Source organism: Cryobacterium sp. TMT2-4, assembly GCF_004402575.1.
Classification (GTDB): Bacteria; Actinomycetota; Actinomycetes; order Actinomycetales; family Microbacteriaceae; genus Cryobacterium; species Cryobacterium sandaracinum.
In genome coordinates this window covers 1-91,433 of record NZ_SOGE01000037.1, presented here as the reverse complement: position 1 = coordinate 91,433, position 91,433 = coordinate 1, and the positions used below count along the sequence as shown (strand labels likewise).

Below are 91,433 nucleotides of genomic sequence, written 5' to 3'. Positions count from 1 at the left end.
CGCACATCCAGCAGCGGTCGTTGGCCAACTCAGGAGATCCAGCCGGGCCGTGCCGGGCATCCGCACCAATGCCGCACTAACCCGCGGCGGCCGTCTACTGCGGGCAACAGATGTCCTGAGTTAGCCACACACACACGGGCCCGGGTGCGAGGGCGCCCCGCGGGCGGCAGCGCCACATTCTTCGTCGGATACGTCGCGGGAACGGCCGGGGAGAGGTCCGTTGCCCTACCGCTGGGGGAAACCGTGCGGGAGGCTATGCAGAATGGGCTGCAGACGGTCGAGACGCTCCCGCTCGAGCTTCAGCGCCGTGGACTCCCGGCTTCGGCGCACCGCGGCGACCCCGGCCAGGAAGACCTCCGCCGGGACCTCTGGCTTCGGCGACACGAACGGGGCGGCCTCGGTGGACAGGCTGTCTGCGAGGCGCAGCCGCGTAGCCGGAGTCAGCTTGTCGGCCTGGTGGAGAAACTGCGCGATGCGGCGGGACAGGCGATCGGGGAGACGCACAATGTCGACCGTCTGGGCCCAGGCCTCGAGCACGGGCGGCAGCGGGACGGTTCGATCAGTGAGGCGGGGCACCCGCTCGTGCTGGCTGTACGTGCCGGCCAGCAGGTCGCCCAGGCGTTTGGACTTGCTGTTCAGAAGCGCAGTGGTGGCGGCGATGCCGCCGAACGTCAAGTAGATCTCGATGATGCCCAGCAGGGCGCGGATGAACGCGTGGCGCAGCTGGATCGCGCCGCCGTCGTCGCGAACGATGCGGGCGCCGATGGCGAGCTTGCCCAGGGACCGTCCGCCGCTGGCCGTTTCGACGGCCATCGGCACGATGAGCAGGCAGACCACCAGGCCTGCGATCCCGAGCGCCCGTCCGAGTGCGTCGTCGATTGCCACGCCCGTGAGGCCGGCCACAAGAAAGGCCACCCCCAGGAAGAGGAGGATGTAGGCAACATAATCGATGATCGTTCCGGCGGCGCGCAGGATGATGCTGGCCGCCCTTACATCGAGGGCAACGGCCTCGCCGGTGACCAATTCCTGCTCGCTCCACGAATACTGGCCGTGATCGGCCACCTTGCCGGGCTGCTCCATGTCTACTATTAGAGCAGATGGACCTTGACGCATATTCAGCGGCGCACCGCGCCGAGTGGGACCGCCTGGCTGAGCTCGGTACGCAGCGGCGGCTCTCCGGCGCGCAGGCAGACGAGCTGATCGAGCGGTACCAGTCCGGCGCGACCCAGCTGTCGGCGATCAAGTCGACCGCCGGTTCGACGCTGGAGGGTGACCGGCTCTCGGTGGCGCTGTCCCGGGCGAGGCTGCGGTTCACGGGGGCGAGCGCGAACGTTGTTTCCCAGATCCCGAGCTTTTTCGTGCTGCAGTTGCCAGCCGCCCTCTACCGCCTACGGTGGCTGACCCTTGCCGTGGCGGTAGTGACGATTGTGGTCGCGGGCCTCTACGGTTTCTGGATCTCCGGCAACCCTGAGGCCCTGGCCGCCGTCGGCTCCGACGCCGAGCTGCAGAAACTCGTCAACGAGGATTTCGTCAACTACTATTCGGAGAATCCCGCGGCATCCTTCACCGGCTTGGTCTGGACCAATAACGCGTGGATCGCCGCCCAGGCCATCGCCTTTGGGATCCTTGGCGTCTACGTGCCCTACATCGTGCTGCAGAACGCGCAGAACGTCGGCATCACGGCCGCAGTCATGTTCGCCTACGGCAAGGGCGACGTGTTCTTCCTGTACATTGCACCGCACGGCATGCTCGAACTGACCGCTATTTTCGTGGCCGCGGCAGGTGGACTGCGCATCTTCTGGGCCTGGATCGCCCCGGGGGCCCGCACTCGCGCGCAGGCTTTGGCCGAGGATGCCCGCGCCCTCTCGACGGTGGCCATCGGTCTGGTCTTCGTGCTCTTCGTCTCCGGGGTGATCGAGGGTTTCGTCACCCCGGCCCCGTGGCCGTGGCCGGTGAAGATCGGGATCGGCGCGGCCGCCCTCCTCGCCTTCCTCGCCTACATGCTCGTGCTCGGCCGGCGTGCCGTGCGGGCGGGTGAGACCGGCGACCTGGCCGAATTCGAGGCCGGCAGCACTCGGATCTACGCGGCCTAGCGCCTAGAGCCGGCCGGCGGCCTTGAGCGCGATATAGCGGTCGGCCAGTGCGGGTGGCAGGTCGGCGGGGGAGCCGGTGACGACCTCGGCGCCCTGGCGTCGGATGGCGGCCGAGACCCTGGCCACGTCGAGCAGTGCCCGTTCGGCGGCCGCCGCCCGGTAGATCTCCTCCCGGTTGCCGCGCGGGCGCGTGGCCTCCAGGGTGGTTGGGTCGGTGACGGATGCGACGATCACGGTGTTTCTGCGGGTCAACTGGGGGAGCACCGACAGCAGGGCGCTCGAGGCTCCGGCCGCGTCGATCGACGTGATCAGTACGACCAAGGCCCGGCGGCTCGTCACCGCGCGCACCTCCCCGGGAACGGCCGACCAGTCAGTCTCGATCAGCTCCGGTTCGATCAGGGCCATGGTGTCGACCATGCGCGAAAGGAGCTCCGCTCCCTGCGCACCCTGCACGCGGCCGCGCACCCGACGGTCGTAGGCGATGAAGTCCACGTGGTCGCCGGCCCCGGCCGCCAGGGCGGCGAGCAGCAGCGACGCCTCGAAAGCCGTGTCGAGGCGCGGCTCGTCGTCGATGCGCGCGGCCGAGGTGCGGCCGCTGTCGATCAGGATGACCACCCGGCGGTCCCGTTCGGGGCGCCAGGTGCGCACCATGACGTCGTTGTGCCGGGCCGTGGCCCGCCAGTCGATCGAGCGTACGTCGTCTCCGCGCACGTATTCGCGAATGGAGTCGAACTCGGTGCCCTGGCCGCGCACGAGCAGGCTGGTGCGCCCGTCGAGCTCCTTGAGTCGGGTCATGCGCGACGGCAGGTGCTTGCGCGAGTTGAAGGGCGGGAGCACCCGAATCTGGCCCGGTGCCCGGAGGGTGGCCTGACGGGCCCACAGCCCGAGCGGCCCGAACGAGCGCACCGTGACCTGGTCCACCCGGCGTTCACCGCGCCGGGTGGGCGTCATTCGCAGCGACACCAGCCGTCGCTCGCCAGGAGGCAGCACCAGCGGCGTGCGGTTGTTGCCCGTCCCGGCTGACGGCTGCCAGGCATCCCGCACCACCATGGTCAGTCGTCGACCCCCGGTGTTGGTCAGGTACAGGTCGCTCGTCACGCTTTCGCCCAGGCGCACCCGGGAGGGCATGCTGCGGGAGAGCACGATCTTCCGCGGCGATCCGGCCTGGGCCAGGTCCAGGATGCCGAGACCCACCAGGGCGAGCACCCATAGTCCCAGCACGGCCGTCGCCATCCCCGGGGTACTCCCGAGTATCACGATCGGCACGACGCCGAGCGCGAGGAGGGCAACGAACCGACCGGTGAGCGTCACTTAGATCGGCACCTGCACCTGGGCGAGCACGGCACGCAGGATCGCGTCCACGGACACGCCCTCGAGTTCCGCCTCCGGCCGCAGCTGCACGCGGTGCCGCCAGACCGGCAGCACCATCGCCTGCACATGGTCGGGGGTGATCGAGTCATAGCCGCTCAGCCAGGCCCACGCCTTGGCCGCGGCGAGGAGCGCGGTCGTGCCGCGCGGGCTGACGCCGAGCTTGACCGACGGGCTGCTTCTCGTTGCGCGGGCCAGGTCGACGATGTAGGCGAGAACGTCCGGACTGGCGCCCACGGATGCCACGGCGGCCTGGGCCGTCTTCAGCTCCTCCGCGCCGAGAACCGCGGTGACGCCCGCACCGGCCAGATCGCGGGGGTTGAAGCCCTCAGCGTGGCGCCGCAGCACCTCGAATTCCGCGTCGCGCTCCGGCACGTCGAGCACGAGCTTGAGCAGGAACCGGTCGAGCTGGGCCTCGGGCAGCGTGTAGGTGCCCTCATATTCGATCGGGTTCATGGTCGCCGCGACGATGAACGGGTCCGGTAGCGGGAGGGAGCGCCCGTCGACGCTGACCTGGCGTTCCTCCATCGCCTCAAGGAGGGCCGACTGGGTTTTCGGCGGGGTGCGGTTGATCTCGTCGGCCAGCAGGATGTTGGTGAAGACGGGGCCCTTGCGGAACTCGAAGTTGCCCACCCGGGCGTCGTAGACGAGTGAGCCGGTCACGTCGCCCGGCATCAGGTCCGGCGTGAACTGCACCCGTTTCGTCTCCAGGCTGAGCGAGTGGCTCAGGGACCGCACCAGGAGGGTCTTGGCGACGCCCGGCACACCCTCGAGCAGCACGTGGCCGCGGGCGAGCAGCGCGATGATCAGCCCGGTTACCGCGCCGTCCTGTCCGACGACGGCCTTGCCGACCTCGGTACGGACTTGGGCGAGGGAGCCTCGCAGGGTATCGACAGGGGTATGAGTGCTCATGAGTCCATTCTTCCGGGTGGCAGGGGCGTGGTCGCGCGGGCCGTGGCCCGCTCAATTTCCTGGATGCGGTCGGAGAGGGCGACGAGATCGGAGTCGGATGCCGGAACGGCGTCCACCAGCACGGTCCGAACGTCGGCCGGCGGCCGGTCGACCACGGTGGCCACCATGGCGATCACATCGTCGAGGCTCGCCAGCCGCGACAACCCGACCTGGCCGGCAAGGCGCTGCACGGCGCCCACCCGCAGTGCGTCGAGGGCGCGCAGACGGGCGTTGCTGCGCGCGTAGAGCCGGGCCCGTCCTTCCATCGTCTCGCTGGCCCGCACGGTGACCGGCAGGTTCTCGGCGACGAGAGGCCCGAAGCGCCGCCCACGCCAGACGGCCGCGGCCACGGTGACCAGCACCAGCAGGATCAGGGTCGGGGTAACCCAACCGGGCGTCAGTTCGCCGAGCGACGGCGTTCCGGTTCCCGGCACATCGGCGATCGTGGGCAGGTACCAGACGAGGTCGTCCCCCGCGCCCAGCAGGTTGAGTGCGAGAGCGGCATTGCCGGCCTGGCCGATCTTCTCGTTGCTGAACAGGGTGCCGTCGGCGAGCAGGGTGAGGGTCCGGTCGGCGGTTGCCTGTTCGACCAGGGCGAAGGCGTTCTCTCCCGAGGTGAAGCATCCGCTCAGCTCGGCGTCGTCGGCCGGGATCGTGAGTGTGGAGCCGCCGGGGGAGAGCTTGTCGGCCTTGACCGCGGCCGCGACCGTGCAGGCGGCACGGGACACCGCGGTCTGGGACACGCCGCCGAAGCCCACCGAGGGGATCAGCGTCTGCAGCGCCAGGAAATCGGGGGAGGCCACCACCGTGCGCGGGGCCAGGGCGGACATCGCGCTCAGCTGGTCGTCGGTGAGGTAGCCGCTCTCGTCGAAGAAGAACACGGTGGAGTTGGCGGCGGCGCCGGCCAGGCTCCGCGCCTCCGCGAGGGTGTCGGCGGCGGTGACGTTGACACCCTGTCGGCGGAGTACCTCGACGAGCGCCCGCGCGCCGGCTGGGGCCGCGCTGTCGGCCCCGAGGGGCTTACCGCCCACGCCGCCGCCCGCAGCGAGGACGGTGCTGACGACGGCGACGATCAGTGCGCTGACGCCGGCGAGCAGCCAGTACCGCGCCCGGCGTCCGGCTTCGCGCAGGGTTGGTGTGGAGGAGACGGCGTTTTCGGCCGACTGTGAGGCCGTTTCGATGAGAAGACTCATGGCTTCTTCGTCGGGGCTGGGTCCTCGAGGTGCGGCGGCCGGGCGGCCCGCAGGTCGCTCTCGAGCGCCGCCAGGGCCAGGAAGCGCTGCTCGGTGCCGTCGACCCCCAGGTAGCGCACCCCGTCGAAGAGCTCGGCCGCCTCGCTCAGTCGCACCCGTTCGCCGGGAAAGGCCTCGGCGGCCCGCGCCGCGAAGGAGTGCGCGGTGGTGCCCGGCGTCACGATCAGGATGGTGCGCTCGGACAGTCCGCGCGCCAGCGCCCGGAACATCTCGGCACTCGCCAGGTTCCAGTCCCGGTGGGAGGCGGCGGCCAGCGCGGCACGACGCAGGTCGACGGCGCCGCGACGGTCGTCGACGCCGAAGAGGTCGGACGCGAGCCGGCTGCGCCGGTTGAGCCGGGGCAGGCCGAAAATGAGGAGGGCGGCGACGACCAGGACCACCACGGCCACGGTCAGGAGCAGGGGCACCCAGGCGGCGAAACCGTCGGCCGAGGGCGCGGTGAGGGAGGCGAACCAGTCCAGAATCGATGTCGACAACCGGTCGAACCAGGTGGGCTTGGCGGCCTCGTACGGAGCCTTGGCCAGCTCTTCCCGCAGCCACTTCCGCGCTTCGGGCGCGCCGGGATCGACCGGTATCGCCGCCCGGATCACCGTGTGGATGTGCGACCCTGCGATCATGCTCAGGCAGTCTCCGAGGCGTGTGCCGGCTTCGACCGGTAGGGGTCTAGACCGGCGCCGGCGGCCGATTCGACGAATCGGGCCAGCTCGAGGTCGAGGCCTTCCTTGCGCATCCGCAGATCGATGTAGATCAGGGCGGTCGCGGCCGACTGCACCACGGCTGCTACGGCGCCGAGCACCAGGCCGATGAGGATGGTCAGAACGTACAGGATCACTGACGGGAGGTACGCATCGAAGGCGGCGTTCGGGTCGACCACGGAGATGGCGGCACCGAACAGGAGCGACAGCGGCGTCGTCACAATCTGGGAGACGACGTTCACGACCGTCGCGACCAAGAACTGCACGCCGAACGTGCGCCAGAAGTAGCCGCGGGTCAGCGACCAGGACCGCCCCACCGCCGCCCGGATGCCGAGCCGTTCCAACACGATCATGCTCGGCACGAGCGAGGTCTTCGTGAACAGCCAGATGCCGAGCGCGAGAAGGGCGACCGTACCGAGGATGCCGGTGACCACCGCCAGACCCACGCCCGCTCCGCCGAGGGAGGCGAAGAACACCACCAGTCCGGCCACGAGGGCGATGGCCGCAATCAGGGCCGAACTCAGCATCAGGGTCCAGAGCACCAGCGGCCAGAGGCGTGGCAGCACGGCGCGCCACAGGGCGCCCAGCCGCAGCTTCTCTCCGAGCGTGGCCCGGGCCACCTCGATCACGATGACGCCCTGCAACAGAGCGGATGCGACCACCGCCAGAGCCAGCGGCACGATGGCCGAGAGCACAATGCTGAGGGTCGCGCCGGCCTCGAGCGCGTCGCGGTCCTCCAGTGGAGAGTTCTCCACCCGTGCGAGCGCGAAGTAGGAGACCAGACCCACGATGACGACGGCGATCAGGGCGACGCCCGCCTGAACGAGCAGCGCGCTGCCGAAGGTCGCCTTCGGGTTGCGACGCAGAACCTGGAACGGCGCCCACAGCAGGGTTCCGAAACCCAGCGGGCGCAGAGGGATCAGTCCCGGTCTGGGTGGCGGCGTCCAGGTCGGTGGGGGACCCCAGACCGGCGGCGTATTCGCGCCGGGAGCAGCGGTCGGTTTTGCCGGGGGCACAAAACCGGCGGGCGCGAGGGGCGGTTTTTGCTCGTCGCCGACCGGGATGCTGCGCCCGTCATCGGTCGGGGAGTGCCAGTTCTGCGGGTCGGTCACGAAACCTATGCTGGCATACCTCGGTGTGGAATGAGCGCGTTGAGCTTTCCTGCGGCGCCGTCGACTACTCTTGAGCCAGTGATTGCATGACTCACCGGGGTATTTTGGGTGACTGAGTGGAAAACGGTTTGATGAACGCACGCATTTTAGTCGTAGACGACGACACCGCGCTGGCCGAGATGATCGGCATAGTGCTGCACGCGGAGAGCTTCGAGCCGGTCTTCTGCGCCGACGGCTCCCTGGCCCTGGAGGTCTTTCGCGCCGTCAAGCCCGATCTGGTCCTGCTGGACCTGATGCTGCCCGGCCTCGACGGCATCGAGGTCTGCAGCCTGATCCGCGCCGAATCCGGCACGCCCATCATCATGCTGACCGCGCGAACCGACACGACGGATGTCGTGAAGGGCCTCGAGTCCGGCGCTGACGATTACATGGTCAAGCCGTTCAACCCGAAGGAACTGGTCGCCCGGATCCGCACGCGCCTGCGCCCGATTTCATCGGAGACCCCCGCCAACCTGCAGATCGGGGACCTGGTCGTCGATGCCGCCGGGCACGAGGTGCGGCGCGGTTCGCGGCAGATCAACCTCACCCCGCTCGAATTCGACCTGCTGCTGGCACTTGCGTCCAAGCCCCAGCAGGTCTTTACCCGGGAAATGCTCCTGGAGCAGGTCTGGGGCTACCACTACAAGGCGGACACCCGCCTCGTCAACGTGCACGTGCAGCGTTTGCGCGCCAAGGTCGAAGACGACCCGGACAACCCGCGCATCGTCATGACGGTGCGCGGGGTCGGCTATCGGGCCGGCGCGGCCGGCTAGGTTCCTCGTGTTCGGTGGCACCGGTAACGACCGCAGCGTGTGGCGGGACTGGCGGGACTGGCGGGACTGGCCGGCCAGGATCGGCGGACTGTGGCGTTCCTCGCTGCAGTTCCGCACGGTGACCATCACGGTGGCGCTGTCCGGGATGGCCATCATGGTGGTCGGGGTCTACATCTCCGCGAGTGTGGGCAACGACCTGTTTCAATCAAGACTGAACCAGGTGCTCGTCGACTCGAACCGGGCCACGACCGCCGCCCAGGGCATCTTCGACGCCTCCGACGCCGCGGACCGGGTGGAGGTGCAGACCCTGGTGGGCTCCGCCCGCACCCTGATTACCGCGGCATCCTCGTCCCAGATGATCGCCATCTTCCGGTCTCCCGGGCAGGACGCCTCCACTGTGGCGCCGCAGGACTCCTCGTCATTCGGTGATTCGACCGGCGTGATCACGCCCGCTCTCCGCCTCCAGGTGCAGGAGAAAGCCGGGGAGCAGTTTTGGCAGTCGGTGACGCTTGCGACGGATGACGGCGCGCTGGTTCCCGGCATCGTCGTCGGTTCCCAGCTCACCGTGCCGGTCGCCGGCCGGTACGAGCTGTACATCGGGTACAGCCTGGCCGACGCCGAGGCAACCCTGGCTTTCGTGCAGCGAACCCTCGGCATCGCCGGCCTGGTGCTGATCCTGCTGATCGGTGGCGTGACCTGGATTGTAGTGCGCTTCGTGGTCACCCCGATCCGCGTGGCCGCGGCCACCAGCGCGCGGCTGGCCTCCGGTGACCTCGGCGTGCGCATCCCGGAAAAAGGTGAAGACGTCATCGCGACGCTGGCCCGTTCCTTCAACGGCATGGCGGACAGCCTGCAGAGCCAGATCAAGGAACTCGCCGATCTGTCCGAGGTGCAGCAGCGCTTCGTGTCGGACGTCTCGCACGAGCTGCGCACCCCGCTGACGACGATCCGGTTGGCCGGCGACGTTCTCTATGACCACCGTGCCACGTTCCCGCCGGCGGTCGAACGCACGGCCGAGCTCCTGCACACGCAGGTCGAGCGCTTCGAGCTGCTGCTGAGCGACCTGCTCGAGATCAGCAAATACGACGCCGGGTCGGTGCAGCTGGAGACTGAGCCCACGAACCTGGTGCACCTGGCCGAGGACGCCATCGAAGGGTTGCGCTCGCTCGGCGACTCCAAGGGCACGGTGCTGACCTTGGTGGCACCGGGCGGGCACCTCGACGCGGACGTCGATCCCCGCCGCATCCGCCGCATCATGCACAACCTGATCGGCAATGCCATCGAGCACGGAGAGGGCAAGCCGATCATCGTGTCCGTCGACAGCAACGAGAGCGCGGTGGCCCTGTCGGTGCGCGACTACGGCATGGGTATGAGCCAGGCCGAGATGGCCCACGTTTTCGACCGGTTCTGGCGGGCCGACCCGTCGCGCAAGCGCACCATCGGCGGCACCGGCCTCGGCTTGTCGATCTCCCTCGAAGACGCCGTCGTGCACGGCGGCTGGCTGCAGGTCTGGTCGCACCCGGGGGAGGGGTCGTGCTTCCGGCTGACCCTGCCGCGCAGCGCGAACGGAACGCTGTCGAGCTCGCCGAGCCCGCTGCCCCCGGCCGATGCAGGCGGCGGCACGGCCGCCGGAGAAACGGGAGGGCACTATGCGTAGTCGAACCCGGATGTTCGCTGGCCTGGTCGCGCTCGCGGTGGCCCTGACCGGATGCGCGGGAATCCCGCGCGACGGAGGCGTGCGCGCGGGGCAGACCGTGCAGCCCGGCGCCACCCCGGCACCCGTGTTCCTGCCCTCGCGACCGCAGAAGGACGCCACCCCCGAGGCGATCCTGCGCGGCTTCATCGACGCGGCGACGAGCCCCGACAACGACTACGCGATAGCGCGGGAGTTCCTGGCTCCGAACTACAGCAGCTCCTGGGAGCCCGACTCCGGGGTGACCATCGACGACGCCACCGGGCGCAGCATCGTCTCCGTCGGCGAGGGTCAGATGCAGTTCTCGGTGAATCCGGTCGCCGAGGTGGATGAGCGCGGCGAGTACCGCGAGGTCGAGTCGCCCACCGCGGTGGCGTTGCGCTACCAGTTCGTGCAGGTCGGCGGCCAGTGGCGCATCGGCGCGGCCCCGAACGGCACGGTCGTCGATCGGAATATCTTTCAAGATGTCTTCACCGCCCAGGCGCTCTACTTCTTCGACCCGGGCTTTAGCTACCTGGTGCCCGATCTGCGCTGGTACCCGCGCAGTGGGGCTACTCTGACGAAGATCGTCAACGGACTGCTCGACGGCCCGAGCCCCTGGTTCACCGGAGCCGTCGTGACGGCGTTCCCCGACGGCACCAAGCTCACCGCCGATGCCGTGCAGGTCATCGCCAGGGACGCCAAGGTCGACCTCAACAGCGAAGCGCTGAACGCCGACCGGGTCACCCTGCAGCGAATGAAGGCCCAACTGTCCAACAGCCTTCCGCCCGGGCTGTCCGCCACCATCACCGTCAACCGCAACCTGCAGGACATCGCCGAGTTGAGTGCGAACGCCCCGACCGCGAATTCCCGCGTCGACGCCCGGGCGCTGATCCTGCGCGAGGGCGAATTCGGATTCCTGGCGGCAAGCGGTTCCTCGATCAGCCCGATCGCCGGATTGTCCGGCTCGATCGTCGCCCTGGACCCGACCTCCGTCACCCTCTCGCCCGGTCAGACCGCGGCCGCGGTGCTGACGGGAGCGGGAGTGTACGGCGTCAGGGTCGGTGACGACCCGGTGCAGCTCGATCCCCGCCAGGGGCTGATCGCGCCTGCCATCGACAATTACGGCTTCGTCTGGTCGGTGCCCGCCGCCCGCCCCGGTGAACTGTTCGTGTACGGCCCGAACGGCGAAGCGACCGCCGTCCCTACACCGTGGCCGGAAGTCTCGGCGATCCAGTCGTTGCGCGTGTCGCGGGACGGCACTCGGCTGATCGCCCTGCTTCAGTCGGGCAAGGACAGCCGATTTGTCGTCAGCGCCATCACCCGGGACAAGAGCACCCCGGTCGCGCTGGGCGACGCGGTGCTTCTGGCCGCGCCGGGAGGCACGGCCGTGGACGCGGCCTGGATCGACGAACTCACCGTGGCCTGCCTGACCCGCCTCCCCAGCGGTGAGGGACGGATCGTGGCCTTGCAGCTGGGTGGACTCACCACGCGCCTCGAGTCCGCGCCGGACAGCGTCACCATGGTCGGCAGCAACAACCTGCGCGACCTGCGTGCGCTCTCGTCCACGGGCGGTCTCCTGGTGCAGCGCGGTGCCGGCTGGCAGGAACGACTCGGCGGTGTCACCCTCCTGGCCACCCAGCAGGGTATCGGCGGGTAGCCCCTCCACCGATCGTGCGGAAGCCGGTTCTGCACCGGTTCGAGCCCCGCGCCCGGGCCGGCCGGGCCTGGCCCCACGATGGCGGGATGCGCCCTCCAGCCGGCCTCTCCCGGGCTGCCCTCGACGCGTGGGCAGTTCTGATGCCCACCGAGTGCAGCGGCTGCGGCATGCCCGACCGGGCCCTGTGCGGGGTCTGCCGGGCAGCCCTGGCACCGCGGGCGCACAGCTCCGAACGATCGGGTGTCCTGGTGTGGTCCGCTTTGGACTACTCCGGCGTGGCCAGGCGGGTCCTGGGAGCGTTCAAGGACGGTGGCCGAACGGATGCCGCCGGCGCGCTGGCCGGTCCGCTCCGGGTCGCCGTGGCTGCGGCGCTGGCCACCATACCGGAGGGTGCCGGGGTGCACCTCGTGACCGTCCCCTCGTCACAGCAGGCGTGGCGCATCCGTGGCTATCACCCGGTGGAGCTGCTGCTCCGTCACTCGGGGCTCCGGCCGACTCGGTTGCTCCGTACCGTGGGCGAGACGCAGGACCAGGTCGGACTGGGCAGCGCAGAGCGAGGCCGGAATCGAACGGGTTCGCTGGTCGCGAACCGGTCGCTGTCCGGCCTCCGTATCCTGGTCGTCGACGACATCCTGACCACTGGGGCAACCGTGCTCGAGGTGCGACGTGCCCTGCTCGCTGCGGGCGGCGAGGTCGTCGGCGTGGCCACTCTGGCGGAAACACGGCGTCGTTTCCCCGTTGCCGAAAGTACATCGAAAACAGATTGACAAAAGGCTGTGACTTATCCGGCGCGCACGGCTACGGTGGGTCGTGAAGGCGCGTAATAATCGCCCAGATACGGGCGGTTCGCCAGATCTGGAGGTCGTCATGGAAATTAACATCGTTGGACGAAACCTAGGGATCACTGATCGTTTCCGCGAGTATGCCACCGAGAAGGCCGAGAAGGTCGCCGGTCTTGCCGATAAGGCGCTGGCTCTCGAGATCAAGCTGAGTCGCCACCGGGAGAAGAACGGTGCCACGGGCAACGACCGGGTCGAACTGACCCTGATCGGCAAGGGGCCGATCGTTCGAGCCGAAGCCGACGGCTCCGACAAGTACGCGGCGTTCGACGTCGCCCTGGGGCGGTTGCTCGAACGGGTGCGCCGCGCCAAGGACCGCCAGAAGCTGCACCGCGGCGGGGCCCACCGTCCCATCTCGTTGCACGACGCGGCATCCGTCGATTTCAGCGTGGTCGACATCAAGCCGGCCGACGCCGAGGTGCTCGAGCGGGTGCGCACCGGAGCAATCCCCGTCGTGAACGCGGAGACGCCGGCAACCGAAGAACCGGACGACGTCTACAACCCCGTCGTCATCCGCCGCAAGGTTTTCGCGGCCGCACCGATGACCGTCGACGACGCCCTCTACTTCATGGAACTCGTCGGCCACGACTTCTACCTGTTCCAGGATGCCGTAACCAAGCGTCCGAGCGTCGTCTACCGTCGCAAGGGCTGGGACTACGGCGTGATTGAACTGGACGAGAACGCCGATGAGGCCGGGGAGGTCGTGCCGCCCTCTCGGGAGCGCAGCAACTGACCATCCAGCCTTGTTATAGTTGCCGCATGCCGGACGTTGTGAGCGTGCGGCAACGACGACAGGCGTGTGCACACGCCGTGACGACTAGTGGAGTGCATTCGTGGCCTCAATTCTGGAAAAAGTACTTCGTGTTGGTGAAGGGCGTCTGCTGCGCCGTCTCGAGCAGTATGCGAAGGCCACCAATGCGTTGGAAGATGACTTCAGCCACCTCACCGATGAGGAGTTGAAGAACGAGACCGTGGTGCTGCGTGAGCGCTACTCGGGCGGTGAGTCGCTGGACGACTTACTGCCCGAGGCGTTCGCCGCCGTGCGTGAAGCCTCGACCCGCACCCTGGGACTGCGCCACTTTGATGTGCAGCTGATGGGCGGGGCGGCCCTGCACCTCGGCAACATCTCCGAAATGAAGACCGGTGAGGGCAAGACCCTCGTGGCCACGACGGCGGCCTACCTGAACGCCATCACCAGCCGCGGCGTGCACATCATCACGGTCAACGATTACCTCGCCAGTTACCAGAGCGAGCTGATGGGTCGCGTGTTCCGTGCCCTCGGCATGACCACCGGCTGCATCCTGTCCGGCCAGACGCCGGCCCAGCGCCACGAGCAGTACCTGGCCGACATCACCTACGGCACGAACAACGAGTTCGGGTTCGACTACCTGCGCGACAACATGGCCTGGCAGTCCTCCGACATGGTGCAGCGCGGGCACTACTTCGCCATCGTCGATGAGGTCGACTCGATCCTGATCGACGAGGCGCGCACGCCCCTGATCATCTCCGGTCCTGCCTCCGGCGAGGCCAACCGTTGGTTCACCGAGTTCGCGAGCCTGTCGACCAAGCTCATCCCCGACGTCGACTTCGAGGTCGACGAGAAGAAGCGCACCGTGGGCGTGCTGGAACCCGGCATCGAAAAGGTCGAGGACTACCTCGGCATCGACAACCTCTACGAGTCCGCGAACACCCCGCTGATCTCCTTCCTGAACAATGCGATCAAGGCCAACGCCCTGTTCAAGAAAGACAAGGACTACGTCGTGATGAACGGCGAGGTGCTGATCGTCGATGAGCACACCGGGCGCATCCTGATGGGCCGTCGCTACAACGAGGGTATCCACCAGGCGATCGAGGCCAAGGAGGGCGTCGCGGTCAAGGCGGAGAACCAGACCCTGGCGACGGTCACCCTGCAGAACTACTTCCGGCTCTACTCGAAGCTGTCCGGCATGACTGGTACCGCGGAGACCGAGGCGGCCGAGTTCATGAGCACGTACAAGCTCGGCGTGGTGTCCATCCCCACGAACAAGCCGATGAAGCGTATCGACCAGTCCGACCTGATCTACAAGAACGAAGAGGCAAAGTTCGGCCAGGTCGTCGAGGATATCGTCGCCCGGCACGAAAAGGGGCAGCCGGTCCTGGTCGGAACGACGAGCGTCGAGAAGAGCGAATACCTGTCGCGCTTGCTCGCCAAGAAGGGCGTGCGGCACGAGGTGCTCAACGCCAAGAACCACGCCCGGGAGGCCGCGATCGTCGCGCAGGCCGGACGCCTGGGCTCGGTGACCGTCGCCACCAACATGGCCGGTCGAGGCACAGACGTCATGCTCGGCGGCAACGCCGAGTTCCTCGCCGTCGCCCAGATGAACGCGAAAGGCCTGAGCCCGGTCGAAACCCCCGAGGACTACGAGACCGCTTGGGACGACGTGTTCGACGCCGTCAAGGCCGAGGTCGCCGTGGAAGCTGCGAAGGTCGTCGACGCCGGCGGCCTGTACGTGCTCGGCACCGAACGGCACGAGTCGCGCCGCATCGACAACCAGCTGCGCGGTCGCAGCGGACGCCAGGGTGACCCGGGCGAGAGCCGCTTCTACCTGTCGCTGACCGACGACCTGATGCGCCTCTTCAACGCCGGCGCCGCCGAGAGCCTGATGGGCCGCCAGGGGATTCCCGACGACATGGCGATCGAATCCAAGGTCGTCAGCCGAGCCATCCGTAGCGCGCAGGCGCAGGTCGAGGGCCGCAACGCCGAGATCCGCAAGAACGTGCTCAAGTATGACGACGTTCTGAACCGTCAGCGCGAGGCGATCTACGGCGACCGCCGGCACATCCTGGAGGGCGACGACCTCCACGAGCGCACGCAGCGCTTCCTGGAAGACGTCGTCGACGAGGTCCTCGAGGTGCACACAGGCGAAGGCAACGGCGACGACTGGGACTTCGATGCCCTGTGGACCGAGCTCAAGACGCTGTACCCGGTGGGACTGACCATTGACGAGGTCGTCGCCGAGGCCGGCAACCGCGGCAAGATCAACCGCGACTTCATGCGCCGTGAGATTCTCTCGGATGCCAAGGTCGCTTACCTGCACCGAGAAGAGTCGCTGGGTTCACCGGCGATGCGTGAACTCGAGCGCCGCGTCGTCTTGTCGGTCATCGACCGCCGCTGGCGCGAGCACCTTTACGAGATGGACTATCTGAAGGACGGCATCGGCCTGCGCGCCATGGCCCAGCGCGACCCCCTGGTGGAGTACCAGCGCGAGGGCTTCGTCATGTTCCAGCAGATGATGGGCCAGATCCGCGAGGAGACCGTCGGTTTCCTGTTCAACCTCGAGGTCGAGGTCAGCCAGGCCCCCGGCGCCGTCGCCGGTCCCATCGTCGCCGCCAAGGGACTCGCCCCGGCCGCGGCCGCGGGTGAGAAGCTCAGCTACACCGCCCCGAGCGATTCGGGCGGAGTCGAAGTACGCAACCAGCGCGGACAGATCCAGCAGGCCGCTACCGACCGTGCCCGCCGGGCGAGCGCCGCGGCTCCCGCCGATGAAGCGGAGACGGACGTGGTGGCCGGACCGCCCCAGCGCGGCGCGTTCGGCCAGCGCGGCGACGACCCGAAGCCCGCTCCGGTCAATCGCTCCGAACGGCGCGCTCAGGGCAAGAAGTAGCCCGGTCAGGTCCGTGCGCCTTCATCGAACGATGGAGGCGCTCCCGGAGACCAGAGCCGACCGCACCGCGTGGACGCCGTTCATCACGGCGGGGCTCCGCGTCCGGTAAGCGAATTCGACGGAGATTCTCGGATGAAACTGCCTTTTCGGAGTTTTTAGGGTCGACTCCGGCGAAATCTCCGTCGAATTCGTTCGGGCTGCGCGGTGGAGTTCGACGGGGATCCGAACCGCTCGAGCGCTGCCGCGCATCCGGCGGGTCTTGTGGCCAGCATGGGAGAATCGACCCGCCGGGCCGGACCTCCGCGCTGGTCCCGCGCTGGTCCCGCGCTGGTCCGCAGCGGTCACACACGTTCGAGTCGCGTCGCGGTTCACTGCGCGCCTACCTCGGCAGTGGGAACAATCCCCTTGGAGCGCGCCCCCGGGGCGAGGGCTCATTTCTCCCGCGGAGCCGGTTATCACAACACGTTGATAGCGCTGGCCCGCCAGCGTTGGTCCATTCCTTCCAGGCGCAGGGCCACGGCGCGAACGCGAACCTTACTGTGCACCATCACGACGGCCTCGATCACGCCGTCTCGCGGCTCGGAAATCGTGACCCGCCCGATCGTGAACGCGGGCCGCTGGGCCTTCTGCCCCTTGACGGCGCGCGCCCGTGCCGAGAGCACCACCCGTTTCAGCAGGTGCCGGTAAACGTCGTCGCTGACCCACCGGGCGAGCTGGTCGAGCTCTCGGGCGCCGGCAAGCACCTCGATCACGCAGCGGGTGAGGTTGATCAGCAGTGGCTCCGGGTCTGGCAGCTGGTCCCTGCTGCTCGGTTGGTGGCCGAAGAAGTCGTCCTGGACGAACTTGTTGTCCCTTGATCGGGGTTGGCGTGCCGGGGTGTTGGCTGGATCGCTCATGACTCCTCCGAGGTGCGTGAGTCCGCTGCCGGCGGCACACCTGCCGTGGCAATCGGGTGGTTCAAGGGGTTCGGGTGGATCCGGCGTGCGATGGAGCAGACATTCGGTGGAGCAGGTGTTGGCGAGGGTCAGGCACCCCCACGCGGGGGGTACGGGCCGTGCTCGACACTCAATCAGCCGGGGACGGTGGTGTCGAGTGCTTTTAAGACCTGTGGATAACCCGGGCAGGATGTTGGTCGTGCGGGCTAACTTCGGGACTGTGCGCTGGGACAACCTTTTCGACGACCTCGAGGGGCAGCTCGAACACGAGTTGCACGCCGAGGAGATCGACCTGCGCGCCGAAGAAGAACGGTTGCGGCTGGGTCGGCTGTCTCTGCGTAACCGATTGACCAACCTCGCGCGCACTCCCGACGTCGCCGCAGATCCCCGGAAAGGATCAGAGCCCTGGACCGGGTCGGTCCCCGGTGCGGGTGTGCTGAGGATCGTGCTCGCGACGGGGGAGACGATCGCCGTGCGGCCGACCACATTCGGGCGGGATTGGCTGGCGGGTGACCTGCTGGACTCCGTCTCCGCCGGTTCCCAGTGCGTGCTCCCGCTGGCCGCCGTGGCCGGGGTCGTCCTGCGCCGGGGGGAGATCCCCGGATCGCTCGGCACCGAGCCCGAATCCGCAGCCCGGATCGTGGACCGCATCGGCCTGGCGTTCGTGTTGCGAGACCTCTGCCGACGGCGCTCCAACTTGGAGGTGCACACCCGTGCCGGTGTGCTCCCCGGCACCATCGACCGGGTGGGCCGGGACCACATCGACCTGGCCCTGCACGCGCCGGGTACCCTGCGCCGCGAAGCGGAGGTGCACCAGTACCGCATCGTGCCGGTAGGCGAGATCCAGCTCGTACGGCTGGCCTAACCCTCTGGCCTAACCCTCTGGCCTAACCCTCTGGCCTAACCCTCTGCGCCAACGCTCTGCGCCAACGCTCTGCGCCAACGCTCTGCGCCAACGCTCTGCGCCAACGCTCTGCGCCAACGCTCTGCGCCAACGCTCTGCGCCAACCGTCTGCACCAACCGTTCGCGCTGAGCCGCCGTGCCTTTCGCGTTCACAGCCCGCAGCAACTCGTCCGAACGAATTCGACGGAGATTTAAGTCTGAACAGCCCGTTTGGGCTCGAGAACGGTTGTTTGACCAAGAATCTCCGTCGAATTGGTTCAACGCCGGGGACAGCGGTCCGCCTGGATGAGCAGCGTGCCCCCGTGCGGTCAGCCCTGACCCTCCGGGAGCGGCACAACCACACGACGAGGATGCATCAATCTAGCCGGGTCAGTCGTCGGGACGGATGATCGTGCCGCCGGACAGCTCGGGGATGTTCCCGAAGTCCGACTGCTGCCACAGCGACATGCGCCGGGCCTCTTCGTACTTGGCCTCGATGAAAGACTCGAGCACGATCCGTTCGACCCGCCACACGCCCGCGCTGCCGGCCCCGATCGTGCCTGCGCCGCCCGCCGGGGTGCTCTGGGTGCCGAGCCGGATGGCCGGCAGCTCACCGGTGCGCACCAGCTCCAGCACCTCGGCCACCGTCAACGAGAGGATCTCCGCGGTGTCGGCCAGGGTGAGGAACCGGCCCACACTGGAAGCAGCCCCGGAATCGTTCATGGATCGATTATCCGTCGGCGGGCGGGCCCTAATCGGGGAGGAGTGAGGCTGTGGATAACTTTCCCGCGTGGGGGCGAAGACGACCACGATGGACGTCGAGGCGGATTCCCGGGTCAAACGGAGTTTCGAGTCGAAACTATTGAGTCGGCACCATCGATCCGGCTCCATCGAGTCAGCACCAATTGAGTCAGTATTGGGGAGGCAGGCGCCCGTGAGCAAGACCGCCAGGAACGCACGACCGAAATTCTGGTTCGATCCGCGATTCGCGATCGGGCTGGCGCTCGTGGTCGCCGCCGTCGGAGGCGTCTATCTGATCGTCTCCGCCGCCGACCGGTCCACGGCGGTGTTCACCGCGCGCTCGGCGCTCGCCGTCGGGGACCGAGTGGAGGCATCCGACCTCGTGGCCACGCAGGTGCGGCTTGGTGTAACGGGAGACCTGTACGTGACCCCCGACGGGCTGCCGGATGACGGGCTGGTCGTCACCCGCACGATCGCCGCCGGGGAACTTGTGCCTGCGTCCGCGGTCGGGCGCACCGCCGGCACCGAGGTCACGAGCGTGGTCGTTGAGCTGACCAGCGCCCTGGCCTCGAACATCGGTCCCGGCTCCGTGGTCGACGTCTGGTCCGCCCGCAAAACGGACCCGAACACGTTCGGGCCGCCGACGGTGCTCGTCGACCAGGCCGCGGTCGTGCGTCTGGTCGAGCCCACGGGGCTCGTGGCGGGAGGCGGCATCCGAACACTTGAGATCCTGGTGCCGAAGGGAGCCGTCGCGGCGGTGCTGGAGTCCATCGCGAACCGCGACGCCATCGCGGTTGTGCCCGTCAACGCACCGCTGGAGAAGTAAACGTGGCCACCATCGCACTGGCACTCGACCGGAACACCGAAGACCGTCTGCTGATCGACATCATCGAGCAGGGCCATGTGATCGTGGCGCGTCCGACGACTGCGGGCGAAGTGATCCTCGCCCTGCGGCAGCGCGCGCCCGAGGTGGTGATCGTCGGAGCCGGCCGCAGCACGCTCACGGCCGAGCTGATCACCGCCTGCGACGCCCACGGCACCCGGGTGATCGCGCTCGCCGCCAACGACCAGGACCGACGCAATGCGGCCGGGCTCGGCCTCTTCGACGTGGTCGACGCCGCCGCCGACTGGGCCGAGACTGAGGCGCTGATCGGCGCCGGGGTCGCCATTCCGCTGCGGGTCGGCGATCCGGCGGGCTTGCCCGGCACAAAACGGCAGGGCACGGTTATCGCCGTCTGGGGGCCGGCCGGCGCCCCGGGGCGCACCACTCTGGCGATCAACATCGCGGCGGAGATCGCCGCTGCCGGGCATACCGTCGCCCTGGCGGACATCGACACCTACAGCGGTTCGGTGGCGCCGAGCCTGGGGATGCTCGATGAGGCGCCGGGCTTCGCCGCTGCGTGCCGCCTGGCCGGCTCGGACAGCTTCACCCGGTCCGAATTTGAGCGCATCGCGCAGCGCTACAACTCACCGCAGGGAGCCTTCTGGGTGCTCACCGGCATCGGGCGGCCGTCGCGCTGGCCCGAGCTCTCCACCGAGCGGGTGACGCGCACCATCAACGCGCTCCGTATCTGGGTCGACTACGTCGTGCTCGACACCGGGTTCAGCCTTGAGAGCGACGAGGAGATCTCCAGTGACCTGTTCGCCCCGCGCCGCAACGCGGCCACCCTGACGGGTCTCGGACTGGCTGACCACGTCGTCGCCTGCGGCCTCGCCGACCCGGTCGGGATGGCCCGGTTCCTGCGCGCCTGGGTGGACCTGGCCGAGGTGGTCACGACCGATCAGGTCAGCGTGGTCATGAACCGGGTGCGCCGGGGCGCGGTCGGGCTGGATGCGAACGGGCAGGTCGTATCGGCGCTCCGCCGGTTCGGCGGCATCGAGTCGCCGATCCTGGTGCCGCAGGACCAGGTGTCCACGGATGCGGCCATCGTCGCCGGGCGCACGCTGCGGGATGCCGCGCCGAAGTCCCCGGCGCGCACCAGCATCCGTCGCTTCGTGCGCACGGAGCTGCTGCCGGTGCCCGCGCCCGCCACGGGGCGACGGCGCCGGGAATCGAGATGGCGCCGGCCAGCGGTGGCCACCTGAGCCCACCGTCGGCGTCGAATCCCGCGTCGAACCCCGCGTCGACTTGCGCTGTCGACCCTTGTGCTGACCCCGGTGCGGAAGGCCGCACCGGCGCTCATTCCTGAAGCGGGATCACCTCAACCCGGTCGCCGGGGCCCGTGACGACCAGCACCCGCTTTCCGGTTACGCCGGTGAGGGCCTGGGCGAGATGCTCCACCGTTGCCGAGCTACCGGCGCCGTCGGCGCGCTTCAGCACGAAGACGGCCGCGCCTCCGGTCGCTGCGACGATTGCGAGGCTGAGGGGTTCCGGGTCGGCGTCCGTTACCAGGAGCACGCGGCCGATGGTGCGCGCCGGCTGCGGGGCCTCTGCACTCACCGAGCGGTCTCGTCGCCAGACAGCGAAATGATACCCAGCGGCGAGGCCGGTGGCTACCAGCAGCCCCAGCGAGGCCCGCACCCGGTCGATCACGCTGTCCCCGGTGAAGTCGCCGAGGGCGAACTCGAAGAGCCGGTAGCCGATCACCAGAAGCGTCACGATGGCAACGACCGCGCTCACGCCGAACACCAGGATCAGGTACACCCTTCGTCCCGTGGAGCGGACCTCCGCGGGGGAGAGCGGCGTCGTAGGCTGCCAGGCCAGCCACCACACCGGGCCGCCGACGACGAGGGCGCTGATGCCGCCCAGCAGGAGGGTTCGGGTTCCTGAACCGGCGAGCGGGGTGGTCGTGGCGGCGAGGATCGCGTTCACGACCACGCCCAGCCCGGAGGCCGCGGCCACGAGACCCACGCCGGAGGTCACAAGCTTCGTCGCCACCCTCGTCGTGTCCGACCGGGCCAGGGTCAGGCCCCGGTGGTAGCTCCAGACGAGTGCGCCGATGAAGGAGACCGAGACGCCGAAACCCAGTAGGTCGAGGATGTCGGTGACCGGGTCGGTGCGGTCGAAAGCCAGTCTGAGCAGCAGGAACAGCACGGTTCCGACCCCGCTCAGCGTCAGGATGGCCGCCCCGGCCACGCCGACGGCCACGACCATTAGATCGGCGAGGCCGCCGCGCAGGTCGCGGGCCTGGCTGCGGATCCAGTGCCACCACCAGATGACCAGCCCGCCGGCAAACCAGATGAGCGCCTGGAGGGTCAACTCCCACCAGGGTTCGCCCGGGGTGAGGCTCGGTGCGGCGTCGACGGCGGCGTCGACGGCGGCGTCGAGAAGAGAGCTGAGGGCCGTGACGGCGCCGCCCACCGCGATCACGAGACCGAAGACGGAACCGAGGATCGGGGCCACGGTGACCAGCTGGGTGGGGCTCTTCTCCTCGTGCCGGGACATCCACAGGTGCCAGACCCACACGCCGGCCCAGACCACTCCGGTGGCGAAGAGACGCGGTTGCCAGTCCCCGCGCACGAGCACGGCCGCCGTGGTCTGCAGGGCGGTGCTGAACGTGACAAGGGAGACCGTATACAGGCCGGCCAGGTAGAGCCCCCAGGCGACGGATGATCGTTCCGCGCCGTCCATTCGGCGCCACAGCACCCACCAGAGTACGGCCGCGAACGGGCCGGCGATGAGGGTGAACGCGAGCGAGCGGGCGAGCCCGGTGATGTCGCTGGAGGCAAGTGCGTTGCCGGTGTCGAGGAGGCGCCCGAGCAGTCCGCTCACTCCGATGGCGGCAATCACGACCAGGGCGAAGAGCAGAATGTATACGATCACCCGGCGTACCGTGGGCTGGGCCGCGCTCTCCCCGGATGGCGTCGATTTGCGCACCGCAATCACGATGCCGGCGATACCGCCGCCGATCACCAGGACGGCAACCAGCAGCACCACGCTGACCATCAGGAACCGGCCTTCGGATTCGGGCAAATGTTGAGTTCGTAGGGGGCGTCATCGATCAACCACGTGCCGTCGACGGCCACCAGGTCGAAGACACCCTGGGTCTCGTACTCGTCGACTCCGAAGGGGCCGCTGCCGTAGGAGGTGACGATGGACACCTTCACGTCGGCCGACTCGGCCCGCTCGGTGGTCGACACGAGAGTGACCCGCATGTTGTCGGTGGGGCCCCGGTCGAAGTCCTCGCAGCCATTGAAAGCGTCCTCGGTGAGGTACGCGCCAGCGGCCTGCTCGTCGCCGTCGATGACGGCCGCGGAATAGTCCTGGACGAGGCCTTCCGGGGTGTCGGCGTCAAGCTGTTCGGGTTCGCCGCCGGTGAAGACGACGACGAGGGCGATGACCACCAGCGCTCCGATCACGGACAGTAGGACAACCAGGGTCCGATCGGGCTTTCCATTTGCTGTGCTCATCTGTTCAGCATGGCCCAAACTACGAGACGGCACCACGACGGCGGTGGCACGTGTCCGGGGGACCTAGGCTATTGCTGTGTCGACGCTCAGTAATCTCGTACTTGCCCAGGGCCGCAGCAGTGCGGAGGATGTGGACTGGCTCCATATGCTTGTCGCGGATGGCCAGCTCCTGGCCGATCTCGCCTTCGCGGACATCGTCGTGTGGGTGCCCAGCAGCACCGGGAGCTTCGTGGCCGTCGCCCACGCCAGGCCGTCGAGCGCCGCCACCCTCTTCTATCGTGACTTCGTCGGGCAGAGCATCAAGGTCGAGTGGCGACAGCAGGTCACCGAGGCTTTCGAAACGGCGAAGATCGTCGACACCACGGCCCCCGACTGGTACGAGGAGACCCCTACCCGGGTGCGCGCGATCCCGGTGCGGCGGCGGCTCAGTTCCACGGGTTCCCAGATCTCGGACACGCCGGTGGCGGTGCTCACCCGGCACACCAACCTGAGTGAGGCGCGCACGCCGAGCCGGCAGGAGCTGACCTTCAACGACTGCGCCAATGACCTCTTCGCCATGATCGCGTCCGGCGATTTTCCCGATCTGGGCGCCCCCACCGGCCCGAGGCGCGGCGCCCCGCGCGCCTCGGACGGACTCATCCGTCTCGACGTCGACGGCGTGACCACGTTCGCGAGCCCGAATGCCCTCTCCGCCTTCAACCGAATGGGGTTCGCCGACGAGCTGGAGGGCGAGTCCCTCGCCGAGGTGACCACGAGCCTGCTCACTGGAACGGCGGTTGTCGACGAGACCCTGCCGCTCGTGGTCACCGGCCGGGCGCCATGGCGCACCGACGTGGAGGCCCGCGGCGTGACGGTCTCGCTGCGTGCCATCCCGATCCGCAACCGGGGCGAACGGATCGGAGCCATCGTGCTCTGCCGGGACGTCACCGAGCTGCGGCACCAGGAACGTGAGCTGATCACGAAGGATGCCACCATCCGGGAGATTCACCACCGGGTCAAGAACAACCTGCAGACGGTGGCCTCGCTCCTGCGGATCCAGGCGCGCCGCACGCATTCCGACACGGCCAGGGAAGCGCTCAACCAGGCGATGCGCCGCGTGGCCGCCATCGCCGTCGTGCACGACACACTGTCCGAGGGCCTCAGCCAGAAGGTCGACTTCGACGTGGTGTTCGACCGGGTGTTGCTGCTGATCATGGAGGTGGCGTCCGCGCACAACACGACGGCGCATCCGAAGTCTTCCGGCAGTTTCGGCATTCTTCCCAGCGCCTACGCGACGCCGCTCGCCCTCGCGCTGACAGAGCTCGTGACGAACGCCGTCGAGCATGGGCTGGCCGGACGCGAGGGGGAGGTGTCGATCGAGGCCGAGCGTAACGAGGAGACCCTCACCGTGCGGGTGCGGGACAACGGCACGGGCCTGCCGGAGGGCAAGGTCGGGTCGGGACTCGGAACCCAGATCGTGCGCACCCTGATCCAGGGAGAGCTTAGCGGCAGTATCGACTGGCACACCATGATGGGCAGCGGCACCGAAGTGACCATCGAGATCCCGCTGCGGTACATGCGCGAAGCGTAGCGCCGGGCGCGGGGTGACGCCGTGGGGTGTCGCCTCGGGTTCCAAGCGCGTCGCGCGCAACGAAGAAAGGCCCGGCTGTTCAGCTAGGCCTTTCTCTGTGATCCCGTGGTGCGGGGGGGGGCGTGCTAGGACGCGCGCCGGGCCCGGGCCGCGCGTCGCTTGAGCGCGCGACGCTCGTCTTCGCTCAGTCCACCCCAGACGCCGGAGTCTTGTCCGGTTTCGAGGGCGTACTGCAGACACACCTCGGTGACGTTGCAACGGGCGCAGACCGACTTGGCCTTCTCGATCTGGTCCACAGCGGGGCCAGTATTACCGACCGGAAAGAAGAGTTCCGGGTCGGCGGTGAGGCAGGCAGCTTTGTCGCGCCAGTCCATAGGGGTGCTCCTTTATTGCAGGGATGCCTGGCCGATTGGCCGAAGATGAAAGGCTGCCGATTGCAGGAAGGGTAGTAGATCTACTCGTTCAGATCGACTCACGTCCCTGTGAGCGTCAACCGGGCCTCAAAAATGATCGCATAATGGTGGAGTCAAATCAATAGTTTTGAATGGGATATCTCTGTGAATGCACGGTCAGACCACAGCGGCGACGACGAGAACCAGGCCGGCCGGGTGCGTCGGCCGGGGGCCGTGCTGCTCCTCGCCGCGATCCTCTGCGCGGAGGCCACCCTCCTCTGGGTCGCGGTCGCGTGGCTCATTCTCGAGTTGCTGATCGCGACGCCGACCTCCCTGGCCACGGCCCTCGCCATCCTGGTGCTGGTGCTGATCGCCGCGTCCTGGGTAACCGCCATCGCGGTCAACTCCCTGCGGCGCCGGTCCTGGATCCGGGGCGCTGCCGTCACCTGGCAGATGGTGCAGATCGCCGTCGCCATCGGCTCCTTCCAGGGGTTCTACGCCCGGCCCGACCTCGGCTGGGCGCTTCTTCTGCCGTCGGTCGTGGTCCTCGTGCTGCTGTTCCAGCGGCGCGTAATCGCAGAAACGACGTCAGCGCGCTCCGAGGACGGCTTGCCGCAGTAGCGGCGCAGTAGCGGCGCAGCAGGGCCGCAGCTGGGCCGCTCCGGCTTCGGCAGCGGCGGGGTGGGTAAGACGTGCGTTCGAGCGCTCCGGGGGCCGGTAGGGGCCACCTGCGGCCGGTGGGGGCAGCGCAGGGACCGTGCCGGGACTGTGCCGGCCGCGTGGCAGCATCCGTTTGGTCAGGCCGGCAGGCCGAGCTTCTTGCGCAGGCTCGCGACATGGCCGGTGGCCTTCACGTTGTAGAGGGCTAGCTCGACCATGCCGGTCTCGTCGATCACGACGGTGGAACGCAGCACGCCCGTGACGGTCTTGCCGTAGAGGTTTTTCTCGCCCCAGGCGCCGTAGCCCGTGTGCACCGCGAGGTCGGTGTCGCTGAGGAGCGCGAACGTGAGCTGCTCGGTCTCCTGGAACTTCTTCAGCTTGACCGGGGCATCCTTCGACACGCCGAGCACCTGGTAGCCGGCCGATGCCAGTGAGCTGAGGTTGTCGCGGAAGTCGCAGGCCTGCTTCGTGCAGCCGGGCGTCATCGCCGCTGGGTAGAAGTACACGACGACCTTCGAGCCGGCGAAATCGGCCAGCGACACGGCGTTCCCGTCCTGGTCGGACAGGGTGAACGGAGGGGCTTGGTCGCCGGTCGCGAGCCGCGTGGAATCGGTCATCCCCCCACGCTACTGGTCCCGCCTGTACCCATTTTCCGCCCATCCCTGACGAATTCGACGGTGATTTGGGGTCAGGCACCCGTTTTTTGGCCCTGCACGGCTTTCTAGAGCAAAATCTCCGTCGAATTCGTTCAATGCAGGGGCTGCTGGCTCGGGGTGGTGGGTGACAGGGGCTAGTGGGTGGGGGCGGCGGCGAAGGTGGCGAGCAAACGCTGCAGCGAGTCCAGGCGCACCTTGCCGGTCTCGCCGAGCTTGCCGGCGCTAACGGCCTCATTGATCGCGCAGTCGGGCGAGTTCGGCAGGTGGGTGCAGCCGCGCGGACACTTTTGGGAGATCAGGGCCAGGTCGGTGAAGGCCTTGAGGATGTTGTCGGTGTTGATGTGGCCGAGACCGAAGGAGCGCACGCCGGGGGTGTCGATGACCCAGCCCCGGCCGGCATCCGTTTGCAGTCGCAACGAGATGGTCGACGAAGACGTGTGCCGGCCGCGGCCGGTCACCGTGTTGACGACTCCGACGGCGCGGTGGGCGCCCGGCACCAGGGCGTTGACGAGAGTGGACTTGCCGACGCCGGAGTGACCGACGAAGACCGTGTCGTGGCCGACCAGGGCGGCGGAGATCTCCGCCAGCGGCATGGCGTCGTCGCGGCTCTCGAAGACGGGCAGGTCGAGGCCGGCGAAGTTGCGGAGGAAGGCGGTGGGGTCGGCCAGGTCGGTCTTGGTGATGCAGAGAATGGGATTCACGCCCGCGTCGTAGGCGGCGACGAGGTAGCGATCGACGAGACGGATGCGCGGCTCCGGGTTGGCGGCGGCCACCACGATCAGCATCTGGTCGGCGTTGGCGACGATCACTCGCTCCACGGCGTCGGTGTCGTCTGCGCTGCGGCGCAGCAGCGTCGTGCGCGGCACGATCCGCACGATCCGGGACAGGCTGCCCGGTGCTCCGGTCGTGTCGCCGACGATGTCGACGCGGTCGCCGGTGACGACGGCCTGCTTGCGCAGTTCGCTCGCCCGGGCGGCGGTCACTCGGCGCTCGGCAGGCAAGTTCTCGTCGAGCATGACGGTGTACCGGCCCCGGTCGACCGAGAGGATGCGCCCGGTCAGCGCGTTCTCGTGGTCGGGGCGGGTCTTGGTGCGCGGTTTGCTGCCCTTGCGGTTGGGGCGCACACGCACGCTCGACTCGTCGAACTCGGGCTCATCGTCGTCGGCACTCGCCCACCACGTCACGACGGGGCTCCGGAAACGAGCGTCGACCAGAGGTCGGTGAACTGGGGAAGGGTCTTGGCGGTCGTGTCGATGTTCTCGATCAGCACGCCGGGAACGAGGAGACCGATCAGCGCGCCCGCGGTCGCCATCCGGTGGTCGTCGTAGGTGTTCCACGGCCCACCGTGCAGCGGGCGCGGGTCGATCCGCAACCCGTCGGGCAGCTCGGTGACGGAACCGCCGAGCCCGTTGATCTCCGCGGCGAGGGCCGCCAACCGGTCGGTTTCGTGGTGCCGGATGTGCCCGATCCCGGTGATCGTGCTCGGGGACTCGGCCAGGGCGGCCAGGGCCACGAGCGTGGGCGCGAGTTCTCCGCCGGTTGACAGGTCGAGCTCCACGCCCCGGATGCGGCCGGTCCCGGAGACCGTGAGCCGGTCGCCCTCCCGAGACACCTCGGCGCCGAAGCGCGGCAGCAGGTCGGCCAGGTCGGCGCCGACCTGGGTGGTGGTCTCGGGCCAGCCGGAGATGGTGACGCTGCCCCCGGCCACGAGGGCCGCGGCGAGGAACGGCGCCGCGTTCGAGAGATCGGGTTCGATGTCGACCTCGGCGCCCTGGATCGGGCCGGGAGCCACGATCCACTCGCCGACGGCCGGGCTGTGCACCGTGACGCCGCGCCGGGCCAGCGTGGCGATGGTCATCTCGATGTGCGGCAGGCTGGGCAGGCGCTCGCCGGAATGGCGCAGGTGCAGGCCCTGCCCGAAGCGCGGCGCGGCGAGCAGCAGGCCGGAGACGAACTGGCTCGACGTGGACGCGTCGATGGTGATCTCCCCGCCGACTAGCGTGCCGGTGCCGTGCACGGTGAAGGGCAGGGCGCCGCGACCGTCGTCGTTGATGTCGGCGCCGAGGGCCCGCAGGGACGAGATGGTGGTGCCCATCGGGCGGCGGCGTGCGCCGGCGTCCCCGTCGAAGGTGGTCGGCCCGAGGCCGAGCGTCGCGACCGGCGGCAGGAAACGCATCACGGTGCCGGCGAGACCGCAGTCGACGGTCGTCGACCCGAGCAGCTCCCCGGGGGTGATCCTCAGGTCGGAACCGAACTCCCCGGCGCCGGGGACCTCCTCGATGACGGTGCCCAGTTGACGCAGCGCCGCGACCATCAAGTCGCTGTCCCGCGAGTGCAGCGGGGCACGCAACAGCGACGGATGCGCGGCGAGGGCGCTGAGCACCAGCTCCCGGTTGGTCAGCGACTTCGACCCCGGCAGGGATACGGACGCTGAAAGCGGGCCGGCGGCCGTCGGAGCGGGCCAGCGGGCATCCGTCACCTCGGGCGACGTGTCGCCGTAGGGATCGAACTCAGGCTTGGAATATCTCGAGATCAACATCGGTTATCAGAATAGTCGGTGATGAAAAAAAGAGGGAGGCCAGGGTGACGCTGTCCATGGTGCTGGAGCGACCTGCGGTCGTTTCACGCGACGGCTTAGGATTGTCCGTGATGACAACCGATGCGATCGAAATGCGAGACCTGTTCGAAGAGCAGGCGCTGCCCTTTATCGACCAGCTGTACGCCGCGGCCATGCGCATGACGCGCAACCCCTCCGACGCCCAGGATCTGGTTCAGGAAACGTTCGTGAAAGCGTTCGCTGCGTTCAAACAGTTCGAGCAGGGCACCAATCTCAAGGCCTGGCTGTACCGCATCCTGACCAACACCTTCATCAACACGTACCGCAAGAAGCAGCGTGAGCCGTTCCAGGGCACCATCGACGATCTCGCGGACTGGCAGCTCGGCGGCGCGGAGTCCCGCACGGCGATGGCGAATCGTTCGGCGGAGGCCGAGGCCATCGACCACCTGCCGGACAGCGCCGTCAAGGACGCTTTGCAGTCCATCCCGGAGGACTTCCGGCTGGCTGTCTACTTCGCCGACGTGGAGGGGTTCTCTTACCAGGAGATCGCCGAAATCATGAAAACACCCATTGGCACCGTGATGAGTCGCCTGCATCGTGGCCGGCGCCTCCTGCGCGACCTGTTGGCCGGTTACGCCCTTGAGCGCGGCCTGGGAACAGCGGCGGGCCAGACTCGAACCGGGAGCACACCAGCATGACCGATTATGGCTGCGAGAAGGCCAAGGCCGAACTCGAGGAATACCTGCACAACGAACTGTGCGGCGAAGACGCGTCTGACATTCAGGAGCACCTCGCCCACTGCAGCGACTGCAGCGACGAGCACCTGGTCGGGCGCACACTGACCGAGGCCGTGCAGCGCGCATGCCGTGAAATGGCCCCCGAAGACCTGCGCGACCAGGTGTTGCTGAAGCTGCGCACCATCCAGTCCGCCCACTAGCCGATCGGCAGGTCGGCGTCCTCCTCACCGGCGTCGTCGATGTTCTTCTCCTCGGGGAGCGGCTCGTCGACCGAGCCGAGCACGAACAGGGCCCCGGTCGGGTCGGTGACCAGCGCGAAGGTGCCGAACTCCGCCGTCCACGGCTCACGGACGACCGTGCCGCCGAGCTCTGTCACGGTCGTGACGGCCGCGTGCACGTCAGGCACCCCGAGATAGAGCTGCCAGTGCGAGGGCACGCTGTCGGGCAGGTGTTCCGCGGCGTCGAAGACGCCCGTCACCATCTCACCCTCCGCCCCGATCGTGCTGTAGCGGAAGTCCTCCGTGTCGCTCAGGACGACCGGTTTCCAGCCGAACACCTCGGTGTAGAAATCGAGAGCGGCGGAATAGGAGCGGGTGTTCAGCTCGTGCCAGACCGGTGAGCCCGCCTCGCCGAAGACGTCGAAGCCGGTGAACTCGTCGGCCTGCCACACCCCGAAGGGCGCACCCGTCGGGTCCATCAGGATGGCCATGCGGCCCATGGTTCCCACCGTCATCGGCTCGGCCAGCACGTCTGCGCCGGCCGCGCGGGCGGCGGCGACGGCGGCGTCGGCATCCGTCACCGACAGGTAGGTGGTCCACGCGTCGGGCAGTCGGGAACCCGGCTCCTGTGAGCTCATGCCGGCGACGTCCGCGTCGCCCTTCCGGAAGGTGACGTAGTTGCCGTACTCCGAACCGGAATCGCTGGCCGTCCAGCCGAACAGCCGTGTGTAGAACTCCCGGGCGCGCGGCAGGTCGGAGGTCATCAGGTCGGCCCAGCAGGGCTGACCGGTTCGGTTCGCGTGCGGTGCGGGCATGGCGGATCTCCTTGTCGGTGGCCGATGCGTCGGCGGGCGGTGCGGCCAGCCTAGATGAGTGAGTCCTGATAGCCGAGGGGCGATAGGGGTTCGCGGTTCCGAAACGGTTGTTCCCGGTGCTGACGCCGGGCGATCAGGGGACCGTGACGCTGGATGAAGTGTGGCCCGCCGTGTCTTTCGAGTCCGAAGCCGTGCAGTAGCGCTGTCCCGAACGAATTCGACGGAGATTCCGCCCCAATCAACCCAAAACGTCCGGAAATGCTGTTTTGGAAGAAAATCTCCGTCGAATTGGTTCGACGCCGGGTCATGACCAGCGCTACGCGGTCGTCGCCTCTGATCTTGCGGGGGTGACACAGCCCGTCGATCAGGCCTCACCCGTCGAGGACTGGGCCGTAGCGTCCGGTGCGGCCCATTCTGTCGAACGGTTCTGCCGGTCGGCGCAGGTCACAGGGTAAGCGCCTGGCGTAGTAGTTCGGCCTGCTCGACCGCGTGACGCTTCGCCGAGCCCGCCGCCGGCGACGCCGACGCCGCCCGGGAGAACAGGGTCACCGGGCGCGGGCCCAGCTTGTTCGTCTCGAGGTAGAAGAACGGCCAGGCACCCTGGTTCTCCGGCTCGTCCTGCACCCAGGCGAGTTCAGCGTCGGGGTACTGGTCTGCGACCTGCTTGAGTTCGAAGGCGGGCAGCGGGTAGAACTGCTCCAGGCGAACCAGCGCGATCTCCGGGTTCGGGTTCTTGTCGAGTTCGGCGAGCAGGTCGTAGTAGAGCTTGCCGGCCAGGAACAGCACCCGCTTGACGCGCGGCTTGTCGGTGATCCGGGCGTCGTCGATGACCGGTTCGAACCGGCCGGTGGTGAAGTCGGCCACCTCGCTGGTCGCGCCGCGCAGGCGCAGCATCGACTTCGGAGTGAAGACGATCAGCGGGCGCCGCGGGCGCATGTAGGCCTGACGGCGCAGCAGGTGGAAGTACGACGCGGGCGTCGACGGGCGAGCGACGGTCATATTGTCTTCCGCGCACAGCTGCAGGTAGCGCTCGATCCGGGCGGACGAGTGGTCCGGCCCCTGGCCCTCGTAGCCGTGCGGCAGCAGCAGCACAACGGATGACCGCTGGCCCCACTTCTGCTCGGCGGAGGAGACGAACTCGTCGATGACCGTCTGGGCACCGTTGGCGAAGTCGCCGAACTGCGCCTCCCAGAGCACCAGGGCGTCGGCGCGTTCCACCGAGTAGCCGTACTCGAAGCCCATGGCCGCGTATTCGCTGAGCAGCGAGTCGTAGATCCAGAACCGGGCCTGGTCTTCGCTGAGGTTCGCCAAGGGCAGCCATTCCTGGCCGTTGATGCGGTCGTGCAGCACCGCGTGACGCTGCACGAACGTGCCGCGGCGGGCATCCTGGCCGGCGAAGCGCACCGGGGTGCGCTCGAGCAGCAGGGAGCCGAGGGCGAGGAGTTCGCCGAAGCTCCAGTCGATTTTGCCGTTGCGACTCATGTCGTTGCGCTTCTGCATCAGCTGCTGCAGCTTATTGTGCACGGTGAAGCCGGCGGGCTTGTTCAGGAAGGCATCGCCGATCAGGTGCACGACCGCTTCGGGCACCCCGGTCGTGGCCGGTTCCCCGACCGCGTCGTCGTGCTTGTCGGTACCGTGCTTCTCGGCACCGATGCCCTGCGGCGCGGCACCGGCCGCGCTGACGATCGGGATCGACGAGGACTGCGCCGCGTGCGTCTCCATGAACGCGCGCTCGAGGCGGTCCTGGAAATCCGCGTGCGAGGCCTCGTATTCCTCCTGCGTGATGTCGCCGCGACCGACGAGAGCCTCGGTGAAAAGCTTCCGGACGGAGCGCTTGGCCTCGATCAGGTTGTACATCAACGGCTGGGTCATCGAGGGGTCGTCGCCCTCGTTGTGCCCGCGGCGGCGGTAGCAGACGAGGTCGATGACGACGTCCCGCTTGAATTCCTGACGGTAGGCGAAGGCGAGCTCCGCGACCCGCACCACGGCCTCGGGGTCGTCCCCGTTGACGTGGAAGATGGGCGCCTGGATGGTCTTGGCGACATCCGTCGAGTACACCGAGGTGCGTCCGTCACCGGGCAGTGTGGTGAAGCCGACCTGGTTGTTGACGACCAAATGGATGGTGCCGCCGGTGCGGAACCCGCGCAGTTGGGACATCTGGAGCGTCTCCAGGACGATGCCCTGGCCGGCCATGGCCGCGTCGCCGTGCACGAGGACGGGGAGGGTGGAGAAGGTGCCGATCGGCTTGCGGTCCTGCTTGGCGCGCACGATGCCCTCGAGGACGCCGTCGACGGCCTCGAGGTGGGACGGGTTCGCGGCCAGGTAGACCGGCATCTCCGTGCCGTTGGTGGCACGGAAGGTGCCCTCGGTGCCCAGGTGGTACTTGACGTCGCCGGAGCCCTGCACGGTGCGGGGATCCTGCGTGCCCTCGAACTCGCGGAAGATCTGACCGTAGGTCTTGCCTGCGATGTTGGTGAGCACGTTCAGGCGCCCGCGGTGGGCCATGCCGATGCAGACCTCGTCGAGGCCGGCATCCGCGGCACCCTGCAGGATCGAGTCGAGCAGCGCGATGGTGGACTCGCCGCCCTCGAGGCTGAACCGCTTCTGGCCGACGTACTTGGTCTGTAGGAAGGTCTCGAAGGCCTCCGCCTCGTTGAGCTTGCCGAGGATGCGCATCTGCTCGTCATGCGTGGGCTTGACGTAGCTCTTCTCCATCTTTTCCTGCATCCACTTGCGCTGGGCAGGGTCCTGGATGTGCATGTACTCGATGCCGGTCGTGCGGCAGTAGGAGTCGCGCAGCACGCCGAGGATGTCGCGCAGGAGCATCAGGCGTTTGCTGCCGAACCCGCCGGTGACGAACTCGCGGTCCAGGTCCCAGAAGGTCAGCCCGTGGTTCGAGATTTCCAGGTCGGGGTGGGAGCGCTGCGTGTATTCAAGCGGGTCGATGTCGGCCATCAGGTGGCCGCGCACGCGGAACGCGTTGATGAGCTCCTGCACGCGGGCGGTCTTGTCGACGGCGCTGGCCAGGTCGACGCTGATGTCGGGCGCCCAGTGGATCGGGTCGTACGGGATGCGCAGGGCCGAGAAGATGTCCTCGTAGAAGTTGTGCTGCCCGATCAGGAGCTCGTGCACGATCTTGAGGAATTCGCCCGAGCCGGCACCCTGGATGACCCGGTGGTCGTAGGTGCTGGTCAGCGTGATGGTCTTGGAGATGGCGAGGCCGGTCAGGGTCTTGCCGCTGGAACCCTGGAACTCGGCCGGGTAGTCGAGGGCGCCGGCGCCGATGATGCAGCCCTGGCCCTTCATCAGGCGCGGCACGGAGTGCACCGTGCCGATGCCACCGGGGTTGGTGAGGGAGACCGTGGCGCCGGAGAAGTCATCCGCCGTCAGCTTGCCCTTGCGGGCCCGAGTGACGAGGTCTTCGTAGGAGGAGAGGTACTCGCCGAAGGTCATCGTGTCCGCGCGCTTGATGGCCGGGACCATCAGGGAGCGGGTGCCATCGGGCTTGGGCAGGTCTATCGCGATGCCGAGGCCGACGTGCGCGGGAGCGATGACCGAGGGCTTGCCCTCAATCTCGTTGTAGTAGACGTTCTGGCTGGGGAACATCTTCAGCGCCTGGATCAGCGCCCAACCGATCAGGTGCGTGAACGACACCTTGCCGCCGCGCGAGCGCTTCATGTGGTTGTTCATCACGATGCGGTTGTCGATGAGGAGCTTCGCCGGGATGGTGCGCACGCTGGTGGCCGTGGGCACGGTCAGGCTGGCCGCCATGTTCGCCGCGAGGCTCTTGGACATGCCGCGGAGCGGGGTGACGACGTCGACCTCGGTGGCCTCGGCGGCGGTCGGCTGCGAGTTCGTGATCGGAATGTCGGCCGGCACGGGGACCCGCTTGGGCGCGCTGGACGTCGTGCGCGCGGTGCGCTGCCCGCCGACGACGGGGATGGGCGCCGTGATCGGGGCCGGCTCCGCCGCTGAGGCGGCCGGGGTTGCGGGGGCGCTTGCCGCGGGCGTGGTCACGTCGGGAGCGATCACGGCGGGCGCGTCGCCTGCGGGTGCGCTGCTCGCGGGAGCCTCTGAACCGTCGCTGCGGCCGTTCGCGGTCCGGTGGTAGCTCTCGAGGACGGGCCACCAGGACTCGTCCACCAGCTTCTTGTCGACGAGGTACCGTTCGTACAGTTCGTCGACGAGCCACTCGTTCGCTCCGAATTCACCCGACGTCGTCTCGTCGGATCCACTACCGGTCAACTGGCTTGACACAGCCGGTTCCCACTCTCTACGTTGATTTTGAATGTCCCGAGCGGTCGTGCACGCCCGGCGCGGTCTGCCCGTCCAGCCTAATCCCCTCGGGCCTGGCTGCGGGCATCCCCGCGGGGCGCTAGCGTTATTTCCATGCAGTTCTATGGAGCGGTACCCAGCCACGACCTCACGTATTCCGACGTCTTCCTTGTGCCGAGTCAATCGGATGTGAGCAGCCGCCTCGATGTCTCCCTCGCCCCGGGCGACGGCAGCGGCGCCACCATCCCCATCGTCTCGGCGAACATGAACTCGGTCACCGGGCCGCGCCTGGCGGCCGCGCTCGCTCGCCGCGGCGGGCTCGGCGTGCTGCCGCAGGACATGCACCTGCAGGATCTCGACGCCGCGATCCGCTGGGTCAAGGCCCAATCCACCCGCTTCGACACCCCCTTCAACTTCGCCCCGGGGGACACCGTGGCGCTCGCCCTGCGGCAGGTGCCGGCTGTGGCCGGCCAGGGATTGGTCATCAACGATCAGAACGGCGATTACCTGGGTGCCATCGACGCGTCCCGGCTGGCGACGGCGCTGCCCGACGCGCTCCTCGGAGACCTCCTGCACGGCACGATGACCTCCCTCGACGCCGACGATATCGAAGGCCCGCGCCGCGCTTTCGACGTGATGACCGCGGCCGAGCTCGACTTCGCCACCGTGCAGCACCACGGCCGGGTGATCGGCACCCTCAGCCGCAAGAGCGCGCTTCGCTCCACCCTGTATCAGCCCGCGCTGGACGCGCAGGGCCGACTGCGCGTGGCCGCGGCGGTCGGCATCAACGGCGACATCGCGGCCAAGGCCCGGGCGCTCGTCGCCGCGGGGGTCGACGTTCTCGTGATCGACACCGCGCACGGCCACCAGGGCGGCATGACGCGGGCGATCGAGATCGTCGCCGACCTGGGCCTCGGCATCCCCATCGTGGCCGGCAACGTCGTGACCGCGGATGCCGTGGGTGACCTCGTCGGCGCCGGCGCCACCATCGTAAAGGTCGGCGTCGGCCCCGGCGCCATGTGCACCACGCGCATGATGACGGCGGTCGGCCGCCCCCAGTTCTCGGCCGTGCTCGAGACCGCGGCCGCCGCCCGGGAACTCGGAGCGCACGTATGGGCCGACGGCGGGGTGCGCTACCCGCGCGACGTGGCGCTCGCGCTCGCCGCCGGCGCGGCATCCGTCATGATCGGATCCTGGTTCGCCGGCACGATCGAGGCACCCGGCCTGCTCGATCGGGACGCCGCCGGCGGCATTTACAAGGAGAGCTGGGGGATGGCCTCCACCAGGGCTGTGCGCCAGCGGTTCGACCGCCTCGACGCCTACGGGCTGGCCCGCAAGACGCTCTTTGCCGAGGGGATCTCCAGCTCGAAGATCTACCTGGACCCGCTGCGGCCGTCCGTCGAGGACCTGCTGGACATGATCACCTCCGGCGTGCGCAGCTCGTTCACTTATGCGGGCGCGACCTCGGTCGCGGAGTTCCACACCCGTTCGCTGGTCGGGATCCAGTCGGCGGCCGGCTACGAGGAGGGCAAGGCCCTGCCCGTCTCCTGGTAGAGGTGGGGGGCCTGACACCCGGGAACGACTCGTGGCCTCGGTGCCGGGCGGTAGACTGAGCGGAATAATGGACGACCCCCCTCCTGCGCATGCGCCCGGTTTCTCGCCCGGAAATTCTTCCCGTCACCCGAACGGCGTCTCGGTCATGAACTTCGGCGCCGCCGTCGTCGAGGTCCGCCATGTATGAGTGGATCATGCTCGCCGCGGGGCTCCTCCTCACCGTCGGCACCGGCCTGTTCGTCGCCAGCGAGTTCGCCCTGGTCAACCTGGACCGGTCGGAGCTCGAGGCCCGCCGCGATCGAGGAGAGACCCGACTCGGCCTGACCATCGCCGCACTCAGGATCACCTCGACGCACCTCTCCAGCGCCCAACTGGGCATCACTCTCACCACCCTGCTCACCGGTTACACCATGGAGCCGGCTCTGACCATGCTGCTGTCGCCGTCGCTGATCGGCCTGGGACTGTCCACGGCGGTGGTGCCGGTCGTCGCGGTCACGACCGCGGTCATCGTCGCCACACTCGCCTCGATGATCATCGGCGAGCTGGTGCCGAAGAATTTCGCCCTCGCCCTGCCCGTGCAGACCGCGAAGCTGGTCATCCCGTTCCAGACACTGTTCACGACCGTGTTCAAACCAGCCGTCGTCGTGCTCAACGGCAGCGCCAACGGTGTGCTGCGGTCGATCGGGATCGAGCCGAAGGAAGAGCTGTCCGGGGCGCGCACCGCGGAGGAGCTGTCCTCCCTCGTGCGGCGCTCGGCCAGTGCCGGGCTGCTGGAGAAAGACACCGCCACACTCCTGCACCGCACGCTGCTCTTCTCCGGGCATACCGCCTCGGACGTGATGACGCCCCGCCCGCGGGTGGCCAGCATCGAGCGCACCGCCTCCGCCCAGGCCGTCATCGACCTCACCCGCCAAACCGGGTATTCGCGCTTCCCCGTCGTCGACGAGGGCGTCGACGACGTCGTCGGGATCGTGCACGTGAAGCAGGCCGTGGCCGTTCCCCGACGTCGCCGGGCGGATGTCCCGGTATCGGCCCTGCAGTCCGAGGCCATCCGGGTGCCCGAGACCATGAAACTCGACGGACTGCTGGTCGAGCTGCGCGGCCGCGGTTACCAGATGGCCATCGTCGTCGACGAATACGGCGGCACGGCCGGAGTGGCCACGCTCGAGGACCTGGTCGAGGAACTCGTCGGAGAGGTTGCCGACGAGCACGACCGCACTCGCGCCGGTGTGGTGTTGTCTACCGACTCTCTGACATTCCCTGGCATGCTCCGCCCGGACGAGCTGCTCGACCGCACGGGCATCGTGATCTCGGAGGACGGCCCCTACGAAACCGTGGGTGGGTTCGTGATGAGCGAATTAGGTCGCCTGCCCGTGGTCGGCGACGTCGTGCAGCTGGCCGGCGGCGTGCTGTCCGTGGAACGCCTCGACGGCCGACGGATCGACCGGCTCCGCTTCACACCCTGCGGCGAGCCCGTCGAGCCCGAGGAGGGCGGCGAGCCTGCCCAGGGCGACCGCGGTACCAGGACCGACAAGAAATCCGAAAAAAAGTTGGACAAAAAGGGTGACCGCAAGAAGAACGGCACGGAGCGCACGGTGAGTGACCATGAGTGACTGGGCGGGGCTGGTCTGGCTGGTCGTGCTGCTCGCGGCCAACGCCTTTTTCGTCGCCGCGGAATTCGCGGTTATCTCCGCGCGCCGGTCCCAGATCGAACCTCTCGCCGAGGCCGGCGAGAAGCGCGCAATCACAGCGCTGTGGGCGATGGAACACGCCACCCTCATGTTGGCGACCACCCAGCTGGGCATCACGGTCTGCTCGCTGCTCATCCTGAACGTCTCGGAGCCGGCGATCCACCACCTGCTCGAGATCCCGCTGGGCCTGACCCCGCTACCGGAGGAGGCCATCGGCGTGATCGCCTTCGTGATCACGCTGCTGCTGGTCTCCTACCTGCACGTCGTGTTCGGTGAGATGGTGCCGAAGAACCTGTCGTTCTCCATCCCCGACCGGGCCGTGCTCGTGCTCGCCCCGCCGCTCGTCTTCTTCGGCCGCCTGGTCAAGCCCGTGATCGTGACGCTCAACGCCACCGCCAACCTGGTGGTGCGAATGTTCGGGGTCCAGCCCAAGGAGGAGGCCACCAGCACCTACACGTTGGACGAGGTGGCGACCATCGTCTCCCAGTCGACCCGGGAGGGCGTGCTGCGGGACGGCACCGGGGCACTCAGCGCCACGTTCGAGTTCACCACCCGCAAGGTGCGGGACGTCGCGGTGAACCTCGACGGCCTGATCAGCCTGCCCGAGGCGGCCACCCCCGCAGACGTGGAGAAGGCCGTCACCAGACACGGTTTCTCCCGCTATGTTCTGGTGAACGAGTCCGGTGAACCAACCGGGTACGTTCACCTGAAGGACGTCATCGACCTCGACGGCGACACGGCCACCTCGGTCGGGCAGGGCAGCTACGCGGAGCCGATCCCGGGCAAGCGCATCCGTTTGCTGGCGTCGATCTTCGAGGACACCGACCTCGAAGATGCCCTGGCCACCATGCGGCGTTCCGGCGCGCACCTGGCGCGCTCGTTCACCGCGACCGGTGAGACCGTGGGGGTGCTGTTCCTCGAGGACATCATCGAAGAGCTGGTCGGCGAAGTGCAGGACGCGACCCGCCGCCTGTAGCCGTTCTCAGGCGGCCGGCCACCGGGCGCGCAGGTACTGCGGCGGCCAGTAGTCCACGCCGGCGCCGAGCTCGTGGGCGGCCCGCAGCGGGAAGTGCGGGTCGCGCAGGAGTTCGCGGCCCAGAAGGACCGCGTCGGCCCGGCCGGATGCCACGATCTGCTCGGCCTGGTGCGCGGTGGTGATCAGCCCCACGGCGCTGACCCGCACGTCCGCCGCCGTTTTCACGTGCTCGGCGAGCGGCACCTGGTAGCCGGGACCCAGCGGGATGCGCACCCCGGTCACGTTGCCGCCGGAGGAGATGTCGAAGAAGTCGGCGCCGGCGGCCGCGGCCCAGCCGGCGACCTCGGCCGTCTCGTCTTCGGTCCAGCCGCCCGGGGTGTAATCGGTGGCGGAGAACCGCACGAACAGGGCGCGCTCCTCGCCGATGGCCGCGCGCACGGCGGCCACGACCTGAAGCAGCAGGCGGGCCCGGTTCGGCAGCCCGCCGCCGAACCCGTCGGTGCGCCGGTTGCTCAGCGGGGACAGGAACTGGTGCAGCAGGTAGCCGTGCGCCGCGTGCAGCTCCACGACGTCGAACCCGGCCTCCACCGCCCGGAGCGCGGCGGACGCGAACCCGTCAACGATTCCCTGGATGCCCGCGGCATCCAGGGCCACGGGCGGTGCGTAGCCGGGGAACGGCACGGCCGAGGCCGACACGGTCGGCCAGCCGCCGTCATCCGTCGCCATAGTGCCGTGCCGGTCTCCGCCCCAGGCCGGCCAGACGGAAGCCTTGCGCCCCGCGTGGGAAAGCTGGATGCCGGCCTTCGCGCCCTGCGCATGAAGGAAGGCCACGATCGGTGCCCAGGCGGCGGTCTGTTCCGCGTTCCAGAGGCCGGTGTCGGCGTGGGAGATGCGGCCCTCCGGGCTGATCGCGGTTGCCTCGACCAGGATCAGGCCGGCGCCGCCCGCGGCCAGCGCGCCCAGGTGAACGAGGTGCCAGTCCCGCGGGACGCCGTCTTTCTCCCGCACCGCGTATTGGCACATCGGCGCCGCCCAGATGCGGTTGCGCAGGGTGACGTCGCGCACGGTGAACGGTTCGAACAGGGCGGCAACAGCCACGGATTTCCCCCAAGGGTCGAGTGGGCGGGCGAAGCGGCCGGCCCGACGCACTCAAAACAACCTATCGTGAGTGCATGAGCGAACCACGGGGATGGCTGGAATGGGACGACGCACGGGCGCGTGAGCGGATCGCGGTTCCCCGGGCGGACGACGACAAGTACCGCCGCGGCGTGCTGGGCGTGCGCACGGGCTCCGACGAGTACCCCGGGGCCGCGGTGCTCGGAGTCGAGGCGGCCCTCCGCACCGGGGTCGGGATGGTGCGCTACCTCGGCCCGAGACGGGCGTGCGACCTGGTGCTGCAGCGACGCCCGGAGGCCGTCACCGCCCCCGGGCAGGTGCAGGCCTGGCTGCTCGGCTCGGGCCAGGACGCCGCCGCGCGCGACCGGGTGACCGAGGCCGCGCTGCTCGGCGCCCTGGCCGAGGGGCTGCCCACGGTGTGCGATGCTGGGGCCCTTGACCTGGTCGGCCGGGCGACCGGGCCCGTCGTGATCACCCCGCACTACCGCGAACTCGCCCGGCTGCTTACCCGCCTGCTCTCCCCGCAGGGCGAGTCGGTGGCCGGCTCCGAGGTGGCCGCTGCGCCGGGAGAGTGGGCCGTGCGCGCCGCGTCCGGCCTCGGCGTCACGGTGCTGCTCAAGGGAAGCGTCACCTGGATCGCGGCGCCCGACGGCACCCGGCTGACGGTGTCGAAGGCGCCCTCCTGGCTGGCGACGGCCGGATCCGGGGACGTGCTCGGCGGCATCCTCGGCGCCCTCCTGGCCACGCATTCACGGGCGATCCAGACGGATGCCGCCGCGCCGGCCCATCTCGCGGCGACGGCCGCCCTGGTGCACGCCCGGGCAGCGGCCCGGGCGTCCAACGGAGGTCCGATCACCGCGCTCGACATCGCCGGCGCGGTGCCGGCCACGATCGCGGACCTGCTCGGCTCGCGTTGACCGCCGCGCTGGGCCCCGCGCTGGCTGTCCCGGTGCGGCGGCGGAGCCGTGGGGGTGTGCGAAGGTGGAGCGTGCCCCAATCCGTCGCAGAACACCTGGCCGCCGGAGCCGGCGTGCCGACATCGCGAACGCTGCTCTGGGCCGGCTTCGCACTGGTGCACGGCGTGCTCTGGTGGCTCTGTTTCGCGTCCCCCGGCTGGCCGCTGGGCGATGTGGAGGTCGTCTACCTCGGCTGGGCGACCGACGTGGCATCCGGTGCCGACGTCGTGGGCATCACCACCGGCTTCGTCTACCCGCTGCTGGCCCTCCTGCCCATCCTGGCGCCGCTCGCGTTCGGCCCCGACCTCTACGCCGCCGGCTGGCTCGGGCTCGTGACCCTGCTGAACGCCGGGACCTTCGCGCTGCTGCTCGGGCGGGGCCGCAACCGGCGTGCCCTGGCCGCGGCGGCCTGGTGGCTGGGTTTCCTGCTGCTGCTCGGGCCCGTCGCCCTCGCCCGGATCGATGCGGTCACCGTGCCGTTGGCGATCGCCGCGCTGCTGTTCGTCGGCGCCCGGCCGGTCTGGGGCACCGTGCTGCTGACTCTGGTCACCTGGGTGAAGATCTGGCCGGTGGCCCTGGTGATCGCGCTATTCGTCGTCTCGAAGGAACGCTGGCGGGTGCTCGTCGCCGCGGCCGGCACGAGCCTGGGCATCGTGCTGGTGGCGCTCGGGCTCGGCAGCGGGCCGAACGTGCTCAGCTTCGTCGGCGAGCAGACGAACCGCGGCATCCAGATCGAGTCCCCGGTCGCCGGCCTCTGGATGTGGCCGGCCGCGCTGGGTCTGCCGGGCAGTTACCTCTACTACGACCGGCAGATCCTCACCTTCCAGATCATCGGCACCGGCACGAACGTCGCCATCGTGGCGATGACCCCCCTGCTCGCCCTCTGCGGGCTGGCCGTGGTGCTCCTGGCCTGCCAGCGGATGCGTGCAGGCGCCGAACCGGCCGGCCTGTTCCCGCCGCTGGCGCTGGCCCTGGTGCTGACCCTGATCGTCGTCAACAAGGTCGGCTCGCCGCAGTTCACGACCTGGCTGGCCGCGCCCATCATTTTCGGGCTGCTGGTGCGGGGGCGTGCCTGGCGGCTCCCGGCCGTGCTCGGGCTTGTCATCGCGGCCCTGACCCAACTCGTCTACCCGCACTTCTACGACCTCTTGCTCGTGGCAGACCCGGCTCTGGTGCTGGTGCTGACCGTGCGCAACGTGCTGGAGGTCGTGCTGCTCGGCTGGGCCGTGTGGCAGATCCTGTTCCCACCCACCCCCTATCAGAAGGAGTAACCCCATGCTGGTTGCATTTTCCGTCGCCCCGTCCGGCTCCCACGATGACGAAGGGTCGGTGCACGACGCGGTCGCCGCGGCCGTGCGCATCGTGCGCGCATCCGGGCTGCCCAACCACACCGATTCGATGTTCACCACCATCGAGGGCGACTGGGACGAGGTCTTCGCGGTGGTCAAGGCCGCCACTGAAGCCGTCGGAGCCTGGGGGCCGCGGGTGTCCCTGGTGCTCAAGGCCGACATCCGGGGCCGCCGCACCGGGGAGCTGACCGGGAAGGTCGAGCGCCTCGAGGCGGCGCTGGCCGAGGCCGCAGCATCGACGGCCGCCACACCGGCCGCGTAGCCAGGTGAATCCCATCTGGTTGCGTCGCTCTCCGGGAGTCAGAGCCGACCATACCGCGGGGCGCTGTTTGACCCCGGCGGAACGCCGTACCGGGCGTCTAATCAATTCAATGGAGATTCTGGGTCAAACCCTCGCTTTTGAGCCCAAACGCACTGTTTAGAGCAATATCTCCGTCGAATTCGTTCGGGCCACCGGCCCCGTACTCTGGAGGCAGACCTGCTCACGGCCTCGCCATCGCGGGCAACTTCGGCTACGTCGCCCCGGTCTGGATCGGTCTGGGCCAAAGCTTCTTCGCCCTGTTGCTCACCGTGGGGACGTTCCTCCTGGACCGCACCCGGCGCGGGAACGGTGTGGAGCTCCCGGACGGCACCCAGGCGATCCGCGTGGCCGGCGTGGTCGGCGCGAGGCAGCCGGGCCGTTCGGCAGCCGGGCCGTTCGGCAGCGCCGAAGTCAGTCGCCCTGGAGCAGGATGCCGTCGTGGATGGCGCGCTTGCGCAGGGCGACCTTGGTTCCCACGTCGAAGCCCGCGAGGCGGTACTTCTCCCGGATGCGCTTGAGGTAACTCTTGGCGGTCTCCTCGGAGATGCCGAGCTGGTGCGCGACGGCCTTGACCGGCTCGCCCGCGCCGTAGAGGGCCATCACCCGGCGCTCCTGCGCGCTGAGGCGGGGAGAACCGCCGTTCGCGCCGTTGTTGAGGGCCTCGTCCAGTTCGGCCGAGATGAAGGAGTCGCCGTCATAGGCGGAGCGGATCGCCTCGACGATCATCGTTGCCTCTTCGCTCTTCACCAGGTAGCCGAGCGCACCGGCAGCCAGCGCCTCGCGCACGAGCCCGGCCTCGGAATAGGTGCTCATCAACACCGTCTTCACGCCGGCCGTCTTGAGCGTCGAGATCTTCAGTGAGACCGGGATGTTGTCTTTGAGGTCGAGGTCGAGGAGCACGACGTCGACGGGAAATTCGGGGTGGGTGAGCAGCTCGGGCCAGGTGGTGACGGCGGCGACCATGTTGATGTCGTCCGCGGCCCCCCGGATCCACTCGGTGAGGGCCCCCAACAGCATGCGGTGGTCGTCGACGAGGGCCAACCGGATGGGGTTGTCCTTGCTCGGCGCCTCAGTGCTCAACGTGGTCGTGTTCGTCACTTCTGTCTCCTTGTGCTTCTGGCCCCGAATGAGAAGCTCAACAGCGTAGTTCCACGGACCCTAAGCATCCGCGGGATTGTCGATACTGCATTCGATTTCCAGATGCAGACTTCCGTCCCGGCTGGAATCGACGTGAGGGCCGACTATTCGGATAGCTTGCCACGTCTCGGGGTCCACTCGACGTCGTGGCACACCCGTCGTGGTCAATTCGATCGGAAATCGTAACTTCTGGCGAGCGGAGACGCCGTGCGTGGGTCGGATCGGACCGAGAGAGAGCGAAACGGATGCCTCGTCGCGGGTTGTGTCGCTGATCAGCAGCCAGATCGTGCGCAGAAGGGCATCGCGCTGGTCGGGGTTGAGCATGCCGGCCAGCCCCGCCGGGTCGTGCAGGCCGACGGACGGTCCCAGGAACTCGGACTCGGTGATCGCGTGGTGCAGCCAGGTCTCCCGGCGGCCCCGGATCAGGTGCAGCCGCAGTTGCGTGGCGAGGTCTGCCGCCGTCGTCGACTTCTCGGAACTCAGCGGCAGCGCCGTGCGACCCTTCGCGACGTCGTCGAGCAGAGTCTCCGCGTCGAGGTCGATACGGGCGAGTTCCTCGGAGGCGAACATCCCCACCGCGAACTGCGGCTGGGAGATGGTGCTCTGCACCAGCACCAGGTCGAGCTCACGCTGGGCCATCCGGCGGAATCCCCGCACCGTGGCGACGCCGAGCAGCGGAGGCAGGATGGCGAGGCTGATCACAAGGAGGTCGGGGGCGAAGGTGAGCGGATCGGCGCGCTCCTCGGTGAGCGCCCCGAGGAAGAGAAGCAGGCCGAGCGCCATCGCGGCCGAGACGAGGTCGTGCCCGCGGCGCACGGTGGCCAGGGAGATGAGCAGGGTGCCGACGGCGGCGGCGGCGGTCGGGTAGACGCCGGAGTCGGTTTCGCCCCACGACCCGATCAGGTCGAGCGCCACCACGGCGGCGCCGGCGGCGATGGCCGCGGCGAACAGCCAGTCCGGCATCCGAGCCGAAAGGCGCTGCACCGTGATCAGTGCCAGGACCGTGGTCGCCATCAGGAGACCCCACGCGATGAGGCTGGGCGTCGGGTCGGGATATTCGGACCACTGCACGGCGAACTGCCCGAACAGGAACAGGGTGATGAAGCCGCCGCTGAACGTCAGGCCGATGCCGAGGTGGCGGCCACCCAGGCCGCTCTGGTTGGCGCGCGTGGTCTGCTCGGTGCGTTCGGGGCGTCGGAAACTGCGCCGGTAAGCCCGGCGTTCCTGGCGGTCCTGATTGCTCGGCTGGTCGGACCCGCCCGCCGCCACAGCGCGGCGCGCGTCACGGCGGCGGGCGTCGACGATGCCGGGGACGGTCACTTGGGCACCTCGAGCACGACCGTGGTGCCGGAGCCGGGGGAGGAGAAGAGGCGGGCGTTGCCGCCCACGTCGCGCAGGCGGGCCACGACCGATTCGGCGAAACCGAGGCGTTCGGCGCTAACGCCGCTGAGGTCGAAGCCGACCCCTGCATCGGTGACCATGGCGCGCACGGTTGTGTCGTCATCAGTGATCGTCACGTCGGCGCGGGCGACGCCGGCGTGACGTCGCACGTTCTCGAGGCACTCGCCGAGGGCGAGGAGGAAGGAGTCGAGCACGTCGCTGGGCAGAAGAACCTGTCCGCTGCCGTGCCAGTCCACATCGAGTCCCATCCGCCCGAACCGCTGCTTGACCGATTCGAGGGTGCTGCCGAGCATTGACTCGGTGGCCGGCTCGAGCGTGTAGACCCCGGAGCGGCGCGGGGTGGGGAGGCCGCCGAGCCGTAGCTGCCGCAGCAACCGGGCGTCGTCGCCGGCCTGTTGGCGCAGTGCGGCCGGGCTGACGCCGACGCCGGAGTGCGCGAGGAGGGTGAGGGTGGCTAGCACGGTGTCGTGCAGCAGCCGGGCATCCTGCCGGCGTTGGGCTTCGAGCTCGCTGGCATGGCGCTCGGCGAGGTGGGCGCGGCCGATGAAGGCGATGCGCGCCATGACGCGCGGCACGCTCTGGGCCAGCCACCAGGCCACCAGGGCGATGGCAAGCCAGACGCTGAAGGTGAGCAGGAGAGGCACGGTGGCGTCGGACGAGGCGCGGGTGGCGGCGAGCACGCTGGCAACGGTCGCACCGAATGCCAGGGACAGCACCAGCAGGCGGGCGGCGCTGACAACGAGCACGAGGGCGACGCAGCTCAGGGCTCCGGCGGCGATGCCGCCGATGATGGCCTGCTCGACGAGGTTCAGGCCGGTGGCACGCTGGCCCGACCAGCCCACGAGCAGGATCACGGCGATGCCGGAGACCAGGATCAAGGCGACCCAGCGCATCCGGCCGGACCGGCCGAGCAGGTACTGGCCGGCCACCAGCAGCAGCAGCAGTGGCAGGCTCCGGGCGAGGGTGCTCACGGTCAAGCCGCCCGGGACAAGCATCGCGAGGAGCGCGGCGGCCGAGCCGGCCAATCCGCACAGGCGAGCCGCTCTGCGGAGCAGACGGTCACGTTCCTTGTAGATTCGTTGCATAGCGGCGCTCTCACCCCATTTGCCCTCTATACAGAACCCTACCGGCCCGGTGTCCGTTCCCCCGCGCGCTCCGTGGCATCCGTCGGCGTCCGCGCGACCGACGGCGTTACCGACGGGCGTGACCGGCGACTCAGGGCGTGCTCGACGCCGCTCCGCCGGCAGGTGCGGCGGGTGTGATCGGTGCTCGTGTGACCGCGGCCTCCGGGGTGTCGGCGCCGCCCTGGTCGAGGCGGAACGGCGGGTACTCGTCGCGGAACAGGGCGGTGTAGACGGCTACCCGGAAGATCCAGCGGTCGATGCCGAGGATCAGATCGAACAGGCTGCGCCGGTACCGGCCGGTGAAGAGGAGGATGACCGCGGCGATTAGCACCAGGACCCCGATCAGGGACGGGACGGTGTTCGAGACCGAGTCGCCCTCGTCGTTCCGCCAGATCGTCGCACTTCCGGTCAAGGCCGCCACGATCAGCAGGTGCGGAATCGCCAATAGCCACCATTTGACCAGAACGAGCCCGTGCGAGAGGCGCTCCGGGTAATCGACCTGCAGATCGGCGGGATAGTCGGCCGACGACGCCAGGCTGAAGGGGGGGTACCGGTCGGTGCCGAGCGCCGAGTAGGCGTAGAAGGACACCCGCCAGCTCCAGCGCAGCACCCCGACGTTGAACTGGAAGAGGGCCGTCGGGTATCGACCGGTGAACAGGATGGCGAACCCGGCGACGATGGTGGTGACGACAAACCCGAACCAGAGGAACAGCAGCACCACCACGTGCGGGAAGATCAGGATCCACTTCACCAACCACAACCAGCGGGACAGCCCCTCATCGAGGGTTCCGGTCAACCGGGCGGGAAACGTCCGCCCGCCGGGATGGGCAGGGACCGCGGTCGCCCCGGGTGGGCCTGCTCCGACGAAAGTTGCTGCTCCGAGCGGTGTGTCGGGCGTGGCGCCGGGCCTGGATGCGGGCAGTGTGCCGCGGCCCAGGCCGATTGCCCCGAACACGGTCAGCACCAGGCCGATGAGAAGGATGAACAGGCCGACCAGAAGCAGCCCCACCGCCAGCGGGGCGAGGAACCCGAGGCGAATGCCGGCCTGCAGGGCGACTGAGACGCCGGAACTGGCATCCTCGTTCATGACGACGACCGCCCAGCTGCCGCTCGTCAGATCCCAGTCGATCTCCTGAGTGCCGGGACCCTCGGCGGAGGACACCCAGAAGTCCTGGGCGCCGGGGGCTTCGGGAGCGCGGCTGCCCGGAATGTCGCGGTACACTGCACGGAAGGGATTGATGTTCAGGTCACGCAGCTCGGTGCTATTCACTCCGGCCAGGTAGCGGTCGACGTCGGCCTGAGACGCGACGCCGATGAAGACGTCCGCTGTGGAGGTGGAGAGCGCGCGGAGTCGGAGAGTGCCGATGTCCGCCGGGACGTCCTTGAGCTCGATCGAGCCGATCCGGGGCGAGGTGAGCGCGAACGACTGTACCGAGAATGAGCGGGCGGGGCTGGTGATGTAGCCGTCCTCGCCCTGCGCGTTGACCACGGCGGTCATCGCCCCGGCCAGGGCCAGCGAGAAGCCGAGCAGGGAGAGGATCGCGCCAAAGATCAACATGATGACGGAACCGGGTTTCATGGCGCGTGTCCTCTCATCGGGTACGTCTCGAGTCAGGGTACGTCTCATTCACGGGCACGACTCGGTTCACGAGGGTGTCGCGTTCCGTGGCCTGCCGGTCGACGTCGTCTTGATCCGGGACCGCGTCAAGCTCGATGCGAGGGAGCGGGACGGCTCAGAACACGCAGAAGTTGCGCGCCGATGGCCTCGTTCTCGATCAAAAAACCGTCGTGGCCGAAGCCGGAGTGGAGCGTGACGGCATCCGTGTCGTCGATGTTGCCCTGCAGATGGGCGGCGATGACCTGTTGGCCCTCGAGGGGGAAGAGGCGGTCACTGTCGATGCCGACGACGACGCTGAGCGCATCGATGCGGGAGAGGGCGGATGCGACACCGCCGCGGCCGCGGCCGATGTCGTGCGAGTTCATGGCCTCGACCAGCACGATGTAGCTGTTCGCGTCGAACCGCCGGGTGAACTTGTTGCCGTGGAAATCGAGGTAGGACTCGACGGCGAACCGGCCGCCCGCGCCGAGCGGACTGATCTCGCTTTGCCAGCCGCGCTCGAAGCGCAGGTTGAGCTCCTCGGAGCTGCGGTAGTTCAGCAGCGCCATCCGCCGGGCCAGGGCGAGGCCGCGGGTCGGGCCGTCGCCGTCCGCGGCGTCGTAGTAGTCGCCGAAGCGGAAGAGCGGGTCGCTGCGGATGGCTTCGATCTGCACCGAATTCAGCGCGATCTGGTCGGCGGTCGTCACCGGCGGTGCCGCGAGGATTGCCAGGCGGGCGACCCGGGACGGATGCTCGATGGCCCACTCGAGCGCGTGCATCCCGCCCATCGAGCCGCCGACGACGGCGGCCCAACGGTCGATGCCGAGATGGTCTGAGAAGGCGACCTGCGCGGCGACCTGATCGCGAATGGTGAGGTAGGGAAAGCGGGTGCCCCATTCGGAGCCGTCCGGGGCGAGGGAGGCCGGACCGGTGCTGCCCTGGCAGCCACCGATCATGTTCGGGGCAACCACGAACCAGCGGTCGGTGTCGATGGCCAGGCCGGGGCCGACGATCCTGCTCCACCAGCCCGCGGTCGGGTGGCCGTGGCCGGCCGGGCCGACCAGGTGGCTGTCGCCGGTGAGGGCGTGCAGTATGAGCACGGCGTTGTCGCCGCTCGGGGACAGTTCGCCCCACGTCTCGTAGGCGATCCGCACGGCGCCGAGGCTGCTGCCCCCCTCAAAGTGCAGCGCACCGACGTCGAGGAAACGACGGTTCCCCACGGGGTCGCCGTCGCGCCACGCACCCGTCGCCGGGGGTTTGCCGAGCAGCGACCGCGCCTGGGCTTCGGTCACGAAGCTCGACGGGACGGTGTCTGCCGAATATTGCCAGTCCATGGGCTCCCTATTCTGCCGGGTGAACAGCCCTTCCGGCTTATTGTCACCGCACCGTCTGGTGAGCGCACCGCGCGCCCGGCCGTCGCCGCGGAGTACCCGGCCGGCACTCGGGCCGCACCCGGTTTTCACTCGGGTTGCACTGGGTTTCCACTCGGTTTCTACTCTGTTCGCACTCCGTTCGCACTCCGTTCGCACTCGGCGGAGCCGAATCAGCTCGCCACCCGAACGAATTCGACGGAGATTTTGCCGATTTTGGCCTGAAACGGGCCGAAACCGGGTGTATAAGGCAAAATCTCCGTCGAATTGGTTACCCACCCGCCTGGGGGGGGGATACCCATCCGGATTGGCAGCGGCTGGGGGCGTGTCAGGCGTTGGCGCGGGATGCCTGCACAACCGCGCGGGCGGCCGCCAGGCCGGTCTCAAGGTCGGCCTTCAGATCGGCGATGTTCTCGATGCCGACGGAGAGGCGCACCAGGCCCGGCGTCACACCGGCCGTGAGCTGCTGCTCAGGGGTGAGCTGCGCGTGCGTGGTCGAGGCCGGGTGGATGACGAGCGACCGCACATCGCCGATGTTGGCCAGGTGGCTGAACAGGGAAAGGTTGTCGACGAGGGCGCGACCGGCATCCACTCCGCCCTTCAACTCGAAGGACAGCACGGCGCCGACACCGCGGGGCGCGTAGGTGTTGGCGGCGGCGTACCAGGGGCTCGACGGCAGGCCGGCGTAGTTGACCGAGGCGATGTCGGGGTGGTTCTCGAGCCATTCCGCGATGTCCTGGGCGTTCTGCACGTGGCGTTCGATGCGCAGGCTGAGAGTCTCGATGCCCTGGATGAGCTGCCAGGCGCTCGCCGGGGCGATCGCGGATCCGAGGTCGCGCAGCAGCTGCACGCGCGCCTTGATGATGTAGGCGATGCCGTCGCCGACCGCGCCCGTGTAACTGACGCCGTGGTAGGACGGGTCCGGCTCGGTGAGGCCGGGGAACTTCTCCACGTTCTTGGACCATTCGAACGTGCCGCCGTCGACGATGACGCCGCCGATGACGGCACCGTGGCCGCCGAGGAACTTGGTCGCCGAGTGGACGACGATGTCCGCGCCGTGCTCGAACGGGCGGATCAGGTAGGGGGTGGCGATGGTGCTGTCGACGATGAGCGGCACCCCGCCGGCGTGCGCCACATCGGCCACGAGACGGATGTCGAGCACATTGATCTTGGGGTTGCCGATGGTCTCGGCGAAGAAGAGCTTGGTGTTGGGGCGCAGCGCCCGGCGCCACTCCTCGGGGTCGTCCTGGTTCTCGACGAAGGTCGTCTCGATGCCCAGCTTGGCCAGGGTGTACTTGAACAGGTTGTAGGTTCCGCCGTAGATTGAACTCGACGAGACGATGTGGTCGCCGGCCTGGGCGATGTTCAGCACCGCGAACGTGGAGGCGGCCTGGCCCGAGGCCAGGAGCAGGGCTGCGGTGCCCCCTTCGAGGGCGGCGACGCGCTCTTCGACGACGGCCTGGGTCGGGTTCATGATACGGGTGTAGATGTTGCCGAATTCGGCCAGTGCGAACAGGTTCTGCGCGTGCTGGGCGCTGTCGAACACGTAGGACGTGGTCTGGTAGATCGGGGTGGCCCTGGCATTGGTGGTCGGGTCGGGCTGGGCACCGGAGTGCACCTGCTTGGTTTCAAACTTCCAGTCTGCAGCGTTGTCGCTCATGAGGTGATCTCCCGGGTGATCCTCGACGAGCGTGGACCTTCCAGCGCTCTGCCAGCGATTCTAGGCAGGGGGTTGTCGAGCTGGCAACGGACACCGCAACACAGCGTCACGAAGCGGTCAGCGCGGCGTGTCGCGCGGTGTGCCGACGGCAGGGTCTGCGGGCGGTGCGTCTGCGGGAGGCTCTGCGGGAGGCTCGGCGGCGAGCGTGCCGGCAGGCGCGTCGAGGTGCGGAAGCACGATAGTGCCGGTGTCGGTGCGCGCCTTCTTGCGGAACAGCCAGCGGGCGCGCGGCTCGATCAGCGGGTGGAACACCCTGCGCACGATCCGCTGCGAGAGGGCGATGGAGATCAGCACGCTGAACCCGATCATCGCGGGCAGCACCCAGCCCGGCTGGGGTCCGCCGAGCACCCCGCTCTCGCGCAGGAGGAACAGCACGAAACTGTGCAGCAGGTAGATGTACATCGTGGCCGCGCCGTAGGGCGTGAACCAGAGCCGTCGCCGGGGCATGAGCACCAGGAATGCCACGATGAGGGCGAACGCGAGCAGCAGCAGACCCAGACGGATGACGCCAGCCCAGAGCTGGTCGTAGCCGAACGCCGGGTAGGCCTCGTCGTAGAGCAGGAACTGGCGCACCTGCGCCTCACGAAGGGCGTCGATGTTCGCCACGATCACGCCCAGCAGTGCCGTGAACAGGGTGAACGCGCCGATCCGCCAGCGCCATACCGCGGTGGCGTGCAGCCCCAGCCAGCGGTCGGTGAGCTTCCACTGGCGTAGCTGCCAGCCGAAGACGAAGAACGGCAGCAGCCCGAGCGTGCGCGACAGCGCGAAGGTGCTGTCGATCGACGCGAAGTACCCGGCGCCGACGGAGATGATCACACTGATCAGCAGCGGATGGCGCAGCAGCACGAGGAAGGGCAGGGCGAGGCGCCAGGCCAGGAGGGCGATCAGGAACCACAGGGTCCAGGAGGGGGACGAGTAGTCCAGGCGGAATTCGCCGCCGAGTAGCCAGTGCACGACTGTCCAGATCGTCTCGAAGATCACGTAGGGGAGCACGATGTCGGTGACCAGACGATGCAGCTGGCGGGTGCCGAGCGGGCCCGACCGGGCGAAGTACCCGCTGACGGCGACGAACAGCGGAACGTGGAAGGCGTAGACGAACAGATAGAACTCGTAGGCGACATCCGACTCGGCGATGAGTTTCAGGATGGCGTGCCCGAGCACAACCAGGGCGATCGCGATCCAGCGCGCATTGTCCCAGAGCGGCACGCGTCGTTTCTGCACGTGCGGTATTCCGGCGGCGCGTGGGCTCATCATGCTGCTTCTCCGACCAGAATGGAACCATGGGTACAAAAAGAGTCGTTGTGACCGGTGCGAGTTCGGGGATCGGTGCCGCCACCGTGCGCCTGTTCCGCCAGCGGGGCTGGGATGTGGTGGGGGTGGCTCGCCGCGCCGACCGCCTCGCGACGCTGCAGGCGGAGACCGGGGCGCAGGTCTTCACGGCCGACCTCACCCGGCAGGCCGACGTGGACGCGCTGCGCGACTATCTCGCGGCGTCCGGGCCGGTGCACGCGCTGGTCAACAACGCGGGCGGCGCAGTGGGGCTGGACACCGTCGAGGAATCGAAGATCGAGGACTGGGCCTGGATGTTCGAGATCAACGTGCTCGCGGTCAAGCGGGTCACGAGCGCCGTGCTGCCCTTGCTGCGGGCCGGGATCCGGGCGGAGGGCGGCGCCGCCGACATTGTCACGGTCACGTCCATTGCGGGTCATGTCGCCTACCTCGGAGGTGGAGGGTATAACGCGGCGAAGTTCGCCGCGCACGCCCTGATGGAAGTCTTGCGCCTGGAATTGAATGGCGAGCCGATCCGGGTGATCGAGGTTGCCCCCGGGATGGTGCAGACCGAGGAATTCGGGCTGGTGCGCTTCAACGGTGATGCGGAGAAGGCTGCCGCGGCCTACGCCGGGGTGCCGAATCCGCTCACCGCCGAAGATATTGCCGAGACGATCGTGTCGAGCGTCGAACGCCCGGCCCACGTCAATCTGGACCTGATCGTGATCAAGCCGGTTGCGCAGGCGGCCCCCACGCGAGTCGCGCGGGGGCCGCTGGCACCCAAAGACTGACGCACTCAAGCGTTCTGCCTAGGGGTGGACCAGGATTTTCACAGCAGTGTCGTTGTGGTTGATCAGGGTGTCGAAGCCCTCGCTGGTGAGGTCGAACTCGTGGCCCATGGTGACCGGGAGGGATTCATGCGAAAGCGGATGCGGGTGGCCGGGCGCCGAGATGAAGATCGGGCCGTCGAGATACTCGTGAAGGTCGGTGCCGCTGATGGCGCACCAGGCGACTGCGATCTTCACTGTGCCGCTGCGGGTCTCCGGCTCTTCGATGCTTTCAATGTGGACGTTTTTCTGGCCGTGGAAACGTGCAGCTTTCATTGAGAATCTTCTCCAGTCATGCGTCAAAGGCTCGGCGCAGGCGGATGGTCTGGCCCTCCGGCCCGCGGAACGACACTACTCCCCCCGGCTGGGGTGCAGCCGAGGGGAGTAGTGGTCATGCGGGTCGTACGGTTTCGATCAGTGCTCGGAGGCCTTCTCGGCGCCGAAGCCGGTCATGGACCGCACGGACATTTCCGCGGCCAGCAGCGGGTCTTCCTTGCGAGTGCTGGTGATCGAGCCGAGCCAGCCCAGGAAGAACCCGATTGGGATGGAGATGATGCCGGGGTTGCTCAGAGGGAACCAGGCGAAGTCGACGTCTGCACCGAACATCGACGTCTCCGTGCCGGAGAAGACCGGCGAGAAGATGATCAGACCGACGGTGACCGCAAGGCCGCCGTACATGCTCCACACGGCGCCGCGGGTGGTGAAGCCGCGCCAGAAGAGCGAGTACAGGATGGTCGGCAGGTTGGCGCTCGCCGCGACGGCGAAGGCCAGGGCCACCAGGAAGGCGATGTTCTGCCCCTGCACGCCGATGCCGCCGGCGATCGAGAGGATGCCGATGATGACGACGGTACGACGTGCGACCTTGACCTCGGCGTCGGGGTCACCCTTGCCCTTCTTGATCACGCTCATGTAGATGTCGTGAGCGAAGGAGGTCGCGGCGGTGATCGTGATCCCGGCCACCACGGCCAGGATCGTGGCGAACGCAATGGCCGAGATGAAGCCGAGCAGCAGCGGTCCGCCGAGCGCGAGGGAGAGCAGCGGCGCGGCCGAGTTCACTCCGCCGGGAGCGGCGAGGATGACATCTGCTCCGACGAGCGCGGCGGCACCGAAGCCGAGCACCAGCGTGAACAGATAGAACGCACCGATCAGCCAGATCGCCCAGACGACCGAGCGACGGGCTTCCTTGGCGCTGGGCACCGTGTAGAAGCGCATCAACACGTGCGGCAGGCCCGCGGTGCCGAGCACCAGGGCGATGGCGAGCGAGACGAAGTCGAGCGGGTTCTCGCCGTATTTCAGGCCGGGCACCAGGATGGCGTCGGCCGGCACACTCGTCGAGGCGGCGATGGCCGAGTCGAGAAGCGCCGAGAAGTTGAAGCCGTTGATGGCCAGCACCCAGACGGTCATCGCGAATGCGCCGATGATGAGCAGGAACGCCTTGATGATCTGCACCCAGGTGGTGCCCTTCATACCACCGATGAGCACGTACATGATCATCAGGCCGCCGACCACGGTGACCACGACGGACTGTCCGACCTTGTCGTTGATGCCGAGGAGCAGCGACACAAGGCCGCCGGCTCCGGCCATCTGGGCGAGGAGGTAGAAGAAGCAGACGGCAAGGGTGGTCGTCGCCGCGGCCACGCGCACGGGACCCTGACGCAGGCGGAAGGAGAGCACATCCGCCATGGTGTACTTGCCGGTGTTGCGCATGAGCTCGGCCACCAGCAGCAGGGCGACGAGCCAGGCCACGAGGAAGCCGATCGAGTACAGGAAGCCGTCGTAACCGCTGACCGCGATCGCCCCGACGATGCCGAGGAACGACGCCGCGGAGAGGTAGTCGCCGGCGATGGCGAACCCGTTCTGCGGGCCGGTGAAGGACCGGCCGCCGGTGTAGTAGTCGGCCGCGGTCTTGTTGTTGCGCCCGGCGCGAATGACGACGATCAGGGTGACCGCCACGAAAGCGAGGAAGATCGAGATGTTCAGCACGGGGTTGTTTTCCGCGGGTTCGACGGCTTGGGCCAGGCGGCCCGGCAGGGACTGCAGAATGCTGGTTGCGATCATTTCTTGTCCATCTCCTCAAGCTCGGCACGCAGCTCGGCCCCGAGGGGGTCGAGACGGCGGTTCGAGTACGACACGTACCACATGGTGATGGCGAAGGTGGTGACGAACTGGCCGAGGCCGAGCACCAGTCCGAGGTTGAACTTGCCGAAGACCGGGATTGCCATCACGTCGGGCAGGTAGGCCGCGACGAGCACGAAGGCGAAGTACCAGATGAAGAAGAAGGCGGCCAGCGGCAGCACGAACCCGCGGCGCTGCTTCTTCAGCTGGATGAACTTCGGCGTCTTCTCATACGCGATGTAGTCGATGGTGGACGGTTTTACTCCGTCCGGGAGTTTGTCTTTCAGTGATTCCGCCATGCGGGCTCCTTTGCTCCGGTGAAGGGATGTGACTGTGTGGGATGGTGCTGGGGTGATCTGTGGGGGTCGACTGGTGCTTCAGGCGTTCGGGCCGACTCCATGCACGGCCTGCTTGAGGGCGTCGAGAACCGTGGGATCCTCGATCGTCGGCGGTACGGTGTAGGCCTCGCCATCGACGATCTGCCGGATGGTCTTGCGGAGGATCTTCCCCGACCGGGTCTTCGGCAGCCTGTCCAGGATGGTCACGTCTCGGAACGCGGCCACCGGCCCGACATGCTCCCGCACCAGCGCGATGAGCTCTGCGCCGAGAGTGTCGTGGTCGATCGTGGTCCCGGACTTGAGCGTGACGAAGCCGGCCGCGCGCTGCCCCTTGAGAGGGTCGCGCACGCCGAGCACCGCGCACTCGGCGACCGCAGGGTGCAGGGTGAGCACCTCCTCGAGCGAGCCGGTGGACAGTCGGTGCCCGGCAACGTTGATCACGTCGTCGGTGCGGCCCATCACATAGAGGTAGCCGTCCTCGTCGAAGTGGCCGGAATCTCCGGTGGCGTAGAAGCCGGGGAAAGCCGACAGGTAGGAGCTTTCGAAGCGGTCTTCGCTGCCCCAGATCCCGAGCAGGGCGCCGGGCGGCAGCGGGAGGCGGATGGCGATGTTGCCGTCCTTGCCGGCCTTCGTGACCGGCTTGCCCTGGGAATCGAGGATGGCGATGTCGTAGCCGGGCACCGGGAACGTGGCCGAGCCCGGTTTCGTCGGGATGTCGGCGATGCCCCGCGGGTTCGCGCAGATCGCCCAGCCGGTCTCGGTCTGCCACCAGTGATCGACCACCGGGCAGTGCAGCCCGTCATTGGCCCAGTGGTATGTCTCCGGGTCGAGGCGTTCGCCGGCCAGGAACAGCCCGTGCAGGCTCTGGATGTCGTGCCCCGCCAGTTCGACCAGGTCAGGGTCGACGCGGCGGATGGCACGGATGGCCGTGGGCGCCGTGAACAGGACTGACACCTGGTAGTCCTCCACCACGCGCCAGAACGCCCCGGCATCCGGGGTGCCGACCGGTTTGCCCTCATAGATGACCGTGGTGGCGCCGACCAGCAGCGGGGCATAGACGATGTAGGAGTGGCCGACCACCCAGCCGACGTCAGAGGCCGCCCAGAAGACGTCGCCGGGCTTGACGTTGTAGATGTTGGCCATCGACCAGGCCAGCGCCACGGCGTGGCCGCCGTTGTCGCGGACGATCCCCTTCGGATTGCCGGTCGTTCCGGAGGTGTACAGGATGTAGAGCGGGTCGTCGGAGCGAAGGCTGATCGGCGCGGCCGGGGAGGCCTCGTTCTCCTCGTGGGCCCAGTCCAGCCAGGCCACGTCGCTGGTGCCGGCGTAGTCGGCGGCGCAGCCGGGGACCATCTCCCGGTCGCGCACGATGACGGTGTGCACCGAGCCCTTGCTGCGAGCGAGGGCGCGTTCGACCAGAGGCAGGTATTCGACCGCCCGGCCCGGTTCGAGGCCGCCGGAGGCGGTCACGATCACGGTCGGTCGCGCATCGTCGATCCGCACGGCGAGCTCGCTGGCTGCGAAGCCGCCGAAGACGACGGAGTGGATGGCGCCGATGCGGGCACACGCCAGCATGGCGACGATGGCTTCCGGGATCATCGGCAGGTAGACGATCACCCGGTCGCCCTGGCCGACGCCGCTGGCGCGGAGCACCCCGGCGAAGCGCTCGACGCGTCCCAGAAGTTCGCGGTAGCTCAGGCGCACCCGGGTGCCGGACATCGCCGAGTCGTAGATGACGGCCGTCTGTTCGCCGCGGCCGGCAAGCACGTGGCGGTCGAGCGCGTTGTAGCTGGTGTTGAGTTCGCCGTCCGGGAACCAGCGCCAGGCGCCGGGGAAGCGTTCCTCCAGCGCCACCGTCGGCGGAACGGTCCAGTCGATTGCCCGGGCTGCCTGCAGCCAGAACGCCGAACGCGTGCCGTCATCGATGCTTCTCTGCCACAGGTCGTGATACCCCGCCGAAGCTTTCCCTGACATTCGAACCTCTCCGTTGAAGTTCCTATGTATACATAGAATTCGTGAAGTCTGGCACATAACCCGCAATAAGGGAATAACATGTGATTTGTGTATACAGAAACCCCAACGACGGGGACCACGGCTCCGGTTCGCGCAAGCGAACGCGCCTACCGGCAGCTGCGCGGCGAGATTCTCGACGGCCTCCTGGCGCCCGGCACGGGGCTGCTCGAGGTGGAGCAAGCCGCCCGGATCGGGGTGTCGCGCACCCCTCTGCGCGCGGCGATCGCCCGGCTGATCGCCGACGGTCTGGTGGCCGGCCGCACCGGCCGTGGGTTCATGGTCACCGAGATGAGCGTGGACAGAATCGGGGAACTCTACGAGGTGCGACGGGCGTTGGAGGAACACGCAGCCCGGATCGCCGCCGAGCGCCGCGACCCGGCGGTCTTCGAGGCTCTCCGCACGCAGTTCCTTGCGGCCCCGGAGCTGCTCCGGCACGGCAAGGCGGGACTACGCCGCTACTACGAGCTGATCGACGAGTTCGACCTGGCCCTCGACGTGGCCGTGGCGAACCCCTTCCTCGTGGGTGCGCTCGCCGGGGTGCGCACGCACCTCGCCCGCATCCGTCGCCTGGCCCGGGACAACCCGGACCGGCTCCGAAGCGCCGCCGCCGAGCACCTGCTCATCGTGAACGCCGTTCTGGCGGGCGACTCGTCGCTGGCCGCCCACGCCACGCACGTGCACCTCCACCAGAGCCTCACCAGCGTTCTCGCGACCCTCCGGGGATCGTCGGCCGTTCCGGCCGACCCATCGCCTCCACCGCGCTGACCGCACTATTCGAACCAATCGAACCAATCGAACCAATCGAAGGGATCCACCGTGCAGCTCCACCACGTTCGTGTTCACCGCAGCGACGAGAACCTTGCCCGCACCGACCAGCTGGCCTGGAAGATCGCCGAGGTCGCTTCCGACCCGGTCGGGGTGAGCGACGAGGTGACCGAGATGATCGTCAACCGGGTGATCGACAACGCCGCCGTCGCCGCGGCGTCGCTGACCCGGCGCCCGGTGGTGTCGGCCCGCTCGCAGGCGCTGGCGCACCCGCGTTCGTTCAACGGCGTCGGGGCGACCGTGTTCGGCGAGCAGCGCTCCCGCCGGGTGTCACCTGAGTGGGCGGCCTGGGCCAACGGGGTCGCCGTGCGTGAGCTCGACTACCACGACACGTTCCTCGCCGCCGAGTACTCACACCCCGGCGACAACATCCCGCCGGTCGTCGCGGTCGCCCAGCACCTCGCCACCGCCCGCGGATTGACCGGTCGCGACCTCGTGCGCGGCATCGCCACGGGCTACGAGATCCAGATCGACCTGGTCAAGGGCATCAGCCTGCACGCGCACAAGATCGACCACGTGGCCCACCTCGGCCCGTCGGCGGCCGCCGGCATCGGCACCCTGCTCGGGCTCGACCCCGAGACCATCTTCCAGGCGGTGGGGCAGGCGCTGCACACCACGACGGCCACCCGGCAGTCCAGGAAGGGCGAGATCTCCAGCTGGAAGGCACACGCCCCGGCCTTCGCCGGCAAGATGGCGGTGGAGGCGGTCGACCGCGCGATGCGCGGCGAAACCAGCCCCACCCCGATCTACGAGGGTGAAGACGGCGTGATCGCCTGGCTGCTCGACGGGCCGGATGCCGCCTACGAGGTGTCGCTGCCGTCGAATGGTGAAGCCAAGCGCGCCATCCTGGACAGCTACACGAAGGAACACTCGGCGGAGTATCAGGCGCAGGCGTGGATCGACCTGGCCCGGAAGCTGCACCGGGAGCACCCGGCCCTGTCCGATCCGGCCAACGTCGTATCCGTCGTCATCCACACCAGCCACCACACCCACTACGTGATCGGCTCGGGCGCGAACGACCCGCAGAAGTACGACCCCACGGCCAGCCGGGAGACCCTCGACCACTCCATCCCATACATCTTCACGGTCGCCCTGCAAGACGGCAGCTGGCACCACGTGGATTCCTACCGGCCCGAACGCGCCGGCCGGGCCGACACGATCGCCCTCTGGAACAAGGTGACCACCACGGAAGACAGCGAGTGGACCCGCCGGTACCACTCGCTCGACCCGGCCGAGAAGGCCTTCGGCGGTAGAGTCGAGATCGAGCTCACCGACGGCAGCCGGGTCGTCGACGAGATCGCCGTCGCCGACGCCCATCCGCTCGGCGCGAAGCCGTTCGGGCGGGCCGAATACGTGCACAAGTTCCGCACCCTCGCGGCCGACGTGGTCGAGGAGGGCGAGATCGTGCGCTTCCTCGCCGCGGCCGAACGCCTGCCGCGGCTTGGCGCCGGGGAGCTCGGCCAGCTCACCATCGTGGCCCGTAACGGGTTGCTCGCCTCACTTCCCACCCCGAACGGAATCTTCTGATGTTGTACTCGAAAGTCAGCCCGGCCGCCAAGCGGGCCGCGTTCCGCAAGGACCTGGCGAGCGGCCGGCTGCTGCGCTTCCCCGGTGCGTTCAACCCGCTCTCGGCTCGACTGATCGCGGCCAAGGGCTTCGAAGGGGTGTACATCTCCGGCGCGGTGCTCTCGGCCGACCTGGGTCTGCCCGACATCGGCCTGACCACTCTCACCGAGGTGGCCGGACGGAGCCAGCAGATCGCCCGGATGAGCGACCTGCCCACGATCGTGGACGCCGACACCGGCTTCGGCGAGCCGATGAACGTGGCACGCACGATCCAGACGCTCGAGGATGCCGGTCTGGCTGGCATGCACATCGAGGACCAGGTCAATCCGAAACGCTGCGGTCACCTCGACGGCAAGCAGGTCGTCGACGACGACACGGCGGCCAAGCGCATCCGGGCGGCCGTCGACGCCCGGCGCGACCCGAACTTCCTGATCATGGCGCGCACGGACATCCGTGCCGTCGACGGCCTGGCTGCCGCGGTCGACCGGGCGAAGAAGCTCGTCGACGCCGGGGCCGACGCGATCTTTCCGGAGGCGATGGCATCCCTGGCCGAGTTTGCGGCCATCCGCGCCGCCGTGGACGTGCCGGTGCTGGCGAACATGACCGAGTTCGGCAAGGGCGAGCTCTACACGACCCAGCAGCTGGCGGATGTCGGCATGAACATCGTCATCTTCCCAGTGTCCCTGCTGCGCCTCGCGATGGGGGCGGCCGAACGCGGCCTCGACACCATCGAGGCGCAGGGCTCACTGACCGGCTTGCTGCCGGAGATGCAGCACCGGGCGAGGCTCTACGAGCTGCTCGACTACGAGTCGTACAGCCACTTCGATTCCGGCGTCTTCAACTTCACCCTCAACCCGGATGTTGCCTCGTAGCAGCCCGGCCCCGCACGCAGATCCAGTCTCAACGCAAGGGAGCGACATGAGTCAGAACGAACCGACCATTTACAAGGGCCTCGCCGGCGTCGTGGTCGACCGTACGCAGGTGTCCAAGGTCAACCCCGAATCGAACTCGCTGCTGTACCGGGGCTACCCGGTGCAGGAACTCGCGGCACAGAAGAGCTTCGAGGAGGTGGCCTACCTGCTCTGGCACGGCGAGTTGCCGACCGACGTCGAGCTGGGCGAATTCGAGGAGCAGGAACGCTCCCTCCGGCACCTGACTCCTGCCGTGAAGCGCGTCATCGACGAGCTGCCGATGACGGCGCACCCGATGGACGTCGTGCGCACGGCGGTCAGCCTGATCGGCGCGAACGACCCCGATGCGGCCGACGCGTCGCCGGCGGCCAACCGTGCCAAGGGCCTGCGGCTCTGGGCCCAGATGCCGGCGATCGTGGCCTACGACCAGCGCCGCCGCCACGGCCTCGAGCTGATCGAACCGCGCAGCGACCTCGGCTACTCGGCCAACTTCCTGTTCATGACGTTCGGCGAGGTGCCCGAACTCGTGGTCGTGAACGCGTTCGATGTGTCCATGATCATGTATGCGGAGCACTCCTTCAACGCGTCGACGTTCACCGCCCGCGTGATCACCTCGACCCTGTCCGACCTGCACTCCGCGGTCACCGGAGCGATCGGGGCTCTCAAGGGCGCGCTGCACGGCGGGGCGAACGAGGCCGTGATGCACATTTTCGATGAAATCGGGCTCGGCCTGGGCGCCGGGAAGCGCGCCGAGGCGTGGCTGAATGAGACCCTCGCCGCAAAGCGGAAGGTGATGGGCTTCGGCCACCGGGTGTACAAGCACGGGGACTCGCGGGTGCCGACCATGCGCACCGCGCTGGTCACCCTGGTCGAGCATTATGACCGGCCGGACCTGCTGGAGCTCTACGAATCCCTCGAGGCGGGGATGACGACGCGCACCGGCATCCTGCCCAACCTGGACTACCCGTCGGGACCGGCGTACAACCTGATGGGATTCGACACCCTCACTTTCACGCCGATCTTCGTCGCGGCGCGACTGACCGGGTGGACCGCGCACATCATCGAGCAGACCGCATCGAATGCCCTGATCCGGCCGCTCTCGCTCTATAACGGCCACGAGGAGCGGCACCTGGCCTGAGCTCATCGTGACCGCGCCGTGACCTACCATTGGGAAATGGGATTCGACGCGGACGACGCTGCACGTGATGTGACCGGAATTGAGCGGGAAGTGCTGGGCTGGGACGTGTTCGCGGACGCGTCCCGCCAGCTGTCGAAGGCGGTGCTGTCGAGCGGCTTCCAGCCGGATGTCGTGATCGCCATCGCCCGCGGCGGGCTGCTGCTCGCCGGCGCCATGTCGTATGCGCTGGGCACCAAGAACTGCGGCAGCATCAACGTGCAGTTCTACACCGGCGTCGACGAGCGCCTCCCCGTGCCGGTCCTGTCGGGACCGATGCTCGACGCGCCGTCGCTAACCGGCCTGCGGGTGCTGCTCGTCGACGACGTCTCCGACTCCGGGCACACCCTCGCGATGGTCGTCGCGCTGCTGCGGGAAACCGCCTGCGAGGTGCGCACCGCCACCCTGTACACGAAGCCTCGCACCGTGCTGGTGCCCGATTTCACCTGGTGTGAAACGGACCGCTGGATCGTGTTCCCCTGGTCCTCGCTGCCTCCCGTAGCGGAGAGCCTCACCGGTGCGAGCCTGCCGGGCGGCGCACAGCTCGATGACGACCTGCCTGTCGCGAGCCTGCTCGCCGCCAGCCTGCCCCTCGTGGCCCGGGGCGCCCTGCTGTGAGCGTGCACCTGGTCGGCGGCGGTTGGAACCCCCGGACAGACGCGGCCGTCTTCGGACCCTTCCTGGCCGAGGCCACGGCGCGCGGAGTCGTGGCAGGCCGCGCGGAGCCTGGCATCGCGATCCTCGTCGTGCGTGCCGAAGACGCCGCCGACCACGCCGCGAACCTGGTCGCCGCCGTTTCCGCGGCCGGCGAGTTCGAGCCGAAGGTCACCGTCGTCGCCCCGGGCGACGTCTTCGCCCTGACCGCTGTGTCCGAGGCCGACGGAATCCTGGTCGGCGGCGGAGTCACCCCCGCCTACCTGGTCGCCGTGGCCCCGATATTCGGTGAGATCCGTCGTCAGGTGGCCGCCGGCATCCCCTATCTCGGATTCTCTGCCGGCGCGATGATCGCGGCCGAGCGTGCCCTGATCGGCGGCTGGCGCATGGGCGGCGTCGAGGTCAGCGGCGAACACGCCGCCGAGGGGCTCGACGAGATCACCGTTGAACCCGGCATCGGGCTGCTCGACGTCACCGTGGAGGTGCACGCCGCCCAGTGGGGCACGCTGTCCCGGTTGGTCGCGGCCACCGAGGCCGGCCTGATCGACGGCGGCCTGGCCGTCGACGAGAACACCGCGCTGGTCGTCGGCGAGGGCGCGCTCAGCGTCGTCGGAGCCGGCAGTGTCTGGCGGGTCAGCGAGGCCGACGGCGGGGTGCTCGTGAGCACCTTTGGGGCCTGAGCCGAGCATCATGCCCGTCACCCTCGCGGCGCTGACCGAGAGCCGGGCCATCGATCTTGGCTGGGCCCAGGCGCTGGCGCCGGTGGGGCCGGAGATCGACCGGATGGCGGAGCTCCTGCGCGCCGAGACTCTGGCCGGCCGTATCTGGCTACCGGCCCCGGAGAACGTCTTCCGCGCCTTCGCCGAGCCGTTCGATGCCGTGCGGGTGCTCATCGTCGGCCAGGACCCGTACCCGACCCGGGGACATCCGATCGGGCTCGCCTTCGCGACCGAGGCACACGTGCGGCCGCTGCCGCGCAGCCTGGCGAACATCTGCCGGGAGCTGCACGACGACGTGGGCGTCACCGCCGCCACTGGAGACCTCTCGCCGTGGTCGCGGCGGGGGGTGCTGCTGCTCAACCGCGTACTCACCGTGCAGGCCGGCCTGGCCGGGTCGCACCGGCGCCGCGGCTGGGAGTGCGTGACCGAGCAGGCCATTCGCGCCCTTGTCGCCCGGGACCGGCCGCTCGTGGCGATCCTGTGGGGGAAGGATGCCGGCACGCTGCGGCCGCTCCTCGGGGACACGCCGGTGATCGAGTCCGCGCACCCGAGCCCGCTGTCGGCCAGGCGCGGATTCTTCGGTTCAAAGCCGTTCAGCCGGGCCAACGAGTACCTCGGCCGCACCGGGGCGGCCCCGGTGGACTGGTCCCTCGGGTAATCTGGAGCTCTCTGGAGGAGTTAGCTGTGCTTGAAGAGGAATACCAGCCGCGTCGGCAATTGCCCCGGCACCTTCGACCGACGCCCGCGGAAGAGGCGCCGTTCGGATTCACCATGCGTGAGGCCCAAATCACTGATCTGCCGTATATCCGGGAGGTCTACAACTACTACGTCGCCAACAGCACGGTCACCTTCGACGTCGACCCGATGACCCTCGCCGAGTGGCGCAGCAAGTTCTACTATCTGGGCAAGCTCGGGATGCCGTTCATCGTGGCCGTCTCCCCGGCCGGCCAGCTGCTCGGCTACGCCCTGGTCAGCCCGTGGAAGCAGAAACGCGCCTACCGGTTCACGGTCGAGAACTCGATCTACCTCGGAGCGGCCTCCACCGGCAAGGGACTGGGCCGGATGCTGCTCGGCGAACTCATTGAGCGCTCCCAGGCGGCCGGGCTCAAGGAGATCATCTCGGTCGTCGCCGACCAAGGCGCCGACGCGTCGATCAAGCTGCACCTCGACTTCGGATTCGCGGAGATCGGCCGGATGGGCAAGGTCGGCTTCAAGTTCGACCGCTGGCTCGGCACCGTGCTCCTGCAGAAGAGCCTCAAATAGGCGCAGCGGCGAGCCTGCGGCCGGCGGACGCCTAAAATCGAGGGATGACCGATGCCCTGCCCACCCTGCCCGAGCGCCACATCGTGTTGCGCTCGTTCGCAGGACACCTCGAGGCCGGCCCCGACGCCGTGTTCAACCGGCTCGTGACGGCGATGGCCTCGGGGGCGGCCGGCGGGGGCAACGTGCACACCGACCGGGACCGACGCCGACTCGTGCTGCGGCGCGGCTGGTGGTACCGCGGCGAGTACCAGGTGCTGCCCGAGGAGGAGGCCGGGTCGCTCGTGCAGTACGAGATCATCAACGTCGCGCAGCTGCTGCCGTGGGCCGGGTCGTGGGCGGCGGCATCCGTTCTCCGCGCCGCGCCGCGGGCGTTCCAGGCGTTGCTGACCGGGCTGTCCCACTCTTGAGCGTCGCGCCGCTGAGCGTCTCGCCGCTCCGTCGCGCCGATGCCCGGCATCCCGGCTGGCTAGGCTCGGGGGATGGCCGCTCCGCATGAACTGACCGCTCTCGAACAATGGCAGGCGCTGCAGCGCGGTGAGATCAGCCCCACCGAGCTGACCGAGCACTACCTGGGCCGGATCGAGGCTCAGGACTCTGGCCTCGGCGCGTTCGTGAGCGTGACAGCGGATGCCGCGCGGAAGCGGGCCCGCTTCGTCGAGCAGCTGATGCCGCGCAGCATGCCGCTCTGGGGTCTGCCCTTCGCCGACAAGGACCTGCAGAGCCGCGCCGGCGTGCCGGCCCGGTTCGGATCGCGGCTGATGCAGGATTACGTGCCGGCCGAGTCCGACGATCTCGTGCTCGCCCTGGACGCGGCCGGCGGCGTGAGCCTCGGCAAGACCAGCACGCCCGAGTTCGGGCTGCCGTCGTACACCGAGACGCTGGCCGGGCCGCCAGCGCGCAACCCGTGGGACCGCTCCCGGGGCGCGGGCGGCTCCAGCGGCGGGGCGGCGGTGGCCGTCGCCGCCCGGCTGCTTCCCTTCGCTCCGGGCTCCGACGGCGGCGGCTCGGTGCGGATCCCCGCGGCAGCCTGCGGTCTCGTCGGCCTGAAACCGTCGCGTGGCCGGGTGCCCTCGTCGTCCGGGATCAACACGCTCGGCGGTCTCAGCGTGGCCGGACCGCTGGCACGGACGGTGGCGGATGCCGCCCTGCTGCTGGACGCCATGATCGCGCCGCGAGGCGGGCATCCGCAGCACCTGTACTCGCTCCGGCCCCCCGGCGACGATGCACCTCTGCTGGCCGCCGCCGTGCGCGGCGAGGGCCGGTTCCAGCTCGGCGTGATGACAACCTCCGCCTGGGATGACGCCTACCCGATCGAGATCGCTCCCGAGGCGCTGGCCGCCCTGATGGTGGCCGTCGACGGGTTCGCGAGTATGGGCCATGGCCTGGAGGAGACGGCGCTCGAGCCCGACGACAGCTATGTGCCGGCGTTCCGCGCGATCTGGCAGGCCGGCGCTGCGAGCATCCCCGCCGACACCCCGGAGCAGGAGAAGCTGCTCGAGCCGCTCACCCGCTGGCTGATAAACCGCGGCCGGGAGCTGTCCGCTCGGGATCTGGCTCAGGCGCTCACGGCCCTGTCGGCTTACGAGCGGTCGTTCATCCGCCAGTTGTCCCGGTTCGACGCGGTGCTGACCCCGGCGCTCGCGCTCACGCCGCGCCCGCTGGGCTGGTACGACGCGGTCGACGGGGAGCGCAACTTCGCCCAGCAGGTGCAGTACACCCCGTTCACGTCCATGGTCAACGTGAGCGGACTGCCCGCGATCGTGCTGCCCGTTGCCGAAACCGGGGCTGGACTGCCGATGGGAGTGCAGCTGATCGGCCGGCCGGGCGGGGAGGCCACGCTACTGGCGCTCGGTGCGCAGCTCGAACGGAGGCTGCAGTGGCAGCACCGCACGCCGCCCGAGGCCGGCGGCCTAGGACTCCCGTGCGCCCGCTGAGCGATTCCGAGCGCGCGGTCAAACCAATTCGACGGAGATTTTGGGTCAAACACCGGTTTTTGAGCCTGAACACGCGGTCTAGAGCAAAATCTCCGTCGAATTCGTTCGGGGTTCGACACGGATCCTCGCCCGCGGTGCGCTAGACCAGCGGGGCCTTTGCGGCCGGACGGGACGGCCACCAGAACCTGTCGCCGGTGAGGAACACCAGCGCCGGCACCACGAGGGTGCGCACCACGAGCGTGTCGAGCAGTACGCCGATGCAGACGATGACGCCGATCTGGGTGAGAGCCACGACTGGCAGCACGCCCAGCACGGCGAAGACCGCCGCGATCAGGATGCCGGCGCTCGTGATGACCGCGCCCGTCGACGACAGGGCGCGCACCATGCCCTCCTTCGTGCCGAACCGGATGCTCTCTTCCCGGGCTCGGGTGGTGAGGAAGATGTTGTAGTCCACCCCGAGGGCCACCAGGAAGAGGAACGCGAACAGCACCACGTTGGTGTTGAAGGCGGGGAAGCCCATCAGGTTCTGGAAGATCCAGTTGGAGGCACCGAGGCTGGCGAAGTACGTCGCCAGTACGCTGAGGATCAGCAGAACGGGTGCCACCAGGGAGCGCAGGAGCAGGGCGAGGATGGCGAACACGATCGCCAGGATCATCGGGATGATCAGGGCCTGGTCGGCCTGGGCGCTCGTCTTGTTGTCGAACGCCGTGGCGTCACTGCCGCCGACCAGCGCCTCGGACACGTCGCCCGAGGTGTCGGCATAGGTGCCGCGCAGTGTGTCGATGACGGAGAAGGTTTCGTCGCTGCCCGGCTCGCTGGACAGGGAGAGGTTCAGCCGGGTCAGGCCGTTCGCGCTCTCGCCGGGCAGCACGGACTCGACGCCGGGCGTGTCGGTGGCAAGCGTCGTGGCCTCGGCGGCCGCGGCATCCGGTACCAGCACGATGGTCTGGCTGGTCAAGCCGGCCGAGAAGGATTCCTTCACGATGGCCTGCGCCTGCACCGATTCGGGCTTGCCGAGGAGCTGGTCGGCCTGCGACAGCCCTACGGAGGCGCCGATCAGGCCCAGGCTGAGGGCGCCGATCGCGGCGACGGATGCCGCGGTGACCACGATCGGACGGCGCTGCACGCCCCGACCGAGGCGGGTCCAGAAGCCGGGACGCAGCTCGGCACCGGCGCCCGGCACGAAGCGGGGGATGAACGGCCAGAACAGGCCGCGGCCGCAGACCACAAGGGCAGCCGGCAGCACGACCAGCGCGAAGATGATGGCGATGACGACACCGATAGCGCAGGCGAAACCGAGCGCGCGGTTGCCGGACAGCTCGGCGAACAGCAGGGTGAGCAGGCTGAGCGCGACCGTGCCGCCACTGGCGGCGATGGCCGGACCGGCACCGCGCACCGCGGCCAGCATGGCGCCGTTGCGGTTCTCGGTGCGGAGTAACTCCTCGCGATAGCGGGCCACGAGCAGCAGGGCGTAATTGGTGCCAGCGCCGAAGACCAGCACGGACTGGATGCCGGCGACGGAGGGGTCGAGGGTGATGCCGAACGGCTCGGCCAGGGCGCCGACGACGACCCCGGACAGGCCGTCCGCGATGCCGACGACGACGAGCGGAACGATCCAGAGCACGGGACTGCGGTAGGTGACGATCAGAAGCACGGCGACGACGATCACGGTGACGAGCAGCAGCCGGAAGTCGGCACCGGCGAAGGCGTTGGTGATGTCGGACTGAAAGCCGACGGCGCCGGTGACAAAGGCGTTCAGACCGCTCGGCAGTGCGTCGGACGCGGCGTCACGGATGCCGGTGGCCGCCCCGCCGATGTCGGCATCGGCCTCGTCCGCGTCCAGCGGAACGATGCTGATCGCGGCCTGCCCGTCATCGCTGAACCGCGGCATGGTGGCCTGCGGCACGATCGACTGCTCGGCGAGGGCGGTGCCGCGTTCGGCGATGGCTGCGATGTCGGCCCGGGTCAGGTCGGCACCCTCCCGGGTCCAGACCACGATCGCGGAGGTCTGCTCGGCGGAGGGGAACTCGGCGAGGAGAGCGTCGACCTGTGCGGCCTGGCTGGATGTGGGCAGCCCGGAGGTGGGAAACTCCTCGGAATCGTCGGAGGGGAGGAGGGAGAAGAGCAGACCGACGGCGACAATCGTCGCGATCAGTACGATCCAGGCCGTGCGTCGACCGGTGATGATCCGCTGAATCGCGAGCAAAATTCCTCCAAGAAGCCTGATTGCTAGGCGTCCTAGCAATCTTCGTAATAGTATGGCTCCTATGGAAGAGCGTCGCAAGTTCGCTCCCGGCTCCGCGGCCGGGGTCGTCGGCGCGCCGGGGAGCGGCGAAAGTCGGGATTCCAGTCTGCCGGTTTCGGACCGGATCGGGTTCCAGCTGCACGACATCGTGCACCTGTCCCGCGCCTTCGAGCGCCAGGTCGGGCAGGCGCTCGAGGTGAACGCCACCGACCTGTCCGCGATGGAGCACCTGATCCGGGAGGGGTCGCTGACCCCGGGCGAGCTGTCCCGCTGCCTGGACATCTCCACGGCGGCAACCACTCTCGTGGTCGACCGGCTCGTGGCCCTCGGTCACGCCCAGCGCCATCCGCACTCGTCGGATCGGCGCAAGGTGGTCGTGGTGCCGGCTCAGGAGTCGGTTTCGCGGGCGTTCCAGCAACTGCTTCCGGTGATCGGGGGAGTGGCGGCGCTCACCCAGGATCTCTCTGATGAGGAACGAGAGGTCATCGAGGCCTTCCTGGCCCGGGTCGTCGACGTTTACCAATCGGCACTCGGCTCGCCGTCCTGAGCCGGTGATCCGCGCCCAGCAGCCCGCGTGCGCCACGCCCGGTGGTCGCCATTGTTTTGAGTAATTCAAAACAACTGTTAGCGTGGGGCGCATGACGGAAACAGGGCGGGTGCGGGCGGTTGAGGCTTCCGGTCTGCTCGCCGACAGCATCCGTGCGTCTGGGCTCAAGGTCACCGGGCCCCGCTTGGCGGTGCTGCGTGTTCTCGACCAGGCCCCGCACTCGACCGCGGAGCGGCTCTACGCCACGGTTCGAGCCGAGCTGCCGGGCACCTCACTGCAGGCGGTATATGGTGTGCTCGCGGCCTTCACCGGCGCGGGGATCGCCCGCAAGATCGAGCCGGCCGGCTCCCCGGCTCTCTTCGAACGCCGGGTCGGCGACAACCACCACCACATCGTCTGCACCCGGTGCAGCGCGGTGCACGACGTCGACTGCGCCGTGGGTGAGTCCCCCTGCCTGACGCCCTCGAACACCTCCGGATTTACCGTGCAAACCGCCGAGGTCACCTACTGGGGCCTCTGCCCCGACTGCCAGACCGCCACACTTACCGCGCTTTCCACACCTGCACCGCTGTCGAACGAAGGAGCACAATGACAATCAAGTCCACCACCACGCAGACGGGAACGCCCGTCGTCAGCGACGAGCACTCCCTGACCGTTGGAACCCAGGGAGTCACTGCCCTGCACGACGTCTACCTGGTCGAGAAGCTCGCCCAGTTCAACCGCGAGCGCATTCCGGAGCGCATCGTGCACGCCAAGGGCGGCGGAGCGCACGGCGTCTTCGAGGTGACCGGAGACGTCTCCGCGTACACCCGCGCCGCCGTCTTCGCGCCCGGAACGACCACCGAGACGCTGCAGCGCTTCTCCAGCGTTGCCGGTGAGCAGGGCAGCCCCGACACCTGGCGCGACGTGCGCGGCTTCTCGGTGAAGTTCTACACCTCCGAGGGCAACTACGACATCGTCGGCAACAACACACCGGTGTTCTTCATCCGCGACGGCATCAAGTTCCCCGACTTCATCCACTCGCAGAAGCGCCTGCCAGGCTCCGGCCTGCGCGACGCGACCATGCAGTGGGACTTCTGGACCCTCTCCCCGGAGTCCGCGCACCAGGTGACCTACCTGATGGGCGACCGCGGCCTGCCGCGCTCCTGGCGCGAGATGCCCGGCTTCGGCTCGCACACCTACCAGTGGATCAACGCCGCCGGTGAGCGCTTCTGGGTCAAGTACCACTTCACCTCCAACCAGGGCAACATCGAGATGGAGGGCTCGGAGGCTGAGCTCATCGCGGGGGCCGACGCCGACTACTACCGTCGCGACCTCTTCGACGCCATCGATGCCGGAAACTTCCCGTCTTGGGACGTCTCGGTGCAGATCATGCCGTACGACGACGCCAAGGCCTACCGGTTCAACCCGTTCGACATCACCAAGGTGTGGCCGCACGCAGACTACCCGCTGGTCAAGGTCGGCACGCACACCCTGAACCGCAACCCGGAGAACTTCTTCGCTGAGATCGAGCAGGCCGCGTTCTCCCCGGCGAACTTCGTGCCCGGCATCGCGGCGAGTCCTGACAAGATGCTGATGGCGCGCATCTTCTCCTACCCGGACGCCCAGCGATACCGTGTCGGCACGAACTTCAACCAGCTGCCGGTGAACGCCGCGAAGGCTCCCGTGAACAACTACTCGCAGGATGGCGCCGCTCGCTATCACTTCAACGCGACGGATGTCCCGAACTACGCTCCGAACTCGCTGGGCGGCCCGGTGGCCGACCCGCAGGCGGCAACCGACGGAAGCTGGGAGAACGACGGCGAACTCGTGCGCGCCGCCGCGCAGCTGCGCAGCGAGGACAGCGACTTCGGCCAGGCCGGGACGCTGTACCGCGAGGTCTACGACGATGACGCCAAGGCGCGCTTCCTCGACACCATCACCGGTGCCATCAGCGGGGTGGAACGTCCCGAAGTGACCGAGCGAGCTATCGCGTACTGGACCAGCGTCGACGCCGACCTCGGCGTGAAGCTGCGCGCGAACCTCGCGACCTGGGCCGAGGCCGACCTGCTGGCCGAGGCCGCAGCCGGGTACGCCGCCCCGTAGCAGCAGCGCTGCACCCGCAGAATCCGTTCACGACAACGCCCGGCCTTTTCGAGGTCGGGCGTTGTCGTGTCGATGCGCTCGCGAGCTGAGTCAGCGGCAAGCGGAGCGCGGAGCGCGGCGCCCGGTGGACCTGCGCATCCAGCGCTGCGCGTTGGCTACTGCGTTGCGCCGGCGAGCACGGCCGCGAGGGCTGCGCGCAGCCGGGCATCCGCTTCGATGGAGACCTGCTCGATCTCCGGTTTCGTGCTGAGCTGCGCCATGATGGCCGGGTCGAGGGCTTCCACGGTGGTTTCACCGGCCCCCGCGTGGCGGCGCACGACCACGTTGCAGGGGAGCAGGGCGCCGATGCCCGGGTCGGCGGTTACGGCCCGCTGGGCCAGGGCGGGATTGCAGGCACCGAGAATCAGGTAGTCGCCGACGGCGTCGGCGGCCTCCTGGCCGAGCTTGGCGGCGAAGGTGGACTGTATGTCGATTTCGGTCAGTATGCCGAATCCCTGGTCGGCCAGTGCTTCCCGGGCCATCCGGACCGCTTCGTCGAACGAGACATTGACCGTGACGGTGTGTGCGTAGCTCATGCTGTTCCTCCACTTGGGTGACATTCACTCGGTTCATTCACTCGGTGACATTCACTGGGGACCGCGACGCCCCCAGACCATCATGCGCGCCACCGGCCCGATCTGCCACCGTGAACGGGTGGATTCTCGTTAGGTCAGGCATTTCATACGTGGGACATGCTCACCTCGACGGATGCGCCCGGCGCCAGCCGCCCCCGCGCGAGCTGCCGGCCATTCGCGGTCAAGGTTGCGCACGTGCTCCGGCTGTCGTCCCCATTCACCCGGTCCACTTTCACCGGCCCCGAGCTGCACCGGTTCGGCCATAAGGGAGCTCAGGGTGGGCGCCCGAATCTACAGGTGCCGCGGCATGTCCGGCTCGTCGTGTGGCCAACTCAGGAGATCCGTCCGGGCCCTCCGGACATCCGTGCTGATCCTGCACTGCTTCGCACCGGTTGGTAACTGAGGGTGACGGATGTCCTGAGTTGGCCACACGCGCGCGCTGGGCCGCCCTGACCCGCGGAGGCAGGACGCAGGGCGGCAAGGCCCATCGACCGGAGCCGTGGCGAGCTCGGTGCGCAGCCGGAGTTTCTCCCGTTTGGAGTTCCGCACCGCGACCCGAACCCCGAACGAAATCGACGGAGAATTTTGGCCGAATCGGCCCAAAACAGCGCGAGAAAGCCGTTTCGAAGCAAAATCTCCGTCGAATTCGTTCGACACCGGAAGCCTCGTCCAGGAGGCTCCGGCTAGGAGGATCCGGCTAGGAGGCCAGAGGCGCCGAGTGCGCGGCGACCAGCGCGGAACTCTGCTCCCAGAGGGCGGCGGCCAGCTGAGAGTCGTAGGCCTGCTTGTTCGCCTTCTGGATGCGGCGTTTCTCGTAGTACTCGCCCGATGCCCAGTCGGTGCCCGGCGTCGCGGTGGCCAGCCAGACCAGGGTGTCGGCTCCCTGTTCAGCGCCGAGCAGCAGGCGTTTGAGCGGAGTCTGGTAAATGAGGCGCATGAGGGTCGTCGACCCGGTGGAGAAGCTCGTTGCCACCACGCCGGGGTGGAAGGCTGCAGTGGTGAGTCCCTCGTCGCTGTAGCGGCGGTGGAGTTCCCTGGTGAAGAGGATGTTCGCGAGCTTGCCGTCGCCGTACGCCTTGTTCGCGGAATACTTCGTCTCGCCCTGCAGATCGTCGAGGTCGATCTTGCCGAAGAGCTGGTTGGCGGCGCTGGACGTGTTGATCACCCGGGCCCGACTGGCGACGAGCCGGTCCATCAACAGCGTGGTGAGCAGAAAGGGAGCCAGGTGGTTGACCTGGAAGGTCTTCTCATAGCCGTCAACGGTGGTTACGCGGTCGCCCATGATGCCGCCGGCGTTGTTGGCGAGCACGTCGATGCGCGGATAGTGCTCCTGCAGCTCGGCGGCAAGGGTGCGCACCTCGTCGAGGCAGGCGAAATCGGCCACGAGGAAGTCGGCACCCAGTGCCTCGGCGACAGCGGCGGTCTTGGCTGGCGAGCGGCCCACGATCACGACTCGGTCGCCGGACTGGCTGAGGGCGCGGGCGGCGGCGGCGCCGATCCCGTCGCTGGCGCCGGTGATCACGATGGTGCGTGCGGTCATTCTGGGTCCTCCGGGTTATTTGACATAGCCGCCCTTTTTGAGGCCGGCCTCGATCTCGAAGCGGTTCTGCAGCGGATTGCGGCCGGCCGCCAGGTAGAGCAGCGGGAAAACCATCCCGAAGCGCTGCCACTGATGTTTGTGCACGGCCTCGTGTTCGAGGATGGCCATCGACACGTTCTGGTTGGTCAGGTAGCAGCCGCCGACACAGGCTCCGCCGCGTCCGAATGCCCAGGAGGGCATGCCGCGAAAAACGATGAGGCCGCCTCGGCGCTCGACCTTGCCCGTGCTCCAGATGGAACCCCAGATCACGCCGACCGTGGTGGCGTAGAGGTAGCCGGCCCGGCTGATGGGGGAGTCGAAGAAGATGCGGCGCACTCTTCCAGCGTAGGTGGCCCCCACGATAGAAGCCTGGGTTTCCCATGATCGATTCACTGCGGAGGTGGCGCGGGGCAGGTGGTGGAAGGTGGCGCGGGTTGCAAAGTGCGCCAGCCTCCACCGGGTGCGCCGCGAGGGCGAAAGCGCGGCTACGGGCGACCGTACTCCTCGAGCAGCCGCAGCCAGACCTCGCTCAGGGTGGGGTAGCTCGGCACCGCGTGCCACAGCCTGCGGATCGGCACCTCGCCGACCACGGCGATGGTCGCCGCGTGCAGCAGCTCCGCGACATCCGGCCCCACGAAGGTGACCCCGATCAGAACCTCACGGTCGAGGTCCACGATCGCGCGCGCCGACCCGGTGTAGCCGTCGGCGTGCACGGATGCCCCGGCCACCTGGCCCAAGTTGTAGTCCAGTACCCGGGTGCGGAACCCGGCCTTCTCGGCAGCAGCCTGGGTCAGTCCCACAGATGCCACTTCGGGGTCGGTGAAGGTGACCTGCGGCACGGCGGCATGGTCGGCTGTGGCGACGTGCGATCCCCACGGGGCGTCGTCGACGGGCGTGCCGGCGGCCCGGGCCGCGATCACGTCACCGGCCGCGCGGGCCTGGTACTTGCCCTGGTGGGTGAGGAGGGCCCGGTGGTTGATGTCGCCGACGGCATACAGCCAGTCCCCGGTCAGGTCCGGCGCGGTGCCCCGCACCAGCAGGGTGTCGTCGACCTCGAGCCAGTCGCCCGGTGTGAGGCCCACGGTCTCGAGCCCGACATCCGCGCTGCGGGGAACCCGGCCGGTGGCCACGAGTACCTCGGTCGCGGTGACCCCGCTGCCGTTGGAGAGGGTGAGTGTCACATCGCCGTCGGCGGTGCGGGCCGCCCCGGTGGTCGACACCCCGGTCAGCACGGTGACGCCCGCCCCGCGGAGGGCCGCGAGCACGAGTTCACCGGCGAAGGGCTCCTGACCGCCGAGCAAATCGCTCCGAACGATCATCGTGACCTCGGCGCCGAGCCCGGCGTAGGCGGTGGCCATCTCGGCGGCGACCACGCCGCCGCCGATGATCGCCAGACTGTCCGGGATTCCGGGGGCACTGGTGGCCTCGCGGCTGGTCCACGGCGACACGGCTGCCAAACCGGGAATATCGGGCAGCAGCGCCGCCGACCCGGTGCTGACGACCACGGCGTGCGCCGCGACCAGTACGGTCGTGGTGCCGTCGTCAGCGGTCACGGTCACTTCCCGCACGCCGGTGAGGCGGGCGTGGCCGCGCACCAGGGTGATCCCGGTCTTCTCCAGCCAGCGCACCTGGCCCTCGTCGGACCAATTGCTCGTGAAGGAGTCGCGGCGGCGCAGAACGGCCGCGATGTCCAGGTCGCCGGTCACGGCCTCGGCCGCACCGCCGACGCGCCGGGCTGCGTCGAGGGCCGCTCCGCTGCGCAGGAGCGCCTTCGACGGCATGCAGGCCCAGTAGGAGCACTCGCCGCCGACCAGCTCGGCCTCGACGATCACGGTGCGGAGGCCTGCCTGCGTCGTGCGGTCGGCGACGTTCTCACCCGCCGCGCCGGCGCCGATCACGATGACGTCGTAGCTCGTGGCGGAAGGGTCAGGTGGGGTGGTGCTGGCGGCGGCAGACATCCGTCTCTCCTTTGGTCAGTGGTGCAGATGTGTGGTGCTGTAGTTCCGATGAGGTGGTGATGCCAGCCTAACGACCCACGAAAGTAGCCGGCCGGCGGCTGACGAATGCCTCCATGCCGATGCGGGAATCTTCGGTCGCGGCCAGGCGGGCCAGGGCCGGCTGCAGCCCCGCCTCGGCGGCCGCGGCACCCTCCCGCGCGGCCGTGCGGGCGTTGGCCAGCGTGGCCTGCACGGCCAGCGGGGCCTGGGCGGCGATCCGCTCGGCCAATTCCAGCGCGCGCTCGAACTGGGTGCCGTCCGGCACGACCTCCTGCACGAGCCCGATGCGGTGGGCCTCGCGGGCGTCGAACATGTCGCCGGTGAGCATCCAGCGCATGGCGTTGCCCCAGCCGGCCGCGCGCGGGAAGCGGATGGTCGCGCCGCCGAACGGCAGGATGCCGCGCGCCACCTCGATCTGGCCGAAGCGGGTGGACTCTGACGCCACGGAGATGTCGCTCGCGAGCATCAGCTCGATGCCGAGGGTGAGGCAGGTGCCCTGCACGGCCATCACCACGGGCTTGGACACGCTTGGCCCGTCGACCTGCCACGGATGGATGCCGCCGGGCGGCACCATGTCGAGGCCGTCGGGGCCAAGCCGGGGGCCGATGTCGGCCAGGTCGAGGCCGGCGGTGAAGTGGTCGCCGACCGCGTAGACGAGGCCGACCCGCAGCTCAGGGTCGCGGTCGAGTTCACCGTAGGCGAGGGCCAACTGCGTCAGCAGCGCCAGATCGGCGGCGTTGCGCTTCTCCGGACGGTTGAACCCGATCAGCAGCACGTGCCCGCGCCTCTCGGTGATGATCCTCGACGGATCGGAAACGGAGTGCTGCTCGTTCACGGATGCCTCCCTTGGCCTCGTGACGCTGGCGCGTCGGTCCCATGCTATGGCTGAGCAGGTCGGGTCAGCGCGCCGATGATGCGCAGGATGCTCGGCAGGTCGTCGGTGGCGGCCTCCGGCGAGGCCGGGGCGAAGCCGGCGATGGTGGCGCCGGCCAGTTCGAATTCGGCGCGCAGGGCGGTGATCAGCCGGTTCAGGGTGTCGACGCTCAGCCCGAACGGGTAGAGGTCGGCCAGGCCGGCCAGCGCCGACGGGTCGAGCACGTCCAGGTCGAGGTGTAGGTAGAAGGTGCCCACGCCCGTGGCGCGCAGGGCCGCGACGAGCGCGTCGGGAGGGTCGAGGTCCTCGACCGGAAGACTCACTATTCCGCGGTCCTGGATCAGGGCGTCCTCGGCCGGGTCGATGGCGCGCGCGCCGCCGATCACGACGCGTTCCAGAGGAACGCGCTCACCCGGGTCGAGGGTCAGGCCGTCGGCACCCTCGCCGGTGATGGCGCGCAGCACCATCCCCGTGAAACCTCCGGACGGTGAGGTGTCGGGGGTGTGCAGGTCGGGGTGGGCGTCGAGCCAGACCACGGCCAGGTCATCAGGATGCTGCCGCGACGCATGCTCGACGGCCGCCAGGGACACCCCGTTGTCGCCGCCGATCGTGACCACCGGGCCAGCGCCGCCGTGCAGTGCAGCCGTGAGGCGTTCGCGCACCATCATCAGGGTGGAGAAGCGGTCGATGCCGGTGTCGAGAGAATCGCCGGCCTCGACCGGCACCGGCACTTCACGGGTGACGGAGTAGGGAAGATCACCTCGGATCGCCTCCGCCCCGTCACTCAGGCGCATCGCGCGCGGAGAAACCGAACCCTGCCACTGTGGCACGACAACGAAGGAGGGAGCCATACTTCAGTATGCTCCCAGAGCTTCCTCGCGCGCGGGATTTTCGTGCTGGATCGGGCCGATCTACGTGCAGCGCCTATTGGTCGCGGTAGCGCGCAGCGGCGTCCGTCGCGTCCCGCAACTCGGCCGCGTTCAAGCGCGGGCCGTAGCCGGGGGTGTCCCGCTGGATGCGCCAGCCCTCGCTGAGCGCGCCGACGTTGACGGTGTCGTAGCCGAAGCGGTCCAGCAGTGCGGTCACGGTAGCGGCGGCGGAGGCGTCGTCGCTGGCGATGACCAGGGCGCGCCGGTTGACGGACCCGGCCGGCTGACCGTGCTCGGTGAGATCGGCGGCATAGATGTGGTTGAACGCCTTCACGATCGTGGACTCCGGCAGGCGATCGCGGAGCAGCTCGGCCGTGGTGGTGCTCTCGTCGTCGAGTGCGGCGATGTCGCCGTCGCGCTGCGGGTAGTAGTTGTTCGTATCGATCACGAGCTTGCCGGCCAGCTCCGTCGTGGGCAGGGTGTGGATCTGGTTCAGCGGGATGGTCACGACCACGAGGTCGCCGGCCGCGGCGGCCTCGGCGGGGGTCGCGGCGCGGGAGTGCGGGCCGAGCTCGCCGATCAGATCAGTGAGGGTTTCAGGGCCGCGCGAATTGCTCACGACCACGTCGTATCCGTTGGCCACGCCGAGTCGTGCGAGCTGACTGCCGATGTTGCCGGCGCCGATGATTCCGAGAGTTGTCATGCTAGGGACAACGCCGGGCGCCGACGGGATGTTCCCGTCGGCGCCCGGTTGCGCTGGAGGCTGAGGGCTATTGCGTGATGGAGCCGGCGCCGCCGGATTTGAGCGCGGCGAGGCGGGCGTCGACCTCGGTGAGCTCGCCGAGGTCCTCGAGGCTCTCGAACTGGGCGTCCAGGCTCGACGCGGCCAGCTCGCTGGCGCCCCGAACGCGGGCCTCCTCGCGGCGGATCTTGTCCTCGAAGCGGCTGACCTCGCTGGTGGGGTCCATCAGGTCGATGCTCTTGACGGCATCCATCACCTTGGTCTGCGCCTCGGCGGTCTTCGACCGGGCGATCAGTTCGCTGCGCTTGGCGGAGAGCTGGTTCAGCTTCTCCTTCATCTTGTTGAGGCCGTCCTTGAGCTGGACCACGACGGCCGTCTGCGAGGCAATCTGAGGCTCGGCCAGCTTCGCCTCTTTCTCCGACTGCATCTGACGGCCGAGGGCGACCTTGGCGAGGTTGTCGAAACGGTCGGCGTCGGCCGCGTTTCCGGCGGTGCGCAGCTGGTCGGCCTTGCGGCTCGCGGCCAGGGCCTTGCCACCCCACTCGGTCGCGGCCTCGACGTCTTCCCGGTAGTCGTCCTCGAGCAGGCGCAGATTGCCGATCGTCTCGGCGATCGCGCTCTCCGCGTCGGCGATGCTGTTGGTGTAGTCGCGAACCATCTGGTCGAGCATCTTCTGCGGGTCCTCGGCGGAGTCCAGAAGCGCGTTGATGTTCGCTTTCGCCAACTGGGAGATACGGCCAAAGATGGACTGTTTCGTCATTGTGCGGTGTCCTTTCGAGTTCCGGAGCATCGGCTGACCTCCAGTGTGTCGGTTTGTGCTGGTCAAGACGTGTGGACCGCCGTGCAGGCTGCGACGGCTGCGACGGCTGAAACGGCTGAAACGGCCGCGACGGCTGCGACGGCTGCGACGGCGCCGGTTTCTAGAACCGCCCGCCCCCGCCCCGGCGTGAGCGGGAACCGGCACCGCCGAAGCCGCCGGGCATGCCGAAGCCGCCGCCGCGCCGGCCGCCGCCGCCGCCACTGAACATGCCACCCCCGCCGCCGGAGAGGATTGTGTTGATCAGGATGCCGCCGAGCACGGCCCCCATGACCCCGTTCCCGCCGCTACCGCCGGCTCGGTAGCCGGGACCGTGGCCGCCCGGAACCTGGCCGGCGAACCCGTCGACGTCGTTCCGGGCGCCGGCGATGGCGGCCGCGGCCAGGGAGTTGGCCCGTTGCGAGGCGGCGAGAGCGGCACCCGGGTCGGTGGCGGCCAGCGATTCGGCCTCCACGAGAACCCTGCCGGCCTCGGCGACCCGGGTGCGCGCCTCCGCGCCCACCGCCCCGCGCCGGGTGCTGATGAAGTCTTCCGCGGCCGACACCTGCCCGCGCGCGGCGAGCAGGTTCTGGTTGAGGGTGGCCCGGGCGCGCTGGACGTGCGCCTCGGCGTCCCGCACGCCCTGCAGCGCGGCATCCATCGCGGTGTTGGCGGCGTCGAGCATCGCCATCACCTCGAGCGGGTTGATCCGGCCGGCCGCGGAGCGAGCGCGCACCTCGGCGAGGGTCTGTTCGGTCTGGCTGATCACTCCCGGCAACGCGGCGGCGGCCTCGGTCGACGTGGGCAGGCCGCGCGCGGTCACCAGATCGGTCTGCAGCTCGGCGACCGTGGCCGCCATCTGCCGGGTCGCGCCGGCGAGGTCGGTGCCCAGGCGGTCCAGGGCGTCCAGGAGCAACCGCGCCTGGTCGACCGATACCTCGGCCGCACGGATGTCCACGGCCGCGGCCGCCGTATCGCCGGCACCCAGCCGGGTGGTGGCCCGGGCCAGAGCGGTCTCCGTGAAGGCGAGACGCTCGCGGGCCTCGGCCGGGTTGTCGGCAACCGTGCCGAGCGCCACGTCGGTGTACCGGGCGGCCAGGGCCGCCAGGCTCTCCTCGCTGCCGGCGAGCCGGGCCCGCACGGCCTCGGCGCCCTGGGACACGGCAGCGGCGACCTCAGGCGCGTTCTTCTCCAGCTGGCGCAGTTCGTCGAAGTCGTCGGCCTGCGCATCGAGGGTGAGGTTGGCCTGGCTGCAGAGGTCGATGATCGCCGCGTGCCAGGCGCGCGCCTGCTCTTCGGAGTCGGGTTCGGCGTCGTCGAGCTTCTGCTGCAGGGTGAACGCCTGGCTGAGCTGCTTCTGCGCCGTTTCGAGCGCGGCCCGGAAGGCGGTGGTGACCTCCGTGCCGTACTGGGCGATCGCGAAGCCGAGCTCCTGCTCACTGGAACGGATCGCGTCGTCGGTCTGCACGAGGGTACTCGAGGCGCGCCGCTTGAGCTCGGGCGTCGGCAGGGACTGTAGCCCGGTCGGCGCTCCGGCTCCGGCTGGCAGGGCACGCCCCCGCCCGCGTCGGGCGAGCAGGATGACCGCTCCGGCGACCAGAAGCACCAGCACGGCGATGATCACGAACACGACGATGAGAAACCCGCCGGCACCGCCGCCGGGGCTTTCGTCCCCGGGGGTGATCTCGCCGGCCGAGACCGGCTCGCCCCGCAGAGCCGCGGAGAAACCCTCGGCTGCGGCGATCGCGGCGCCGGCCCAGTCGTTCTGGCGCAGAGCCGGCTCGATGGCGACGGTCTCGATCTCCTGGAGCTGGGCATCCGTCAGGGCGGAGTCGGGGGCCACGGAAAGTTGGTACTGGCGGTCATCCGTCGCTACAGCCAGCAGCACGTCGTTGGTGCCGAGGCCGTTGTTGTCAGCCGTCTGGTCGGCCCACTGCTCGCGGTCCTCGACCCCTGTGAAACTGTCGACATAGGCCACGAAGAGGTCGGCTCCGGTCTCGGAATAGAGCTCGTCGAACGCGGCCGTGACCTCGTCGGCGCGGGCGGTGACGGCGTCGACCGTGTCGACGATGTGGCTGGCGCCGAAGTCGACCGGGTTTTGCGCCCAAGCCGCCGTGGGCGCCGACGCGCTGGACATCGCAAAGCTCAGAACCGCCGCAACCGCGACCGGAATCAACCACCGTGACCGCATGGACCCCATCCTCACACCACCATCGACACTCGGGCGTTCCCAGATCGAGCATAGGACGGCGACACAGGCCCGTCCACCGCCCAGGCAGGAGTATCACTGTTGCCCACTGTCACGGCGGCCGGCTGGCTGGCTGGGCATCTGCCGCGGGCTGCAGATCATCGACGACACCCCTGATGGTCAGGTCGAGGTCGTCGAGCACCTCGCCGGCGCCCGCCGGGTCTCGAGCCTGTCGATCGGCCCTGAACGGGAATTCGCTTCACCGTGCGCCGTTTAGGTCAGGGTGGGGCGCGCAGTCTTCTCCGTGCGCCTCGTCGACAAAAGGAGCTCTACGACATGACCGCAGCACCGACGACATCCATTCCCCGCATCACCCTCAACAACGGAGAGACGATCCCGCAGCTCGGGTTCGGCGTGTACCAGATTGAGCCGGCCGACACCAGGCGGTCGACGCTCGCCGCCCTCGAGGTGGGCTACCGCCACATCGACACCGCCGAGATGTACGGCAACGAGCAGGGCGTCGGCGAGGCCGTGCGCGAATCCGGCCTGGATCGGACTGACGTCTTCGTCACGAGCAAGCTCAACAACGGCTTCCACTCCCGAACTGATGCCCTGGCCGCCTTCGAGCAGACGCTCGAGACCCTCGGCTTCGACTACCTCGACCTCTTCCTGATCCACTGGCCGCTGCCGGCCGTCGGAGACTTCGTCGAGACCTGGAAGGCGTTGGAGGAGATGTACGCCTCCGGGCGGGTGAAGACCATCGGCGTCTCCAACTTCCAGCCGCAGCACCTGCGGCGTCTCCTCGACGAGACCGGCACAGTGCCGGCCATCAACCAGATCGAGGTGCACCCGTACCTGACCCAGGACAACGTGCGCGCGTTCAACACGCAGCACGGCATCGTGACCGAAGCATGGTCGCCCATCGCACAGGGCAGGGTGCTCGGCGACCCCGTGATCACGGCCATCGCCGGCCGCCTGGGCCGCTCTGCCGCTCAGGTCACCCTGCGCTGGCACCTGCAGCGTGGCGACATCGTGTTCCCGAAGTCCGTCACCCGCAGCCGGGTCGAGGAGAACTTCGCGCTCTTCGACTTCGAATTGACTGCCGACGACCTGGCTGCGATCACAGCGTTGAACCGCGACAAGCGCACCGGCCCCGACCCGGACCAGTTCAACTGGATTCCCTGACCACCCGCAGGGGTCCGGGTCACTAGTCTGGACGGATGCCGCTCGAGACCCGCACCGCCCGCCTCCTGCTGCGCCGTTGGCGTGAGTCAGACCTGGCGCCGTTCGCCGCGATGGGGGAGGACCCGGAGGTGATGCGGTACTTCCCGTCTCGGCTGACCCGGACCCAGAGCGACGAGCTCGCCGGCCGGGCCGACCGGCTCTTCGAGACGCACGGCTACGGACTCTGGGCGCTCGAGAAACAGTCGACGGGTGACTTCATCGGCTTCACCGGGCTCGCTCCCGTGCCCGCGTTCATCCCCGGACCCGGCGGGCTCGAGGTCGGCTGGCGGCTGGCCCGCTCCTTCTGGGGCCAGGGCTACGCCACCGAAGCCGCCCGGGCGGCCCTCGATGTCGCTTTTGGGCGGCTCGATCTCGAACAGGTGCAGGCGATCACGGCGGTCATCAACGAACCGTCGCGGGCCGTGATGGAACGACTCGGGATGACCGCGACCGCCGAGTTCCAGCATCCGAAAATTCCCGTCGGCTCACCGCTCCGGGTTCACATCCGCTACGCGGTTTCCCGGGCGGCCGCCGCCCAGGCGTGCGCCGCGGCCGATCTCACCCGGTAGAGTTCAGGCACTTTACAAAAGGACTGGCCGCCACCATGGAATCGACTGTCGCGCACCATCTCCGTCCAGCGTGCGCATGAGCGACCATGAAGCCCTGACCCGCCAGACGGTGGACCTGCTGCGCGACCTCATCCGCAACGCCTGCGTCAACGACGGCACCCCCGATTCGGGCGGCGAGATTCGCAGCGTGCGTACGCTCGAAGGGTTCTTCGCCGGGTCGGGACTCGACCTCGAGGTGGTGGAACCGCATCCGGGCCGCGCCTCCCTGATCGCTCGAATCCGGGGCACCGATCCCACGGCGCCCACGCTCGCCCTGGTCGGCCACCTCGACGTGGTGCCGGTCGACGACGGCGGCTGGAGCCGCGACCCCTTCGGCGCCGAGATCATCGACGGCGAGATCTGGGGACGCGGCGCCCTCGACATGCTCTACCTGACCGCCAGTTACGCGGTCGTCACCCGGGCCATTGCGACCGGACCGTTCCGGCCGCGTGGCGACCTCATCTTCGCCGCGGTTGCCGACGAGGAAGACGGCAGCCACTTCGGCGTGGAATGGCTCACCGAGCACCGGCTCGATCTGATCGACGCGGACGCCGTGCTCACCGAGTCCGGCGGGGCCATGGTCGGGCCGCGGCCGCTGATCTCGACGGCCGTCGGCGAAAAAGGTATCGCCGGGCGGCGCCTTTCCGTGCGCGGCACCCCCGGCCATGGGTCGGCCCCGTGGGGCGCGCGCAACGCCGCGGTGATCGCGGCGGATGCCGTGGGGCGCCTGGCCCGCTACCGCGCCCCGGTGCAGATCACCGCCGACTGGCGCCGATATGTGCAGGCCCTCGACCTGGAACCCGACCTTGCCGCGCGCCTGCTCGACCCGCACCGGATCGACGGCGCCCTGAACGAGCTCGGCAGCCTGGCCGGGTTCGCGCACGCATCCACCCACACCACCATCTCGCCCAACATCGTGCGGGCCGGGGTGAAGGACAACGTCATCCCCGCGCTCGCCACGATCACCCTCGATATCCGGGTGCTGCCCGACCTGTCAGCCGCCGACGTCGACGCCTACCTGCGGGAGGCGCTCGGCGACCTGGCCGACGAGGTCACGATCGAGGGCGACGAATTCGCCGCGGCCACCCGGTCCGCGGTCGACACGCCGCTGTTCCACTCGCTCGGCAAGGCCGTGCGCCGGGCCTACCCCGACGCCGACCTGCTCCCGGTGCTCAGCGTCGGCGGCTCCGATGCGCGGTTCTACCGCCGCCGCGGCGTCCCTGCCTACGGTTTCGCGCTGCTCGGCCGGCACTGGGACTACGGCACCTTCCGGCAGCTGTTCCACGGCAACGACGAGCGCATCGACATCGGCTCGATCGCGTTGACGGTCGCGGCCCTCGACACCGTCGTTCGCGACTTCCTCGACTGAGCTGCTGCCGCGAGGAGACACAGATGAGACAGACCAAGCCCAGGCGGCAGTCCCCACGCACGAGGCAGACCGGCACGCGGCGACGGATGCCCGCCCGCACCGGTTCGGGAGCCGTCGCCTACCTCGCCATCGTCGCCTTCACGTCGATCTACCTCGTCGTCGACGCCTACCGACCGGTCTCGATCTGGGTGGCCGCGTTCTACCTGGCCGTCAGCCTCGCCTGCTTCGTCGCCTACGCCATGGACAAGACCGCAGCGGTCGCTGCGCGCTGGCGGGTGCCGGAGAACACCCTGCTGCTGCTCGGATTCGCCGGCGGCTGGCCGGGCGCGATCGTGGCGCAGCAGGTGCTGCGGCACAAAACCAAGAAGGCCGGTTTTCGGCAGGCGTTCTGGGGCACGGTGGCCCTGAATGTGCTGGCTTTCGTCGTGATCTTCTCGCCGCTGCTGCCGGATATGCTGGCCCGCTGAACCGAGCCGAGCCGAGCCGGGGGCGCGTGCCCGGCCGCGGGTTACTCGTTCGATGTCGAGGACGGCGACGTATTTCGTGCACAATTCCGTGGTGGGCGAACTCTATACCGTCTCCTGCCCTGACATCCTGCCGACCGGACCGCCCGACCTGAAGGCGGGCAAGGGATCGCCGACCCGGATTCCCCGGTGACGCCGGCATACCCGAGACCGTACTGGTTCACCGGCACGATCCGCGAGGTGACCGTGGACGTAGGTCGAGCTCCGAGCTCATATGGCGCGGCGATAGAACGGCAGCACGCCGGGATCCCTGTTGTGTATTTATGCTTGTATTGATAAGGTGATACAAAACTAAGAACACAAAAAGGGGATCTGATGCTCGGTGACGTCTGGTCCAACATGATCTTCCACGTCGCCGTGTCCACGTGGACGGTAGCCGGTCTGCTCGTGGGGTCGTGCGTGCTGCTGTGGGTCTTGACCCATGTTCCCGCCGTGCAGCGTCGGCTCGTCGCCCACGCGTCAACGGTCGCCGGGCTCGGCCTGCCGCACGCCTCGCATCCGATGGTCTTGGCGGCCCAGGTGCGGAGAGTGCGGGGCTTCTCCGGCGGCGGATTCCTCGGCGTGATCGTCTCGATTTTCCTCGTGTACTTCATCGGGGCGGACCGCAGTGGTCCGGCCACCGTGTTCCTGCTTGGCGGTTTCGTGATCGTCGGGGTGCTGGGTGGCGCGATCGCAGCCGTGGCCGGCGAGGTGGCGAGGACCGGTGAGGGTGAGCGGGTTGCCCATGGGCGGCGCACCCGCTTGGCCGATTACGTTCCGCGGTGGGAACGCGTCGGCGTTCGTGGCACCGTATTCCTCAATCTGGCGGTCGTCGGTGTGCTGGTACTGCTGCCTGTTTTTTGGAAGCTGCAGCTCTCAGTCTTCCCGCAGTCCTTCAGCGTGGCGGTCGTCGTGGCCGGGCTGGCCGTGGCGGTGCTCGCGGCCTTCGAAATCGGCGGTCGCATCGTCGTCGCGCGTCCCCAGACCATGGCGTCGGAGCAGGAGCTGGCCTGGGACGATGCGATGCGCTCGGCCGCGATCCTGGATCTGGTCGCCGCCGCGTTCCTCCTCGGTGCTTTTGGTGTCTTCTTCGGCCTTCAGGAGATCGCGATGGCGGTGCGACCGGGAATCGGTGGCGGCGTAGCCTCCGTGGAGGCGTTCAACCTGTTCGGGCTGGTCGTGCTGGGCGCGGGTGCCGCCGCATCCGTTCTCACCTCGTCACGGCGTCACTTTCGGCGAACCCTCCACGCGGATGCCGGTTCGCGCCCGGTCGGCCCGCAGTGATTCTCCGCATCGACCCGCGCTCGGCGACACCGCCGTTCGACCAGCTGCGCGTGCAGGTCATTGCGCACATCCGGAGCGGGGCCATGGTCGCGGGAACACGCCTGCCCACGGTGCGCAGGCTCGCCGCTGACCTGGTGCTCGCGCCGAACACCGTGGCGCGTGCCTACAAGGAACTCGAGGCGGGGGGGTTCATCGAGACCCGCGGCAGGGCCGGTTCCTTCGTCAAGGCCGCACCGGACTCGGTCGAACAGCAGGCGCTCGGCGCGGCAAAGACCTATGTCGAACGGCTGCGGGAGCTGGGGGTCAGCCCGGCCGACACGGTGGCGTACGTCACCACGTTCCTGCAGAACTGAGGCCCGGCCGTTGGTGAGATCGGGTGCCGGTCGCGGCCGGTGGGCATCGGTTGCCCCGGGTCAGAACAGGTGCCGCAGGTAGCGCTCCGGGGCCTCCAGGAAGGAGCGCCAGTCGCGCACCAGGTCAAGGTCTTCCCAGGCGCACGGGCGGTAACCCCAGGGCCCGACCTCGTAGATGGCGGCGCCCGGGAGCGACGCCAGGATCGGGGAGTGCGTCAAGAGGATGACCTGGGATCCGCCCGCGTCCAGGATGTCCTGCTGGTGGCGGATCAGGGCGAGAGAACCGGTGGAGGAGAGGGCCGACTCCGGCTCGTCGAGGATCCACAAGCCCGGGTAGCGGGACCGTGCCGCGACGAGGTGAAGGAAGGATTCGCCGTGCGAGCGCTCGTGGAACGAGGGCTCGCTGACAGGCATCCGTCGTCACGTAATCGCGGAGATTTTCGGGAAACGCCGGTTCGGGGGCCATGAGCGGCGTGTCGCGAAAATCTCCGAGGTTAGTGCTGCGGGCACACCGGATGACCCGCGGCAGCCCATGCCGCCGCACCGCTCCTGCGAGATCCCGTCCGCGCTGCTCACCGAGTGGATCGCCGCCGGGTATCCGTTTGTGGCGGAGCTGGCCCGCCTGCACGACGTCGAGTACGTGGACCTGCCCACCGGGCACTGGCTCCAGTTCACCAGGCCGGCCGAGCTCGGCACCGCGATTCTGGCGGGCGCAGAGCGCTCCGCCTGATCGCGCGGAGCGGGCGGCCAAGACGGAAAGTCCAGCTCATCAAACCGAAGGTCCATGCATCCGAGAAATCGCGCTCCCGACCGGGCCGGTGCCGTCAGCCGCCAATCCAGGCGTCCACGCTGATGTCGAACCCGGCAGCGCTGCAGGCCGCGCTGACACGGGCCAGAGCCTGCCCCCACTCTGTCGACAGCGGATCGATCTGCTCGCTGGCCGACGACGGCAGCAGGCCCTTCAGGGCCTCCACCTGGTCCGCCACCGCGGAGCCGGGCACGGTGTCCACGCGGGTGCTCAGCCGCGCAACGAGCCGTGCGGCACCCGCGAAATCCTGCTGGGTTGAGGGCTTTGCGAGCAGCGAACCGTACGCATTGTGCATCAGCGTCACAACGTCACTCACTTGGCCGCAGGTGTCCTCCGCGTTCACGGGATCCGCAGAAGGCGATGCGGTGACGAGCGAGGCATTCGTTTGAGTGCCGACGACGAAACCGACGCCCGGTGCGACAAGGATGCTGAGAACCAGGAGGGCGTTGCCGTCGCGTCCCCCGGCGGGCAGCGCAGTCTCGTCGAGTACCTCCTCGAAAAACGGTTGAAGCGAACCCTCGGACGTCCCCTCGTGCATCGTCCGGGGACCAGTCTTCCTCGGTGCCGTCGACTCACCGGGGGGGGGGGGGGGGGGGNGGGGGGGGGGGGGCGGCTGGGTGTTGACCTCGAATTCGGCCGCACGGATCGCGGCGGCGATCGCGGCACGGTCGGCGGCCACCGTGGCCTGCAGCTCCCGCAGCGCGGCGGTGGCCTTCGGATCGCCGACGAAGTCGCCGTTCGCCGAGAAGACGCGCTTCTGGAGGTCGCGCAGCTGGTTTGCCGGGGACGGTGAGCCATCCGGTGCCGCCTCGGCGGGGTGAGTCGCCCACCACAGGGCGTTGAGCACGTTCTTCTCTCCCGAGTAAGCGACCCGAACCGCTGCGAGGTAGGCCGGATCGCGCTGGGCCAGCGAGTACGCGTCTTCGGAGCCGTGGTCACGCACCACTGAGAGCCCCCGATCGTCGATTCGGTCAGCATGGCACAGTGCCCGGTCGTTCCCCGCACTGCTTCCCTTTCCGCGTCGCGTGCCGATTCCCCGTCCGCGTCGCCGCCAATCGGCGTCGCGCCGGAACTGCGCCGCTGCGCCCGTTGCGTGCCACGCGCGCAACGGCGCACGATGCGCGCGAGACGGTTGCCGCGGCACCGGCCCGCACGGACGCCGCAGACTGGAGTAATGGAAGAGTTCGCTTTCGACGGTGACGGCCCGGTGTGTCCGGCGTGCGGGGCCGAAATGACCCCCGACGGTGTGGACACCGCTCAGGGGCTCGAGTCCTGTCACCGATGTCCGCGTTGCAGACTGGTCGTCGTCGTTCCGGGCAACTGGCTGGAGTAGGTGTCAGCCGATGGCCATCCGGCTCGGGGCGTCACCGCATCCGAGTGCCCATGGATGCGCCGCTAGAGCGGAAGAACACCGCTGCAGACCTACTGGCCGGGAGCCCGATACGCCGGCGTTTTCTTGGCGGCGTCGAACGGCTCCGGAACCTCGATGACCCCCAGAACGCCGGTCTCCCCGAAGGCGTAGTAGAAACTCTCGACCGACCGACCGACCGACCGACCGACCCACCCACCGATTTGAGGGCTGCGACCAGCGCCTCCCGACGGCCGGTGCCGCCTTCGCGCATGAGGCCCCTGATGCCCTCGCCCACGTAGTTCGCTCCAAATAGATACGTGCTCATGGTCAGTCCCGTCCTGTGATGTGCAGGACGCGGACATCCGGAGCAATGCCCGAGACCTGTGTGCGGCAACCCGCCGAGGCACGGCAACGACGCGCGGTCCCCGAAGTGGGGCTGCGACACATGGTAGGCCCGCCTGTTCCCGGGGGCAACGGTGCGGCCGCCCAGCCTCAGAGGGCTTTCGACCCGGTGGTCGAGCTGGGCGAGACCCGAAGCGATGCGTCCAAGGTCGATGAACAGAACTTCGAATCTCAACCTCCAAAAATCCGCAACCATCTGACGAACACTCGACTATGTGTACGCAATGAGGTATCCTCGTAACATGACCAACCTCGCGGAAGACCTCAGGCAGGCGGCCGATGCCGTGGCCCTGCTGGGCTCGTCATGCGCTGACTTTTCGGCCCTTCCTGATGCCGAGGTGTTGGCCGGTCAGAAGCGAATCGCTTCGATCCGCCGTCTCGTCGATACCTATGCCGCCTGGATGGCGGCGACCATCGCCGAGCGTTCCCGACCGGAGCTCGGGCACTCGGGTTTGGCGGCGCAGCAGGGGTATCTCTCCCCGGTGGCCCTGATTCAGAACTCGACCGGCTCGTCGAAGGGCGACGCCTACAAGCTGGTCGCAGTCGGCACCATGATGGCCGATGCCGAGGCGGCCGACAGGCTCGTCGAGGCGGCGCTCTCGACGCCCGACGCGGATGCCGCCGAGGTCGCCGAGGTCGAGGCGAAGGTGCCCTGGCAGGCACCGATCGCCCGGGCCGTCACCGCCGGCACGCTCTCGGTTGACGCGGCCGAGTCGATCCGCGCGGGGCTCGGCCAAATCGATGCCTCGGTCACCGCCGAGAAGCTCGCGGTGGCGCTGGAAGCGCTCCTGGCGGAGGTGTCGTCGCTGAATGCCGATCAGGTGTTCAAGCAGGCGAGACGGATGCGCGACCGGCTCGATGAGGCCGGCATTGCCGCCCGCGAGAAGCAGGCCCACGACGACCGCTACCTGCGGGTCTACCGGCTGGGCAACGGCACCGTACGACTCAGCGGGCTGTTCGCGCCCGAAGACGGCGAGTTCGTGCTCTCCACCTTCGACTCGATCACGGGCCCGCGCCGCGGCGGGGTGCGATTCGTGGACGCAGAGCGGGCAGCCTGGGCAAAGAAGATGCAAGACGACCTCCGCACGACCGAACAGATCGCCGCGGACTCCCTCGTGCAGCTGCTCAAAATCGCCGGCGAAGCCGACCCGGGCCGGGTCTTCGGCGGACGCCGACCCTCGGTGCGCGTGATCGTGACCGAGAAGGCGCTGAAAGGTGGCCAGGCCGGTCAGACCGGTGAGACCGGGCAGCCGGGCCAGACCGGGCCGGCGCCGACGACCGTCCAGACTGAAACGGGCGAATCTGGGCCCGTCGAACCCGTCGAACCCGTCGAACCCGCCGAAGGGGCCGCTCATGGGCAGCTCGAGGGCAACCCGGTCCCCATCTCGCAGGAAACCATCGACCGGCTGCTCTGCGACACCGGCACCCGCGGCATCAAATTCGACGACAACGGCCAGATCATCAACGTCGGCCGCGACGAACGACTCTTCACCGAGAAACAGCGCGCCGCAATGGCAGTACGCGACGGCGGATGCCTCTGGATCGACTGTGAGAAACCGCCAGCGTGGGCAGAAGCGCATCACATCAACGAGTGGCTCAAAAACAACGGATGTACGGACCTTGCCGACGGGGTACTCCTCTGCCATCCCCACCATCTGCTGCTGCACAACCAGCACTGGACGATCAGCCGCACCGGAACGCAGTACTGGCTTAGGCCACCGATCGAGGTAGACCCCAAGCAGACGCTGGTGGCGTTGCCGAGCAAGAGGGCAGCGCTGTAGCGCTTGGTCTCGACGGGCTCGATCCGCGTCGCGGGAACCTCGAGTGGGTTCCTGACCGGGTCTCGACGGGCTCGACCCGCGTCGCGGGCAGGGGCGGGTCAAGGGGCGGGGCAGTTGCTCCCAAACCGGCACAGGCGATCGACCGCGACGCGGGATGAGCGTGGGTTCCGCGACTTCTCAGGGAGCGGTCCGTGGTTCCCGAGCGAGCGTTCCGGGACTCCCGTGTCTTCTCGTCACTGGCTGAGCAGCAACTCTCTCCCGAACGAATTCGACGGAGATTCTGCCCGAAACTGCCCCAGGAAACCCAAAAATGTGGTTTCAGACCAGAATCTCGGCTCTCCTGCTGCTTCTGTGGGTTAATCCCGGCCGGGGAGTGCGGGTTTGTGGCCGCCGAGGCTGAGCATGGCGAGGGCGATGAGGGCGTCG

The 91,433-nt window shown here is 68.6% G+C and carries 80 protein-coding genes and 1 pseudogene; 42 read left to right on the top strand and 39 right to left on the bottom strand.

What is annotated here, in order from left to right; all coding sequences use genetic code 11:
- Positions 1-225 precede the first annotated feature (225 nt).
- Positions 226-1,080 (bottom strand): RDD family protein, encoded by an 855-nt coding sequence (locus E3O54_RS13195; protein ID WP_134401765.1) that lies wholly within the window; start codon positions 1,078-1,080, stop codon positions 226-228.
- Positions 1,081-1,097: 17 nt separating this feature from the next.
- Here E3O54_RS13195 and E3O54_RS13190 point away from each other — a divergent pair, with 17 nt between their 5' ends.
- Positions 1,098-2,093 carry a stage II sporulation protein M gene (locus tag E3O54_RS13190; RefSeq protein ID WP_134373640.1) on the top strand — a complete coding sequence of 332 codons (996 nt, stop codon included), beginning with the start codon at positions 1,098-1,100 and terminating at the stop codon, positions 2,091-2,093.
- A 3-nt stretch (positions 2,094-2,096) separates the two neighbouring features.
- Here the strand turns inward: E3O54_RS13190 and E3O54_RS13185 are convergent, their stop codons facing one another.
- The 5 genes from E3O54_RS13185 to E3O54_RS13165 are packed head-to-tail and all read right to left on the bottom strand — an operon-like array spanning position 2,097 to position 7,472.
- Positions 2,097-3,404 (bottom strand): DUF58 domain-containing protein, encoded by a 1,308-nt coding sequence (locus E3O54_RS13185; RefSeq protein ID WP_104099839.1) that lies wholly within the window; start codon positions 3,402-3,404, stop codon positions 2,097-2,099.
- On the bottom strand, positions 3,405-4,373 hold the full coding sequence (locus tag E3O54_RS13180; protein ID WP_134343285.1) for a MoxR family ATPase: 969 nt from the start codon (positions 4,371-4,373) through the stop codon (positions 3,405-3,407).
- Positions 4,370-5,605, bottom strand: a complete 1,236-nt coding sequence (locus E3O54_RS13175; RefSeq protein WP_134401764.1) for a DUF4350 domain-containing protein — start codon at positions 5,603-5,605, stop codon at positions 4,370-4,372. Before E3O54_RS13175 ends, E3O54_RS13180 begins: the two co-directional genes overlap by 4 nt.
- Entirely contained in the window at positions 5,602-6,282 is a 681-nt protein-coding gene (locus E3O54_RS13170) for a DUF4129 domain-containing protein (RefSeq protein WP_134401763.1), read from the bottom strand. Before E3O54_RS13170 ends, E3O54_RS13175 begins: the two co-directional genes overlap by 4 nt.
- Positions 6,283-6,284: 2 nt before the next feature.
- Positions 6,285-7,472 (bottom strand): hypothetical protein, encoded by a 1,188-nt coding sequence (locus E3O54_RS13165; RefSeq protein ID WP_134401762.1) that lies wholly within the window; start codon positions 7,470-7,472, stop codon positions 6,285-6,287.
- Positions 7,473-7,603: 131 nt separating this feature from the next.
- Here E3O54_RS13165 and mtrA point away from each other — a divergent pair, with 131 nt between their 5' ends.
- The 6 genes from mtrA to secA all read left to right on the top strand — a co-directional run bounded on the left by mtrA (position 7,604) and on the right by secA (position 16,099).
- Positions 7,604-8,284, top strand: coding sequence for an MtrAB system response regulator MtrA (gene mtrA / locus E3O54_RS13160; protein WP_104099844.1), 681 nt, complete (start codon positions 7,604-7,606; stop codon positions 8,282-8,284).
- 7 nt (positions 8,285-8,291) lie between these two features.
- Complete coding sequence (gene mtrB, locus E3O54_RS13155) at positions 8,292-9,941, top strand: MtrAB system histidine kinase MtrB (protein WP_233191217.1); 1,650 nt, start codon at positions 8,292-8,294, stop codon at positions 9,939-9,941.
- Positions 9,934-11,616, top strand: a complete 1,683-nt coding sequence (locus E3O54_RS13150; protein ID WP_166785905.1) for an LpqB family beta-propeller domain-containing protein — start codon at positions 9,934-9,936, stop codon at positions 11,614-11,616. Before mtrB ends, E3O54_RS13150 begins: the two co-directional genes overlap by 8 nt.
- Before the next feature lie 86 nt (positions 11,617-11,702).
- Positions 11,703-12,383, top strand: a complete 681-nt coding sequence (locus E3O54_RS13145) for a ComF family protein (protein ID WP_104099846.1) — start codon at positions 11,703-11,705, stop codon at positions 12,381-12,383.
- A 100-nt stretch (positions 12,384-12,483) separates the two neighbouring features.
- Positions 12,484-13,188 carry a ribosome hibernation-promoting factor, HPF/YfiA family gene (hpf, locus tag E3O54_RS13140; protein ID WP_134401761.1) on the top strand — a complete coding sequence of 235 codons (705 nt, stop codon included), beginning with the start codon at positions 12,484-12,486 and terminating at the stop codon, positions 13,186-13,188.
- Positions 13,189-13,288: 100 nt separating this feature from the next.
- On the top strand, positions 13,289-16,099 hold the full coding sequence (secA, locus tag E3O54_RS13135) for a preprotein translocase subunit SecA (RefSeq protein WP_134401760.1): 2,811 nt from the start codon (positions 13,289-13,291) through the stop codon (positions 16,097-16,099).
- Positions 16,100-16,554: 455 nt separating this feature from the next.
- On the opposite strand, the gene E3O54_RS13130 is transcribed toward secA, so the two are convergent.
- Entirely contained in the window at positions 16,555-16,995 is a 441-nt protein-coding gene (locus E3O54_RS13130; protein ID WP_233191219.1) for an Rv3235 family protein, read from the bottom strand.
- 238 nt (positions 16,996-17,233) lie between these two features.
- Between E3O54_RS13130 and E3O54_RS13125 the strand changes: the two genes are divergently transcribed.
- On the top strand, positions 17,234-17,899 hold the full coding sequence (locus E3O54_RS13125) for a hypothetical protein (protein ID WP_241976898.1): 666 nt from the start codon (positions 17,234-17,236) through the stop codon (positions 17,897-17,899).
- Positions 17,900-18,307: 408 nt separating this feature from the next.
- On the opposite strand, the gene E3O54_RS13120 is transcribed toward E3O54_RS13125, so the two are convergent.
- Positions 18,308-18,640: a helix-turn-helix domain-containing protein gene (locus E3O54_RS13120; protein WP_104099849.1), complete on the bottom strand. Its 333-nt coding sequence runs from the start codon at positions 18,638-18,640 to the stop codon at positions 18,308-18,310.
- 211 nt (positions 18,641-18,851) lie between these two features.
- Between E3O54_RS13120 and E3O54_RS13115 the strand changes: the two genes are divergently transcribed.
- Both E3O54_RS13115 and E3O54_RS13110 read left to right on the top strand, forming a co-directional pair.
- Positions 18,852-19,484, top strand: coding sequence for a hypothetical protein (locus tag E3O54_RS13115; RefSeq protein WP_104099850.1), 633 nt, complete (start codon positions 18,852-18,854; stop codon positions 19,482-19,484).
- 2 nt (positions 19,485-19,486) lie between these two features.
- The gene (locus tag E3O54_RS13110) at positions 19,487-20,743 is read left to right on the top strand and encodes a regulator (protein WP_174720225.1); all 1,257 of its coding nucleotides are present in this window, start codon (positions 19,487-19,489) and stop codon (positions 20,741-20,743) included.
- A 94-nt stretch (positions 20,744-20,837) separates the two neighbouring features.
- On the opposite strand, the gene E3O54_RS13105 is transcribed toward E3O54_RS13110, so the two are convergent.
- Together E3O54_RS13105 and E3O54_RS13100 are read right to left on the bottom strand one after the other, a co-directional pair.
- The gene (locus E3O54_RS13105; protein WP_241976897.1) at positions 20,838-22,571 is read right to left on the bottom strand and encodes a DUF5671 domain-containing protein; all 1,734 of its coding nucleotides are present in this window, start codon (positions 22,569-22,571) and stop codon (positions 20,838-20,840) included.
- A complete protein-coding gene (locus E3O54_RS13100; protein WP_134401759.1) occupies positions 22,544-23,008 on the bottom strand; it encodes a hypothetical protein in 465 nt (154 codons plus the stop codon). Before E3O54_RS13100 ends, E3O54_RS13105 begins: the two co-directional genes overlap by 28 nt.
- Positions 23,009-23,084: 76 nt before the next feature.
- Between E3O54_RS13100 and E3O54_RS13095 the strand changes: the two genes are divergently transcribed.
- A complete protein-coding gene (locus tag E3O54_RS13095) occupies positions 23,085-24,578 on the top strand; it encodes a sensor histidine kinase (protein ID WP_104099852.1) in 1,494 nt (497 codons plus the stop codon).
- A 125-nt stretch (positions 24,579-24,703) separates the two neighbouring features.
- Here the strand turns inward: E3O54_RS13095 and E3O54_RS13090 are convergent, their stop codons facing one another.
- Entirely contained in the window at positions 24,704-24,952 is a 249-nt protein-coding gene (locus E3O54_RS13090; RefSeq protein WP_035837005.1) for a WhiB family transcriptional regulator, read from the bottom strand.
- Between the two features lie 183 nt (positions 24,953-25,135).
- Between E3O54_RS13090 and E3O54_RS13085 the strand changes: the two genes are divergently transcribed.
- Entirely contained in the window at positions 25,136-25,591 is a 456-nt protein-coding gene (locus E3O54_RS13085; protein ID WP_241976896.1) for a hypothetical protein, read from the top strand.
- A gap of 176 nt (positions 25,592-25,767) precedes the next feature.
- On the opposite strand, the gene bcp is transcribed toward E3O54_RS13085, so the two are convergent.
- The 3 genes from bcp to aroA all read right to left on the bottom strand — a co-directional run bounded on the left by bcp (position 25,768) and on the right by aroA (position 28,825).
- Positions 25,768-26,247 (bottom strand): thioredoxin-dependent thiol peroxidase, encoded by a 480-nt coding sequence (gene bcp / locus E3O54_RS13080; RefSeq protein ID WP_104099853.1) that lies wholly within the window; start codon positions 26,245-26,247, stop codon positions 25,768-25,770.
- 173 nt (positions 26,248-26,420) lie between these two features.
- Complete coding sequence (gene rsgA, locus E3O54_RS13075; protein WP_104099854.1) at positions 26,421-27,470, bottom strand: ribosome small subunit-dependent GTPase A; 1,050 nt, start codon at positions 27,468-27,470, stop codon at positions 26,421-26,423.
- The gene (aroA, locus tag E3O54_RS13070) at positions 27,467-28,825 is read right to left on the bottom strand and encodes a 3-phosphoshikimate 1-carboxyvinyltransferase (RefSeq protein ID WP_134401758.1); all 1,359 of its coding nucleotides are present in this window, start codon (positions 28,823-28,825) and stop codon (positions 27,467-27,469) included. The genes rsgA and aroA overlap by 4 nt, the downstream gene beginning before the upstream one ends.
- 110 nt (positions 28,826-28,935) lie before the next feature.
- Here aroA and E3O54_RS13065 point away from each other — a divergent pair, with 110 nt between their 5' ends.
- On the top strand, positions 28,936-29,541 hold the full coding sequence (locus E3O54_RS13065) for a sigma-70 family RNA polymerase sigma factor (protein ID WP_233191227.1): 606 nt from the start codon (positions 28,936-28,938) through the stop codon (positions 29,539-29,541).
- Positions 29,538-29,780, top strand: coding sequence for a zf-HC2 domain-containing protein (locus E3O54_RS13060; RefSeq protein WP_104099857.1), 243 nt, complete (start codon positions 29,538-29,540; stop codon positions 29,778-29,780). The genes E3O54_RS13065 and E3O54_RS13060 overlap by 4 nt, the downstream gene beginning before the upstream one ends.
- On the opposite strand, the gene E3O54_RS13055 is transcribed toward E3O54_RS13060, so the two are convergent.
- Entirely contained in the window at positions 29,777-30,613 is an 837-nt protein-coding gene (locus E3O54_RS13055; RefSeq protein WP_104099858.1) for a VOC family protein, read from the bottom strand. The genes E3O54_RS13060 and E3O54_RS13055 overlap by 4 nt on opposite strands.
- A gap of 444 nt (positions 30,614-31,057) precedes the next feature.
- Positions 31,058-34,870, bottom strand: coding sequence for a multifunctional oxoglutarate decarboxylase/oxoglutarate dehydrogenase thiamine pyrophosphate-binding subunit/dihydrolipoyllysine-residue succinyltransferase subunit (locus E3O54_RS13050; RefSeq protein WP_134373618.1), 3,813 nt, complete (start codon positions 34,868-34,870; stop codon positions 31,058-31,060).
- 132 nt (positions 34,871-35,002) lie between these two features.
- Here E3O54_RS13050 and E3O54_RS13045 point away from each other — a divergent pair, with 132 nt between their 5' ends.
- The 3 genes from E3O54_RS13045 (at position 35,003) to E3O54_RS13035 (ending at position 39,109) form a co-directional block, all read left to right on the top strand.
- Positions 35,003-36,442 (top strand): GuaB1 family IMP dehydrogenase-related protein, encoded by a 1,440-nt coding sequence (locus E3O54_RS13045; RefSeq protein WP_134373616.1) that lies wholly within the window; start codon positions 35,003-35,005, stop codon positions 36,440-36,442.
- Between the two features lie 179 nt (positions 36,443-36,621).
- Entirely contained in the window at positions 36,622-38,055 is a 1,434-nt protein-coding gene (locus tag E3O54_RS13040; RefSeq protein WP_134401757.1) for a hemolysin family protein, read from the top strand.
- Positions 38,048-39,109 (top strand): hemolysin family protein, encoded by a 1,062-nt coding sequence (locus tag E3O54_RS13035; RefSeq protein WP_104099862.1) that lies wholly within the window; start codon positions 38,048-38,050, stop codon positions 39,107-39,109. The genes E3O54_RS13040 and E3O54_RS13035 overlap by 8 nt, the downstream gene beginning before the upstream one ends.
- A 6-nt stretch (positions 39,110-39,115) precedes the next feature.
- Here the strand turns inward: E3O54_RS13035 and E3O54_RS13030 are convergent, their stop codons facing one another.
- Positions 39,116-40,207, bottom strand: coding sequence for an NADH:flavin oxidoreductase/NADH oxidase (locus E3O54_RS13030; protein WP_104099890.1), 1,092 nt, complete (start codon positions 40,205-40,207; stop codon positions 39,116-39,118).
- Between the two features lie 74 nt (positions 40,208-40,281).
- On the opposite strand from E3O54_RS13030, the gene E3O54_RS13025 reads away from it, so the two are divergent.
- The 3 genes from E3O54_RS13025 (at position 40,282) to E3O54_RS13015 (ending at position 42,792) form a co-directional block, all read left to right on the top strand.
- Positions 40,282-41,142 carry an ADP/ATP-dependent (S)-NAD(P)H-hydrate dehydratase gene (locus E3O54_RS13025; protein WP_134343272.1) on the top strand — a complete coding sequence of 287 codons (861 nt, stop codon included), beginning with the start codon at positions 40,282-40,284 and terminating at the stop codon, positions 41,140-41,142.
- Positions 41,143-41,213: 71 nt separating this feature from the next.
- Positions 41,214-42,452: a glycosyltransferase 87 family protein gene (locus E3O54_RS13020; protein WP_166784751.1), complete on the top strand. Its 1,239-nt coding sequence runs from the start codon at positions 41,214-41,216 to the stop codon at positions 42,450-42,452.
- 4 nt (positions 42,453-42,456) lie between these two features.
- A complete protein-coding gene (locus E3O54_RS13015; RefSeq protein WP_104099865.1) occupies positions 42,457-42,792 on the top strand; it encodes a thiamine-binding protein in 336 nt (111 codons plus the stop codon).
- A 450-nt stretch (positions 42,793-43,242) separates the two neighbouring features.
- On the opposite strand, the gene E3O54_RS13010 is transcribed toward E3O54_RS13015, so the two are convergent.
- From E3O54_RS13010 to E3O54_RS12980, 7 genes are all read right to left on the bottom strand, one after another.
- A complete protein-coding gene (locus E3O54_RS13010) occupies positions 43,243-43,929 on the bottom strand; it encodes a response regulator transcription factor (RefSeq protein WP_255408575.1) in 687 nt (228 codons plus the stop codon).
- 60 nt (positions 43,930-43,989) lie between these two features.
- Complete coding sequence (locus E3O54_RS13005) at positions 43,990-45,288, bottom strand: hypothetical protein (RefSeq protein ID WP_134401755.1); 1,299 nt, start codon at positions 45,286-45,288, stop codon at positions 43,990-43,992.
- Positions 45,285-46,454, bottom strand: coding sequence for a sensor histidine kinase (locus tag E3O54_RS13000; protein ID WP_134343269.1), 1,170 nt, complete (start codon positions 46,452-46,454; stop codon positions 45,285-45,287). The genes E3O54_RS13005 and E3O54_RS13000 overlap by 4 nt, the downstream gene beginning before the upstream one ends.
- A 130-nt stretch (positions 46,455-46,584) precedes the next feature.
- Positions 46,585-48,072, bottom strand: a complete 1,488-nt coding sequence (locus E3O54_RS12995; RefSeq protein WP_134401754.1) for a DUF4389 domain-containing protein — start codon at positions 48,070-48,072, stop codon at positions 46,585-46,587.
- 125 nt (positions 48,073-48,197) lie between these two features.
- Positions 48,198-49,424 (bottom strand): homoserine O-acetyltransferase, encoded by a 1,227-nt coding sequence (locus E3O54_RS12990; protein ID WP_134343267.1) that lies wholly within the window; start codon positions 49,422-49,424, stop codon positions 48,198-48,200.
- A 364-nt stretch (positions 49,425-49,788) separates the two neighbouring features.
- Positions 49,789-51,120 carry a bifunctional o-acetylhomoserine/o-acetylserine sulfhydrylase gene (locus tag E3O54_RS12985; RefSeq protein ID WP_104099870.1) on the bottom strand — a complete coding sequence of 444 codons (1,332 nt, stop codon included), beginning with the start codon at positions 51,118-51,120 and terminating at the stop codon, positions 49,789-49,791.
- Between the two features lie 117 nt (positions 51,121-51,237).
- Positions 51,238-52,434 carry an acyltransferase family protein gene (locus E3O54_RS12980; protein WP_134373602.1) on the bottom strand — a complete coding sequence of 399 codons (1,197 nt, stop codon included), beginning with the start codon at positions 52,432-52,434 and terminating at the stop codon, positions 51,238-51,240.
- Positions 52,435-52,460: 26 nt separating this feature from the next.
- On the opposite strand from E3O54_RS12980, the gene E3O54_RS12975 reads away from it, so the two are divergent.
- The gene (locus E3O54_RS12975) at positions 52,461-53,240 is read left to right on the top strand and encodes an SDR family oxidoreductase (protein ID WP_134343265.1); all 780 of its coding nucleotides are present in this window, start codon (positions 52,461-52,463) and stop codon (positions 53,238-53,240) included.
- 18 nt (positions 53,241-53,258) lie between these two features.
- On the opposite strand, the gene E3O54_RS12970 is transcribed toward E3O54_RS12975, so the two are convergent.
- The 4 genes from E3O54_RS12970 to E3O54_RS12955 all read right to left on the bottom strand — a co-directional run bounded on the left by E3O54_RS12970 (position 53,259) and on the right by E3O54_RS12955 (position 57,703).
- On the bottom strand, positions 53,259-53,552 hold the full coding sequence (locus tag E3O54_RS12970) for an alcohol dehydrogenase catalytic domain-containing protein (protein ID WP_198411493.1): 294 nt from the start codon (positions 53,550-53,552) through the stop codon (positions 53,259-53,261).
- Positions 53,553-53,690: 138 nt separating this feature from the next.
- Positions 53,691-55,334 (bottom strand): cation acetate symporter, encoded by a 1,644-nt coding sequence (locus E3O54_RS12965; protein ID WP_134401753.1) that lies wholly within the window; start codon positions 55,332-55,334, stop codon positions 53,691-53,693.
- On the bottom strand, positions 55,331-55,690 hold the full coding sequence (locus E3O54_RS12960; RefSeq protein ID WP_104099874.1) for a DUF485 domain-containing protein: 360 nt from the start codon (positions 55,688-55,690) through the stop codon (positions 55,331-55,333). The genes E3O54_RS12965 and E3O54_RS12960 overlap by 4 nt, the downstream gene beginning before the upstream one ends.
- 78 nt (positions 55,691-55,768) lie before the next feature.
- Entirely contained in the window at positions 55,769-57,703 is a 1,935-nt protein-coding gene (locus tag E3O54_RS12955; RefSeq protein ID WP_134401752.1) for an AMP-binding protein, read from the bottom strand.
- An 87-nt stretch (positions 57,704-57,790) separates the two neighbouring features.
- Between E3O54_RS12955 and E3O54_RS12950 the strand changes: the two genes are divergently transcribed.
- The 10 genes from E3O54_RS12950 to E3O54_RS12905 all read left to right on the top strand — a co-directional run bounded on the left by E3O54_RS12950 (position 57,791) and on the right by E3O54_RS12905 (position 66,788).
- Positions 57,791-58,507, top strand: a complete 717-nt coding sequence (locus E3O54_RS12950) for a GntR family transcriptional regulator (protein ID WP_134401751.1) — start codon at positions 57,791-57,793, stop codon at positions 58,505-58,507.
- Between the two features lie 51 nt (positions 58,508-58,558).
- Complete coding sequence (locus tag E3O54_RS12945) at positions 58,559-60,094, top strand: MmgE/PrpD family protein (RefSeq protein ID WP_134373600.1); 1,536 nt, start codon at positions 58,559-58,561, stop codon at positions 60,092-60,094.
- Positions 60,094-61,005, top strand: coding sequence for a methylisocitrate lyase (gene prpB / locus E3O54_RS12940; protein ID WP_104099878.1), 912 nt, complete (start codon positions 60,094-60,096; stop codon positions 61,003-61,005). Before E3O54_RS12945 ends, prpB begins: the two co-directional genes overlap by 1 nt.
- 46 nt (positions 61,006-61,051) lie before the next feature.
- Positions 61,052-62,182 (top strand): bifunctional 2-methylcitrate synthase/citrate synthase, encoded by a 1,131-nt coding sequence (locus E3O54_RS12935; protein ID WP_134401750.1) that lies wholly within the window; start codon positions 61,052-61,054, stop codon positions 62,180-62,182.
- 36 nt (positions 62,183-62,218) lie between these two features.
- Entirely contained in the window at positions 62,219-62,836 is a 618-nt protein-coding gene (locus E3O54_RS12930) for a phosphoribosyltransferase (protein WP_104099892.1), read from the top strand.
- A complete protein-coding gene (locus E3O54_RS12925) occupies positions 62,833-63,552 on the top strand; it encodes a Type 1 glutamine amidotransferase-like domain-containing protein (protein WP_134373598.1) in 720 nt (239 codons plus the stop codon). The genes E3O54_RS12930 and E3O54_RS12925 overlap by 4 nt, the downstream gene beginning before the upstream one ends.
- Positions 63,553-63,562: 10 nt before the next feature.
- Positions 63,563-64,249 carry a uracil-DNA glycosylase gene (locus tag E3O54_RS12920; RefSeq protein ID WP_134373596.1) on the top strand — a complete coding sequence of 229 codons (687 nt, stop codon included), beginning with the start codon at positions 63,563-63,565 and terminating at the stop codon, positions 64,247-64,249.
- A gap of 26 nt (positions 64,250-64,275) precedes the next feature.
- Positions 64,276-64,854 (top strand): GNAT family N-acetyltransferase, encoded by a 579-nt coding sequence (locus E3O54_RS12915; protein WP_174720224.1) that lies wholly within the window; start codon positions 64,276-64,278, stop codon positions 64,852-64,854.
- A 44-nt stretch (positions 64,855-64,898) separates the two neighbouring features.
- Positions 64,899-65,261 (top strand): hypothetical protein, encoded by a 363-nt coding sequence (locus E3O54_RS12910; protein ID WP_104099883.1) that lies wholly within the window; start codon positions 64,899-64,901, stop codon positions 65,259-65,261.
- Between the two features lie 72 nt (positions 65,262-65,333).
- Positions 65,334-66,788 carry an amidase gene (locus E3O54_RS12905; RefSeq protein ID WP_134401749.1) on the top strand — a complete coding sequence of 485 codons (1,455 nt, stop codon included), beginning with the start codon at positions 65,334-65,336 and terminating at the stop codon, positions 66,786-66,788.
- Between the two features lie 139 nt (positions 66,789-66,927).
- Here the strand turns inward: E3O54_RS12905 and E3O54_RS12900 are convergent, their stop codons facing one another.
- Positions 66,928-68,994, bottom strand: a complete 2,067-nt coding sequence (locus E3O54_RS12900) for an MMPL family transporter (RefSeq protein ID WP_134401748.1) — start codon at positions 68,992-68,994, stop codon at positions 66,928-66,930.
- Positions 68,995-69,055: 61 nt separating this feature from the next.
- On the opposite strand from E3O54_RS12900, the gene E3O54_RS12895 reads away from it, so the two are divergent.
- The 3 genes from E3O54_RS12895 to E3O54_RS12885 all read left to right on the top strand — a co-directional run bounded on the left by E3O54_RS12895 (position 69,056) and on the right by E3O54_RS12885 (position 71,665).
- Complete coding sequence (locus tag E3O54_RS12895; protein WP_166790019.1) at positions 69,056-69,580, top strand: MarR family winged helix-turn-helix transcriptional regulator; 525 nt, start codon at positions 69,056-69,058, stop codon at positions 69,578-69,580.
- Positions 69,581-69,671: 91 nt separating this feature from the next.
- Positions 69,672-70,172, top strand: a complete 501-nt coding sequence (locus E3O54_RS12890) for a Fur family transcriptional regulator (protein ID WP_134401747.1) — start codon at positions 69,672-69,674, stop codon at positions 70,170-70,172.
- Positions 70,169-71,665, top strand: a complete 1,497-nt coding sequence (locus E3O54_RS12885; RefSeq protein ID WP_134401746.1) for a catalase — start codon at positions 70,169-70,171, stop codon at positions 71,663-71,665. The genes E3O54_RS12890 and E3O54_RS12885 overlap by 4 nt, the downstream gene beginning before the upstream one ends.
- Before the next feature lie 155 nt (positions 71,666-71,820).
- Here the strand turns inward: E3O54_RS12885 and E3O54_RS12880 are convergent, their stop codons facing one another.
- The 9 genes from E3O54_RS12880 to E3O54_RS12835 form a co-directional block, all read right to left on the bottom strand.
- Positions 71,821-72,240 (bottom strand): DUF302 domain-containing protein, encoded by a 420-nt coding sequence (locus E3O54_RS12880; protein WP_104099150.1) that lies wholly within the window; start codon positions 72,238-72,240, stop codon positions 71,821-71,823.
- A 736-nt stretch (positions 72,241-72,976) separates the two neighbouring features.
- A complete protein-coding gene (locus tag E3O54_RS12875; protein ID WP_104099671.1) occupies positions 72,977-73,819 on the bottom strand; it encodes an SDR family NAD(P)-dependent oxidoreductase in 843 nt (280 codons plus the stop codon).
- A gap of 15 nt (positions 73,820-73,834) precedes the next feature.
- Entirely contained in the window at positions 73,835-74,194 is a 360-nt protein-coding gene (locus tag E3O54_RS12870) for a Fe-S oxidoreductase (RefSeq protein ID WP_174720223.1), read from the bottom strand.
- Between the two features lie 149 nt (positions 74,195-74,343).
- Positions 74,344-75,816 (bottom strand): NAD(P)/FAD-dependent oxidoreductase, encoded by a 1,473-nt coding sequence (locus E3O54_RS12865; RefSeq protein WP_104099673.1) that lies wholly within the window; start codon positions 75,814-75,816, stop codon positions 74,344-74,346.
- Positions 75,817-75,883: 67 nt separating this feature from the next.
- A complete protein-coding gene (locus E3O54_RS12860) occupies positions 75,884-76,690 on the bottom strand; it encodes a crotonase/enoyl-CoA hydratase family protein (RefSeq protein ID WP_233191189.1) in 807 nt (268 codons plus the stop codon).
- A gap of 44 nt (positions 76,691-76,734) precedes the next feature.
- Positions 76,735-77,580: an arginase family protein gene (locus tag E3O54_RS12855; RefSeq protein ID WP_104099674.1), complete on the bottom strand. Its 846-nt coding sequence runs from the start codon at positions 77,578-77,580 to the stop codon at positions 76,735-76,737.
- A 73-nt stretch (positions 77,581-77,653) separates the two neighbouring features.
- Positions 77,654-78,301 carry an NADPH-dependent F420 reductase gene (locus E3O54_RS12850; protein ID WP_134343250.1) on the bottom strand — a complete coding sequence of 216 codons (648 nt, stop codon included), beginning with the start codon at positions 78,299-78,301 and terminating at the stop codon, positions 77,654-77,656.
- 67 nt (positions 78,302-78,368) lie between these two features.
- Positions 78,369-79,100 (bottom strand): PspA/IM30 family protein, encoded by a 732-nt coding sequence (locus tag E3O54_RS12845; RefSeq protein WP_134401745.1) that lies wholly within the window; start codon positions 79,098-79,100, stop codon positions 78,369-78,371.
- 160 nt (positions 79,101-79,260) lie between these two features.
- The gene (locus tag E3O54_RS12835) at positions 79,261-81,327 is read right to left on the bottom strand and encodes a TPM domain-containing protein (RefSeq protein WP_134401743.1); all 2,067 of its coding nucleotides are present in this window, start codon (positions 81,325-81,327) and stop codon (positions 79,261-79,263) included.
- A gap of 333 nt (positions 81,328-81,660) precedes the next feature.
- Between E3O54_RS12835 and E3O54_RS12830 the strand changes: the two genes are divergently transcribed.
- The 6 genes from E3O54_RS12830 (at position 81,661) to E3O54_RS12805 (ending at position 86,665) form a co-directional block, all read left to right on the top strand.
- On the top strand, positions 81,661-82,509 hold the full coding sequence (locus tag E3O54_RS12830; protein ID WP_134401742.1) for an aldo/keto reductase: 849 nt from the start codon (positions 81,661-81,663) through the stop codon (positions 82,507-82,509).
- Between the two features lie 35 nt (positions 82,510-82,544).
- A complete protein-coding gene (locus E3O54_RS12825; RefSeq protein ID WP_104099679.1) occupies positions 82,545-83,117 on the top strand; it encodes a GNAT family N-acetyltransferase in 573 nt (190 codons plus the stop codon).
- Between the two features lie 76 nt (positions 83,118-83,193).
- Positions 83,194-84,525, top strand: a complete 1,332-nt coding sequence (locus tag E3O54_RS12820) for a M20/M25/M40 family metallo-hydrolase (RefSeq protein WP_134343245.1) — start codon at positions 83,194-83,196, stop codon at positions 84,523-84,525.
- 23 nt (positions 84,526-84,548) lie between these two features.
- Positions 84,549-84,992, top strand: coding sequence for a DUF1294 domain-containing protein (locus E3O54_RS12815; protein WP_104099680.1), 444 nt, complete (start codon positions 84,549-84,551; stop codon positions 84,990-84,992).
- 372 nt (positions 84,993-85,364) lie between these two features.
- Positions 85,365-86,312, top strand: coding sequence for a hypothetical protein (locus tag E3O54_RS12810; protein ID WP_134401741.1), 948 nt, complete (start codon positions 85,365-85,367; stop codon positions 86,310-86,312).
- Positions 86,309-86,665, top strand: a complete 357-nt coding sequence (locus tag E3O54_RS12805; RefSeq protein WP_347232367.1) for a GntR family transcriptional regulator — start codon at positions 86,309-86,311, stop codon at positions 86,663-86,665. Before E3O54_RS12810 ends, E3O54_RS12805 begins: the two co-directional genes overlap by 4 nt.
- 60 nt (positions 86,666-86,725) lie before the next feature.
- Here E3O54_RS12805 and E3O54_RS12800 read toward each other — a convergent pair whose 3' ends face one another.
- Complete coding sequence (locus E3O54_RS12800; RefSeq protein WP_134401740.1) at positions 86,726-87,079, bottom strand: hypothetical protein; 354 nt, start codon at positions 87,077-87,079, stop codon at positions 86,726-86,728.
- Positions 87,080-87,212: 133 nt separating this feature from the next.
- On the opposite strand from E3O54_RS12800, the pseudogene E3O54_RS12795 reads away from it, so the two are divergent.
- Together E3O54_RS12795 and E3O54_RS12775 are read left to right on the top strand one after the other, a co-directional pair.
- Positions 87,213-87,395: pseudogene (locus tag E3O54_RS12795) on the top strand (alpha/beta hydrolase); the annotation flags it as partial.
- Between the two features lie 2,073 nt (positions 87,396-89,468).
- Entirely contained in the window at positions 89,469-91,007 is a 1,539-nt protein-coding gene (locus E3O54_RS12775) for a DUF222 domain-containing protein (protein ID WP_166805256.1), read from the top strand.
- Positions 91,008-91,433: the final 426 nt, after the last annotated feature.

Coding starts and splice junctions, on each gene's coding strand:
- E3O54_RS13195 (WP_134401765.1), bottom strand. CDS start 1,080: ATGGAGCAGCCCGGCAAGGTGGCCGATCACGGCCAGTATTCGTGGAGC.
- E3O54_RS13190 (WP_134373640.1), top strand. CDS start 1,098: ATGGACCTTGACGCATATTCAGCGGCGCACCGCGCCGAGTGGGACCGC.
- E3O54_RS13180 (WP_134343285.1), bottom strand. CDS start 4,373: ATGAGCACTCATACCCCTGTCGATACCCTGCGAGGCTCCCTCGCCCAA.
- E3O54_RS13175 (WP_134401764.1), bottom strand. CDS start 5,605: ATGAGTCTTCTCATCGAAACGGCCTCACAGTCGGCCGAAAACGCCGTC.
- E3O54_RS13170 (WP_134401763.1), bottom strand. CDS start 6,282: ATGATCGCAGGGTCGCACATCCACACGGTGATCCGGGCGGCGATACCG.
- mtrA (WP_104099844.1), top strand. CDS start 7,604: ATGAACGCACGCATTTTAGTCGTAGACGACGACACCGCGCTGGCCGAG.
- E3O54_RS13150 (WP_166785905.1), top strand. CDS start 9,934: ATGCGTAGTCGAACCCGGATGTTCGCTGGCCTGGTCGCGCTCGCGGTG.
- E3O54_RS13145 (WP_104099846.1), top strand. CDS start 11,703: ATGCGCCCTCCAGCCGGCCTCTCCCGGGCTGCCCTCGACGCGTGGGCA.
- hpf (WP_134401761.1), top strand. CDS start 12,484: ATGGAAATTAACATCGTTGGACGAAACCTAGGGATCACTGATCGTTTC.
- E3O54_RS13130 (WP_233191219.1), bottom strand. CDS start 16,995: ATGAGCGATCCAGCCAACACCCCGGCACGCCAACCCCGATCAAGGGAC.
- E3O54_RS13120 (WP_104099849.1), bottom strand. CDS start 18,640: ATGAACGATTCCGGGGCTGCTTCCAGTGTGGGCCGGTTCCTCACCCTG.
- E3O54_RS13100 (WP_134401759.1), bottom strand. CDS start 23,008: ATGAGCACAGCAAATGGAAAGCCCGATCGGACCCTGGTTGTCCTACTG.
- E3O54_RS13090 (WP_035837005.1), bottom strand. CDS start 24,952: ATGGACTGGCGCGACAAAGCTGCCTGCCTCACCGCCGACCCGGAACTC.
- bcp (WP_104099853.1), bottom strand. CDS start 26,247: ATGACCGATTCCACGCGGCTCGCGACCGGCGACCAAGCCCCTCCGTTC.
- aroA (WP_134401758.1), bottom strand. CDS start 28,825: ATGTTGATCTCGAGATATTCCAAGCCTGAGTTCGATCCCTACGGCGAC.
- E3O54_RS13065 (WP_233191227.1), top strand. CDS start 28,936: ATGACAACCGATGCGATCGAAATGCGAGACCTGTTCGAAGAGCAGGCG.
- E3O54_RS13060 (WP_104099857.1), top strand. CDS start 29,538: ATGACCGATTATGGCTGCGAGAAGGCCAAGGCCGAACTCGAGGAATAC.
- E3O54_RS13055 (WP_104099858.1), bottom strand. CDS start 30,613: ATGCCCGCACCGCACGCGAACCGAACCGGTCAGCCCTGCTGGGCCGAC.
- E3O54_RS13045 (WP_134373616.1), top strand. CDS start 35,003: ATGCAGTTCTATGGAGCGGTACCCAGCCACGACCTCACGTATTCCGAC.
- E3O54_RS13040 (WP_134401757.1), top strand. CDS start 36,622: ATGTATGAGTGGATCATGCTCGCCGCGGGGCTCCTCCTCACCGTCGGC.
- E3O54_RS13035 (WP_104099862.1), top strand. CDS start 38,048: ATGAGTGACTGGGCGGGGCTGGTCTGGCTGGTCGTGCTGCTCGCGGCC.
- E3O54_RS13025 (WP_134343272.1), top strand. CDS start 40,282: ATGAGCGAACCACGGGGATGGCTGGAATGGGACGACGCACGGGCGCGT.
- E3O54_RS13015 (WP_104099865.1), top strand. CDS start 42,457: ATGCTGGTTGCATTTTCCGTCGCCCCGTCCGGCTCCCACGATGACGAA.
- E3O54_RS13000 (WP_134343269.1), bottom strand. CDS start 46,454: ATGCAACGAATCTACAAGGAACGTGACCGTCTGCTCCGCAGAGCGGCT.
- E3O54_RS12995 (WP_134401754.1), bottom strand. CDS start 48,072: ATGAAACCCGGTTCCGTCATCATGTTGATCTTTGGCGCGATCCTCTCC.
- E3O54_RS12990 (WP_134343267.1), bottom strand. CDS start 49,424: ATGGACTGGCAATATTCGGCAGACACCGTCCCGTCGAGCTTCGTGACC.
- E3O54_RS12985 (WP_104099870.1), bottom strand. CDS start 51,120: ATGAGCGACAACGCTGCAGACTGGAAGTTTGAAACCAAGCAGGTGCAC.
- E3O54_RS12980 (WP_134373602.1), bottom strand. CDS start 52,434: ATGATGAGCCCACGCGCCGCCGGAATACCGCACGTGCAGAAACGACGC.
- E3O54_RS12975 (WP_134343265.1), top strand. CDS start 52,461: ATGGGTACAAAAAGAGTCGTTGTGACCGGTGCGAGTTCGGGGATCGGT.
- E3O54_RS12970 (WP_198411493.1), bottom strand. CDS start 53,552: ATGAAAGCTGCACGTTTCCACGGCCAGAAAAACGTCCACATTGAAAGC.
- E3O54_RS12965 (WP_134401753.1), bottom strand. CDS start 55,334: ATGATCGCAACCAGCATTCTGCAGTCCCTGCCGGGCCGCCTGGCCCAA.
- E3O54_RS12960 (WP_104099874.1), bottom strand. CDS start 55,690: ATGGCGGAATCACTGAAAGACAAACTCCCGGACGGAGTAAAACCGTCC.
- E3O54_RS12955 (WP_134401752.1), bottom strand. CDS start 57,703: ATGTCAGGGAAAGCTTCGGCGGGGTATCACGACCTGTGGCAGAGAAGC.
- prpB (WP_104099878.1), top strand. CDS start 60,094: ATGTTGTACTCGAAAGTCAGCCCGGCCGCCAAGCGGGCCGCGTTCCGC.
- E3O54_RS12935 (WP_134401750.1), top strand. CDS start 61,052: ATGAGTCAGAACGAACCGACCATTTACAAGGGCCTCGCCGGCGTCGTG.
- E3O54_RS12930 (WP_104099892.1), top strand. CDS start 62,219: ATGGGATTCGACGCGGACGACGCTGCACGTGATGTGACCGGAATTGAG.
- E3O54_RS12920 (WP_134373596.1), top strand. CDS start 63,563: ATGCCCGTCACCCTCGCGGCGCTGACCGAGAGCCGGGCCATCGATCTT.
- E3O54_RS12910 (WP_104099883.1), top strand. CDS start 64,899: ATGACCGATGCCCTGCCCACCCTGCCCGAGCGCCACATCGTGTTGCGC.
- E3O54_RS12905 (WP_134401749.1), top strand. CDS start 65,334: ATGGCCGCTCCGCATGAACTGACCGCTCTCGAACAATGGCAGGCGCTG.
- E3O54_RS12895 (WP_166790019.1), top strand. CDS start 69,056: ATGGAAGAGCGTCGCAAGTTCGCTCCCGGCTCCGCGGCCGGGGTCGTC.
- E3O54_RS12890 (WP_134401747.1), top strand. CDS start 69,672: ATGACGGAAACAGGGCGGGTGCGGGCGGTTGAGGCTTCCGGTCTGCTC.
- E3O54_RS12885 (WP_134401746.1), top strand. CDS start 70,169: ATGACAATCAAGTCCACCACCACGCAGACGGGAACGCCCGTCGTCAGC.
- E3O54_RS12880 (WP_104099150.1), bottom strand. CDS start 72,240: ATGAGCTACGCACACACCGTCACGGTCAATGTCTCGTTCGACGAAGCG.
- E3O54_RS12875 (WP_104099671.1), bottom strand. CDS start 73,819: ATGACCGCACGCACCATCGTGATCACCGGCGCCAGCGACGGGATCGGC.
- E3O54_RS12865 (WP_104099673.1), bottom strand. CDS start 75,816: ATGTCTGCCGCCGCCAGCACCACCCCACCTGACCCTTCCGCCACGAGC.
- E3O54_RS12855 (WP_104099674.1), bottom strand. CDS start 77,580: ATGGCTCCCTCCTTCGTTGTCGTGCCACAGTGGCAGGGTTCGGTTTCT.
- E3O54_RS12850 (WP_134343250.1), bottom strand. CDS start 78,301: ATGACAACTCTCGGAATCATCGGCGCCGGCAACATCGGCAGTCAGCTC.
- E3O54_RS12845 (WP_134401745.1), bottom strand. CDS start 79,100: ATGACGAAACAGTCCATCTTTGGCCGTATCTCCCAGTTGGCGAAAGCG.
- E3O54_RS12835 (WP_134401743.1), bottom strand. CDS start 81,327: ATGCGGTCACGGTGGTTGATTCCGGTCGCGGTTGCGGCGGTTCTGAGC.
- E3O54_RS12830 (WP_134401742.1), top strand. CDS start 81,661: ATGACCGCAGCACCGACGACATCCATTCCCCGCATCACCCTCAACAAC.
- E3O54_RS12825 (WP_104099679.1), top strand. CDS start 82,545: ATGCCGCTCGAGACCCGCACCGCCCGCCTCCTGCTGCGCCGTTGGCGT.
- E3O54_RS12820 (WP_134343245.1), top strand. CDS start 83,194: ATGAGCGACCATGAAGCCCTGACCCGCCAGACGGTGGACCTGCTGCGC.
- E3O54_RS12815 (WP_104099680.1), top strand. CDS start 84,549: ATGAGACAGACCAAGCCCAGGCGGCAGTCCCCACGCACGAGGCAGACC.
- E3O54_RS12810 (WP_134401741.1), top strand. CDS start 85,365: ATGCTCGGTGACGTCTGGTCCAACATGATCTTCCACGTCGCCGTGTCC.
- E3O54_RS12800 (WP_134401740.1), bottom strand. CDS start 87,079: ATGCCTGTCAGCGAGCCCTCGTTCCACGAGCGCTCGCACGGCGAATCC.
- E3O54_RS12775 (WP_166805256.1), top strand. CDS start 89,469: ATGACCAACCTCGCGGAAGACCTCAGGCAGGCGGCCGATGCCGTGGCC.